The organism is Hymenobacter sediminicola, from assembly GCF_014250515.1.
GTDB classification, from domain to species: Bacteria; Bacteroidota; Bacteroidia; order Cytophagales; family Hymenobacteraceae; genus Hymenobacter; species Hymenobacter sediminicola.
In genome coordinates, this window is the sequence record NZ_CP060202.1 from 1,854,882 (window position 1) to 1,970,224 (window position 115,343).

General features: G+C 58.8%; 92 protein-coding genes and 2 tRNA genes (2 of these 94 cut by a window edge). 46 read left to right on the top strand and 48 right to left on the bottom strand.

Translation table 11 applies throughout. The features are described 5' to 3' along the window. Positions 1-481: the 5' portion of an RNA polymerase sigma factor gene (locus H4317_RS07850; RefSeq protein WP_185889571.1), read on the bottom strand. It extends 62 nt beyond the left edge of the window; the window shows 481 of its 543 coding nt (coding positions 1-481); the start codon lies at positions 479-481; its stop codon lies off the left edge, out of view. A 171-nt stretch (positions 482-652) separates the two neighbouring features. Between H4317_RS07850 and H4317_RS07855 the strand changes: the two genes are divergently transcribed. Then, complete coding sequence (locus H4317_RS07855) at positions 653-1,156, top strand: DUF2628 domain-containing protein (protein WP_185889572.1); 504 nt, start codon at positions 653-655, stop codon at positions 1,154-1,156. A 30-nt stretch (positions 1,157-1,186) separates the two neighbouring features. Here H4317_RS07855 and H4317_RS07860 read toward each other — a convergent pair whose 3' ends face one another. Beyond that, a complete protein-coding gene (locus H4317_RS07860; protein ID WP_185889573.1) occupies positions 1,187-1,921 on the bottom strand; it encodes a DUF481 domain-containing protein in 735 nt (244 codons plus the stop codon). 178 nt (positions 1,922-2,099) lie between these two features. On the opposite strand from H4317_RS07860, the gene H4317_RS07865 reads away from it, so the two are divergent. Next, complete coding sequence (locus H4317_RS07865; RefSeq protein ID WP_185889574.1) at positions 2,100-4,373, top strand: DUF5060 domain-containing protein; 2,274 nt, start codon at positions 2,100-2,102, stop codon at positions 4,371-4,373. Between the two features lie 81 nt (positions 4,374-4,454). On the opposite strand, the gene H4317_RS07870 is transcribed toward H4317_RS07865, so the two are convergent. The 6 genes from H4317_RS07870 to H4317_RS07895 form a co-directional block, all read right to left on the bottom strand. Further along, positions 4,455-5,411: a transketolase family protein gene (locus H4317_RS07870; RefSeq protein WP_185889575.1), complete on the bottom strand. Its 957-nt coding sequence runs from the start codon at positions 5,409-5,411 to the stop codon at positions 4,455-4,457. 165 nt (positions 5,412-5,576) lie between these two features. Further along, complete coding sequence (locus H4317_RS07875) at positions 5,577-6,980, bottom strand: vWA domain-containing protein (RefSeq protein WP_260625859.1); 1,404 nt, start codon at positions 6,978-6,980, stop codon at positions 5,577-5,579. A gap of 31 nt (positions 6,981-7,011) precedes the next feature. Continuing rightward, positions 7,012-7,263 (bottom strand): hypothetical protein, encoded by a 252-nt coding sequence (locus H4317_RS07880; RefSeq protein WP_185889576.1) that lies wholly within the window; start codon positions 7,261-7,263, stop codon positions 7,012-7,014. Positions 7,264-7,270: 7 nt separating this feature from the next. Further along, positions 7,271-8,173, bottom strand: a complete 903-nt coding sequence (locus H4317_RS07885) for a transketolase (RefSeq protein WP_185889577.1) — start codon at positions 8,171-8,173, stop codon at positions 7,271-7,273. 97 nt (positions 8,174-8,270) lie between these two features. After that, the gene (bcp, locus tag H4317_RS07890; RefSeq protein ID WP_185889578.1) at positions 8,271-8,726 is read right to left on the bottom strand and encodes a thioredoxin-dependent thiol peroxidase; all 456 of its coding nucleotides are present in this window, start codon (positions 8,724-8,726) and stop codon (positions 8,271-8,273) included. Between the two features lie 76 nt (positions 8,727-8,802). Beyond that, the gene (locus H4317_RS07895; RefSeq protein WP_185889579.1) at positions 8,803-9,381 is read right to left on the bottom strand and encodes a lipocalin family protein; all 579 of its coding nucleotides are present in this window, start codon (positions 9,379-9,381) and stop codon (positions 8,803-8,805) included. Between the two features lie 152 nt (positions 9,382-9,533). On the opposite strand from H4317_RS07895, the gene H4317_RS07900 reads away from it, so the two are divergent. Further along, complete coding sequence (locus tag H4317_RS07900; RefSeq protein ID WP_185889580.1) at positions 9,534-10,874, top strand: NAD(P)/FAD-dependent oxidoreductase; 1,341 nt, start codon at positions 9,534-9,536, stop codon at positions 10,872-10,874. A 194-nt stretch (positions 10,875-11,068) separates the two neighbouring features. Here H4317_RS07900 and H4317_RS07905 read toward each other — a convergent pair whose 3' ends face one another. Together H4317_RS07905 and H4317_RS07910 are read right to left on the bottom strand one after the other, a co-directional pair. Further along, on the bottom strand, positions 11,069-13,090 hold the full coding sequence (locus tag H4317_RS07905) for a M23 family metallopeptidase (RefSeq protein WP_185889581.1): 2,022 nt from the start codon (positions 13,088-13,090) through the stop codon (positions 11,069-11,071). A 179-nt stretch (positions 13,091-13,269) separates the two neighbouring features. Further along, positions 13,270-13,884: a fumarylacetoacetate hydrolase family protein gene (locus H4317_RS07910; RefSeq protein WP_185889582.1), complete on the bottom strand. Its 615-nt coding sequence runs from the start codon at positions 13,882-13,884 to the stop codon at positions 13,270-13,272. A 261-nt stretch (positions 13,885-14,145) separates the two neighbouring features. Between H4317_RS07910 and H4317_RS07915 the strand changes: the two genes are divergently transcribed. Together H4317_RS07915 and H4317_RS07920 are read left to right on the top strand one after the other, a co-directional pair. Next, entirely contained in the window at positions 14,146-14,940 is a 795-nt protein-coding gene (locus H4317_RS07915) for a M48 family metallopeptidase (RefSeq protein WP_185889583.1), read from the top strand. 27 nt (positions 14,941-14,967) lie between these two features. Beyond that, positions 14,968-15,537: a hypothetical protein gene (locus H4317_RS07920; RefSeq protein WP_185889584.1), complete on the top strand. Its 570-nt coding sequence runs from the start codon at positions 14,968-14,970 to the stop codon at positions 15,535-15,537. Positions 15,538-15,715: 178 nt separating this feature from the next. Here H4317_RS07920 and H4317_RS07925 read toward each other — a convergent pair whose 3' ends face one another. After that, positions 15,716-16,426: an alpha/beta fold hydrolase gene (locus tag H4317_RS07925; protein WP_185889585.1), complete on the bottom strand. Its 711-nt coding sequence runs from the start codon at positions 16,424-16,426 to the stop codon at positions 15,716-15,718. 48 nt (positions 16,427-16,474) lie between these two features. Continuing rightward, complete coding sequence (locus H4317_RS07930; protein WP_185889586.1) at positions 16,475-17,860, bottom strand: UDP-N-acetylmuramate--L-alanine ligase; 1,386 nt, start codon at positions 17,858-17,860, stop codon at positions 16,475-16,477. A 313-nt stretch (positions 17,861-18,173) separates the two neighbouring features. On the opposite strand from H4317_RS07930, the gene dnaB reads away from it, so the two are divergent. The 8 genes from dnaB to H4317_RS07970 all read left to right on the top strand — a co-directional run bounded on the left by dnaB (position 18,174) and on the right by H4317_RS07970 (position 28,271). Beyond that, complete coding sequence (gene dnaB / locus H4317_RS07935) at positions 18,174-19,796, top strand: replicative DNA helicase (protein WP_185889587.1); 1,623 nt, start codon at positions 18,174-18,176, stop codon at positions 19,794-19,796. Positions 19,797-19,890: 94 nt separating this feature from the next. Beyond that, entirely contained in the window at positions 19,891-20,292 is a 402-nt protein-coding gene (locus H4317_RS19525) for an NTF2 fold immunity protein (protein WP_185889588.1), read from the top strand. Positions 20,293-20,328: 36 nt separating this feature from the next. Further along, complete coding sequence (locus H4317_RS07945) at positions 20,329-20,685, top strand: winged helix-turn-helix domain-containing protein (RefSeq protein ID WP_185889589.1); 357 nt, start codon at positions 20,329-20,331, stop codon at positions 20,683-20,685. Positions 20,686-20,795: 110 nt separating this feature from the next. Next, positions 20,796-23,363 (top strand): TonB-dependent receptor, encoded by a 2,568-nt coding sequence (locus H4317_RS07950; protein ID WP_185889590.1) that lies wholly within the window; start codon positions 20,796-20,798, stop codon positions 23,361-23,363. Between the two features lie 128 nt (positions 23,364-23,491). Then, a complete protein-coding gene (locus H4317_RS07955; RefSeq protein ID WP_185889591.1) occupies positions 23,492-24,070 on the top strand; it encodes a Crp/Fnr family transcriptional regulator in 579 nt (192 codons plus the stop codon). 332 nt (positions 24,071-24,402) lie between these two features. Further along, positions 24,403-24,924, top strand: a complete 522-nt coding sequence (locus H4317_RS07960; protein WP_185889592.1) for a (2Fe-2S)-binding protein — start codon at positions 24,403-24,405, stop codon at positions 24,922-24,924. 93 nt (positions 24,925-25,017) lie between these two features. After that, entirely contained in the window at positions 25,018-26,040 is a 1,023-nt protein-coding gene (locus tag H4317_RS07965; RefSeq protein ID WP_185889593.1) for an FAD binding domain-containing protein, read from the top strand. Next, complete coding sequence (locus H4317_RS07970; RefSeq protein WP_185889594.1) at positions 26,037-28,271, top strand: xanthine dehydrogenase family protein molybdopterin-binding subunit; 2,235 nt, start codon at positions 26,037-26,039, stop codon at positions 28,269-28,271. The genes H4317_RS07965 and H4317_RS07970 overlap by 4 nt, the downstream gene beginning before the upstream one ends. A gap of 93 nt (positions 28,272-28,364) precedes the next feature. On the opposite strand, the gene H4317_RS07975 is transcribed toward H4317_RS07970, so the two are convergent. Both H4317_RS07975 and H4317_RS07980 read right to left on the bottom strand, forming a co-directional pair. Beyond that, on the bottom strand, positions 28,365-30,317 hold the full coding sequence (locus H4317_RS07975) for a hypothetical protein (protein ID WP_185889595.1): 1,953 nt from the start codon (positions 30,315-30,317) through the stop codon (positions 28,365-28,367). Positions 30,318-30,428: 111 nt separating this feature from the next. Beyond that, positions 30,429-31,601: an MFS transporter gene (locus H4317_RS07980; RefSeq protein ID WP_185889596.1), complete on the bottom strand. Its 1,173-nt coding sequence runs from the start codon at positions 31,599-31,601 to the stop codon at positions 30,429-30,431. A gap of 145 nt (positions 31,602-31,746) precedes the next feature. Between H4317_RS07980 and H4317_RS07985 the strand changes: the two genes are divergently transcribed. Further along, the gene (locus H4317_RS07985) at positions 31,747-32,046 is read left to right on the top strand and encodes a putative quinol monooxygenase (RefSeq protein ID WP_185889597.1); all 300 of its coding nucleotides are present in this window, start codon (positions 31,747-31,749) and stop codon (positions 32,044-32,046) included. A gap of 266 nt (positions 32,047-32,312) precedes the next feature. Then, positions 32,313-33,146 carry a 4,5-DOPA-extradiol-dioxygenase gene (gene ygiD, locus H4317_RS07990; protein WP_185889598.1) on the top strand — a complete coding sequence of 278 codons (834 nt, stop codon included), beginning with the start codon at positions 32,313-32,315 and terminating at the stop codon, positions 33,144-33,146. A 79-nt stretch (positions 33,147-33,225) separates the two neighbouring features. Here ygiD and H4317_RS07995 read toward each other — a convergent pair whose 3' ends face one another. Both H4317_RS07995 and H4317_RS08000 read right to left on the bottom strand, forming a co-directional pair. Next, positions 33,226-35,793 carry a BamA/TamA family outer membrane protein gene (locus H4317_RS07995; RefSeq protein WP_185889599.1) on the bottom strand — a complete coding sequence of 856 codons (2,568 nt, stop codon included), beginning with the start codon at positions 35,791-35,793 and terminating at the stop codon, positions 33,226-33,228. Between the two features lie 148 nt (positions 35,794-35,941). Beyond that, positions 35,942-36,610, bottom strand: a complete 669-nt coding sequence (locus H4317_RS08000) for an efflux RND transporter periplasmic adaptor subunit (RefSeq protein ID WP_185889600.1) — start codon at positions 36,608-36,610, stop codon at positions 35,942-35,944. 420 nt (positions 36,611-37,030) lie between these two features. Here H4317_RS08000 and H4317_RS08005 point away from each other — a divergent pair, with 420 nt between their 5' ends. Both H4317_RS08005 and H4317_RS08010 read left to right on the top strand, forming a co-directional pair. Continuing rightward, positions 37,031-39,508, top strand: a complete 2,478-nt coding sequence (locus tag H4317_RS08005) for a M1 family aminopeptidase (protein WP_185889601.1) — start codon at positions 37,031-37,033, stop codon at positions 39,506-39,508. Positions 39,509-39,750: 242 nt separating this feature from the next. Continuing rightward, the gene (locus tag H4317_RS08010; RefSeq protein WP_185889602.1) at positions 39,751-42,390 is read left to right on the top strand and encodes an MGH1-like glycoside hydrolase domain-containing protein; all 2,640 of its coding nucleotides are present in this window, start codon (positions 39,751-39,753) and stop codon (positions 42,388-42,390) included. Positions 42,391-42,415: 25 nt separating this feature from the next. Here the strand turns inward: H4317_RS08010 and H4317_RS08015 are convergent, their stop codons facing one another. From H4317_RS08015 to H4317_RS08040, 6 genes are all read right to left on the bottom strand, one after another. Beyond that, entirely contained in the window at positions 42,416-42,868 is a 453-nt protein-coding gene (locus H4317_RS08015; RefSeq protein ID WP_185889603.1) for an ankyrin repeat domain-containing protein, read from the bottom strand. Positions 42,869-43,101: 233 nt separating this feature from the next. Further along, entirely contained in the window at positions 43,102-44,169 is a 1,068-nt protein-coding gene (locus H4317_RS08020; RefSeq protein WP_185889604.1) for a bile acid:sodium symporter family protein, read from the bottom strand. Positions 44,170-44,253: 84 nt separating this feature from the next. Beyond that, positions 44,254-45,621 (bottom strand): PepSY-associated TM helix domain-containing protein, encoded by a 1,368-nt coding sequence (locus H4317_RS08025; protein WP_185889605.1) that lies wholly within the window; start codon positions 45,619-45,621, stop codon positions 44,254-44,256. 166 nt (positions 45,622-45,787) lie between these two features. Continuing rightward, on the bottom strand, positions 45,788-48,319 hold the full coding sequence (locus H4317_RS08030) for a TonB-dependent receptor (RefSeq protein WP_185889606.1): 2,532 nt from the start codon (positions 48,317-48,319) through the stop codon (positions 45,788-45,790). Between the two features lie 204 nt (positions 48,320-48,523). After that, complete coding sequence (locus H4317_RS08035) at positions 48,524-49,573, bottom strand: LLM class flavin-dependent oxidoreductase (protein ID WP_185889607.1); 1,050 nt, start codon at positions 49,571-49,573, stop codon at positions 48,524-48,526. Positions 49,574-49,678: 105 nt separating this feature from the next. Beyond that, on the bottom strand, positions 49,679-51,259 hold the full coding sequence (locus H4317_RS08040) for an MDR family MFS transporter (RefSeq protein ID WP_260625860.1): 1,581 nt from the start codon (positions 51,257-51,259) through the stop codon (positions 49,679-49,681). Between the two features lie 113 nt (positions 51,260-51,372). On the opposite strand from H4317_RS08040, the gene H4317_RS08045 reads away from it, so the two are divergent. Next, positions 51,373-52,149: a sulfite exporter TauE/SafE family protein gene (locus H4317_RS08045; protein ID WP_185889608.1), complete on the top strand. Its 777-nt coding sequence runs from the start codon at positions 51,373-51,375 to the stop codon at positions 52,147-52,149. A 160-nt stretch (positions 52,150-52,309) separates the two neighbouring features. Here H4317_RS08045 and H4317_RS08050 read toward each other — a convergent pair whose 3' ends face one another. Beyond that, on the bottom strand, positions 52,310-52,831 hold the full coding sequence (locus H4317_RS08050) for a DUF4890 domain-containing protein (protein ID WP_185889609.1): 522 nt from the start codon (positions 52,829-52,831) through the stop codon (positions 52,310-52,312). A 215-nt stretch (positions 52,832-53,046) separates the two neighbouring features. Between H4317_RS08050 and H4317_RS08055 the strand changes: the two genes are divergently transcribed. The 4 genes from H4317_RS08055 to H4317_RS08070 all read left to right on the top strand — a co-directional run bounded on the left by H4317_RS08055 (position 53,047) and on the right by H4317_RS08070 (position 56,915). After that, the gene (locus tag H4317_RS08055; protein WP_185889610.1) at positions 53,047-54,072 is read left to right on the top strand and encodes an SDR family NAD(P)-dependent oxidoreductase; all 1,026 of its coding nucleotides are present in this window, start codon (positions 53,047-53,049) and stop codon (positions 54,070-54,072) included. Positions 54,073-54,245: 173 nt separating this feature from the next. Beyond that, entirely contained in the window at positions 54,246-55,007 is a 762-nt protein-coding gene (locus H4317_RS08060) for a prolipoprotein diacylglyceryl transferase (RefSeq protein ID WP_185889611.1), read from the top strand. A gap of 68 nt (positions 55,008-55,075) precedes the next feature. After that, a complete protein-coding gene (locus H4317_RS08065; RefSeq protein ID WP_185889612.1) occupies positions 55,076-56,473 on the top strand; it encodes a radical SAM protein in 1,398 nt (465 codons plus the stop codon). 136 nt (positions 56,474-56,609) lie between these two features. Continuing rightward, the gene (locus H4317_RS08070) at positions 56,610-56,915 is read left to right on the top strand and encodes a hypothetical protein (RefSeq protein ID WP_185889613.1); all 306 of its coding nucleotides are present in this window, start codon (positions 56,610-56,612) and stop codon (positions 56,913-56,915) included. A 101-nt stretch (positions 56,916-57,016) separates the two neighbouring features. Here the strand turns inward: H4317_RS08070 and H4317_RS08075 are convergent, their stop codons facing one another. The 7 genes from H4317_RS08075 to H4317_RS08105 all read right to left on the bottom strand — a co-directional run bounded on the left by H4317_RS08075 (position 57,017) and on the right by H4317_RS08105 (position 64,526). Beyond that, on the bottom strand, positions 57,017-57,517 hold the full coding sequence (locus H4317_RS08075; protein WP_185889614.1) for a hypothetical protein: 501 nt from the start codon (positions 57,515-57,517) through the stop codon (positions 57,017-57,019). A 318-nt stretch (positions 57,518-57,835) separates the two neighbouring features. Then, positions 57,836-58,666: a DNA-formamidopyrimidine glycosylase gene (gene mutM / locus H4317_RS08080; RefSeq protein ID WP_185889615.1), complete on the bottom strand. Its 831-nt coding sequence runs from the start codon at positions 58,664-58,666 to the stop codon at positions 57,836-57,838. A 240-nt stretch (positions 58,667-58,906) separates the two neighbouring features. Beyond that, positions 58,907-59,800: a M48 family metalloprotease gene (locus H4317_RS08085; protein ID WP_185889616.1), complete on the bottom strand. Its 894-nt coding sequence runs from the start codon at positions 59,798-59,800 to the stop codon at positions 58,907-58,909. A gap of 283 nt (positions 59,801-60,083) precedes the next feature. Next, positions 60,084-61,874, bottom strand: a complete 1,791-nt coding sequence (locus tag H4317_RS08090; RefSeq protein WP_185889617.1) for an ABC transporter ATP-binding protein — start codon at positions 61,872-61,874, stop codon at positions 60,084-60,086. Positions 61,875-62,028: 154 nt separating this feature from the next. After that, the gene (locus H4317_RS08095) at positions 62,029-63,741 is read right to left on the bottom strand and encodes an MFS transporter (protein WP_185889618.1); all 1,713 of its coding nucleotides are present in this window, start codon (positions 63,739-63,741) and stop codon (positions 62,029-62,031) included. Between the two features lie 157 nt (positions 63,742-63,898). Then, positions 63,899-64,132: a KGG domain-containing protein gene (locus H4317_RS08100; protein ID WP_185889619.1), complete on the bottom strand. Its 234-nt coding sequence runs from the start codon at positions 64,130-64,132 to the stop codon at positions 63,899-63,901. A 49-nt stretch (positions 64,133-64,181) separates the two neighbouring features. Next, entirely contained in the window at positions 64,182-64,526 is a 345-nt protein-coding gene (locus H4317_RS08105) for an STAS domain-containing protein (RefSeq protein ID WP_185889620.1), read from the bottom strand. A gap of 533 nt (positions 64,527-65,059) precedes the next feature. Here H4317_RS08105 and H4317_RS08110 point away from each other — a divergent pair. Together H4317_RS08110 and H4317_RS08115 are read left to right on the top strand one after the other, a co-directional pair. Further along, positions 65,060-68,080: a chemotaxis protein CheB gene (locus H4317_RS08110; RefSeq protein ID WP_185889621.1), complete on the top strand. Its 3,021-nt coding sequence runs from the start codon at positions 65,060-65,062 to the stop codon at positions 68,078-68,080. A gap of 100 nt (positions 68,081-68,180) precedes the next feature. Next, positions 68,181-70,169, top strand: coding sequence for a PAS domain S-box protein (locus H4317_RS08115; protein ID WP_185889622.1), 1,989 nt, complete (start codon positions 68,181-68,183; stop codon positions 70,167-70,169). Positions 70,170-70,234: 65 nt separating this feature from the next. Here H4317_RS08115 and H4317_RS08120 read toward each other — a convergent pair whose 3' ends face one another. The 3 genes from H4317_RS08120 to H4317_RS08130 form a co-directional block, all read right to left on the bottom strand. Next, positions 70,235-72,409, bottom strand: coding sequence for a hypothetical protein (locus H4317_RS08120; RefSeq protein ID WP_185889623.1), 2,175 nt, complete (start codon positions 72,407-72,409; stop codon positions 70,235-70,237). 236 nt (positions 72,410-72,645) lie between these two features. Next, positions 72,646-72,717 (bottom strand) — tRNA-Glu (locus H4317_RS08125). Positions 72,718-72,795: 78 nt separating this feature from the next. Beyond that, a complete protein-coding gene (locus tag H4317_RS08130; RefSeq protein ID WP_185889624.1) occupies positions 72,796-73,503 on the bottom strand; it encodes a TVP38/TMEM64 family protein in 708 nt (235 codons plus the stop codon). 172 nt (positions 73,504-73,675) lie between these two features. Here H4317_RS08130 and H4317_RS08135 point away from each other — a divergent pair, with 172 nt between their 5' ends. After that, positions 73,676-75,460, top strand: coding sequence for a glycoside hydrolase family 15 protein (locus H4317_RS08135; RefSeq protein ID WP_185889625.1), 1,785 nt, complete (start codon positions 73,676-73,678; stop codon positions 75,458-75,460). 70 nt (positions 75,461-75,530) lie between these two features. On the opposite strand, the gene H4317_RS08140 is transcribed toward H4317_RS08135, so the two are convergent. The 5 genes from H4317_RS08140 to H4317_RS08160 all read right to left on the bottom strand — a co-directional run bounded on the left by H4317_RS08140 (position 75,531) and on the right by H4317_RS08160 (position 79,890). Next, a complete protein-coding gene (locus H4317_RS08140; RefSeq protein WP_185889626.1) occupies positions 75,531-76,241 on the bottom strand; it encodes a M48 family metallopeptidase in 711 nt (236 codons plus the stop codon). 160 nt (positions 76,242-76,401) lie between these two features. After that, positions 76,402-78,576 carry a bifunctional alpha,alpha-trehalose-phosphate synthase (UDP-forming)/trehalose-phosphatase gene (locus H4317_RS08145; protein ID WP_185889627.1) on the bottom strand — a complete coding sequence of 725 codons (2,175 nt, stop codon included), beginning with the start codon at positions 78,574-78,576 and terminating at the stop codon, positions 76,402-76,404. Positions 78,577-78,688: 112 nt separating this feature from the next. After that, positions 78,689-79,069, bottom strand: coding sequence for a DUF4260 domain-containing protein (locus H4317_RS08150; RefSeq protein WP_185889628.1), 381 nt, complete (start codon positions 79,067-79,069; stop codon positions 78,689-78,691). 70 nt (positions 79,070-79,139) lie between these two features. After that, entirely contained in the window at positions 79,140-79,733 is a 594-nt protein-coding gene (locus tag H4317_RS08155) for a Crp/Fnr family transcriptional regulator (RefSeq protein WP_185889629.1), read from the bottom strand. Positions 79,734-79,818: 85 nt separating this feature from the next. Continuing rightward, positions 79,819-79,890: transfer RNA gene (locus H4317_RS08160), tRNA-Glu, on the bottom strand. Positions 79,891-80,141: 251 nt separating this feature from the next. Between H4317_RS08160 and gap the strand changes: the two genes are divergently transcribed. The 6 genes from gap to H4317_RS08190 all read left to right on the top strand — a co-directional run bounded on the left by gap (position 80,142) and on the right by H4317_RS08190 (position 86,540). Beyond that, positions 80,142-81,149, top strand: a complete 1,008-nt coding sequence (gene gap / locus H4317_RS08165; RefSeq protein WP_185889630.1) for a type I glyceraldehyde-3-phosphate dehydrogenase — start codon at positions 80,142-80,144, stop codon at positions 81,147-81,149. 134 nt (positions 81,150-81,283) lie between these two features. Continuing rightward, positions 81,284-82,153: a diacylglycerol/lipid kinase family protein gene (locus tag H4317_RS08170; protein ID WP_185889631.1), complete on the top strand. Its 870-nt coding sequence runs from the start codon at positions 81,284-81,286 to the stop codon at positions 82,151-82,153. Between the two features lie 55 nt (positions 82,154-82,208). Next, positions 82,209-82,553 carry a translation initiation factor gene (locus tag H4317_RS08175; protein ID WP_185889632.1) on the top strand — a complete coding sequence of 115 codons (345 nt, stop codon included), beginning with the start codon at positions 82,209-82,211 and terminating at the stop codon, positions 82,551-82,553. A gap of 87 nt (positions 82,554-82,640) precedes the next feature. Beyond that, positions 82,641-83,093: a DUF1622 domain-containing protein gene (locus H4317_RS08180; protein WP_185889633.1), complete on the top strand. Its 453-nt coding sequence runs from the start codon at positions 82,641-82,643 to the stop codon at positions 83,091-83,093. Between the two features lie 136 nt (positions 83,094-83,229). Then, a complete protein-coding gene (locus H4317_RS08185) occupies positions 83,230-85,344 on the top strand; it encodes a glycoside hydrolase family 97 protein (protein WP_185889634.1) in 2,115 nt (704 codons plus the stop codon). Positions 85,345-85,697: 353 nt separating this feature from the next. Further along, positions 85,698-86,540 carry a hypothetical protein gene (locus tag H4317_RS08190; protein ID WP_185889635.1) on the top strand — a complete coding sequence of 281 codons (843 nt, stop codon included), beginning with the start codon at positions 85,698-85,700 and terminating at the stop codon, positions 86,538-86,540. Between the two features lie 43 nt (positions 86,541-86,583). Here H4317_RS08190 and kdsB read toward each other — a convergent pair whose 3' ends face one another. Continuing rightward, complete coding sequence (gene kdsB, locus H4317_RS08195; protein ID WP_185889636.1) at positions 86,584-87,333, bottom strand: 3-deoxy-manno-octulosonate cytidylyltransferase; 750 nt, start codon at positions 87,331-87,333, stop codon at positions 86,584-86,586. Between the two features lie 270 nt (positions 87,334-87,603). Between kdsB and H4317_RS08200 the strand changes: the two genes are divergently transcribed. The 6 genes from H4317_RS08200 to H4317_RS08225 all read left to right on the top strand — a co-directional run bounded on the left by H4317_RS08200 (position 87,604) and on the right by H4317_RS08225 (position 94,692). After that, the gene (locus H4317_RS08200) at positions 87,604-88,605 is read left to right on the top strand and encodes a LysM peptidoglycan-binding domain-containing protein (RefSeq protein ID WP_185889637.1); all 1,002 of its coding nucleotides are present in this window, start codon (positions 87,604-87,606) and stop codon (positions 88,603-88,605) included. Between the two features lie 133 nt (positions 88,606-88,738). After that, positions 88,739-89,497, top strand: coding sequence for a TIGR02757 family protein (locus tag H4317_RS08205; RefSeq protein WP_185889638.1), 759 nt, complete (start codon positions 88,739-88,741; stop codon positions 89,495-89,497). 19 nt (positions 89,498-89,516) lie between these two features. Then, positions 89,517-90,212: a hypothetical protein gene (locus tag H4317_RS08210; protein ID WP_185889639.1), complete on the top strand. Its 696-nt coding sequence runs from the start codon at positions 89,517-89,519 to the stop codon at positions 90,210-90,212. A gap of 107 nt (positions 90,213-90,319) precedes the next feature. Then, positions 90,320-92,737: an endonuclease MutS2 gene (locus tag H4317_RS08215; protein ID WP_185889640.1), complete on the top strand. Its 2,418-nt coding sequence runs from the start codon at positions 90,320-90,322 to the stop codon at positions 92,735-92,737. A gap of 526 nt (positions 92,738-93,263) precedes the next feature. Next, complete coding sequence (rlmF, locus tag H4317_RS08220) at positions 93,264-94,187, top strand: 23S rRNA (adenine(1618)-N(6))-methyltransferase RlmF (protein WP_185889641.1); 924 nt, start codon at positions 93,264-93,266, stop codon at positions 94,185-94,187. 127 nt (positions 94,188-94,314) lie between these two features. Continuing rightward, a complete protein-coding gene (locus H4317_RS08225) occupies positions 94,315-94,692 on the top strand; it encodes a thioredoxin family protein (protein WP_185889642.1) in 378 nt (125 codons plus the stop codon). Between the two features lie 61 nt (positions 94,693-94,753). Here the strand turns inward: H4317_RS08225 and H4317_RS08230 are convergent, their stop codons facing one another. The 4 genes from H4317_RS08230 to H4317_RS08245 all read right to left on the bottom strand — a co-directional run bounded on the left by H4317_RS08230 (position 94,754) and on the right by H4317_RS08245 (position 100,519). After that, positions 94,754-97,072, bottom strand: coding sequence for a phospholipase D-like domain-containing protein (locus H4317_RS08230; protein ID WP_185889643.1), 2,319 nt, complete (start codon positions 97,070-97,072; stop codon positions 94,754-94,756). A gap of 135 nt (positions 97,073-97,207) precedes the next feature. Next, complete coding sequence (murB, locus tag H4317_RS08235) at positions 97,208-98,236, bottom strand: UDP-N-acetylmuramate dehydrogenase (RefSeq protein ID WP_185889644.1); 1,029 nt, start codon at positions 98,234-98,236, stop codon at positions 97,208-97,210. Positions 98,237-98,361: 125 nt separating this feature from the next. Next, on the bottom strand, positions 98,362-99,765 hold the full coding sequence (locus H4317_RS08240; protein ID WP_185889645.1) for a sugar MFS transporter: 1,404 nt from the start codon (positions 99,763-99,765) through the stop codon (positions 98,362-98,364). A 94-nt stretch (positions 99,766-99,859) separates the two neighbouring features. Continuing rightward, the gene (locus tag H4317_RS08245; protein ID WP_185889646.1) at positions 99,860-100,519 is read right to left on the bottom strand and encodes an MIP family channel protein; all 660 of its coding nucleotides are present in this window, start codon (positions 100,517-100,519) and stop codon (positions 99,860-99,862) included. A gap of 265 nt (positions 100,520-100,784) precedes the next feature. Here H4317_RS08245 and H4317_RS08250 point away from each other — a divergent pair, with 265 nt between their 5' ends. The 7 genes from H4317_RS08250 to H4317_RS08280 all read left to right on the top strand — a co-directional run bounded on the left by H4317_RS08250 (position 100,785) and on the right by H4317_RS08280 (position 108,016). Further along, positions 100,785-101,978 (top strand): THUMP domain-containing class I SAM-dependent RNA methyltransferase, encoded by a 1,194-nt coding sequence (locus H4317_RS08250; RefSeq protein WP_185889647.1) that lies wholly within the window; start codon positions 100,785-100,787, stop codon positions 101,976-101,978. A 200-nt stretch (positions 101,979-102,178) separates the two neighbouring features. After that, on the top strand, positions 102,179-103,561 hold the full coding sequence (locus tag H4317_RS08255; protein WP_185889648.1) for a DEAD/DEAH box helicase: 1,383 nt from the start codon (positions 102,179-102,181) through the stop codon (positions 103,559-103,561). 17 nt (positions 103,562-103,578) lie between these two features. Further along, positions 103,579-103,911 carry a low molecular weight protein tyrosine phosphatase family protein gene (locus H4317_RS08260; RefSeq protein ID WP_185889649.1) on the top strand — a complete coding sequence of 111 codons (333 nt, stop codon included), beginning with the start codon at positions 103,579-103,581 and terminating at the stop codon, positions 103,909-103,911. A 67-nt stretch (positions 103,912-103,978) separates the two neighbouring features. Beyond that, positions 103,979-104,920: a M90 family metallopeptidase gene (locus tag H4317_RS08265; RefSeq protein ID WP_185889650.1), complete on the top strand. Its 942-nt coding sequence runs from the start codon at positions 103,979-103,981 to the stop codon at positions 104,918-104,920. Positions 104,921-104,994: 74 nt separating this feature from the next. Next, positions 104,995-106,851 (top strand): M2 family metallopeptidase, encoded by a 1,857-nt coding sequence (locus tag H4317_RS08270; RefSeq protein WP_185889651.1) that lies wholly within the window; start codon positions 104,995-104,997, stop codon positions 106,849-106,851. 2 nt (positions 106,852-106,853) lie between these two features. Beyond that, the gene (locus H4317_RS08275; protein WP_185889652.1) at positions 106,854-107,156 is read left to right on the top strand and encodes a hypothetical protein; all 303 of its coding nucleotides are present in this window, start codon (positions 106,854-106,856) and stop codon (positions 107,154-107,156) included. Positions 107,157-107,167: 11 nt separating this feature from the next. Then, positions 107,168-108,016 (top strand): alpha/beta hydrolase, encoded by an 849-nt coding sequence (locus H4317_RS08280; RefSeq protein ID WP_185889653.1) that lies wholly within the window; start codon positions 107,168-107,170, stop codon positions 108,014-108,016. Positions 108,017-108,080: 64 nt separating this feature from the next. On the opposite strand, the gene H4317_RS08285 is transcribed toward H4317_RS08280, so the two are convergent. From H4317_RS08285 to recQ, 3 genes are all read right to left on the bottom strand, one after another. Then, positions 108,081-108,800 (bottom strand): pirin family protein, encoded by a 720-nt coding sequence (locus H4317_RS08285; protein ID WP_185889654.1) that lies wholly within the window; start codon positions 108,798-108,800, stop codon positions 108,081-108,083. 207 nt (positions 108,801-109,007) lie between these two features. After that, positions 109,008-109,817, bottom strand: a complete 810-nt coding sequence (locus H4317_RS08290) for an XRE family transcriptional regulator (protein ID WP_185889655.1) — start codon at positions 109,815-109,817, stop codon at positions 109,008-109,010. 202 nt (positions 109,818-110,019) lie between these two features. After that, positions 110,020-112,269: a DNA helicase RecQ gene (recQ, locus tag H4317_RS08295; RefSeq protein ID WP_185889656.1), complete on the bottom strand. Its 2,250-nt coding sequence runs from the start codon at positions 112,267-112,269 to the stop codon at positions 110,020-110,022. A 159-nt stretch (positions 112,270-112,428) separates the two neighbouring features. Between recQ and H4317_RS08300 the strand changes: the two genes are divergently transcribed. Beyond that, entirely contained in the window at positions 112,429-112,773 is a 345-nt protein-coding gene (locus H4317_RS08300; RefSeq protein WP_185889657.1) for a four-helix bundle copper-binding protein, read from the top strand. 41 nt (positions 112,774-112,814) lie between these two features. On the opposite strand, the gene H4317_RS08305 is transcribed toward H4317_RS08300, so the two are convergent. Then, positions 112,815-113,759, bottom strand: coding sequence for a YihY/virulence factor BrkB family protein (locus H4317_RS08305; RefSeq protein WP_185889658.1), 945 nt, complete (start codon positions 113,757-113,759; stop codon positions 112,815-112,817). Between the two features lie 93 nt (positions 113,760-113,852). On the opposite strand from H4317_RS08305, the gene H4317_RS08310 reads away from it, so the two are divergent. Further along, positions 113,853-114,398, top strand: a complete 546-nt coding sequence (locus tag H4317_RS08310; protein ID WP_185889659.1) for a DUF2062 domain-containing protein — start codon at positions 113,853-113,855, stop codon at positions 114,396-114,398. A 93-nt stretch (positions 114,399-114,491) separates the two neighbouring features. Here the strand turns inward: H4317_RS08310 and H4317_RS08315 are convergent, their stop codons facing one another. After that, positions 114,492-115,343 carry the 3' portion of an enhanced serine sensitivity protein SseB C-terminal domain-containing protein gene (locus H4317_RS08315; protein ID WP_185889660.1) on the bottom strand. Its footprint extends 132 nt past the window's final position, so only the last 852 of its 984 coding nucleotides appear in the window; its start codon lies off the right edge, out of view; it ends in the stop codon at positions 114,492-114,494.

A 115,343-nucleotide genomic window follows, 5' to 3' on the forward strand; every position in this document is an offset into this window, starting at 1 on the left:
AGGCGCCTACGCTGGTGCCCGTCACTTCGGACATCTGCTCGTAGGGCATTTCGTCGTAGTAGCGCAGGTTGAACACGAGGCGTTGCTTGTCGGGCAAAGTTAGGATGGCCTTCTGCAGCTTTAGCTCAATATCGTCGCCGGCCAGGGCCGGGTCCGCTTCTACTTTGGCGGTCAGCTCGGCGGCTACATCGTTGAGGGGCAGAAAGAACTTACGCCGCTTGCTGGAAAGGAAGTTGAGGCACTCGTTGGTGGCAATGCGGTAAATCCAAGTGTAGAGCGAAGCGTCTTTCCGAAAGGTTTCCAAGTGCTTCCAGACCTTCACAAACACGTCCTGCGTGAGGTCGTCGGCGTCGTCGTGGTCGATGACCATTTTGCGCACGTGCCAATACACCTTCGTCTGGTACTTGCGCACCAGCTGGTTGAAAGCCACGTTGCGGGAGGCCGGGTCTGCGAATTTGAGGAGGATTTCCTGGTCTTCCAAGCAGAAGAAGCGGGTTAGAGGCGGCGGCGTTTGGGCATTTGGCCAGTTAGAGAAGCAAGACCCGGGCGGGTTTAATCGGGACGACAAAAAACACCGCAACCGGGGAGGTCATTGGTTTTATGCAGTGCGTGCCGCTACTTGCAGCCAATCAAGTATGGAAAGCTACACGGCATGAATAGTACCGACCATTTGCTGAAAATTGAAGATGAATACGCCTGGACATTCTTTGGCAGGAGCCGCGAGTATTACTTGGAGCTATGGCAACTGCGGCAACAAGGAAAGTACGTTCATTTTAACATAGCAGCCTTTTTCTTCGGTGTGTTCTGGTTTGCCTATCGGCGCATGTATTTTGTGCTCTTTCTGCTTGTGGCGGTGCTGCTGGCCGAAGCCATGCTGGAACAGGCCCTGCTAGGAGAGGCGCGGGGGCAGGGCAGAACTATCCTGGTAGGGCTGGTGCAGGCTTCCGTGCTCGGCGCTTTCGGCAACACGCTCTACCTCTGGGATGCCGAACGCAAAATGCGGAAGATTCTACGGCGTGCTATTCCCAAAGACGATATTCTTGCCCTTCTGCGCCGGGCCGGCGGTACCAGCTGGTGGTTTGTGCCGGTGGTGCTGGCTATCGGTGGGCTGTATGGCTGGTTGCTGCAGTGGGTGGCCTGGCAGTCTGCCCTATAAGTTTCGGAGCTAAGCGTGGGTGCATTTTCGCTACTTCGTGCTGAATGCCACACCTACTGTCAGGTTGGTGTTGTCGCGGGGCTTGCCTTCCAGCACGCGGCTCTCGAAGGTATAGATATAGTTGGCCGTGATGGCGAAGCGGGGCGTGAAGCGCAGGGCCAGGGAGGTCAGCTGGTTCACCCGGTAGTCGTCGAAGCCGCTAAGGTTGGGCTGGTAAAATGTCGTTGAATTCAGCGAAAAGACCCGATACGAGTACACCAGCTTCAGCCGCAATGAACTGCGCGACACGATGCGCTCTGAGCCATCCTGAAAGTAAGTCGCCTCCCGGATAAACAGATTGCTCAACGACACTTCCCGCCCCAGCGAATCGGTGTAGAACGCCCAGCCCGGCCCCAAGCCCAATTGCACGCGCCCCGTAATGCCGCGCAGGTTGCTCCGCTCGTAGCCTCCGATGCCGTACGCGCGGAAGTGGCCCTTCCAATAGTAAGGCGTGGCATTGAACAGAAACTCCCGCTCCTTGAGCAGCTTCTCCTGCTTGCCGTAGGAAAAGCTGCCATTCACTGGCGCCCCGAAGTGCTGCCCCCGCAGAAACGTAACGTTGTGCGTGGTAGCAAGTAGAGTCCGGTTTACGCCACCTGAGGTGTACTGGCCGGAAAGCTGCCCGGCGTACCGAATAATGGTGGTATCGGGGCGCTGGGCCTGGGCTCTGGAAGTGAGCGAATGGAGCAGTGAGAACAGGAAAATCAGTCGGGCAGAAATGCGCATTCAACGGCAGGGCAAAAGTAAAGAGCAGCCGGCAGGCCACCTCCACAACAGAAAAACGAGCTGGCAAAAGTGGGAAATGATTCTGCTTTGGCTACTACCAAAGGCCTGCGCTTCGGTGCATAATGGGTAGCTTGGGCCCGTTACGGCGCTCAAAACGCCACCAGATACAGCTGTTTTTATGCGTTGCTTTTTACTTATTCTGTGCTGTTTCTGGCTGGGAAATTCTTCCGCCTGGGCGCTGCGCATAGCAGAGCAACGCCTGATGGGCACTGCCCCGCCAACCCGGCTGCAAAAGCTGGAGATAGGGCTGGCGCTGGAGGCTGGTACCATTCGCAACCCCTACGACCCGGCCGAAATTACAGTCGGGGCCGAGTTTGTGTCGCCGGGAGGCAAGGTGTATCGGGCCATGGGTTTCTGGTACCAGGATTTCAAGCGCTGCACTACCTGCGCGCCTCCGCCCCGGGCAAGTGCCCAAGACACCTGCTACTACTGCACCACCTGTCCTGAAGACCCTCGCTACCTCGTGCCCGTGCCCACCCGGCTGCCATGGCGTGTCCGGTTTGCCCCGACCGAGGCCGGCCGCTGGAACTACCGCCTGCTTGTACGCCACGCCGATACGACTGTGGCCAGTGCGCCTACTTTCTTCACGGTAGCAGTGGCTACTAATCCTGGGTTTGTGCAGGTGCATCCCAACGGCCGCAACTTCGCTTTTGCCGACGGGCAGATATTTTTTCCGTTGGGCATGAACGTGGTGAGCTACAGTATGGCCGACCGCTACAGCCGGCTACCGTACCTGGATGTGCGCGGCGGCATCACCCGCATTGCCGACAACGGGGGCAACTTTGCCCGCCTCATGATGGCACCTGAGCAGTTTGGCATTGAGTGGACTGACGGGCCCGCCGGCCGCTACGATGCTCGCCAGAACCGCGCCTACGACCTGGATGCGCTGGTAGAGCAGGCCGCCCGCCGCCGTGTATACCTGCAGGTGGCCATAAGCTCCGTTACGGAGCTATTTGATTCTGAGAGCTTCGGGCGGGCATGGCAGAAACACCCGTACCGCCAGCTGCTAGGCCCCAATGCTTCCAACCTGAGCTTCTTTACTGATTCCCTCAGCCGGCAGCTATTTCGGCAGCGCATCCGCTATGTTATGTCGCGCTGGGGCTACTCACCGGCTGTGTTTGCCATAGAGCTGATGAACGAAACCGACCTGTTCGGGGCCGGTTCGCAGAATAACTTCTGGGACCGGGACAACGCAGGGCAGGTGGCAAACTGGACCGATGACATGCTGGCCTATGCCCGCTCGCTGGCTCCGCAGCACCTCTACACCACTTCCTTCGGGTTTGCCTATAGCGGCGACTACAAGCGGGCGGATGGGAGTGCCTTCTTCCAGTCGCCGGAGCTGGATTTCGTGCAGCACCATTATTACAGTTCTGACTTGAACGTGGAGCACCAACGCGCCTTTCTGGCACGTCTGGCCAAAGCCCGCTATCCGGGAAAGCCCTATCTGCTGACCGAGTTTGCAATCAACAATGACCAGCCCTGCTGGTCGGGGTCATCCAATTTTACGGCCAAACAGTACCGGCCCGGGGTACTCTACCACGACCTGAACGAGATGCACAACACACTGTGGTCATCTACCTTCAATGGGTCGGGAGGGGCGGCACTGTATTGGTGGGCCAATCAGGTATTTAGCCTGTGCTATGGCGGGCAGTATCACTACTTCAAGCCTCTTCAGATGTTTCTGGCCGATTGCCCGATTTTCAGCGAAGAGCATGAACCCATTGCCAGTCCCTGCCCCGGCGAAACCGGCCCGAAGGACGGGCGGCGCCAGACCAGTTCCCCCGGCAATTGCGTGCCCGTGTGGGCGGCAGGCGCCAGAGCCGATAATGCTTCTTTTGAGCCCACCGGCGCTACCACCTCTGACCCGCGCTTGGAGGTATTCGCGCTGCGCAGCTCCGCGCGGATAGTGGGCTGGGTGCATAACCGCGCCAACTATTGGTACAAGCTGCCCCACCTTTCCGGTCCGCTCACCGACAGCCTCTGCCGCCTCTACAACGACAACCAGCCCAGCACCCCCGACAGCATTCCGGCGCTGGTAGGGCAGCGGGTCACCATTCCGAACGTGGTGCGGCCAGGGCGTTACCGCCTCGAGTTTTTCAGTACCTACCCATTCTATGCACTCGGCCGTGGCGGCAAGCAGATGCAGGGCGGCGTTATTGCGCAGTTCACAACGGAAGTGCGCGCCACCGAGGGGCAACTCACGTTTACAGTGCCGCCATTGCGGCCGCTCGGTACTCCACCCTTCGCCCCCGACTACGGTTTCAAAGCCACATGGCTGCCAGAGCCGACGGCTGCACCCAAAGCGCCGCTGAAGACAACGCCCAAAGTGCCAGCCAGGAAGCCCACCGCGCCCCCGGTACGTAAGCCAGCCACAAGGCCGGTGCGCCGGTAGCCACGAACTGATAAGTAGAGGAATAACCAAAACGCCCCGGTTGCTCGTAGCAGCCGGGGCGTTTCTGTATGCGGCAGGCCGTTACTTACGGCGCGCTATTACTTTCTCCACGGCGGCCACAATAGCGGCCTCGTTGAGGCCGTATTTCTCCATCAGCTGGTCAGGCGTGCCAGACTCGCCGAACGAGTCGTTGACAGCCACCATTTCCAAGGGCAGGGGCTCTTCGCGGGCCAGCAACTGCGCAATGGAGTCGCCGAGGCCACCGTTCATCTGGTGCTCTTCGGCCGTTACTACGCAGCGTGTTTTGCGCGCCGATTCCAGAATCAGGCGTGCATCCAGCGGCTTGATGGTGTGGATGTTGATGATTTCGGCGTTGATACCTTTTTCGGCCAGCAGCTTGCCCGCCAGAATGGCTTTCCAGACTAAGTGGCCGGTGGCGAAGATGCTCACGTCGGTACCCTCGTTCAGCACAATGCCTTCGCCAATCTTAAACTCCTGGTCGGCGGGCGTAAAGTTGGGCACCACCGGGCGGCCGAAGCGCAGGTATACCGGGCCTTGGTGGTCGGCAATGGCAATGGTAGCGGCCTTGGTCTGGTTGTAGTCGCAGGGGTTGATAACGGTCATGTGGGGCAGCATTTTCATCATGCCCACGTCTTCCAGAATCTGGTGCGTTGCGCCGTCTTCACCCAGCGTGAGGCCCGCGTGCGAAGCGCAGATCTTCACATTTTTGTTGGAATACGCAATGCTCTGCCGGATCTGGTCATACACGCGGCCCGTGCTGAAGTTGGCGAAGGTGCCCGTGAAGGGAATCTTGCCCCCAATGGTGAGGCCAGCCGCCAAGCCCATCATGTTGGCCTCAGCAATGCCTACCTGGAAGAAACGCTCGGGGTTATCCTTGATAAAGGCGTCCATTTTGAGCGAGCCAATCAGGTCGGCGCACAGGGCCACTACGTTGGGGTTGGTGCGGCCCAGCTCCTGCAGGCCGGCACCAAAGCCGCTACGCGTGTCCTTCGATTCGGTGTAGGGAAAGTCTTTCATATGGAGGGTTGTAGGGTCCTTTGTCGTTATTTAGTCTGTCATGCTGAGCGCAGCCGAAGCATCTCTACCTCTGGCTAATTCTGCCGTGAGGACGAAGCGGTAGAGATGCTTCGGCTGCGCTCAGCATGACGGCCTTTTTGTTGGAGTAACTCTCGGTGCGCTGCATCATTTCCCGAAAATGCTCACCGAGCTGGTCTGGCCCGAGCGGATGGTGAAGTTGCGCACGTCGGTGAACTTGCTGCCGGTGGCGTTGGTGGTGCGGAAGATGAGGCGGTAGGCTCCCGGCTGCATGGGCACATTTACCTTGCTGCTGCCGCCATCAGGCAGGTTGTACACCCACGTCTGGGTTTCGTCGTCGTTGAGGGCGTAGATGCTGCCGTAGCCTTTCAGGTCCGAAATGATGTTGAGCGTGCCGGGCGCCGGATACGTGATGGTGGCTTCCTGGCCCTGCTTCACCGTGAGGCGGTGCGTCTGGCGGGGCAACGTCAGGACCTCCACTTCGTAGTCGCCGGCCAGCAGCTTCTGCCGCGTCCCGAAGGGCAGAGCCACTACGGTGGCCGCGCTGCCCCGGGCCCGTACCACAGCCTGCACCTTGCCATAGGGGTTGGCCGTCATGTTGGGGCTTTGCAGCCAGAGCGTGCCCTGGGGTGTTTTGTAGGTCAGTACGTTGGCCTTGCCAGGCTTGATGGGCAGGTTTTCCTGCCGCACGGGCGGCACCGTATTTATCACCAAATCGTAACTCTGCAGCGCGTCGATGTCGAGGGCATCGGGTTTGCCTTGGGCGTCGCGGTAGTGCACGTAATTGTATTCGGGCTGGCCAGTGATGTTGTTGAGGAACGTCATGTTCACGTTCGACTCCACCGGCTTGCCGCCCGCATCCGTTAGGTTGATGGCCACAGTAGTTTTGGCCAGCGTCTGTGCTACTACATCGTTGAGAATGGTGCGGAAGGTCTTGACGTCGGCGGCGTTGTAGTATTGCCCCAGGCATTCAAGCTGTTTGCCAAACTCCCGTTCGGCCCCGATTCCAATCACAAACGGCTTGAGAAACACGTGCTTGCGCTGCAGTGCCACCGACGTAGCGCACGGGTCGCCCTTGCACGATTCGAGGCCGTCAGTAATCAAAATCAAGACGTTGCGCGCTGTTTTATCAGTTGGGAAGTCGCCGGCCGACTGGAGCAGCGAGTAGGTAATGGGCGTGTTGCCCTTCGGCTCGATGGACTTGAGCCGGGCCTTGATAGCACCGGCATTCTTCGGCGCAAACGGCACTTCCAGCTTCGAGTCTTCGCAGTTGTTTTCCTCGCGGCCGTGCATGTGCCCGTAGGCGCGCAGCCCCAGCTCCAGGTTGGGATACGCGTTGAGCGAGTCCACCATTTTGGCCAGCAGACTCTTGGCCACCTCCATGCGCGGCCGGCCTTCCCAGGGCGCCAGCATCGAACCCGAAGCATCCAGCAGAAACAAAATGCGCGTGACGCGGGGCTTGGCCGGCGGCACGTTCTGGGCATGGCAAGGGAGGGCCAGCCACATAATGACCAGCCACAACCAATGCCGTACTCGGAACATCTTGTTCATGCTACTCAGCGTGAATGGGAACCTTAGCAGTTTATGATTCTGGTGTAACAACCAGAATCATAAAACCAATTATTGCTGCAGCAGAACCAATAAGTGTTATCAGCTTGGCTCTAGGAGACTGAGCAGTGGCCTTCGTGGTCAGTAACAAAGCAATAGATGCAGCCGCAATAGCTGCACAAAGAGCAGCAATGAGGCCAAACTCTCCTTTCACTACCATCGGAACCCCAACCATCCATATGGCCCAGATGATAGGGATATAATATTCACCGAGTAGCTTATTCATAGGAAGCCTAGTAGTCCGAAGCCGTATCGACGATGAGCTGCTGCAGGGCTTTTTCCAGCTGCTCGTCGTTCGGGGCCACGCCGTGCCACTTGTGCGAGCCCATCATGAAGTCGACGCCATAGCCCATCTGCGTGTCCATGAGCACCATCACGGGGCGGCCGTTGCTGAGCAGGCCCTGCGCCTCCTCAATGGTCGCCAGTAGTTTCTCCAGGTCGTTGCCGTCGGTTTCCACCACCTGCCAGTTGAAGGCCTCAAACTTGGCGCGCAGGTCGCCGAGGCCCCCAATTTTCTCGGTGGGGCCGTCAATCTGCTGGCCGTTGCGGTCTACGAAGGCAATCAGGTTGTTGACCTTGTGGTGCGGGGCGTACATGGCCGCTTCCCACACCTGGCCTTCTTCCAGCTCGCCGTCGCCCATTAGCACGTACACTGTGCGGTCGTCGTTGTTGAGCTTCTTGGCCTGGGCGGCACCTACGGCCACGCTCAGGCCCTGGCCCAGTGAGCCGGACGCTACCCGAATGCCGGGCAGGTGCTCGTGGGTGGCGGGGTGGCCCTGCAGCCGCGAGTTCAGCTTGCGGAACGTGGACAGCTCGCTCACCGGGAAGTAGCCCGAGCGGGCCAGCACCGAGTAGAAAACCGGCGAAATGTGGCCGTTGGAAAGGAAAAACAGGTCCTGCCCGGTGCCGTCCATATCAAACGGCTGGGGCGTGTGCTTCATCACCTTGAAATACAGCGCCACCAGCAGGTCGGTGCAGCCGAGCGAACCGCCGGGATGGCCCGAATTGACAGCGTGTACCATGCGCACGATGTCGCGGCGCACCTGCGCGGCAATCTGTTTCAGCTCAGCTACCGAGGTGGTGGCGGAAGGAGCATGCGTTTCGGGGGTAGGAGCGAGGGGCGTGACCTGCGACATGAGATTCAGAAAGGAAAGGTGATGATGAGGCAAAGGTAGAAACTTGGGCGGGGCGTGCCATAAAAAAGCCCCGCCGTTTTGGCGAGGCTTTATACTATTACAGCGACATCAGTTGGGCGGCGTGGTTCTTGGTGTCGACTTTCGTTATCACCTTTTCAATTTTGCCGGTTTCATCAATCAGGAAGGTGTAGCGCATGGTGCCCATGTACTTACGGCCATACATGGATTTTTCCTGCCATACGCCGTAGTCCTCGACCAGCTTTTTGTCTTCGTCCACGAGCAGCGGAAACGGTAGCTCATATTTCTCGGCGAACTTCTTGTGCGACTTCTCGCTGTCGATGCTCACGCCCAGCACCTGAATGCCGGCAGCCTGTAGGCTCTGGTAGTTGTCGCGCAGGTCGCAGGCCTGGGCAGTGCAGCCGCTGGTGTCGTCTTTGGGGTAGAAGTACAGGGCCACTTTGCGGCCGGCGTACTCCTGCAGGCGGTGCGTGGTGCCGTGCTGGTCTAAGGCTTCGAAGGCCGGGGCCTGCTCGCCAACTTGAGGAATGGGCATAATCAGGGGTTTGCGGCAAATGTAGCGCGGAAGTCCGGTATAGCCCAGCGCCGCGCTAAAATCCCGCTGGCCGCAGCTACGGCTTGCCGTCGATGGGCTGCGGCGTAAAAATCAGCTGATCCACGTTGAAACCCAGGTCCCGGGCCTTACCCACGAGCATGTCGCGGCGGTTGCGCTCCATGTGGGGCGTGCGGCTCAGCAGCCACAGGTTTTCGCGGCTGGGGGTGCCCACCAGGGCGTAGCGGTAGTCGGAATGGTCGAGGTCCAGCACCCAGTAGTCGCCCTCGAAGGGCCAGAAGAAACTCACTTTCAGCTTGGCATTGGTAGCAGCGTCTACCACGCGGGCGGTGCCATTGGCCACTTCAGCGGGCCCGTTGAGGCCTTCCTTGTGGCAGGTATTGCGCACACTCACCTTGCCATCGGGCCGGAGCTTGTACTGGGCCGTGACGTGCTGGCAGTCTTTTTCGTAGCGGATAGGCAGCCGAGCTACTTCATACCAGAGCCCCATGTACTTGTGCAGGTCTACGTGCGGCACAGTTTCCAAGGGGGCGTGCAGTTGCCGACGGGTGTAGGCGTAGGCCGCTACGCCCGTAGCTACGGCAGCGCCTAACACAGTGAATAATACCGGACGGCGGCGTTTGAGTAGGTTAGCCATAGGAGTGAAAGTAGGGTCCGTGACTTTTACGCAGCCGCGCCACAACAAGCTAAACAGTCAGAGCGGAACCCTTTCGCGGACCTGTCCGGCTGATCTGACCGGTTGCCGGATTCGCGCGTATAGGTGCTGTAGATACTATTTCTCTCCGAATTATGCTGCAGCTGGAACAACTCACGCTCAATATCCCGGATACGACCAAACCACGCGTCGTTATCATTGGTGGGGGCTTTGGGGCGGTCAATCTGACCAAAAACCTGCCCGACGAACATTTTCAGGTGGTGATGCTCAGCAAGCAGAACTACCACGGCTTCTGGCCCTTGCTCTACCAAGTAGCCACGGCGGGTCTGGAGCCCGAATCCATTGCCGAGCCCATTCGCAAGCTCTTCGACGACCACAACGACTTTCACTTTCGCTTCACGCGGGTCAATAGCATCAATCCGGCCGCCAAAACCGTCAGCACCGTCATCGGCGACGTGCGCTACGACTACCTCGTTATTGCCACCGGTACTAAGTCCAACTATTTCGGCAACGAGCAAATCAAGCAGAACGCCTTCGGCCTCAAGCACCTCAGTGACGCCGTGAACCTACGTAGCCAGCTGTTGCAAAGCTTCGAGCAGGCCAACCTGACCCAAAACACCGAAGCCCGCCAGAGCCTGCTCAACATCGTTATTGCCGGGGCCGGGCCTACGGGCGTGGAGCTAGCTGGCTCGCTGGCCGAAATGCGCCAGCACGTGCTGCCCCGCGACTATCCGGGTATGGATTTTCGGGAGATGAACATCTATCTGGTTGACGGGCTGGACCGGGTGTTGCCGCCGATGTCGCCGGAATCGAGCCGGCACACGCACGGCTACCTGGAAAAGCTGGGTGTTATCATCAAGCTCAACAAGTTCGTGGACTCCTACGATGGGCAAACTGTCAAATTCAAGGACGGTGAGGAAATCCGGAGCCAGACGCTGGTGTGGGCCGCCGGCGTGGCTGGCGCGACTATAGAAGGCCTGCCCTCCGAAACCGTGGAGCGCGGCCGCTACCTGGTCAACACCTTCAACCAAGTGCAGGGCTTCACCGACATCTTCGCCATCGGCGACGTAGCCGTGATGAAGAGCGACAAGTGGCCTAAAGGCCACCCGCAGGTGGCGCAGCCCGCTATTCAACAGGGTGTGCATCTGGCCAAAAACCTGGTGCGCAGGCTGCGCGGCGACGAATGGAAACCGTTCAGCTACTTCGATAAGGGCTCTTTGGCCATTGTGGGCCGCGCCCGCGCCGTCGCCGATTTGCCCGGCAACAAGAGCCTGAGCGGGTTTATAGCGTGGGTGGCTTGGCTATTCGTGCACATCTACTACCTCGTGGGCTTCCGCAACAAGCTGATTGTAATGGCCAACTGGGTGTACCGCTTCTTCACGTACCAGCGCGGCACTCGCATTATCATTCAGCCCTACGTCAATTCCGAGGACAAAGTGGGGCAGGAGTTCGTGCGCCTGCAGACAGTGGATTAAGGGTCATTGAATAAGAACAGAAAAGGCCCGCTCCTTCAGGAGCGGGCCTTTTCTGTTAGAATAGTAGAACGTCATTCCGAGCGGAGCCGAGGAATCTCGCGTGCTGAGGTTGCCAAGGCATTTACTACACTAGCGAGATTCCTCGGCTCCGCTCGGAATGACGGTTAGTTTTGCTCTGGCGCAACGGTCCGGCGCTACAGCGTCACGTTGATGACCTTCTCATTGCCGGCCTGGTCGGTGAGGCGCAGTGTGGCGGGGCCACGTAATGGCGGACCGAGCTTATCGGAACGCTCCGAAAACAGCGTAGCATTCTTGTGCTCGAAGCGCAACAAATGGAACTGACCGTTTACTTCCAGCTTGTAGGACGCCAGGCCCGAGAGGTCGTCGCCGACTTTGAACACCACACCGCCAGCGCCCTTGCTAAGCAGCCGGCCCGAAGGCGGAATGGTATCAGTCAGGATGCGGAACTGTCCGAAGGCTTTGATAGGGGCCGAAATGGTGGTGCCAGTTGCGTCCCACTTGCCACCCACGTAGGCTTTGCCGCCCTTCGCTGTTACGCCGTAAATAGCCGTGCGGCGCGGATCTGCCACGGGCCCATCGGGCCGCAGGCTGACGCGCATGGTTTCGTAGAGCGGAGTACGAGGCAGGTGTACCGTCCAGAGGCCAGTTTTATAGCTGGTCTGCACATACAGCGTGTCAAACAGCGTTTTGGGTGAGAAACTCAGTTGAAGGTTGTGTGTGCTGAAGGCAAAATCCTGACCCGATGGAATCAGCCCCTGCCGATCAAACCGCTTTGTAACACCACCGAACTGCAGGGAGTCGGGGAGGCCGGCGCGTAGGTCGTAGAGGTAGGTGTTTTCGCTCTGCACCGTGTAGCTGGGCTTCAGGGTGAGGCGGCGGTTGCCTTTATAGAGCGTGAGCGGGCCTCCGGTGGCCGCTGTATCGGGGTCGGCGGCTACGGCCACCAGCAGGTTGCGGCTGATGTCGTAGCGAAGAGCCGGCTTTTTCACCAGCGCCGAACGAGTTTTGTAGTATGTTGGCTGTTCGCCGCGAAGCACAAATTGCAATGGTGTCTGGTTGCCATAAGAGTCCGCCAGAATAATTTCGACGGTGTAGATTTTGCCGGCATCCACCCGCAGTTTGCCTTTGGCAGGACCGGTGGTATACATGCTCAGGTCGTTGCCATCATCCACGAACAGCTTTTCAAACTGCCGGCCCTGCGTGTAGCGCCACTCGTAGTCTACGTGCCGGTTGATCTGGCGGGAACCTTCCGGAAACGGAATGTCATCTACCACGTGCTTGTAGAGCGGCTGCCCGTTCACGCGCACTTCCACCCGCTGCAGGCCGTTCTTATTCCAGACGCCATCAAACCGGTCGAAGCCCTGCACCAGCAGACCCACGTGGCCAAACGCCGGAATAGTATCCGTCCAGACGTAGCCTCCGCCGTTGGGTAGCGGCGGTGCCTTCGGCACAAACACCGACTTGCCAAAACGCCCCTGCACGCGGGCCTCAATGCCCAGCGCCTCCACGGCAAACGCCTGCAGCTGCGGCGCCACATGGTCCTGAATTTCAGGGAAGCCACCGAATTGCAATGGGTTGAGCTGGTTGTCTTTGGCGTCACGGACTTCCCAGTGCAGGTGCGGGCCCGCCGAGCCGCCCGTGTTGCCCGAAAGTGCGACCACCTCGCCGCGTTTCACCGGAAACTGGTCTTTCTCAAAGAACAGCTCCAACTCATAGGTCTGCTTGGCATATTGCTGCCGCAGTAGCTCCTCCGAAACTGGCCCCTTGAAGTGGTTGAGGTGGCCGTACACCGTGGTCAGGCCGTTGGGATGCGTGATGTAGAGCACGTTGCCGTAGCCGAAGGAACTCCGCTTGAGCCGCGAAATATAGCCATCGGCCGATGCATACACCGGCAAATCCACCCGGCCATCGGTCTTGATATCGAGGCCGCCATGGAAGTGGTTGGGGCGCAGCTCGCCCATGCTACCAGCCAGGTAGTTCTGCACGCCAGGCTTGATCGGAAACAGGAAATACCCATTCGGCACTTCGGGCCGCGCGCCAGTGCTGGCTTGAGCAGGAGCAGTAGGCTTTTGAGTAACCGTGTCGGGCTCCTGGCCGCTGCATGAAGCCGGTAGCGCCCCCAACGTAAAGAGCAGCGGCAGTAGCGCCAGCCCCAGCAGCCGGCGCGGCTGCTTCAAGGAAAAAATATCGGGCATTCAGAAAGGAATCAAGGAAATTCCGGCAGTGTGGGTGCACATGCCAGATAATAAAGGTGGTCGTGTCAGCAGCGCTGCCTGCTTGGCACGGAGTGAGACGAAGCCAACGGCACTATCAACGACGAAAGTCCCGGTGGCGTACAGCCGCGGAAAAAAGTAATCCGCAGCCTACTGCAGGGTTATTTCACGGCCAGATTCAGCAGTTGGCGGTCTTCGATGTAGCCGGTTAGCTGGTCGCCGAGCTTTACCGGACCTACGCCACTGGGTGTGCCGGTGAAAAGTAGGTCGCCCATTTTGAGCGTGATGAACTGCGAGATGTAGCTGATGATTTTGCTGAAATCGTGCAGCATAAGGCCGGAATTGCCCTGCTGTCGCACCTCGCCGTTTACTTCCAGCCGGAAGTTGATGTTTTTCAAATCGGGGAAGTCAGCAACAGGTATGAACTCCTGTGAAAGCGGAGCCGAGCCATCGAAGCCTTTGGCCAGCTCCCAGGGCAGCCCTTTGCTCTTGAGCTTGCTTTGCAGGTCGCGGGCCGTGAAGTCGATGCCCAGGCCGATGGCGTCGAAATACGTAGGCGCAAACTTCTCTTCGATGTTCTTGCCGTTGCGGCAGATCCGCAGCACCAGTTCTATTTCGTGGTGAATGTCCTGCGAAAAATCGGGGATAAAGAAGGGCTGGTTCCGCTGAAGCAGAGCCGTGTCGGGCTTGGCAAAAATGACAGGCGCGTCGGGCGTTTCGTTCTGCAGTTCAGCAATATGTTCGGCGTAATTGCGGCCAATGCACAGAATTTTCATGGAGCGGTGTGGGGCGTGGGGCTGGGGTGGCGGGCAGTGCAGGATGGTCTTCGCTTCATCCAACTTGCTGCCTGCCTGACACTCAAAAATAGGGTTAATTCGGGCCGCCTACTGAGTAGGGGCGGAAAAAAACGGGTACGCAATGTTGGCACCAGGGTTAAGTAAACATTTTGCCCGGCCTCCGACGTATAGAATGCGTTGCTCGGCGTGGTACTCACTGCACCACACGCTGCTGTCTCTCACTCCTAAGCTCTCCTTCCGATGATCAGAAAATTTGCTCTGGCCAGCTGCCTGTTCGTGGCCGCCGCCTGCTCCACCGTTCCAATTACGGGCCGTCGTCAGCTCAGCCTCGTTTCCGACGCGGAAATGAACACAATGGCTGCCACCGAATACCAGAAAGTGCTGGCCTCAAGCCGCGTGGTGAGCAGCGGTGAGCAGGCCGCCATGGTAAAACGGGTAGGCCAGCGCATCCAGCAGGCAGTAGAAACGTATTTCCGCCAGCAAAATGCCCAGAGCCAGCTGGAAGGTTATGCCTGGGAGTTCAACCTGATTGATGATAAGCAGGAAAACGCCTGGTGCATGCCTGGCGGCAAGGTGGCCGTGTACAGCGGTATTCTGCCCATCACGCAGGACGAAACCGGCCTGGCGGTAGTAATGGGCCACGAAATTGCGCACGCAGTAGCCAAACACAGCTCGGAGCGTATGAGCCAGCAAATGGCGGCGCAAGGCCTAGGGGGCGTACTGTCGGCCTCGGCGGGGCAGAACCCAACGGCTACGCAAAGTGTGTTTATGCAGGTAGTAGGAGCCGGTTCGCAGCTGGGGCTGCTTAAATACGGCCGCAGCCAAGAATCGGAAGCTGACCACCTGGGACTGATTTTTATGGCCATGGCTGGCTACAACCCCGATGGGGCCGTGGCGTTCTGGCAGCGGATGGAGGCCCGTGAGGGTCAGGCGTCGCCACCGGAATTTCTGTCTACGCACCCCTCCAGCGGCACGCGTATCGCCGATATTCAGCGGGAGCTGCCTGAAGCGCGCAAGTACTATACTGCTCGCTAACCGGTGCATACTGCCTATCTTTCCCGCATGATGCTTTCCATTCGCCCTTTTGGGCGCCTGCTACTGGCCGCCGCGCTGCTTACAGCCACGCTACCCGCCTGCGAAACCACCAAAAAGGGCTTCCCGGAGATGAACTCGCCCAACGGCGAGTCGGACGAAGCCGCCCGGCGCAAGCGGGAACCGGCCAGCAAGCTTATTGCCTCAGTAGGAGAAAGGGGGCTGATTAAGTACTTGCTGCCCCGTGAGCAGCTGGCACAGGCATTCAACCGCCAGTTCAGCGACGGTACCAGCATCGACAAAACCATGGTGCGCAAAGTGCAGGGTAAGCCCAAGGACCCGGCTGTATACTATGTAGTAGGCCTGGGGCTCCGCAACGGTATGTTCCGCGGAATGGCGCTGCCGCTCACGTTGTCTGGCAGCGAATTGTACCTGAGTTCCAACGCTTCGCGCTATGTTATTTCCGGGGTGGGCTGCACGTTCTGCTTTTTCAACTTCGAGAATAACGATATAGTAGGGACTTCCTGCGAGGAAAACACCGGCGGCAGCCGCTGCGACCTGCGCGTGGAAGACAACAACACCCTATTCACACCTCGCTAGCCATGCTAAGTCGCAAATGGATTCTGCGCCTCTCGCTCACGGCCCTGGCTCTACTCGTCACGACGGATAGGCGCCGTCCGCGCCCGTCCGTGCCGCCTGGCAAGCCCGAGGAGAAGTAGTTATAGAAAAGGCCCGCCAAGTAGCGGGCCTTTTCTATGAGGTTCGGTGAAAGAAAAGGTTACACCATGTTTTCCTGCACCATCTCCACAAACCGGGCAATGCGCGTCACCAGCAAATCGGGGTTTACTTTCTCCAGCGGGTGTGGCGTATTCATGATGATTTCGAAGGTAGCGCGGGGCATGAAGTCGGCGAAGTGGCGGGAAGCATCTACCCCAGCTGTTTTGTCCAGCTCACCCACCAGCACCTGCACCGGAACTTCCAGCGTCGCCAGGTTCTGAGGCGTCAGCAGGGGCGCGTCGCCGAGGCCCCGCATGAGGCTGGCCGTGGCGTTTAGTAGCTCTGGCAGCTGCGTGGGCGCGTGCAGTTGCTCCAATTGCGCCACAAACTGAGGCACTTTCTCGCGCATTTTACCAGCATCCAGAAAACGGGTTTCCAGCGCTGCCGTAGCGGGCGTCCAATCGAACTTGGTGCCCAGCGTGGTGATGCTACTAAACAACTCCGGCGCGGCCACTGCGGCGGCCAGGGCCGCGTAGCCGCCCATGCTGTAACCGAATACGTGCACCGGTGGCAGCTGGCGGCTGCGGATAAACTGCTGCACCTGCTGAGCAAAATGCTTCATCGTATTTTCAGCAGCAACCAGGGGCTGCCCGCCGTGGCCGCTGAACGAGAAGGAGTGCACCGCATAGAAAGGCGGCAACTCTCGTTTCAGCCACTTCAACTGGGCCTCCGATGCCAGCGCCCCGTGCAGAAGTAAAATCGTATGTTTCATAGCGTAGAGGCTGTTCCTTGCGCTTTGCACAAGGGTGGGCCCGGAAAGTTATTTGGTCACTTCGGCGGCCAACTGGTTCAGATCCAGGCCGTCGAACGTGCCCGACGACATCATCAACAGGTTAGCGTTCTGCCAGTTCTGGGCGTGCAGAAAAGCGGCCAGTTCGCGGCTATCCGTAAACACGCGCAAATCGGGACGCTGGAAGGCAGCCTGCACGGCTTCGGGCGGTAGCGCGGGCAGGCGCTTGTGCTCCAGCACATGCGGGTTGAAGTAGACTACCGCCACATCGGGCGCATCGAAGGTGTGGGCATATTGCGGCAGGAAGACCGGATTGAGCGAACTGAACGTGTGCAGTTCCAGGCAGGCCACCAGCCGGCGCTGCGGATACTGCTTCTTGAAGGCCGTAGCGGTGGCTTTCAGCTTGCTGGGCGCGTGTGCGAAGTCCTTATAGACCACCGAATCGGTACCTTCTTTCACCAGCTCGAGGCGGCGGGCCGCACCCTTAAACGTGCCCAAGGCCTCATAGAAGTCTTTGCCTTTGATGCCCAGGCATTTGCAGACTTCCTTGGCCGCTGAGATGTTGCGCAGGTTGTGCTCCCCAAACACCTGCACGGGCACCTCCTCCTCTTTTTTGTTGAGCAGAAACGTTTTGCCGTTCCGAATGACGTTTTCGTGCGGGCCGTAGCCGATGTACTTCACATCGGGGTTGCTGGGCACGGTCACCAGCTGCACTTGCTCGTCGTCCCGGTCGTAGATGAGCGTACCGGCCTTGGGGGTCATGTCGGCGAAGATTTTGAACTGCTCCCGGTAGACTTCCTCGGTCGGAAATACATTGATATGGTCCCAGCTGATACCGGAAATCACGCCAATGTGGTGCTGGTACAGGTGGAACTTCGGCCGCCGGTCGATAGGAGAGGAGAGGTATTCGTCGCCCTCGATAATGATAATAGGCGCATCCTCAGTCAGCTGCACCATCAAGTCGAAGCCTTCCAGCTGGGCACCTACCGCGTAGTCGAACTTGCGGCCGTGGTGGCGTAGCACGTGCAGAATGAGCGAGGTGATGCTGGTTTTGCCGTGCGAGCCGCCAATCACCACCCGCTGCTTGTTTTTGGACGCCTCATAAATAAACTCCGGGAAGGAGTACACCCGCAGGCCCAGTTCCTGAGCACGTAGCAGCTCGGGATTGTCGGGGCGGGCGTGCATGCCCACAATCACGGCGTCGAGGTCGGTAGTTACTTTTTCCGGAAACCAGCCTTCCTGAGCGGGCAGCAGGCCAGCGGCGGCCAGCCGGCTCTTGGCCGGCTCAAATATTTCGTCGTCGGAGCCCGTCACATGGGCCCCGCTTTTGTGCAGAGCCAGGGCCAGGTTGTGCATAATACTACCCCCGACGGCAATCAGGTGTAGGCGTTGGAGAGAGGAGGGCGTAGCAGCCATTCAGAATAGTGGATAAGGGGACGGCAAAGGTAAGCCGATTGGATGAGAGGTGAGGCAGGCCCGCCGTGCGAACCGGCGCTAGCCGGTTCGGGTTTATGCTCACCAATTTGCCTGCGTCTTCGTCTATCCGTTTCCCGCTGCAGCCACTTTACATCCTACAAAAAAGAAACCTTTTCACCTACTCCCGGATTGTAGACCTCACCCGTTAGCTTTGTACCCCCTTTGCGAAAAACCGGGGTGGTGGACGGAAGAAACCCGGCCGACATCTGCCAAAACCGCCCGAACCTGCTTACCTTGTAGTGCCTACTTGCTGATGAACGACCGGATGGATGACCGCCTGAAACTATCGGCCTCGCGAGCCAAAGCCGCCTGGAACAGCCGTGCCACACCGGCCCTTCCAATGGGTGGTCCCGCCGGCAAACTTCCCCCGCAGGCCCTAGAACTGGAGGCCGCCGTACTCGGTGCCCTCATGCTCGAGAAGGACGCCCTGACTACGGTAATCGATATTCTGAAGCCTCAGAGCTTTTACAAGGACGGGCACCAGCGCATCTTCAAGGCCATCCTGAATCTGTTCGATAAGTCAGAGCCGATTGACATTCTGACCGTTACGCATGAGCTGCGCGAGATGGGCGAGCTGGAAGCAGCTGGCGGTGCGCACTACGTAGCCAACCTGACGTTCAAGGTCAACTCGGCCGCCAACATCGAGTACCACTCCCGCATCATCACTGAAAACGCCATCAAGCGGGAGCTGATCAATATTGCCAGCACCATCCAGCGCGACGCCTTCGAGGATACCACCGACGTATTCAATTTGCTCGACAGCACCGAGCAGGCGCTGTTTGAAGTGTCGGAATCGAACATTCGCAAGAACTTCGACGACATGCGCAGCCTGATGGGCAAAGCCATTAAGGAGCTGGAAGAGAAGAAAGATCAGAAGGACGGCCTGACCGGCGTGCCCAGTGGCTTCTCGGCTCTGGACCGCGTTACGTCGGGTTGGCAGCCGTCTGACCTTGTGATTATTGCGGCACGTCCGGGTATGGGTAAAACCGCCTTTGTGGTGTCGGCAATGCGCAACGCGGCGGTGGAGTTCAAGAAGCCAGTAGCCATTTTCTCGCTGGAAATGTCCTCGCTGCAGCTCGTGAATCGTCTGATTTCGGCCGAAGCGGAATTGGATTCCGAGAAAATAAAGAAGGGCAACCTCGCCGACTACGAATGGGCCCAACTCAACCACAAGATTTCCAGCCTGTCGTCGGCGCCTATCTACATTGATGATACGCCGGGCCTCAGCATCCGGGAGTTGCGCACCAAGTGCCGCCGACTCAAAGCGCACCACGATATTTCGATGATTATCATCGACTATCTGCAGCTGATGACAGGCAACACCGACGGCAAAGGTGGCGGTGGCAACCGTGAACAGGAAATTGCCTCGATTTCGCGGGCGCTGAAAGGCATTGCCAAGGAGCTGAACGTGCCGGTGCTGGCCCTGTCGCAGCTTTCCCGCTCCGTAGAAACCCGTGGCGGCGACAAAAAGCCGCAGCTGAGTGACCTTCGGGAATCCGGCTCCATCGAGCAGGACGCCGACATGGTTATCTTCCTGTACCGTCCGGAGTATTACAAGATTACGGAAGACGAAATGGGCAACCCAACCCAGGGAACCGGCGAGGTAATCATTGCCAAGCACCGGAATGGCTCCCTGGAAACTGTGCAGCTCAAGTTCATCGGTAAGTTCACCAAGTTCGCCGACCTCGATGGGGCAGGCGGCTTCGGCGACGCAGGCTTCAACCCTGGCGCCTTCCCCAGCAGCACCTTCGACGACGACCCTTCGGCCTTTGCGCCCAACACCATCCGGCTGGGCTCGCGCATCAACAACGACGGCCCGCCACCGGCCCAGGCCTTCCCCCGTAGCAACTTCGACGACGGCCCGCCGCCATTCTAACCCTCAGCTTCAAAAGCGTCAGTCGGCAACGGCTGACGCTTTTTTTTAGCCCACAAGGTGCAACCACAAGCCCATCAGGAGCCTCGTTTTACATATGAAAAGATGGCTGTTACTGTTACTCTGGCTGTGTTCCATAAAACCCGCTGCTGCCCAAGGATATGTTGATGGCAGGTTAGTACTGGGGCGAGAATTTGCGGAAAAGCATCTGCAAGCTGCCATAGCCGATTCCGCACGGCAAAAGGTAGTTGCTAGGCAAAGGCGGTTGCCTATAGCGTCACTCTCAGATACGGCGGCGGCGCTAAGCGCCATTGAGCCACTTTTATTTAGAGCGTACGGTAAGAAAGGTATAGAACGGCAGCGGCCTTATGAAATCTATCGGATAGAGGAGTACTGGGTAATAAATGGGACACTGCCTTACGGTTATTTTGGTGGCGTTTTTATAGTAGTTGTAGATGCGAGAAACAGCCGCGTACTGGAGTTGATACATGGCCAGTAGGGTAGGGGTTGGATGTTTTTTTGAGAAATTGCCCGTATGAAAGACCTGCTGCGCCCCGACCTTGCCTTCCGCCTCACCGGCCGCCTCTGGGTGGAATCCGAACAGGACCGGTTTATGGGTATCGGACGGCTGGAACTGCTGCGCCACATACAGCAGCATGGCTCTATATCGAAGGCGGCACAGGCAATGGATATGTCTTACAAACGGGCCTGGGATTTAGTATCGTCGCTGAACGCGCAGAGTGCTAGTCCTTTGGTGCTTACCCAGACTGGCGGCAAGCGGGGAGGTGGCACCGTAGTAACGCCGGAAGGAGAGAAGTTGATTGCGGAGTTTGAGGCGTTGCAGGCACGGTTTCAGGCGTTTCTGGCAGCAGAAGCCGCCCGCGTGCTGTAGTGCAGGTTATAGCAGGCCGTTCAGGCATAGTGCTCTGCGCACTCTTTTAGGAAGATCCATCGACAAAACCAATCATTCAGCTAGTCGTTATATTCATGAAAATATAACGAATGAAACACGTTACACCCGCGCTTCTCCTTTTTCCTATTCTCGCCCATGCCCAAGCTCCAGATACCACGCGGCTGGGGGAAGTAGTAGTAGCGGCCTCCAGAGTGGAAGAAAGCATCCTGCAGTCGCCGGTGACGGTGGAGAAGCTGAACGCCCGGGCGTTGCGGCTGACGCCGGCGCCATCGTTTTTCGATGCTATTGAACATCTGAAAGGGGTGCAGGTAATTACGCCCAGCCTGAGCTTCAAGGTGATAAATGCCCGTGGCTTCACCAACACAACCAATGTGCGGTTTGCGCAACTCGTAGATGGCATCGATAACCAAGCGCCCCACATCGGCGGGCCGATTGGCAACGTGCTGGGACCAAGTGACCTGGACATCAGCGCGGTGGAGATAGTGCCGGGTACCGCGGCGGCACTGTATGGTCTCAATGCCATCAACGGGTTGGCCAATTTCACGACGAAAAACCCGTTTCGGAGCGAAGGACTGAGCGTGCAGCAGAAGACTGGTGTCAATCATCTGAGCGACCCTAGCAGTGGCGCAAAGCTGTTTTCGGAAACCAGTGTGCGCTACGCCAAGGCGCTGACGCCTAAGCTGGCCTTTAAAGTGAACGGGACCTACCTGCGCGGCTATGATTGGATAGCCAACGACCAGACTGAGCTAAACCCTAACGGCAACGCTACGACCAATTTGTTCGGCGCAGAAAACCCTGGCCAGGACCCTGTGAGCCGCTATGGCAACGAATCCTCGAACCGCAGTAGCCTCACGCTGGGCGGCAAGAGCTACTCTGTAGCCCGCACAGGCTACGATGAGAAGGACGTGGTGGATTACCGGCTCCAAACCATAAAATACGACGCGGCACTGCACTACAAGCTGGGCCGTCACGCAGAGTTGGCCTACACCTATCGGGGCGCTATACTCGACAACGTGTACCAGCGTAGCAACCGATTTCGGCTGGAAGACTACCGGCTACAGCAGCACGCCCTGCAACTCAGTGGACCCGTGGTGCAGGTCCGCGCCTACCTGACTAGTGAAAATACCGGCAAAAGTTACAACCTCCGCTCGGCCGCCGAAAACCTGGACCGCAGCTTTACGCCTGACAAGCAATGGAACGACAACTACACTGCCGCCTGGAATGCAGCTACGCAAGCCGGCCAGACCGTAGCGCAGGCCCACGCTGCTGCCCGCGCCGCCGCTGATGCCGGCCGCTTGCAGCCGGGCACACCCGAGTTTCGGCAGCGCCTGCAGGAACTGGCAGATATCAACAACTGGGACGAGGGAGCCGCGCTGCGGGTAGAGGCTGAAATGCTTCATGCCGAAGCGCAGCTAAACCTGGGCGAAGCGCTTCGGCGCAGTGGCCGCAACGGGCTGCCTGCCTGGGCTGACGTGCTGCTCGGCGCCGACCACCGCACCTATTTCATCCAGCCCGATGGCAATTACTTCATCAATCCGGAGAAAGGCGAGGACCCATACAGTACGCTCACCTACGGCAAAACCGGTGGCTTCGTGCAGGCCGGTGCGCGGCTGCTGCAGGAAAGAATCCGGCTGACGGCCACGCTACGCGCCGACAAGAACGACTACTTCAGTACCCGATTCAATCCGCGTTTTACGGCCGTATACTCGCCCACGCGCCAGCACAACTTCCGGCTGAGCTACCAGAGTGGCTACCGTTTTCCGAGCTTGTTCGAGGGCTTTTCTAACGTAAACAGTGGCCAGGTAAAGCGCATTGGCGGCTTGCGCGTGATGTCAGAGGGCGTATTTGAGAACAGTTACCTGCGCAACTCCATCGATGCCTTCAACACGGCCGTAACGCGCGACCGGAACACCAACGGACTGACGCTGGCACAGGCTATTGCCAACAACCAGGACGCATTGGTGAAAACGCCCTACACGTATCTAAAGCCCGAGCACATCAGGTCGGTGGAGGTGGGCTACAAGGCCGCCTTGCTGCCCGGCGGCCGGTTGCTGGCCGATGTGGATTTCTACTACAACACCTACCGCGACTTTATTGCCCAGGTGGAAGCCTATGTGCCCATCGGCACCAGCGGCCAGCCACTCAACACCGGCACCGACCTCAGCACCATTGCCACCGCGCTGAATACCCGCTCCGGCCAGGCCCGCTACCGCCTCTGGACCAACTCCCAAAGCCAGGTCTACAACTACGGCGGCTCCTTGGGGCTGCGCTACGACGTGGCCAATGGCTACCTGGCCGGCGCCAGCGCCACCGTCGCCCGTCTCGACCGAACCGAATCGGGCGACGGGCTGGAAGACGGGTTCAGCACACCGCGCTGGGCTTATAATCTGAGTCTCGGTAATGAGAAGGTGTACAAGAATGTTGGCTTTGGGCTGAACTACCGCTGGCAGGCCCGCTACTACTCCCAAACCTTTCTGGTAACTGGCTACGTGCCTGCTTATAGCACCCTCGATGCGCAACTCAGCTATGCAGTACCCATGCCTAATCTGCGCTTCAAACTTGGAGCCAGCAACCTGCTCAATAGCTACTACGCAAGTTACCTGGGCGGCCCCAGCATCGGCGGGTTGTATTACTTGCAGCTAACGTATGGGCTGTAAATCAAGGAAGAATGCTGTAGAGACGCATATTTGCGTCCTGTCACATACTGATGTTGCCTGTATGGCGCGGTTCCAGCCAGTCAACGCCGCGAATACACATCTTTACATAGTTCTCATAGTTCTCATCTATGCTCGATGCCCTCCGTACCTACTTTCACGGTAAAATTCCGCTCACCGAAGCTCAGTTTTCCGAGCTGGTAGGGCTGCTGACACCGCGCCAACTGGCGAAAGGGGAGGTGCTGGGACGGCAGGGCGAGCCGGCTCGCTTTGGGGCCTTTGTGGTGCGGGGCTGCCTGCGAAGCTACGTGACAGATGAGCGTCAGAAAGAGCACATTCTGCAATTTGCGCCCGAAAACTGGTGGATTTCCGACCAGCACAGCCTGCGCCGCCACGAGCCGGCCCTGTTTGCCATTGATGCCCTCGAAGACTCAGAGGTGCTGCTGTTTGGGGCTGCTTTCTACGCGCAGCTTCCCGCGTTTGGGCCAGAATTTCAGGCATTCTTTTACGAGTTGCTGCAGCGCAGCCTCGTCGCCATGCAACGACGGCTAATTGGGGTGCTTAGTGTGCCGGCCGAAGCGCGGTATCAGGAGTTTCTGCAGCTCTATCCCACGCTGGCTCAACGGCTGCCTCAGCGCCATATTGCCGCCTACCTGGGTATCACGCCCGAGTCCCTGAGTCGTATCCGGGCTGAGCGGGCACGAGGGTAGGAAAACGCGGCGTGCAGGAAACCCGGCTGCTGCCCGATCTGCAAAGTAGATGGTGGGTGTTATATTCTGCTAAATATAACGTAAGCTGGAATTTGGCCTGTAGAATGGTATCAGGTGAAGCCGCTGGTAAGCACTACAGAAATTTAGAATTGATATGCATAGCTGATAAATCAGTTATACTCTAGCGGTTCAGCACCACCGTCTGTTGAATATAGGATTATGAGAGGGTAAAATATGGGTGACAGCATAACGCAACCCTGGGTAAGCGCGTAAGTCCAGTAATGTGCTCCTGTAGTGCAGGCAGCCCCTTTGTCACCTCCATAGTTCCTTATATGATCCAGCAACCTACCAACTCAGCAGCTACTGCTGGCGGGGTGGCCGCGCCGCCGCCCACCGGCCCGGTTCGTCTCACCATCAACGGCCAGCAGCATACTCTCCAGATTGCGCCCTGGACCACTCTGCTCGACGCCCTGCGCGAGTACCTCAACCTGACCGGCACCAAAAAAGGCTGCGACCATGGCCAGTGCGGGGCCTGCACGGTGCTGGTAGATGGCAAGCGCATCAACAGCTGCCTCTCCCTGGCGGTGATGCACGAAGGTGAGGAAATCACCACCATCGAAGGGCTGGGCACCCAGGAAAACCTGCACCCGCTGCAGCAGGCCTTCGTGGACCACGACGCCTTCCAGTGCGGCTACTGCACCCCCGGCCAGATCTGCTCGGCCCAGGGCCTCATCAACGAAGGCAAAGCCCGCACCGAGGACGAAATCCGGGAGCACATGAGCGGCAACGTCTGCCGCTGCGGTGCCTACGTGGGCATCCTGAATGCCGTGAAGGAAGTCGTAGATAAACAGTAGTGAGTATTGGGTATTGAGTAGTGAGATTTCATATCTGGCTACTCGATTCCGCTACATACTCAATACCAACTACTCACTACTCAATACGAACACATGAACTCATTCACTTACCACCGCGCGACGGCCGTTGCCGATGCCGTGCGCGAGCAGTCGGGGCGACCTGACGCGGCCTATATCGGGGGCGGCACCAACCTCATCGATTTGATGAAGGAAAACGTGGAGCGCCCCAGCCACCTGGTGAGCGTGGGCAAGCTGCCCCTCGCCGATATTGAAAATCTGCCCGACGGCGGCCTGCGTCTGGGCGCTACCGCCACCAACGCCGACACGGCCTGGCACGACGAGGTGAAAAGCCGCTACCCGCTGCTGAACCAGGCCATTCTGGCCGGGGCCTCGCCGCAGCTGCGCAACATGGCCACCAACGGCGGCAACCTCATGCAGCGCACCCGCTGCTACTACTTCTACGACCTGGCTACGCCCTGCAACAAGCGGGAACCCGGCTCAGGCTGCTCGGCCATTGGCGGCTACAACCGCGTGTGCGGCATCCTGGGCACCAGTGAGTCGTGCATTGCCACGCACCCCTCGGATATGTGCGTGGCCCTGGCGGCGCTGGCCCCCACGGTGCGCGTGAGCGGGCCCAACGGGGAGCGAAGCATTGCCTTCGACGACTTCCACCGCCTGCCCGGCAACCAGCCCGAAAAGGACAACACCCTGGAGCCCGGCGAGCTGATTGTCAGCCTCGATCTGCCGGCCAAGGGCTTCGAGAAGAACTTCAGCTACCTGAAGCTGCGCGACCGGAGCAGCTACGCCTTCGCCCTGATTTCGGTGGCGGCCGGTTTGGAGCTCGATGGCAATACTATTACGGATGCGCGCCTGGCCCTCGGTGGCGTGGCCCACAAGCCCTGGCGCGACCAGGAGGCCGAAAACCTGCTGAAAGGCCAGCCGGCCACCGTGGAAACCTTTGCCCGCGCGGCCGCCAAAGTGGTGGAAAGCGCCCAGGGCTACGGCTCCAACGACTTCAAGATTGAGCTGGCCAAGCGCGCCATTGTGCGGGCCCTCAAGCAGGCCGCCGAAGGCTCACAAACCGCATCCGACGTCTTTCTAAACTCGAATCCATGAGCACGACCAACCATATAGGCAAGCCCACCAGTCGCGTTGATGGTCCGGCGAAAGTAACCGGCGCGGCCAAGTACTCGGCTGAGTTCAACGTGCCCGACCTGACCTACGGCTGGGTCATCAGCAGCCCCATTGCTAAGGGCAAAATCACCAAGATCCACGCCGACGAGGTGCTAGCCCTGCCCGGCGTGCTCAAGGTGTTTTCGCACGAGAACGTGCCGTCCCTGGCCTGGTTCGATAGGAGCTACAAGGACGACGTGGCTCCCGGCGGCTCGCCCTTCCGGCCCCTGCACGACGCCGAGGTCAAGTTTAGCCAGCAGCCGGTGGCCCTGATTGTGGCCGAGAACTTCGAGGTAGCCCGCTACGCGGCGTCGCTATTGCGCATCGACTACGAGCAGGAGAAGCACGAAACCAACCTCGAAACCAAGCGCGAGGACGGCTTTGAGCCCGGCTCGGGAAAAACCGGCTACATGCCGCCGCCCCCTCCCCGCGGCAACCCCGACAAAGCCTGGGAAGAAGCCCCGCACCGCATGGAGGCCGAGTACGTGCACGGGGCCCAGCACCACAACCCCATGGAGCTGTTTTCCACCACGGCGCAGTTCCACTCCGACGGCAAAATCACGGCCTACGACAAGACGCAGGGCGTGTACAACGTGCAGCAGTACCTCACCAAAATCTTCGGCCTGAAGAAGGACGACTGCCGCGTGGTGAACGAGTACATGGGCGGAGGCTTCGGCTCGGGCCTGCGGCCGCAGTACTCGGTGTTTCTGGCCGTAATGGCGGCGCTGGAGCTGAAACGCTCGGTGCGCGTGACGCTCACGCGCCAGCAGATGTTCTCGTTCGGCCACCGGCCGCATACGCTGCAGTACCTCAAGCTGGCTACCAACGCCGATGGCACCCTGGCCGCCGTGCAGCACCACGCCCTCCACGAAACCTCGCAGTTTGAGGACTATACCGAAAATGTGGTGAACTGGAGCGGCATGCTCTACCAGTGCGACAACGTGAAGCTGGGCTACCAGCTGGCCAAGCTCGACATGTACACGCCCCTGGACATGCGGGCCCCCGGGGCCGCTACCGGCTCCATCGGGCTGGAAATTGCCATGGACGAAATGGCCTACGAGGCCGGCCTCGACCCGCTGGAGTTCCGCCTGCGCAACTACGCGGAGATGGATCAGAACATGAAAAAGCCCTTTTCCAGCAAGAAGCTGCGCGACTGCTACCACCAGGGCGCAGCCAAGTTCGGCTGGGAGAAGCGCACCCAAGCCCCAGGCTCCATGCGCGACAAAGATGGCAAGCTGATTGGCTGGGGCATTGGCGGCGGCGTGTGGGATGCCTCCCAGATGAAGTCGGCCGCCAAGGCCAGCATCACCGCCGACGGGCACCTGACGGTCTCCAGCGCGGCCGGTGAAAACGGCACCGGTACCTACACCATCATGACGCAGATTGCGGCCGAAACGCTGGGTCTGCCCATCGAGGCCGTGACCTTCAAGCTCGGCGACACCGACCTGCCCGAAGCGCCGCTGCAAGGCGGTTCCTGGACGGCTGCCTCGGTGGGTACGGCCGTGAAGAACACCTGTGAGGCCCTGGGCGAAAAGCTGCTAAAGCTGGCTCAGAAGATGGACGACTCACCCCTAAAGGGTGCCAAGCCGGAAGACGTGGAGTTTGTGAACGGCCAGATTCGGCTGCGCACCGACACCGCTAAGGCCGTGGTGCTGCGCGACGTGCTGCAGGCCAGCGGCGAAACCAAGGTGGAAGCGGACAGCTCGGCCATGCCCAACATGCTCAAGCAAAACGGCTACTCCATGCACTCCCACAACATTGTGTTTGCGGAGGTGAAGGTAGACGAGGAGCTGGGCACCGTACACGTCACGCGCGTGGTGAATGCCGTGGCCGCCGGCCGCATCCTCAACCTCAAAACCGCCCGCTCGCAGGTGCTGGGCTCGGTGGTGTGGGGCATTGGCATGGCCCTGATGGAGGAAACGGTGATGGACCACAAGTTTGGCCGCTACGTAAACCACAACTTCGCCGAGTACCACGTGCCCGTCAACGCCGACATCCACGACATCGACGTGCTGTTTGTGGAGGAAGAAGACGACATTGTGAACCCGCTGGGGGTGAAGGGCATCGGAGAAGTGGGCATGCTGGGCGTGGCTGCCGCCATCACCAACGCCGTGTACCACGCCACCGGCAAGCGCGTCCGCGACTTACCCGTGATGATTGACAAGCTGCTGTAACCGCCGCCGCTTGCCGTAACGCAAACCGCCCCGTAACCGTGAGGTTGCGGGGCGGTTTTGTGTTATAAGTGTTCTTGAATAGTCGAAGAATTACTATTTGTTCATGTTTGAAATGTACAGGTCATCTTCTATTTTTAATAATAGTAAAAATAGAAGTTTTAAATATGTCAGGTAAGAGTTTCTGTGTTTTTCTACTTCGTCATGTCTGGCCTGTGTTCCATGTAGGTAGCTGTTTCGTAAGTCAAGGCCATTTGTGAATTCTTTTTTATTTAAAAAATAATTGAAATATGCTTGCTCTGGTTTTGATAATAGTGAGTTGTCTGAATATAAAATTTTTTCATTTATCATTTCTTCTACTTCCTTTTTGAATTCTTCTGAAAAGTGATGTTTTGATGCGAATTCGTTTTGATATAAATCTTGTAGTATGATTAGTTTGATTGGATTTGTTGGGGTAATTATGTTTTCATGATTAATTAAAATATAATTGTTCTCAACAAGATAATCTAAGTATTGTGTCTGATATTCTTCATAATATGTGTATTTTATTTCTTCCTTAGTAAGAATTTCATAAAAATTATCATAATTTTTATCTTTAAATGGGTCTATATAACTGAGAAGGGTTTGGTTTGAAAATAGTATATTAATGCAATTAATTTCTGTTTCATTATCTGTATTTATGTATATATATTTTTCGTTATTTATACTTGGAATATCCTTTATTTCGAAAGGGTTTGAGGATATTTGAAGTAGCTCAAAATCAATTACTCCTTCTTCTGCAAATAATTTATACTGCTTGAGTATTGATTCAAATTCTGGTGCTAATATTCTTATTTTTTCAAAAAATGAACTATCTTTGGAAGGTATAGCAAATGTTGCGTTATTTGAGAATTTATAAAGATCTTGAAATGATTTTGTAAATACGTGATGAATGATATTTTCCAATGAGTTATTTGATTCTATAATAATCTCATTATAACCGGCTAATTGAGCTATAGATGCCATGTTATTTAAGGAAAATGTAGTTCCTGTTCTGTATTCATTAGACGAGCGTAATCCAATTACTTTTTCTAATGTTCCTAATTGGCTTGTTTTGCTTACAAGACTAATTCTATTTTGATCGTCTAAGAATTCGAATAGTAATTTGAAGTTTAAATATAAAGAATATTCATCTTTTTGTTGATTGATAAAATCAGTATTGTAAATATAATTGATAATCATTGTTTCATCTATAAAATAGTTCTTTATATAATCTAAATTTTTTGAAAAGGTAACGGATACGCCGTACCTGATTCCTTTGTTATTGCTAAAATATTTGTTTATAAGGCTTTCATGTAAGCGCTTTGCTTTAAGTCTAATCTTATCTGAAAGTTTAAAATCAGTTTGGTTTCTTGTATTTTGAATCAGTCTTACATAATTAAGGTTTGCATCATCAGAGTCTAAATATGCAGATATTATTTGTTGTTTGTCTTCTGTTGATAATGTTTTTGGAATATATAATCTTTTATTGTTGAATTGATCTTGGGATGTGTATGTTGATAGTAATATTTCGGCTGATTTAGGAAAGCTAATTAAGAAATCTCGTATTCTAATATCATATTTATCTACGATTTTCTTGTGTATTAAAATTTTATAAATTATATAATCATTATTGCTTAATATATTTACGAAAGAATTGCTGGATATTTTATTGTGTAAGTCTTGATTGTTGAAAAGTTCCCAAAATGTGTTAATATAATCACGTTCTAATGCATTATACAATATGTCAATATTTGAATCGTCAATGTTAGACATAAATTTGTGGGTAATTTTCCTATATTCCTGGGATTTTGTTTTGTAAAGATGTATAGCTTCGTGTGTCCATGAGGTTAGATACATTCCGCCATGAATATATTTGTGTATATTGTATAATTCTAATATATTATTTATATTATTTTCATCATAATTTATAGGTTGTTTTAGTATTGTTTCCCCATTCCTAAGGTGGCTGCCAGAGGACATATCTTCTTTTGAGTAAAATACTACTCTGCTTAATTCTGTTTCTTTCATGTTTTTTGTGTTTTTGTAAAATATATTAGTTGTTAGGAATGATGGTGAGGATTAAATATATGCATTGTTTTTCTGGTATAAGTTTAGGTTCATGTATAAAGATTAAGTGAACTATATACACATCACCCGCCTTCCCCGCCACAACGCCCACAGCCCCAGCGCCGGGCCGATGGCCAGGGGCAGCAGCAGCAGCGGAGGCGGCAGGCGCGGGGCCAGCCAGCCAGCGAGCTGCACGCTCCCGATGGTGAGGGCAAACCCCAGACAGTTGACGATGGTCAGGGCCGCGCCGCGCGATTCGGCGGGGGCGTGCCGGGCCACCAGGGTGGAAAACATGGGCGAGTCGGCCACCACCACCAGTCCCCAGAACGCCAGAAACGCTACCAGTCCCACCGCCGAGCCTCCGCCCAGCACCAGTCCCGAAGCCAGACAGCACGTCCCCGACAGCGCCAGCGTCGTGGCCGCTACCCGGCTCGGGCCCAGTCGGCGGGCCAGCAGCCCCGCGCCCACGCAGGCCACGCTGCCCCCGCCAATAATGCCGAACGAGAGCAGCGGCACCGGCAGCGCCGCCGCCGGGTGCCGCTGCTGAAAGGCCGCCAGCACCACCGGCACAAACGCCCAGAATGCGTACAGCTCCCACATGTGCCCGAAGTAGCCCAGCGCCGCCGCCCGAAACTCCGGCTGCCGGAACCCCGCCAGAAACGCCATGAGCCGGGGCCGCTGCCCGGGGCGGCGGAAAGGGCCATCGGGCACCAGCAGCAGCAGCGCCACCCCGCCCAGCACCGCCAGCCCGGAGGTGGCCCCCGTCACGTAGTACCACGGCAGGGTCGCCGTGAGGCTGCGCAGCAGGTGCGGAAACGCCGTGCCCAGCACCAGCGCCCCCACCAGCCAGCCCAGCGAGCGGCCCAGGCCTTCCTGGTAGTAGTCGGCGGCTATTTTCATGCCCACCGGGTAGATGCCGGCCAGGAAAAAGCCCGTCAGGAAGCGGCAGGCCAGCAGCCCCTCGGCCCCGAGGCCACTCAGGTGCACGCCCAGGTTGGCCGTGGCCGCCGCCAGCGCACTCACAAAAAACACCCGCGAGGGCGAAAACCGGTCGGCCAGGGCCAGCAGCGCAAACAGCAGCGTGCCGCTGATGAAGCCCAACTGCACGGCGCTGGTGAGCGAGGCCACAAAGCCGGCCGGCAGCCGGAACCGCGCCGCCAGTTCGGGGGCTACGGCATTGCCGGCAAACCACAGCGAGGTGCAGCAGAACTGCGCCCCCACAATGGTGGGAAGAGTACGGGGCATGAGGGAATGGGTAGGAGAGAGGTGGGCGGGAGAGGTGCGAAAGTACCCAAATTCGCAGGTAGCTGGCCCGGATCCGCCCCCTGGCCGCAAACAATTGGGGGAGACAGGCGGTTGTTAGAGCATTATACACTCAACCCCTTTAGTCATGGCAAAAGTAGGATTGTTAGTACGTCTTGAAGCGAAGCCCGGTAAAGAGCAGGCCGTGGCCGATTTCCTGCGCGGCGGGCTGGCCCTGGTAGAGCAGGAGCCTGAAACCACCACCTGGTACGGCATTCAGCTGGGCCCATCCACATTCGGTATTTTCGACACCTTCCCCGACGAGGCCGGTCGCAAGGCTCACTTGGGTGGCAAGGTAGCCGAAGCCCTGTTCGCCCATGCCCCCGACCTGCTGGCTGCCGAGCCCACCATCGAAATGGTGGATATTCTGGCTTCCAAAGGTGTATAGCCCAGCTTACTCCAATATTCAGGGCCGCCCCGGACATAGTAGTTCCGGGGCGGCCTTGTACGTAATGGCCGGTTGGAGCCTGATTTCTTACCCTGCATCAAGGCTTCGCTGTCTTGGGCCGGGCATCTTTGGGTGTGCAAAAGCTACTTAATCCTAACCAAAGTTGGAGACTGGAGCTGGTTACCTTCCTTAGAGGGGAAGAGAATCAGCAATAGAGCAGGCTTTGGACTTATCTGCTTTCTTTTCGACTATCCATTGCTCCTGCCATGAACTCCCTGCAAGACCTCCACAACACCGCCCGCAGCTTCCAGACCACCACCAAAATGCCCGTGCTGTTTGTGGGCCACGGCTCGCCGATGAACGCGCTGGCCGATAACGTCTTCACTCGCACGCTGTATCAGCTGGGCCTCGATATCCGGAACCGGCAGCCGCCGCGGGCGGTGCTGGTGGTGTCGGCGCACTGGCTCACGCGCGGCACCTTCGTGGCCGTGAACGAGCGGCCCGAAACCATCCACGACTTCGGCGGCTTCCCCCAGGAGCTGTTTGCTATGCAGTACCCCGCGCCCGGCGCGCCCGACGTGGCCCAGGAAGTGCTGGCCGCGCTGCCCGACGCCCACCCCACCGACGAGTGGGGCCTCGACCACGGCACCTGGACGGTGCTGCACCACATGTTCCCGGAGGCCGATATTCCGGTGTTCCAGCTCAGCATCGACTACCACCAGCCGATGACCTACCATGCCGAGCTGGCCCGGCAAATGCAGTTTCTGCGGCGGCGCGGCGTCCTGATTCTGGGCAGCGGCAACATCGTGCACAACCTGCGCCAGAGCATGCCCAAGCTGATGGCCGACGACCCCACGCCCTACGCCTGGGCCGCGGAGTTCGACGAGTGGGCCAAACGCAAAATCGACCAGCGCGACCTGCTGGCTTTGGCCCACTACCAGCAGGCCGGCGCCAGCGGCCCCCTCGCCGTGCCCACCCCCGACCACTACATCCCGCTGCTCTACAGCCTGGCACTGGCCGAACCCGACGACGACATCCGCCACGCCTACGAAGCCGTGGAATACGGCGGCCTGAGCATGCGCACGTTTGTGGTGGGATAGGTGGGGCAGCTGCTTTCGGCTACTCCTGACTGCTAATAAGCTGTTGCACAACGAGTAGCTGCAACAGCCAGCGAGTTGCTTAAAACAGGAAGCCAAGCCGTACTACCGGCAGCCGGTCTTCGCGCGAAACGTTGTAGGTGCCCACCAGCACCACGCGCCGGAAAGGCTCCAGCCATAGGCCACCGCCGTAGCCGGTGTGCCAGGTAGCCGAGCTTTCAGCATCCGTCCATACCCTTCCTACATCGTGGAAGGCAAGCAGCCCCACCTTGGTGGATATGAGCAGCGTGTTCAGGGTGCCGAGGTAGAGCCGGCCCTCCAGGTTATTGTACAGGCTGTTTTCACCGGCAAAGCGTGTCCGCCGGTAGCCGCGTAGGTTGGAAAGGCCGCCGAGAGTTGCGGCCTGGAAAAATGCGTAGTCGCTGAAATTCAGGGTGCTGCCAACGCGGCCGGCCATGGTCAGGCCTGGTAGGGGCGGCGGGGTCCAGTAGCCGGCGGCTTCGGCAGTGAGCTGCGAGAGAGGGTTGGCGTCACGGTTGAGGCCGCGCAGCTCCGTGAATTCTGCGCGCACCACTGTTCCCTGCGTTGGGCGCCAGTCGTTGTTGCGGCTATCAAATGTGTAACCGGCTTTCACGCCGCCATAGTGCCGGGGCTCGAACACGGGTGCCGCGAAGCCTGGCTCGTCCTGCACCTGCTCGATAAAGCTCCCCGGCGCATTCTTCACGCGCACCCGCTGGTAGGTGGGGCCGGCAAAGAACTGATGCTGCCCGAAGCGCCGTCGGGCTAGGGCCTGTAGCACGACATTGTTGTACCGCACCCGGTAATAGTCAATGCCCAGCGGCTTGTCGTAGGTGCTTTCGTTTCCGTAGCCGAAAAAATTGCGCACGTAGTTGGGTGCCTGCAGGTCGGCGCGGAGCAGTAGGTCAAGGTTTCTAGCCAGATTGTGTAGCTCGCCGGCATAGCGAAAACTGTAGGCCGCAGTACCCAGCGCGACGTTGGCCTGCAGCCGATGGGTAGCAGCCCAGGGCGCTTTGCGAAAACCGGGCTGGCGAAATTCTACGCCCACGCCCAGAAATATGCCGTCATCGGGGTTGAAAGCCACCGGCAGAATAGGACCTGCGTACGGGTAGCGAAATGCCTGGCGGTTATACTGGTTGACGAGTGAATCAGGGGAAGTGCGGTTGCGGCTTTCCGGACCCAGCTGCAGCTCGGCACCGGTTGGCGCGTCATAGACGACCGTATGGCGGAGAGGCCCGGCTACATGCGAATGGTCCATGAGCACATCGTGGCCTTCTCCGCCTATCATCCGGATGGTGATGCCTTTATTGACGGTGCCGTTCACTTCCATTCGGTCGTTGCCGCCGTAGCCATACAGGCGAATTTCCCGGGTTTCCTCGGTCAAGAAAGTGCGGTCGTAGAGTGGCACGGCCGCCGGTTCGCTGGCGGCTGCCAGCTGGTACATCCGGACCCGGGTTTGCGCGTTATTCAGCCTTTCCACCAGGAAATATTCGCTCTGCTCGCTGCCTGTAATATCTACTTGCCGGGCCAGGAAGCGGTAGTATTGCGCTGCATAGGCCGGCAGCGCATTGCGGTTAGACTTCAACTTGGCTACGATGGTAGGGCCCGACAGCTGGTAGACCGAATCAGGCAGCTGCCGGATAGCGGCTTCCAGCACACCATCAGTCAGGCGGGCTTGTAGGTCGTGGGCCACCTCGGCCCAGTTGGCCCGCGTGGCTTCGGTCAGGAAGGACCGGTCGAAGTAGCGGGCACTGAACATGAACGTATTGACATTGCGCAGCGTCCCGTCGAAGCCCTGTACGGCTGGTACGGCCCAGTTGCGGCTAGCCAGGTTGGGCAGCAGCCCTTGATTGACGAAGTACGCCTGGTCCCGGTCGCGGGGCACGGCGCGCAGCAGCAGCCCGCCCCCGGGCTGCGCATATGCCAGCCAGCGCCACTGGTCCTCGTGGCGGTCGAAGTCAGCTACCAGCACATCAAACAGGCGGGCGCGTACCAGCTCCCGCTGGTCGACCCGGTTTTTGGAGTCGGTGCGCAGCAGCTCTAGTGCCTTGTCGGTGGCATAGTTTTTTTCCAGCGCCTGACCGGTAAAGGAAGCCGGAGTCTGCGGGTCGCGCTCCTCCAGAATGGCTAGCGTATTCGCAAACTCCGCCCGGAATTCGCCCAGCAGCTCATCATCGGGCACGTACACCAGCTCCGGATTGGTATGCCCCACGCCGGCTGCTTCGGCCAGCAGCGGAATGGTAAGCGCGGCGTAGGGATGGGCCGCTGATACCTGGTCCTGCACTACTTTGGCCGCCAGGGTATTGCGAAGTTCAGCGCTGAGAACTTGTTCGGTGTTTTTCTCGATGGATCGTAGCACGTACTCGCGCCCATTGGTGGCCCGGAGCCGCAGGGATTTGGTTTGTTTGCCGCCGCCCTGCCGCAATGGCCGGAGGCCGCCCTGCGTCGTTCCCAGGTTCAGGATGGGCACCCGAACGGGTTGCTGCCACTCCTGCCGGTAGTTTTTACCCAGCAGCCAGGTCTTGACTGGGCCGGCTGCGTATCGTTGGCTGGCGCTGGTAAGGTGGCTGGCTTGGCCCAGAGTTGACGATGATACGGGCTTGGCAGCCGCTGTGCCGCCTGAGGTAGCCATAGGTGCTGAGGCTGCTCGTTGAGCCTGTGCAGGAGCCGGCAGGCAACCTAGTGTCCAGAGTAAGGCGGAGAGTAGAAGTCGGCGCATTGCAAAGGAGCTAAGTGAAGCGTGTTTTCTATGGTCACAAGCCGCTGGCATATATCCGGAGTTAGCGCCGGGCCATAGCTGGTGCCGGCTGGGCCGGCAACCGGACAGTAGCGTGCATCCGGGGCCTGATCAGAGGCGAGCCGCTATTGCGCACCAGCACCGTGACACGATGCCTAGAGCCGGATGCGGAAGGCGTCACGATGCTCTCGACTACACCGGTAAATGACCGCGCCGGTAGTTCCGCAATGCTTACCGGAACCGGGTCGCATACTCTTAAATGCTGGGCCAACTGCGGCGGCAACAGCAAGCATATCTTCACCTGGGCAACATCCTGCAGGTAAGCAACACTGGCCCCTGCCGAGACATGGCGGCCCACCTCCACGTTTTTTCTCACCACAAACCCGGCCTGCGGAGCCAGTAGATACTGGCGGTTGAAGTTGCTAGAGTACAGGTCGTTGTGGTATAGCCGAAGCAGCACCTGCCGCTTCCGGACGTACTCACCTTCCACGAAGAAAATCTGGCGCACCCACCCGTGCGCCGCCACAGTCAGCGGTATCGTCTGTTGGGCTTCTACCACTCCCTGAACCGATACTGTGCTGGCCCCGGAAGGACCGTTGGCAGGCTGCCGCGCCTGAGGCAGGGAGGTTGGCCGCGCCCACTCGGCAGAGGAGTGGAGTATACTGCTCAGCAGGGCAGCGGCAATGACTATGTAGTAACTCTGTACGCCCATAGACTTCACATATGGGATGAGGCCGCATGTGATACAGTTGGCAATAGCCAACTCCGTTGTTGCTGCCCGCGCACTACGGGCCACGTATATGGAAGGCCAACCGGAGTGTTGTGCCTTCAACTAGCTCAGACAAAGGAAGATATATATAATACAGTTTTTATCAAATATTTTCTACTTGTATGCCGCTCAATGATCCATTGACCTTAAAAAGCTCAAGCCAGTAGCAGTGCGTGCCTTCAGGAAACCGAAGTACTTGAGTTGCGGCCCGAAATGGGAGGAGCACTGTGGCGCTTGTCGTCAGATGGCCAAAGGCGTATGGTGGCGTGGGGCTGAAGCAGGCGGTTGGCAGTAGCTGCGGCTGAGGCAACTGATTGTGCTGCTAGGGCATCTTCGCGGGTATCTCTCGATACCTTGTGCCTGATGCGAAACTTCTTCTTTGTACCACTGAGCTTATTTTTTGCTGCTACGGCTGCGGCTCAACAGCCAACTCCCTCACAGCCAGGTGCCACAGCCTACCGCGCCACTACCCGGAAAGTCAACGCTCTGGTGCATACCAAGCTGGATCTGCGCTTCGACTATGCCAAGCGGTATGCCTACGGCCAGGAATGGCTGACAATTAAGCCAGTAGCCTACGCCACCGACTCGTTGCGGCTGGATGCCCAGGGCATGGACATTACATCGGTAGGCTTAGTGGTAGGCCAGCAGACGAAGCCCCTGAAATTCAGCTACAACCAACAGCAGCTATTGGTGCGGTTGGGCCGTCAGGTGCCAGCGGGGGAGGCCTACACGGTCTACATTGAATACACCGCCAAGCCGGAGGAACTACAGGTGCTGGGCAGCAAAATTATTTCCGATGGCAAAGGATTACACTTTATCAACCCTGATAGTGCCGTGCCCGGCAAACCCGTGCAGATCTGGACGCAGGGCGAGACCCAGGCCAACTCGGCTTGGTTCCCGACCATTGATAGTCCCAATCAGAAAACCACCTCGGAAATCAGCCTGACGGTGCCCAGCAAATACGTGACGCTCAGCAACGGAGCCCTTGTGAGCCAGACACCGGCCGGCCCCAGCCTGCGGCGCGACACCTGGAAGATGGACCAGCCCCACGCGCCGTACCTATTTATGCTGGCCATCGGCGACTTCCGGATTACGAAGGATACGTGGCGCGGCAAGGAGGTCAGCTACTACATGGAGCCCCACTACACGAATCAGGCTCGCGCCGTTTTCGGGAAGACGCCGCGCATGCTGGAGTTTTTCTCGCAACGCCTTGGCGTGGCGTATCCGTGGAATAAATACGCGCAGGTGGTCGTGCGGGAATACCCGGCCGGGGCCATGGAAAACACCACGGCTTCCTTGTTTGGGGAGCAGGCCCAGGGCACTGCCCGCGAGCTGCTGGATTGGGAGTATGCCGGGGTGGAGCGCGAAATTGCCCATGAGTTGTTCCACCATTGGTTCGGGGACTACGTGACGGCCGAAAGCTGGAGCAACCTGACCGTGAACGAGTCGTTTGCCAATTTCAGCGAGGTGCTGTGGGCCGAGCACGAATATGGCCCCGATGCCGGCGCCGCGCAGGCCGACCGTAGCCTCCGCAACTACCTCCGCGACCCATCCAACCACCTCAAACCGCTGGCGCGCTACCAGTACACCGACAAAGAGGAACTGTTTGATGGGGTGAGCTACCAGAAAGGCGGCAGCATCCTGAACATGCTGCGCAGCTACCTTGGCGAGGAGGTTTTTTTCCAGGGTCTGAAAGAATACCTCACGCAGCAGGCTTTCGGGACGGGCGAGCCGCATCAACTGCGGCTGGCCCTGGAAAACGCTTCCGGCCAGGATCTGAACTGGTTTTTCAATCAATGGTACTACCGCGCCGGCCACCCCGTCGTCACGATTGACTACCAGTGGGATGCAGCCAACAAGAGGCAGGCTGTGATGGTGAAGCAAACTCAGCCGGGCGAGCCATTCGTGCTGCCGCTTGCGGTAGATATCTACCGCAACGGCCGCGCCCAGCGCTACCAAGCCACGGTGCGCCATGCCGTCGATACGCTTTACTTCCCGGCCGCTGCCCGGCCCGAGCTGGTGAATGTAGACGCCCAAAAGGTGCTGGTGTGGCAGAAGAAAGACAACAAGCCGATGGCCGAATACGCCTACCAATATCGGCATGCCCCCCAGTATCTCGACCGGCGCGAAGCTCTTGCCGCCGCCCAAGCCCAGCTCATCGACCCGCTGGCCCAGAAAACTTTGGTGGCAGGCCTGGCGGACAAGTCGCCGGCGCTACGCAGTATGGCGGTAGAGCTGCTCAACCTCAAAAACGATACGCTACGCAAAGCCGCAACGCCCGTGCTGGCCCGCCTCGCCGCCTCCGATTCGTCGGTGGTAGTGCGGGCGGCGGCCCTTACGGCGCTGGGCAAGCTCAAAAACAAGCGGTATACCAAGCTGTTCGGCAAAGCCCTGGAAAGCCAGTCGTATCAGGTGCAGGGTGCGGCGCTGCAGGCATTGTTGCCGCTGAATCCGAAGCTGGCTTTGGCCCGTGCCACGGCGTTTGAAGCGGATAACAAAGGCGCCCTCACGGTAGCCCTGGTTACGGTGTATGGTCAGGTCGGCGACCTGTCGCACTGGCCTTTGGTGCTTGCCAAGTTTGATGCTGCTGACCCCAATGGCCGCTTCAATATGCTCGCCGGTATGGCCGACCTTATGGGCCGATTGGACGACGTAACTGCCCTGACCCAGGGTGTCACGCGCGTGAAGACCATGGCCGTGCAATACAAGGCGTTTGGGGTAGCAAAACCGCTGATTGGGCTGCTGCAGGAGTTGCAACAGCGTCAGGCCACTCGCGCCAACTCGGCCCAGGTTGCCACGCTAGTAGCGCAGGCCGTAGCGGAAATTGAGGCCGCCAAATAGAGAGCTGTGAGTGACAGCGCGTTGCAAGGAAGCCGTGGCAAGTGGCAAACGGTTTCGCCAGCACTGGCTACCTGCTCCGTAGCAACCCTGCCTCCCAAAACAGAGTAGGGCAGAACTTCATGTGGCAAGACCGGCCTGCACGAGGAATAGGCTGGTCATCGGCGGCACACCAGGTGCCGTCTCCCGGCGGAATACCGCAGACGCGGCAAACCGTATATTGAGGGGCCACGAGCTACCAACTTATGACGCAGGAACAAGTACGCTTACAGGAAAGCAACGCGCAATCAGCTCACTGGAAGAAATTCGGGCCGTACCTCACCGAGCGGCAGTGGGGCACGGTGCGCGAAGACTACAGCCCCGACGGCAACGCCTGGGACTATATCACCCACGATATGGCCCGCAGCAAGGCCTACCGCTGGGGCGAGGAAGGCATCGGCGGTATCAGCGACGATAAGCAACAGCTGTGCTTTGCCGTGGCCCTCTGGAACGGGCAAGACGAAATGCTGAAGGAGCGCCTGTTCGGCCTCACTAACGGCCAAGGCAACCACGGCGAAGACGTGAAGGAGCAGTACTACTACCTCGACAGTACGCCCACGCACTCCTACATGCGCATGCTCTACAAGTATCCGCAGGCGAAGTTTCCGTATCAGAAGCTCGTGCGCGAAAATGCCCGCCGTACTCGTCAGGATGCTGAATATGAATTGCTGGATACCGGCATTTTCAACAAGAGCCGCTACTTCGATGTGTACGTGGAGTACGCCAAAGCCGGCCCCGACGATATTCTGATTAAGCTGACGGTACACAACCGGGGCGCGCAAAAGGCCCGCGTGCAGCTGCTGCCTCAGCTCTGGTTTCGCAACACTTGGAGCTGGGACCAGCACACTCCCCGTCCCATACTGCGCCAGTCGCAGCCCGCGGCGGTGCATGCCGAGCATCCGGAGCTGGGCCACTACCACCTGTATTGTGAAGAGGACGGAGATGAAGCGCCCCAGCTGCTTTTCTGCGAAAACGAGACCAACGGCGCCCGACTCTACGGGCTGCCGGCCAAAGGGCTCTACTTCAAGGATGGCATAAACAACTTCATCGTTGAGGGCCAGGAGGACGCCATCAACCAGGAACAGACCGGCACCAAAGTAGCGGCGCGCTACCAGATGAGCCTGCCGGCCGGGCAGGCGCGTACCGTGCGGCTGCGCCTGAGCCAGATGTGGCAGGATGCTCCTTTTGCTGGTTTCGACGAGCTGTTTTTTGCCCGCCAGCAGGAGGCCGATGAGTTCTACGACTGCCTCCAGCAAACCCTGCCCGCCAGCCCCGATGTACGCAATGTGCAGCGCCAGGCGTTTGCGGGCATGCTGTGGAGCAAGCAATTCTACTACTACGACGTGGCGAAGTGGCTCGATGGAGACCCTGCCATGAGCAAGGCCCCGGCCAGCCGCCGCCAAGGGCGCAATAGCACCTGGCGCCACCTCTACAACGCCGACATCATCTCGATGCCGGACAAGTGGGAGTATCCGTGGTATGCCGCCTGGGACCTGGCTTTCCACTGCATACCGCTGGCCATGGTCGACTCGGAGTTTGCCAAACAGCAGTTGCGCCTGTTCACCAAAGACTGGTACATGCACCCGAACGGCCAGCTGCCTGCCTACGAGTGGAACCTGAGCGACGTAAACCCGCCGGTACATGCCTGGGCTACGTGGCGCGTGTACCAGATGGACAAGAAGCTGCACGAGGGCCGCGGCGACCTTACGTTTTTGGAAGCCATGTTCCATAAGCTGGCCCTGAACTTTGCGTGGTGGGTCAACCGCAAGGATAAAAGTGAGCGGAATATCTTCGAGGGCGGTTTTCTGGGGCTCGACAACATCGGAGTGTTCGACCGGAGTGCGCCGCTGCCTACCGGCGGCTTCATCGAGCAGAGCGACGGCACGAGCTGGATGGCCATGTTTGCCCTAAACATGATGCGTATGGCCCTGGAGCTGGCCAAGCATAACCGGGTGTACCAGGAAATGGCCGGCAAGTTCTTTGAGCATTTCCTCTACATCGCCGATGCCATGACCCGCGGCGGCGACGGGGCCTTCAACCTCTGGGACGAAGAGGATGGTTTTTATTATGATGTGCTGCACACCCCCGACGGGGTGCGAACCAAGCTCAAAGTAAGGTCTATTGTAGGCCTGATTCCGCTGTTTGCAGTGGAGGTGGTAGAGCAAGATATCCTGGACTCCCTCCCCGAATTTACGGCCCGAGCGACCTGGCTGCTGCAAAACCGGCCGTATCTGGCCCAGCTGGTGAGCCGTTGGGAAGAGCCTGGCAAAGGGGCGCGCCACCTGCTGGGGCTGTTGCGCCGCCCACGCCTCAAAAAGCTGCTGCACCGCATGCTCGACGAAACAGAATTTTTGTCGGATTACGGGATTCGGGCCATGTCGCGCTACCACCTGGAGCACCCGTACATCTTCCATACCGAGGAGGCGGACTTCACGGTGCAGTATGTGCCAGGCGAGGCCGAAAGCAGCATGTTTGGAGGCAACAGCAACTGGCGCGGCCCCATCTGGCTACCTATTAATTACCTCATTATCGAGTCGTTGCAGCGCTACCACTTCTACTACGGCGACAACTTCAAGATTGAGTATCCTACTGGCTCTGGGGTATTGCTCAATTTGCAGCAAGTGGCAGCAGCTCTGGCGGGCCGCCTCACCAGTTTGGTGCTTAAAGATGCTGATGGTCGCCGGCCGGCTTTCGGCGCAAACGAGCTGCTGCAGACGGACCCGAACTTCCAGGACAATCTGCTCTTCCACGAGTACTTCCACGGCGACACCGGTACCGGCCTTGGAGCCAGCCACCAAACCGGCTGGACTGGCCTGCTGGTGCGGTTGCTGCAGCTGCGGGGGTAGTGGTGGGCTTTCTTGCGGCTGCCTGCTACCGGGCTTTGTCCTGAATGAGCTTGACGACGGCTTTGTTGCCGCCTTCTTTGGCACTGGACAGCACGTCTTTTCCGTCGGTGTCTTTGGCCTTCGGATCTGCGCCGTTGGCCAGCAGGAATTCCACCACTTCCAAGCTGCCCTGTAGCGAAGCCGCCATGAGGGCTGTTGCGTTGAAAGAATCGGGCTTATCAACCTGGGCCCGATGCTTCACCAGAATCTTGACCAACTCTAGCTGTCCGTTGCCGGCGGCCAGAATGAGAAAAGTGGTTGGGAAGCCGGGCATCATTTCTACAGGCGCATTGGCGTCGGCTCCACCAGCCAGCAGGCTTTCCAGCACATCCGGCTGGTTCTTCACAACGGCTGCGTACACTTTTTGCGTAGGCGTTTGGGCGTGAGAGGTAGTGAAGAAACCTAGAAATAAGGCAAAAACGAGAAGAAGTGTTTTCATCCCAGGAAATCGAATGAGTGGGTCGAAGGTAGTCCCAAACATACATCGAAATGCCCCTACTGTGTACTTCTCTTGGCAGCCATCAGGAAGATTTTACTGAAAGAATGCCTGGCTGGAATGGTGGTGCCGACATTGGCAAAATGATAGAACACTGGCTGGCTTATGTCGGCTATGGTGCACAATATAATGATGTTTGCCGGAAATGAATGTCAGCCTGTAATAGGCGGGGCGCATCAGGCCACTGGCGTGGCTGGTAGCACCTCCGCTTCCTGGCCCATGCGCTGGGCCATCATGCTGGCCAGAATAATCTGGAGGGCATGATACAGCATAAGTGGTAGCAGCAGCAGCCCGGTGGCGGCCATGCCTGGAAACAGCAAGCTCGCCATGACGCTCCCGTGCACCAACGACTTCTTGGAGCCACAGAACAGCGCCGTAATCCGGTCCTCGCGCGAGAAGCCCAGCACCCGGCTCAGTCCCCATACTGCCCCAAAAATTGCAAAGTAAAGCGCCACCATACCCAGGCCCAGCAACAGGATGTCTTGCGCCGCGAAGCTGCGGAAAATGCCTTCGGCAAATGACTCGCAGAACGCCGTGAAAACGATGAGCAGAATCACTATCTGGTCGGAGATGCGGAGGGCACCTTTGTACTGCTCGGCAATGCGGCCGAAACGGCGGCTGAGCAGCACGCCCGCCACCACCGGCAGAATCACCTGCCATACCAAACTAACGGCCAAGCCCCATAGATGGCCGCCATCGGCCGAGGTATTTAGAAACAGACTAGTCCAGAGCGGCGTGAGCACAATGCCGAGCAAACTGCTGATGTTGGCATTGAAGATGGCTGCCGGCAGATTGCCACGCGCAATGCTCACCATTACTACCGAGGTAGAAACGGTACTGGGTAGCGTACACAGAAAGAAAATGCTCTGCCACAGCTGCTCACCCTTCCCTCCTTCGAATAGCGGCCTAGCTAATAATGCCAGCACCGGAAACGCGACGAACGTAATGAACTGGACCATAACGTGCAGCTTCCAGTTGCGCAGGCCCGCCTGCAGCTTCTCAAGGCTGAGCCGCAAACCATAGAAAAAGAAGATGAGGGCCACGCCGGCCGTCGTAATCACCTTCCAGGGAATAGGGCTGGCTTTACTGCCTGCCTCCGGCACCAAATAGGCCAGCCCTACCGCACCCAGCAGCCCCAGCAGAAACCAGTCGAGGAGGCCAGCGCGACGGAGCAGGGCCAGCAGGCGGTTTTCGGGGGAGGGTAGCGGGGTTGGGGCAAGAGGCTGGGCAGCAGGCGGAGTCATAGGCAGCACAAAAGGAAAGCGTCAGGCTAAAGTAGCCTGACGCTTGAATGCAGTACGAATAGCTGCAAAAAGAAGTTGAGCCAACTACGCCGCTGTAGCCAGTTTGCGCTGCTTCTTTTTGGCCTTTTTCAGGCGGTTAAGCCACATAATGGTGCCCGTGATGGGGAATGTGACGCCCAGCAGGCAGACGATGAGGCTCACGATTTTGGAAGGCCAGCCGAAAATGGAGCCCGTGTGCACCGGCTTAAACATACCGCGCACGCGCTGGCCCAGGTTGCGCTGCTCGTAGGTCTGCGACTTGAGTACGCTGCCCGAATACTGGTCGAGGTATACCTCATCGGTGGCATTCTCATACACTGCATTGGGCCGCAGTGTAGCTACCCGAATGCTGCCGGTGGCGTCTTTAGGAAGCTGCAACGCATAGTATACGGCCGCTGGAGCTATTTTCCGGGCCTGGACCAGCACCGCATCTGCCGATAGGGCCGGAGCTGATGGAGCAGCTACCACCGCGTCATCGGTGGAAGGAGTAGCCTCAGGGGTTGCGGGGAGTACTGCTGCGGTGCCGGCGGGCAGTGCCGAAACCGGTGGCTCAGGGCGCTCCATCGGGGAGTTGGTGACGGCGTAGATGCCTTTGTTGAACCACTCAAACGACCACGCCAGGCCCGTAAAGGCAAACACAAACAGCAGCAAAGCCGAGTAGAAGCCCAACACAATGTGCAGGTCGTGGTTGAGGCGCTTCCAGCCGCCGCTCCATTTCACCTGCAGCCGCTGCTTCACCACCTTGCGCGAAGCCGGCCACCACAGCACAATACCTGTTCCGATGATGAACAGGAACATCACCGTGCTAACACCCACCACCAGTTTGCCAACTGGGCCGCCCACCATGCCGCGGTGCAGGGCCATCATCGTAAAGAAGAACGTTTCGCGGTAGTTAAGCTCGCCCGTAACGGCGGCGGTGTAGGGGTTCACAAATACCGTGGGGCCACGGCCGCCTTCTCCGCCACCCCCTTTGCCACCCTTGCCGGCTTCTTTGCCTCCTCGGCCTTCGCCTTTTTCAGCCTTGCTGTTTTCGCCGCCCCGCTCACCTCCGCGGCCTTCGGAAGCGCGGTCCGCTCCTTCCGGCCGTCCCTCTTTTCGGTCTTCGCCTTTCTGCTCGCCGCCAGGGCCGCCGGGTGCACCAGCCAGACTGAATTCCACGGTGCGGGCCGGATCGGCATATACTTTCAGGCCGGTAATGGTGGCTTGTGGCTTGTAGGCGCGGACAGCTTCGGTCAGCTGGGCTAGTGGCAGGCGCGGAGTAGAGGCGGGCGCTACCTGGTAGCGCTCCGGGTGCCAGGCCTGCTCAAGCTCCTTTTCAAAGACCAACACGCCGCCCGTGAAGCACACCACGGCAATGATGAGCCCCGAAACCAGGCTGAGGTAGAGGTGAATGTTGCGGAAGAAGATTTTCATGTGTGGTGGTATAACACAGCCAATGCAGCTGTCGGCTCTCAAAAATAACAGGCAAAACCAGGTGATGCGGTGGAGTAGAGGAAAACCCGGGCGGGTCCAGTTGCAGCTGGTTCCGACCGGGTCTTTTTCCACTCAATCACTCACTCTTCCAGCGCAGGGCTGATACTTACAACTTGTAGCTCACGGTAGCCGAGAAGTTGCGCGGCGCAATAGGATTCACGCTGTTGTCGTCGTGCAGGTTATAGCTCAGCTCATCCAGAATGTTGGCCAGCTTCACGCGCACCGCAACCCGGTCGTAGGTGTAGCCCAGTGAAGCGTCGAACAGCACGTAGTTTGGAATGCTGATGAGGCGGTACGCATCGTTGGGAACTGTCAGGCGGGTGTTGCGGCCGGCCAGCTTGTCGCCAACATAGTAGGTAGTGATACCAGCGTTCAGGCCGCGCAGGAAGGTGCTTTCGCCAAAGGCACTGTTGAAGTTGTAGAACAGGCTTAGGTTGGCCGTGTGAGCCGGGTTGTAGCGCAGGCGGCTGCCGTTCTCGTAGGTGTTGCTCTTGGTGTAGGACGTGTGGTTATAGCTGTAGCCCGTAATCAGGCTCCAGCCGAGCATTGGCTTGCTCTGGATGTCTACTTCCACGCCTTTGCTGGTCACTTCACCGGCCAGTTCCTGCGCCGTTGGGCGGCTTTCATTGAAGTTAGGCGCACCCGGCTGGATGGTCTGCGACTGGTCGCTGTTCACAATCTTGTAGGCCGTTACGTTGGCCGACAGCGCGCCTTTGAACAGGTCGTTCTTGATGCCTACCTCATACTGCTCAATAATAGATGGGCGGAGCGTGTTGCCATCGGTGTCAATACCGGTATTCGGCGTAAACGAGTTCGAGTAGGAAGCAAACACCGAAGACGTCTTAATCGGCTGATACACCAAGCCCAGACGTGGCGAAAACGCGTTGTCGTAGCGGCGGTTTTCCACATAGGTGTCGGCAATTTTGCTGTTGCGGTTTGCTACCGTGTTGTAGTTGAACACGTCGCTGGGCGTTTCCTGGTAGCTCCAGCGCACACCAGCCAGCACTTTCACCTTCTCACTCACGCTGAGCAGGTCCTGCACGTAGAAACCGGCCCGGCGGGTGTTGCCTTTCGTCAGGGAGTTGCGCACCAGCTGGTCGAAGCTAGTCAGGCGCTCAGCTGGCTGCGCGAGTTCTTTGCTGGGGTCCAGAATGTTGATGACATCGTAGGCTGAAACGGCCGTGTTAGGCCGGGTCGCCGACTCCGGATTGGTATAGGCCGTTGTCGTTGTCTCATACTGGTCGGCATCAGCACCAACCAGCAAGGTGTGGCCCAGGAAGCCCGTGTTGAACGTACCGGTCAGGTCCAGTTGGGCTAGGTAGTAGTTCTCGGAGGTTTGGGAGCGTTGCAGGCCGCGGGTCCAGTTGCCATAAGTAGCACCAGGCGTGCTGACGATGCTAGTCGGGCGCCCGGCGCTGCGCAGGTTGTTGTCGTAGCGCTGGAAACCGGCAACTCCGCGCAGGCTCCAGGCGTTGTTGAGGCGAGTGGTGAGGGTGGCGGTGCTGCTGGTTTGAGTGGTGGCATTGTTCGCACCGGCCACGTTCAGAAAGCGGGTACGCGACTCCGGAATCTCATAGTTGATGGCGCCAATGCCGTAGTCTGGGGTGCGGTTGTCGCGCAGATAGTCGCCTTCCAGTACCAGCGTGGTGTTGGGGCTCAGCTCCAGCAGCACCGAGGGGTTCACATACACCCGGTCCGATTTTACTTCGTCGCGGTAGCTGTTGCCCTGCTCGTAAGTGCCATTCAGGCGGAAGGCTGCTTTCTTGCTGTCGCCGATGGCGCCGTACACGTCCACGGTAGGTTTCCAGAACCCAAAGCTGCCCACTCGCAGACCCACCGAGCCGCCACGCTCAAACTGCGGTTTCTTGGTCACGAGGTTCAATACGCCGCCTGCTGCTACGTTGCCATACAGGATGGCCGCGCTGCCTTTCAGCACTTCCATACGCTCCAGCGAGCTGGCTTCTGGCATGATACCGTTGTTGAAGCGCACCCCGTTCTTAAAGGTGTTGTTCGAGCCGTACGCAAAGCCCCGGCTGCCCAATTCCTCCTGCGTGCCGCCGGTGGTGCTGGTCACGTATAGGCCGCTCACGTTCACGAGGGCATCAGAGAGGCGCAGTACTTGCTGCTGCTCCAGTACTTCGCGCTCCACGGTTACAGCGCTCTGCGGCAGATCAAGCGAGGCTACGGGCAGTTTGCCAACCGTTACGGCTCGCTGGTTCAGCGACTTCTGGCCCGTTACGGTTACTTCGGTAAGCGCCTGGCTGCTGGCCGCCAGCACGAAAGCCGGGACAGAAACGGTTTCGCCGCCCGTTACAGTCACAGCTATTTCCTGCGTGGCATACCCAATGCTGCTCACAACCAATTGATATGAGCCTGCCTGGGCTGCCAGACGGAAGCTGCCATTTGCTTGGGTGCTGGCACCATACGAAGTACCCTTCAGGGCCACGGTTACGCCTTCTACTGCCTGTCCATTGGCATCCGCTACTCGTCCGGTGATCCAGCCGCGGCGGGCCGCATCGTCCGCTCCGTTTGCTGGCACATTCAACCGCAACTCCTCAGCCTTTGCTGCCAATGAAGCATGAGAAAAACCAGCAAGTGGCAGAGACAACAGCAACAGAAACGGAAAGGGTCGGGACATGAGTCGAAGCACCAAGGCTTGTTTAGAATCATTTAATATACTGCAAAGCACGGGTCTATTTAGATAGATTCAAAATAGTTCAATAGAAAAATTCTACATAAGCTTTTTAGCTGCTGATCTACAGGTCAATAAATGGGCTGTATATGCAGAAAGCCCGGTCTTACCGGGCTTTCTGCATGCGAATGAAGTATGACATTTGCTGTCTTACGATACTGCCACCAAGGCAGCCTGGGACGTGTTCTGCAACTGGAAAGCATCGGCCAGCAGCTCATAGGAACGAAGCCGGTCGTCGAAATCATGGGTGATGGTAACGGCTACCATCTCATTCACGTCGTAGCTGGCAGCCAGGGCAGTTAGGTCAGCTTGCACCTTATCAGGAGTACCGCTCACGATACGCTGGTGATGGTAGGCAAGACGGTGCTGCAGGTCAGCGGAAAGCGACGAAACGTTGGCCTTCTCTACTGCATCAATCGGCGAGTAGTTACCGGTTTCCAGCTTCAGCATCTGCAGGGCAAGGTTGTCGGCTAGGGCCTGTGCATGGCCGGCAGTATCAGCGCACACCACAAATACGGCTACGTTGCCCTGCGGTGCACTCAGCTCCGGCGAGGGCTGGAACCGTTCCCGATACAGCTGCATCATTTTGGGGCCGCCGTTGGGGTTGATGAAGTGCGCAAACGAAAATGCCGCGCCCACGTGAGCCGCAAACAGGCCACTTTGCCCGCTGCTGCTCAGCAGCCACATTTCCGGTGTGGTGTCTGTGAAAGGGGCCGCTTTTACTTTGGCGTGAATGGTGTCGGCAACTACTTCGTCGCGCAGGTAGGCGCGCAAGTCCATAAGCTGGTCGGCAAAATCCTGGTCACTGAAGGTATTGTGCGGGTTGAGGGCGTGCGCGGTAATCCGGTCGGTGCCGGGGGCGCGGCCAATGCCCAGGTCGATGCGGCCGGGGTAGAGCGTTTCGAGCAGGCGGAAGTTCTCAGCCACTTTCAGCGCCGAGTAGTGCGGCAGCATCACACCCCCCGAGCCCAGCCGGATACGTTGTGTTTCGGCGCCAAGGCGGGCTAGTAGCACTTCCGGGGCCGAGCCGGCCAGCGTGTTCGTGTTGTGGTGCTCCGACACCCAGAAGCGGGTGAAGCCGAGACGGTCTGTGAGGCGGGCCAGCTCAATCGTATGTTGTAGGGCTTCGCGGGGGGTGCGTCCTATCGGCACCGGCGACTGGTCGAGCACACTCAGGTGCAGGCTATTATCTAAGGGCATGAGAGCAAAAGTTTGGGGTAAGAGGCCGCTGAAACCGAGTAGCGGCATATGGTAGCTGCTATAACAGAGGCATCCGCAAACTAGTTTGCTAGTCTTGTCCTGCTGCTACTCGGCCGCCGGTATCGGGGTGCCCGGGGCGTTGGATTTTCGCAGAGGCAGTTCGGGCACGAAAAGCGTCATCACCAGCCCGCCAAGCACCAGAAAGATGTTGAACAGATACACCCGCGAAATGGCTTTGGAAAAAGCGGCCTGCGTTGCGGGGGAGGCCGCGGCCGTAGCAGCCCCAGCTGGCAAAACCGGGCCCTCCGATACAACCGTCTGTTGCGCTGACGAAGACGTGGCCGCACTGACTGGCAGACTATGAGCCAGGGTGAGCGTGAGAATAGCGCCTAGAATAGAAGCGGTAATGGCACCGCCTATCTGCCGGAAAAACTGACTGGCCGACGTGGCCTGCCCCAGCAAATGGGGTTCAATGGCATTCTGGATAGCCAGCGTATAGAGTGGCATGGTGGGGCCCAGGCCTAGGCCGCACAGCAGCAGATAGCCCAGCACCTGCCCGTAGCTGACCGTTGCTGGCATGGTAGCCAGCAACGACAAGCCACCCAGCAGCACCACTATTCCGCCCAGCATCCAGCGCTTGTAGTGCCCGAAGCGCGACACCATCTGGCCAGCCAGCAACGAACCTGCCACTACCCCCATCGACAGCGGAATCAGGCTCACGCCGGCTTTGGTAGCCGATACACCCAGTACGTTGACCATGAACAGGGGCTCGAAAATGATAATGCCTAGAAATGCCCCGCCCAGCAGAAAAAGCGCCGCGTTGGCCGTGCGGAATACGTGGTTGCGAAACAGCCCGAAGTCCAGAATCGGATTCTCGTGGCGCAGACTGCGCACCACAAACAACACCAGCGACGCAACGGCCACAGCCAGTAGCCCCAGCGTCACGGGCGAAGTCCAGCCGTACTCTTCTTTGTTGAGTTGTAGCCCTATAACCAGCGGCACCAGCCCCGTCACCAACAGTAGCCCCGATAGATAGTCGATGGTGCGGGGCTTGCCGCTAGGGCGCAGGGCGGGCATCTGCGTCACAATGAACCAAAGCGCCAGCAGGCCCAGCGGCAGGTTCACGTAGAACACCAACCGCCAGCCAGCCACGCCTGGTATCCAGTCGGAACCGTTGTCGGTCAGGAAACCACCCAGAAACGGACCCAGCACCGACGACGTGCCAAATACCGCGCCCGTAAACCCTTGGTAGCGGCCCCGCTCGGACGGCGGAAACAGGTCGGCAATGACGATGAAGGCCATGGCAAACAGCCCTGCGCCGCCCAGCCCTTGGATAGCCCGGAAGACTACCAGTTGGTTCATGCCGTCGCCGAGCAGGGGTAAGGGGCCAAACTCGCCGGCCAGCCCGCACAGCATCGACCCAATCAGAAAGATGCTGACGGCCCCAATTTCAATCTTGCGGCGCGAGTAGGTGTCGGCCAGCTTGCCGTAGATGGGTACCAGGGCCGTGCTGGCCACCAGATAGGCCGTAGCCACCCAGGTAAAACGGTCCAGCCCGTTCAGGTCGGCCACGATGCGCGGCAGGGCCGTGCTGACAATGGTCTGGTCGAGGGAGCCCAGGAACATGGCCAGCAGCACACCGGCAAAAGTGAGCATCTTCTGCCGCTGCGTTAGGTTTTCGGTCATAGAACCGGCTTTACGGCCGGAACGGACAGCGGTTGTTGGAAGCCGGTGGCAGAGTACCACCGCCGATAGGAATCTATTGTTCCTGGCGGCCGCGCATTTACCTTCGCGGCCTCATGATTTCTGCTTTTACCCTCGCCCTCCTGTGTCTGTTTGCCTTTCTGGCTGGTTTCATCGATGCCATTGTGGGCGGCGGGGGCCTGGTGCAGCTGCCGGCTCTGCTGATTCTGCTGAAAGGCACGCCGGTGCCCACCATTTTCGGAACGGGAAAAGTATCGTCGCTGATGGGAACAGCCGCCGCGCTGCGCAGCTACGCGGGCAAAGTGCCCATCCGGTGGCGGGCCGTGGGCGTGGCGGCCGGCGTGGCGGGGGTGTTTTCGTTTCTGGGGGCGCGGGTGGTCAGCCAGCTGCCGCAGGAGCTGCTGCCGCCGCTGGTGCTGGGGTTGCTGGTCGTTATTGCCCTCTACACGTTCTGGCGCAAGGATTTCGGCTCTATTCATGCGCCGCGCCTGCCCGCCAGCCGGGAGCCGCTTTATGGCGCGCTAATCGGCCTGATTATCGGGTTCTACGACGGCTTTTTCGGTCCCGGCACCGGCTCCTTCCTGCTATTCGCCTTCGTGGGCCTGTTCGGCTACGACTTCATCACCTCTTCGGCTTCCGCCAAGCTGGTGAACGTGGCTACCAACCTGGCGGCCCTGGCCTATTTCGCCTACACCGGCCAGATTCTGTGGGCGGTGGCGCTGCCCATGGCGGCTAGCAACATCATCGGTTCCACGCTGGGGGCCCAGCTGGCGCTGCGCCACGGCACGGGCTTCGTACGGGTGCTGTTTCTGGTCGTCGTCAGTGCCTTTATCCTGAAGCTGAGCCTGCAGGTGTTCGACGTGCAGTGGTAAGGTGGTGGGGTGGTGGGGTGGCGGAGTGGTGTTATCCTGAGGACAGCAAAAAACCTTATCCTGTTGAATAAGTCGTAACAACGTCTCGTGCTGATGAAATAAGCTCCTTCGCTCCGCTCAGGCTGACATTGCTCCACTAACCCACCACTCCACTACTCCACTACTCCTCGTAACGGCTTCCGAGACCCGGCACCGGTGTGCCCTGGGCCGCCTGGCCGCTGGGCACGCCCATTTTCTCTTCCCGCTTGCGCTGGTACTTGTCAAACTGCGCGGGCGTCAGCACATCCTTCAGCGCCCCCAGGCGCGACTGGCCGATGTCGTCGACCACGGAGGCCATTTTGCGCACGTCCTGGCGGTAGGTGAGGCGGGCGGTTTCCACCCCGCGCACGCTGATCAGGTTGATCTGGCGCACTTTTTCCACCTGCTGCGGATTCAGAGCCAGCGCTTTCTGCATGTTGGCAGTAAGCGCATTGGCGCGCGACTCCGCCTGCGCTTCGGCAGCGGGCGGCAGCGTTGCTTTGGCCGGTGGCGCGGCAGGGCGGGCTGCCGGCGCGGTAGTTTTGGTTTTGGTAGCCGGGCCGCTGGCCGGCTTGGTTTTGGTCTTGACAGTGGTTGTCGTCTGGGCCAGTAGCAGGGTAGGGGCACTCAGCAGCAGCAGGGTGGCGAGAAGGGGCGTTTTCATGGGCGTAAAAGAAAAACCAGGACGAAAGCCGCCGCAGCCGGCGAGGGGTGGGCCGCTACGGCTCTGTAAATATGATGCCAATTCGCGGATTCAGATTGCGTAACGCCAATCGGGGCAGTTTGGTGCATCGGGAAATGCTGCAAATAGGATTATGACGCAACAGCTTGGTTGTGGCGCTTTGTAACCTTTCCGCTGCCTTTGCATACAAGCATACTATGAAGCAACATACCCGAAACAGCTGGCTGGCTGCCATTGGAGCCGGTGCGCTCCTGGCGGCCGCCACCCTCTGGAGCAACCGCCGTGGCTCCTATAATCTCCGTGGCCGCGTTGTGCTTATTACTGGTGGCTCACGGGGCCTGGGCCTGATTCTGGCCCGGCAGGCCGTGGCGGAAGGCGCCAAAGTAGCCATTTGTGCCCGCGACGCCGACGAACTGGAGCGTGCCCGCCAGGATCTGGCCCGGGAGGGAGCCGCAGTAATGACGCTGGTCCGCGACCTGACCAATGCCACCGAAGTCCGGACGCTGGTAACGGAGGTGCAGCAGCAGCTGGGGCCGGTGGATGTGCTGATCAACAACGCCGGTATTATCAGCGTGGGTGCCCTCGACCATATGGAGGTGCGCGACTATGAAGATTCGTTGAAAGTGCACTTCTGGGCGCCGCTGCACGCCATGCAGGCCGTACTGCCCGATATGCGCCGCCGGGGCGAGGGCCGTATTGTGAATATTGCGTCGGTGGGCGGCAAGGTAGCGGTGCCGCATCTGGTGCCCTACAGTGCCGGCAAATTTGCGCTGGTGGGGCTTTCAGAAGGCTTTCGGGCCGAGTTGCTGCAGTACGGGATTCAGGTAACCACCGTGTGTCCGGGCCTGATGCGCACCGGCAGCCCCCGCAACGCCACGCTCAAGGGCCAGCACGAAAAAGAATATGCCTGGTTCAGCATTGCCGATTCGTTGCCCGCCATTTCGATGGATGCCGAGCGGGCGGGCTGCGAAATCTGGAATGCCTGCCGCCGTGGCGACGCCGAAGTGATTCTGGGCCTGCCCGCCAAGCTGCTCGCCGCTTTCCACGGCCTGCTGCCCGGCACCACCGCCGACCTGCTCAGCTGGGCCAACCGCTCTCTACCTGGCCCCGCCGATGTAGTAGGCAACGAAAAACGGTTTGGCTATGAGGCAGAATCAGATGCTACCCGGTCCTGGCTCACTACGCTCACCCGCAAAGCCGAGGTAGAGAATAATCAGTTGTGAGGCATGAGAGAGAAATGAACCGCCTGTCATCCTGAGCGCAGCGAAGGACCTTACCACATGAGAACGAATCGTTGCTACGGTTACCGTTTCTCTCGGATAAGGTCCTTCGCTGCGCTCAGGATGACAGGTTTTTTCTATCATTGCTCTTGCTACAAGACAACTCATACTCCCGTTTGACCTACCCCGTTCATCTCGCCCTCGGCCCGCTGGTATTGCCGGTGCATCTGCTGCTGGAAGTGCTGGCCTATACTATCGGTTACCGTTTCTATCAGCACCTGCGCGCCCGTACCACCGACCAAATTTCCGATGAGCACCGCCTCTGGATTTTTGTGGGCTGCGCGGCCGGGGCATTGCTAGGCTCCCGCGTGCTGGGGCTGCTGGAACACCCTGAATTACTGCTGCATCCGCCCGGTGGCTGGCTCTACTACTTCACCAACAAAACCATTGTGGGCGGCCTGCTGGGCGGCTTGGTAGGCGTGGAGCTGACCAAAAAGCACCTCGGCGTCAGAACCTCAAGCGGCGACCTGATGGTATTTCCCGTGATTCTGGGCATGTGCATCGGGCGGCTCGGCTGCCATTTCTCTGGCCTCGAAGACGGTACTTTCGGCACTGCCACCAGCCTGCCCTGGGCCATCGACTTCGGCGACGGGGTGCCGCGCCACCCCACCAACCTCTATGAAATCGGGTGGCTGCTTTTGCTGGGCGCGGCGCTGTGGCTCGCGGAACGCCGCCGCCCGCTGCCGGACGGATGGCGGTTTCGGTTTTTCATGATTGGCTACCTCGTGTTTCGGCTGCTAGTGGAGTTCATCAAGCCTACGCCCGCGCCCAGCGGCTGGGGGCTCACGGCCATTCAGTGGGCTTGTGTGGCGGGGCTGGGATATTATGGGTGGCTGTTCGGGCGGAAGGAATATCGGCCCACTAAAGTCACTGAGTAATATCACTTACTTTGTGAACGAGCAGTTCACCACGTCTCAGATTCAGTACCTTAACTGCGTATAATCTTATGCCCGAACGTCCTTATACCTACTACGACTTCACCCTGAGCCTGTGCCCGCACTGCCTGCGGCGGGTGGAAGCCAAAATCGTGTTTGAAGATGGCGGCGTGTACATGCTCAAGCGCTGCCCCATGCACGGCCGGCAGCGCGTGCTCATTGCCACCGACATCGAGTACTACAAGAACATCCGCAACTACGTGAAGCCCAGTGAAACGCCGCGCCGCTTCAACACCGCCACCCACTACGGCTGCCCCTACGACTGCGGCCTCTGCGCCGACCACGAGCAGCACAGCTGCCTCACCGTCATCGAAATAACGGACCGTTGCAACCTGACGTGCCCCACCTGCTACGCCGAAAGCAGCCCTCTGCACGGCCGGCACCGCACCCTAGAAGAGGTGGAAGCCATGGTGGATGTGCTGGTGGAAAATGAGGGAGAGCCCGACGTGGTGCAGATATCCGGCGGAGAACCCACGCTGCACCCGCAGTTCTGGGAAATTCTGGACATGTGCAAGCGCAAACCCATCAAGCATCTGATGGTGAATACCAACGGCGTGCGGCTGGCTAAAGACGAAGCCTTTGTGGCCCGACTGGCGACTTACGAGGGCGCATTTGAGGTGTACCTGCAGTTCGATTCGTTCAAGAAGGAAGCCCTGGAAAGCCTGCGCGGCCGCGACCTGCGCGACGTGCGCAAGCAGGCCCTCGAACACCTCAACAAGTACAACCTCAGCACCACGCTGGTGGTCACGTTGCAAAAGGGCCTCAACGATGACGAAATGGGTGAAGTCATCGACTATGCCCTGCAGCAGCGCTGCGTACGTGGTGTCACGTTTCAGCCTACCCAGGCCGCCGGCCGCCTCGAAAATTTCGACCCCGCCACTGACCGCCTCACCCTCACCGAAACCCGCCAGCGTATCATCGACCAAAGCCTGTTTACGGCCGAAGACCTGCTGCCCGTGCCCTGCAACCCCGATGCGCTGGTGATGGGCTACGCCCTGAAACTGGGCGGCGAGGTGTTTCCGCTCACGCGCTACGTGCAGCCGGCCGAACTGCTGCAAAGCGGCGGCAACACCATTGTGTATGAGCACGACCCGCGCCTGCGCCAGCACCTGCTCAAGCTATTCAGCACCGCTAACACCGTGGACACCATCACGCCGGAACTGAACCAGCTGCTGTGTTGCCTGCCCACCATCCAGGCCCCCAACCTCAAGTACGAAAACCTGTTCCGCGTCATCATCCTGCAATTCATGGATGCCTGGAACTTCGACGTGCGCGCCATCAAGAAGTCCTGCGTCCATATCGTGAGCAAAGACCTGAAGATTATTCCCTTCGAAACCATGAATCTGCTCTACCGCGACGAAGAAAAGCTAGCCCGCCTGCAGGAACTGCGTGATATTCCGGTGCTGTAGCTAGAGTGCAGCAAGTCTACCCATAAAACCGCCCTGTCACGTAGTACTGATTCAGGCGGGTCTGGTGGATGCCAAAGGTCGCGTCGACGATTGTCCCAACTGTTTTCACCCTCCTGTTCATTAACCACTCTCTACCGTGGAACCCGACAAGCCTGCTTCGAAGCCGAACCATGTGTTGCGCAACAACCTGCTGCTTGTGGTGGGAATGGCCGCAGTTCTGGGGGTTCTTACTCCTGCCACAGATGGTGGTAGCGCTTTTCTGTTTGCTGCGCTCTATGGTGGGCAGGTGTTCCTAAACCTGATATTGGGGGTGATACGCTTGGTTAAATCCACCCCTGGCCAGAGTGCCGCGCCCTACTTCCTGAGTGCCTTGCTGGTTCTGCTCATCGGCTTCGGGGCCTGCAGTGTGATGGTATTGGGTATTTTGGGCAATATGCACTAGCATGCCCTAACAGATATAAACACAAAAACGCCCGGCCAAGCGGCCGGGCGTTTTGCTATTTGAACGGTGGTAAAAATCGGGGGTACGGTTGGCGGAACTACTTAGTGCGAGTACACCGACGTAATGGTGGTGCTTTTGCCTTCAGTATCGGTGCTGGTGCGCGTGAGGGTGAGCGACGAAGCGCTTACCTCCGCAACCTGGTATTGCGTAGTGACGCCGGCGTTGGTTATGTCCAGCTGGCTGCCATCGGTGCTGAATGCCCAGGTGCCTTCCGACTGCTGAGGCGTTTCTTCCGTGCGCTTGGCAGCGCCTTCATCCTGCAGAAACTGGCCGGCAGCACGGAATTTCGACAGATTGTCGCTTTCGTCGGCTTTCAGCATTACCAGCAGGTTGGTTTCGGTTTGGCCCGAAGTAGCTGACATTTTAGTCAGCTTCCAGTCGCCGGTGGTCAGCAGGCTGGTTTTCTCTTCAACGGTCAGGGTCTTAACAGCGGAAGCTGCGGCCGCCTGATCCGGCGTATTCACATTTTCCAATTCTTTTTCACAGGAAGCCAGGCTTAGAACGGTGGCAGCTAGGCTCAGGAGCAGGGTTACTTTCTTCATGAAATGGGTTTTGGGTGATTTTATGAGTGACTTCAACAACACGCCTTCTGCGGCAGGCTTTTTAGAGCCTTTTCTTTTTCACAATGCGTCCAACTTCTCTTCTCAACGCCTCACCCAGTGGGGCTGCGTTAGTGCAAATCTAACTAACTGTTTATCAAGTTGGTTCATGCAGTATAGGAAAAGGTAAATTTTTACCACTAAATATCAGCAGAATGCAGTAACTACATGATTTTCTTGATAGTGTGATTATTTTTTCTGATAAAATGAAAAAAGCCCATTTAGTGCTACTAAACGGGCTTTGAATATTAAGAAATAGAACTATTTATTATCGGACGGGGCTGGTTGGCATTTAGGACACACATACGTAGCTCTGCCACCTACATAGCTTTTTGCTATTTTTGTTTTTGGATGAATAGGGCAGTAAATATGATTATCCGTGTTTGGAGTTGCTGAAGTATCCCACTCACGTGCGTGAATGAGGAAAGAGGCCGGGAAGTGCCGATAGGTGGCTTCATGTCGGATTGCGGTAGTCAGCACCAGTTGAATAGCAGCATGCAGAGCCTTAAACTCCGCTTCAGTCAGCGTGCAGGCTCGCCGCTCCGGATGAATCTTCGCTTGGAACAGCACTTCATCCACTATCCAATTTCCCAGTCCCGCCGTGATGCTTTGGTCGAGGAGCAGCGGCTTGACTAGCGGCTTTCTGGCACCCAATGCGGCCTGCAATTGCTGTGCTGTAATGTCCAGCGCATCAGGTCCTAGTTTTTTAGCCTTTTGGTACTGCGCCACACTTTCGGTGAGGCGGATGCGGCCAAACTTGCGTGGATCAATAAAGGCTACGCGCAAGCCATCCGCAAGGTGCAGGGCCACGCGGGTAAAACGAGGCGCATCTGTCTCGTCGCGGTAGGCACCTACGTCGCCGGTCATGCCGAAATGCAGGGCTAGCACTTGGCCGCTGTCCAGTTCCAGAAAACAGTTTTTGCCGAGCCGGCGTGTTGCCGCCACGCGGCGGCCGCTCAGGGCTTTGCGCAGCGTCACTTCGTCCGTAGCCAGCACATGAGCATCCTTTACTTCCAGGGCCACAATAGTTTGGCCAACGAGAATTTCATCCAGAAAACGGCGGTAGGTTTCGACTTCGGGTAATTCGGGCATCAGAACTGATAATAGAAGAATACAGGAGCGGCAGGTGCAACAGGTGACAAAACGCAGCAGAAACAGCTAACCCGCCAAACCTATATGCAACACCATGCGCACGGTTCAGGTTGCCATTGGCTAGATAATTCCGCGCTTAATCGTAGCGCGAATGTCCCTCCGCAGAAAGCATCAAACGCAAAAAAGCCGGCTCAGTAAAGTAGCCGGCTTTTATAAGTTATATAAGGAAAAGCGAAGCGCTTAGGAAGGGTCAGAAAGCATGGCGACCTGCTGACCATTCTTATCGAATACCCCTCCGGCGGCACTCACGAAAAGGCGACGCTGCTGCGCATCAACCAGCACGTACGGGAAAGCGGCGGAATCGGAGCGGGTAAGGCGTCCGACTACCTGTGCCGTCCGATCCTGCTGATCGAGACGCACGATGTTGAGGTGGCTGGTCAGGTAGTACAGCTCATCGGGGTTGCTGCGGAAGGTGATACGGCCAATCATGTTGCTGGCCTGGCTGACGCGGTTGGTGGTGGCCACTACCGGAGCCGGGGCCGGCCGGTTGTAGACCACGGCCGGAGCCGCCGAAGGCGCGGTATTGCGGCTGCTGGCCACAATCTGCTGGCTGGCTCGCTGCCAGCCCTCATTAATGGCTTGCAGGCGGGTAGTGCGGCCAGGATGCGTAGGAGATGCTTCCTCGTCCGATACCACGGCCATGCCGGCCTGGGCCTGCGACAGGCTGGCGCCCATTTTGCGCAGCACGAAACCGGAAAATTCATCGGCTTCCAACTCATCGGCAGGGTTGGAGCCGCCTGGGCGCAGCGTGTGACCATTGAGGTGGTGGCCCATTTCATGCGCCAGAATGCTGATACCGGCCCAGTCGGTGCGGCCGGCCCGGTTCACTGCCGACACAAATTTGGGATTGTAGAGCAGGTAGCGCTTGCCGCTATACACTACGGCAGCCGCATTCTGCACCTGCGAAGTAGCCAGCAGCTCGAAACGAGGTTTAAGGCCTACCACATCGGTGATTTCGCGCAGCACGTCGCGCTGGGTAGAAACAGACTGGGCGCTGGCCGAGCCAGCAAGAAACAGCCACCCGGCCAGCAGCGAGCCGGCAAAGCGACGAAGAAGGCGGGGGTGAAGCGTCATTGAAAAGTCCTTAAGAGGCGAAACTAACAGGAAGGAGAATGTCAGGAATCGTGCCGAACTGGCTGCTAACTAAACGATGCTCGCATGTTTTTCGTGCCTTTCAATCCAAGTTATAGAAGGATACTGTTAGGCGCTCTACAGTTGCAGGGCCCACCAGATACTGCTGCCCGAAACACTGCAAAAAGCCCTGCTACTCGCACGTAGCCAGAGAATGACTTCGTGCAAGTAGCAGGGGCTCGTGCCTTTCCCGCCAGGCAGGAAAGCCGCCAGTTGGATACAGGCCTTATGCCGGTATAGCCTGCGCAACAATCTGGGCCTGCGGCCGCTCGCCGATCTGCTGGCGCCACATGGCGTAGTAGAGGCCGCGCTGGGTTAGCAGCTCTTCGTGGCGGCCGGCCTCGGCTACGTGGCCGCGCTCCAGCACAAAGATGCGGTCGGCGTGGAGGATGGTGCTGAGGCGGTGGGCAATAAGAATGGTGATGTGCTGGCGCGAGCCGGACAGTTCCCGTACCGTCTGGCTGATTTCCTCTTCCGTAAGGGAGTCCAGCGCCGAAGTAGCTTCATCGAAAACGAGCAGGGTAGGGTGGCGCAGCAGCGCCCGCGCAATACTGAGGCGCTGCTTTTCACCGCCCGACACCTTTACGCCTCCTTCCCCGATTACAGTGTCGAGGCCGAGCGGGGCGCGGGCCAGGAGCGTGTCGGCAGCGGCTTGGTGCAGGGCGCGCAGACACTGTGCATCGGTGGCTTGGGGGGCCACAAAAAGCAGGTTCTCGCGGATAGTGCCGGCGAAAAGCTGGGTGTCCTGCGTCACGAAGCCGATTTGTTCACGCAGCGTATCCAAGTCCAGTTCGGTGCCGGAAATGCCATTGTAGAGGATACGGCCGGCGGCGGGCGGGTAGAGGCCCACCAGTAGCTTCACGAGTGTAGTCTTGCCCGAGCCCGAGGGGCCGACGAAGGCAATGGTTTCGCCGAGCTTGGTTTGGAACGATATGCCGGCCAGGGCCGGGGCGCTGGCCGTGAGGTGCTGGAAATGCACATCGTCGAAGGCCAGGGTTTCAATCTTCTTAATCACCTGCGGATGCGCGGGCTTCACCTCCTTGGGCGTGTCCAGAATCTGCTGGAAGTTGGCCAGCGAGGCTTCAGTTTCGCGGTAGATATTGATGATGCTGCCCATTTCCTGCAGCGGCCCGAAAATGGCGAACGAGTAGATGAAGAAGGAGAAGAACTCACCTACCGAAATAATCTTCTGCACCACCAAAAACAGCAGCATCAGCAGAATTATGTTGCGCATCAGGTTCACGAACGTACCCTGCACAAACGATAAGGAGCGCAGGTAGCGCACTTTCTTTAGTTCCAGCTTCAGGATCTTGCCGGTGGTGGCGTTCAAGCGTAGAGTCTCCTGCTGAGCCAGCCCGAGGCTTTTGATTAGCTCGATGTTGCGCAGGCTTTCGGTGGTAGAACCCGCCAGCGCCGTGGTTTCAGCCACAATCGTTTTCTGAATTACCTTGATACGGCGGCTCAGAAACAAGCTCAACGAACCCAGAATCGGAATGGTGAGAAAGTACACCACCGCAATAGGCCAGTATACGCTGATGGCATACCACGATACAAACACAATGGCCACCAGGGAAATGAACAGCACGTTTACGAAGCTCTGAATAAGCTTTTCCACGTCGGTGCGCACCTTCTGGAGCTTGCCCAGGGTTTCGCCTGAGCGTTGGTCTTCAAAGACTTGGTAGGGCAGCTCCAGGGAGTGGCGCAGGCCATCCGAGTACAGCTCCGCGCCGAGGCGCTGGGTGATGACGTTGGTGTAGTAGTCCTGGAAATTCTTGGCAATGCGCGACACCATGGCCACGCCCAGGGCTTTGAGAATAAGCAGGCCCGCGCCGCCTGTCAGGAATACCCAGAACGTAGGATGCTGGGAGCTTTTCAGCGCCGGCGTCACGAACCGGTCGATAATCTGCCGCAGAATATAAGGGTCGAGCAGGGAGAAAACCTGATTGATGGCGGCCAGCAGTAGCGCCAGCGCCAGCAAGCCCCAATAGTGGCGCAGGTAGCTGTAGAGTAGTTTCATGGAAAGTTGAGAGAGGGGAGAAACGACACAAGCACAGAACCCCCCGGAAAGTTTTAGACCTGCCGGCACAGTGCGCGCGTAGTGGGGCGTGGGCTCGTCAGGTTTTTGCAGCATATATTTCAGAATCCAGAAAATATGCTGCAAAAACCTAGTGCTACGTGGCTTCGCCGGCGGTGCTGGCTACCAGGCGCGTGCTGCCGGGTACCATCACGGGCGGTGTGGTGGTGTGGCGGTAATTCTGGGCCAGCAGGTGAGAAACAGCAGGCGGCTCCGGGCCCTGATGCAGCTTCCGAAGCTCTTGTTTTAGCTCCTCCTCCTCCCGGCTTACGCCCCGGTCGTGCTGCTGAGCGTGCTCTTCCCATGATTCGGTCATGAAATACTCCAGCATTTTGGTCGGGTCGGCCAGGTCGGCGTAGAGGCCCCAGCCGATGGCTCCCTCGCGCCGCCGGATGTGGGCCAGCTTCTCCATCAGGTAGGTAAAGGCCGGCCGGTTTTCCGGGGCAATCCGGTAAGTCGTGGTGATGATGACCGGGCCTTCGTCGGGGGCAGGTTCCTCAGCCAGCACAGGCTCCAAGCGCGGCCGGGCCGGCGTGAAGTCCAGTGCTTCGGGTGAGGTGTAGAGCGAGAAGCGCAGTGCCAGCAGCGTGCTCAGGCTCAGCCAGCCAGCGGCCCCGGTAAGGGCCAACGGCAACCCCCAGCGGCTGGCTACCGAGCCCCACACCACGCTGCCCAGCGCCATACCGCCCTGAATAGTGAGCAGATAAAGGCTGATGGTACGGGCCTGCACCCAGCGCGGCACCACTGTCTGCACGCCCACACTAAACGAGTTGAGTACCAGCATCCAGGCCAGCCCCACCAGCACCAGCAGCCCCATCAGCAGCGGCCGGCTCGATGAATACGCCAGGCCCAGCAGACCGATGGCAAAGGCGCTGGTTGCCAGCGTCACGCGCCAATCAATGGAGAGGCGGCGGTTGAGGCGCGGCAGCACCACCGCCCCCAGCACCGCCCCGGCCCCCATGCACGAGAGCAGAATCGAGTAGAAGGAAGTGGGCAGCAACAGATGGCGTACCACCACGGCTGGCATCAGGGCAAACAGGGCACTGGCCCCGAAGGTGAAGCACACGCCCCGTACCAGAATATGCTGTACCGGCGGCGCAAACCGGGCGTAGCGGATACCGCCCCGGATAGCGGCCAGCACCCGCTCGCCGGCCAGTGTAGCCGTGGCTTGCGGTTCACGCTTCCAGCTATACACCATATAAATGGTAGCCAGAAAGGAGATACCATTTAGTAAAAATGCCGCTCCCGCCGAGAAATACCCGATTACGAGGCCACCCAGCGCCGGCCCGAAGGCGCGGGCCAGATTGAAGCTGACACTATTGAGCGCAATAGCCTGGGGGAGCTGCAGGCGAGGCACTACTTCAGGCGTCACGGTTTGCCACACCGGGTTATTCATGGCGCCGCCCAGGCCCAGCAGAAACGTGAGCGTGAGCAGCAGCCAGGGCGTATTGAACCCCAGCAGCGTGATGGATGCCAGCACCAGCGCCGTTACGGCCATCCAGGTTTGGGTGAAGAGCAGCATCCGTCGGCGGTCCACTAGGTCGGCGAGGGCGCCAGCCGGCAGGCTCAGCAGAAATACAGGCAGCGCCGAAGCCGTCTGGAGCAGCGCCACCAGCACCGACGACGAGGTAAGCTCGGTCATCAGGCCCACTGCCCCTACGTTCTGCATCCAGGTGCCTATGTTGGACACAAAGGAAGCAATCCAGAGCATTCGGAAAATAGGAATGCGTAGCGGCGCGAACGGGGAAGTAGGGGGCGTAGGGAGCGGTGTGGCAGTAGCAGGCATGAGCAGACGAGCGGTAACAGGCATACGTACGTAGGCGCTTGCCGCCAGGTCGGCAAAAAGATGGAACCTTGCTTGATACGTAGGAAAGACCATCAAAAAAGCCCCGAAGAAGTTCTTCGGGGCTTTCGGAGGCGCGGCATTGTCCGAGGGGCCGCGCAGGTTGTGTCGAGGAGCCTCAGAACTACGCTGAAGGAGCCGGCCGGCGGCTCTGGCCGCCTTTGCGGCCGGCCTGGCGAGCTTCATCGGAGGTCCAGCGGTGGCCCCGGCCGCTTTCGTGCGAGGCCTTGCCGCCTTCGCTGGCAATGCGGCGCTGCATTTCGGGGTCCATGGAAGCAAAGCCGCGGCGGCTGGCCGTCCGGGCCGGAGCGGAATTGTTGGAGGCAGTCGTGCTGCGCGGTGATTGGGAAGTGGCCATTGGAGAAGGGAAAAGTGGAAAGAAATCAGCAGGAAAAAGCGGCAGAACGCTACGCCACGCTAGTCCGACCCGACGAGGCAGTAGAGGCCGGCCACAGCTGAAACAGCTGATCGAGGCGGAGCAGACGCAGGACCCGCTCCAGCACCGGCCCCACATTGTACAGCAGCACATCGGCCCCGGCGGCGCGGGTCAGTAGCAGTTGCGACACCAGAAAGCTGACGCCCCGCGTGCGCAGACAGCGTAGCTGCTGGCAGTTGATGAGCAAGCAGGGCCGCTCAGTGTCGTCGGTGGCCACGCTGTTCAGGCGGCGGACCAGCTGCACCGGATCAGCCGTATTCACATCTACTGTGTAGAAGCGGCTGGCATTGACGGGTAGAGAGCCGGAATGAGACATTTGGCGAGAAAAATAGGTTGGAAGCAAGTGCACCAGACCACCACATGGTGTCGGTGGTGGCGTAACTACCTTAAAACTAACGCATAGGCTTAATGCCCAGCTGCGTGTTAGTACCCATTTTTGGCCTGCGTATAAATACTGAGGAGCTATAGTAGCTGGCCGACCTGCACGGTGGTATAGCCTACCTGAACATTTGCAGGCTGTTCGGGAAGAAATTGGAACGAGCCAAATAGCCAACTGGCCCCGCCGGGCCGGAGCCGCTGCCGTGGAAAGTGCTGGCCAGCAGAAGCAATGTCCCGGCTGTTTCAGGGGCGAGTGTAGTACTGCTAGCCCGGCAGCACAGGCAACCACTACCCGAAAGGCCAATGCCACAGTGGGACAGAGAGGGCACACTATTAGATAATATGCCGCAACAGTAGTAGAGCCTTCCAGCTTGTTGGGTTGGCTACCGTGAGACAACCTTCGGGTTGCGGCCAACTCTGAAAGTGTAGATTTACGTTGGTCCGTGTATTGCGGCAGCTGCTTCCTTCCTCATGACTTCTCCTCCCCGTACTCCTGGTGCTACCACCGGACTGCCAGACCCTCTCGCCGGGAAGCATGCTGCCGGCACGGAAATCACCAGGCGGCGTCACCCCGGCGGCCCAGCCGACCAGTTTTACATTGTTGGTATTGGAGCTTCGGCAGGGGGCATAGAGGCTTTGGAGCAGTTTTTTCGGAACGTGCCGCCCAGCCCAGGCGTAGCATTTGTGGTGGTGATGCACCTGGCTCCCAGCCCTGATGGCCACCTGCCTGTGGTGCTGCAAAATTTCACAAGCCTGCCCGTGCTGCAGGCCCACGACGGCCTGAAGGTGCGCCCCAACGAGGTGTATGTCATTCCGCCCGACCGGGACATGAGCCTGTTGCACGGCACGCTGCTGCTGCTGCCTCCTGCCAAGCCGCGCGGCCAGCGCCTGCCCATCGACCATTTTTTCCAGTCTCTGGCAAATGATGCCCGCGAGCGAGCCATCTGCATCATCTTGTCGGGACTGGGAAATGACGGCACCATCGGGCTGAAAATGGTGATGGAAAACTTCGGAATGGTAATGGTGCAGGACCCCAAAACCGCCGCATTCAACTCGATGCCCCGCTCAGCCATAGCCACTGAGTTTGTTGATTTTGTGCTGCCGCCCAGCCAGTTGCCGGCCAAGCTGCTGGAGTATGTTGATAAGCCGAAGCTGGTGCGCCCAGTGCGCCAGCCCGAAGACTTGGAGGCCAAGCAGCCCGATCATGCGTTGCAGAAAATCTTCCTGCTTATCCGGACCCAGACCGGCCACGATTTTAGCTTCTACAAGCGCAACACGGTGTTCAGGCGCATAGAGCGGCGCATGAATTCCCACCACATCAAGGAATTTGCGCACTATGTGCGTTACCTACAGGAAAATCCGCAGGAAGTAGAGCAGCTGTTCAGCGAGCTGCTCATTGGTGTCACGAAGTTCTTTCGCGACCAGGACGCCTTCGTGCTGCTGAAGCAGTTTTTGCGCCCGGTACTCCAGGCAAAGCCCCTGGATAGCACCATCCGCGTATGGGCGCCCGGCTGCTCTACCGGCGAAGAGGCCTACTCGCTAGCCATCCTATTGCTGGAGCTGCTGGAAGAGCTGGAACCTACGCACACTCTCAAAATCCAGATTTTCGCCACTGATATCAACCCCGATGGCATCGACTTTGCCCGGGCCGGCCGCTACCCGGCTACCATCAGGGCCGACGTAAATGAGCAGCGGCTGCAACGGTTCTTCCACAACATCGACGGCGCGTACCAGATTCGCAAGGAAGTGCGCGACCTGGTCATGTTTGCTCAGCACGACATTAATAAGAATGCGCCCTTTATCCGGCTGGATTTGCTGTGCTGCCGCAACCTGCTCATCTACCTGAACAGCGAGCTGCAGAAAAACCTGTTGTCTGTTTTTCACTACGCTCTCAATCCGGGTGCCTTGCTGTTTCTGGGCCCCAGCGAAAACATGACCGGCCTGCAGGAGCAATTTGCGCCCCTAGACGTGAAGTGGAAAATCTCGCGCCGTACCGAAACGCCCACAGCACTTACGCACCTCGTCAACTTTCCCTTCGCCCGGCACAGTGCCATTGTGCCCCCCATTTCTGGCCTCATGAATCCAACTGCTACCCGCCGCGACAGTGGCCCCTTCGCCACCCTGGTGCAGCGGGCGTTGCTGCGCTCCTATGCCCCGCCTGCCGTGGTAATCAATGGCAAGGGTGAGATACTGTATGTGCACGGTCGCACGGGCAAATACCTTGAGCCCGCACCCGGCCTGAGCAGCATGAACCTGTTCGAAATGGCCCGCGAGGAGCTTAACTTCGAGATAAGTGGGGCGGTACACCGCGCCAACCAGGAGCGCACCGATGTAACCGTGGACAACGTGCGGGTGAAGACGGAGGCCGGCCAACAGCTGCTGCGCCTCTCGGTGCGCCACCTGCAGGAGCCAGAACAGCTAGCGGGCCTGCTACTGGTGGTGTTTGAGGACCAGCCCACGCCGCGCCGGATGCGCCAGTCGAAAAACAGCCCGGACCCAGCTGCTGACCTGAGCCGTGACGCCGTAGTAGCTGCCCTCAACAAGGAACTGCAGTATACCAAGCACCGCCTCCAGACCACGATTGAGGAAATGGAAAGCTCCCTGGAAGAGCTAAAAAGCACCAACGAGGAGTTGCAGTCGGCTAACGAGGAACTGCAAAGCACCAATGAGGAGTTCATGACCAATAAGGAGGAAATGCAGAGCCTCAACGAGGAGCTGATGACTCTGAACATGCAGTATCAGAGCAAGTCGGAGGAGCTGGGCCATGCCGCCAATGACATGAAGAACCTGCTCGATGCCACCGAAATTGCCATCATCTTCCTTGATAATGACATGGTGATTACGCGTTTCACTCCGCCTGTGGCTCGTATTATCAATTTGGTGGCCAGCGACATTGGCCGGCCCATCAGCCACTTTGCTTCTGGCCTGCGCCACGACCATCTGCTGCAGGATATTCAGCAGGTGCTGGACCGGCTGGTGAGCATCGAAACCACCATTCAAACCCTGAACGGCGAGTGGTATGCCATGCGCATTCTGCCCTACCGTACCCTCGACAACTACATCAACGGCGCCGTTGTCACGTTCACCGATATTACGGAACTGAAGCGGCTGGAAGCGCAGCGCCAGTACACCATGCGCTTCGCCGAGAGCATCGTCGAGACAGTGCGCGAGCCTATCATGGCCCTCGACCACAACCTGCAGGTACTCACCATTAGCCGCTCGTTTGCCAGCCAGTTTGGGCTAGATGCTACGGCCGTGCGGGGGCAGGCCTTGGGCGTGCTGAATGCTGGGGTGTGGAGCCACCGGGAGCTGCACAACCGCCTGCGGGAGCTACTGGACACGGATGCCCGCGAATTCGAGGATTTCCGGCTGGAAGCCGACTTCCCGGGAATGGGCCGCCGCCACGTGCTGCTTTACGCGTCCCGCATTCAGGGGCCCGACCACCAGACCAACGGGCTGCTGCTGGGCATGCAAGCTCTAAGCGAAGTATAACCAGCTCAACAGGAACTAAGCCTTACCCGTTGCGTAGGCACGTAAAGACGCAAACACCGGTCAGGCTCCCTTACAGTCGAAGGACTCTTAACTGAAGACCATGGACGACAATGCAGCCGATTTTCCTTCTTCTCCAACCAACTCCGTACTGCAGGAACTGCGGGAAAAAGCCGAGAGTCGGCGGCGGTTGGTAACGCAGAGTTTCGGCGACAAAACGCCGGAACAAATGCTGCGGCTGACTCAGGACCTGCAGGTGCACCAGATAGAGCTGGAAATGCAATGCGAGGAGCTGATGCTGGCCCAGCAGGAGGCCGACCATCTGCGCGCCCAGTACGTCGACCTCTATGATTTTGCGCCGGTAGGGTATTGTACCCTGCGCCCCGATGGCACCATCACACAGCTCAACCTGCGCTGCAGCCAGATGCTGGGCTCCGTGCGGCAGCGCCTGCTGGGGCGTCGCTTCGGTGTGTTTGTGCCGATGGCCGAGCGCCACCGCTTCGCCGATTTCTTGGCCCGCATCTTCAGCTCTGGGCGCCAGGAAACCTGCGAGCTGGAAATGCGCCTTGACAATGAAACCAGCTTTTTTGCGCAGTGCATCGGGCTGGTGATTGAGCTGCCGGAAGGACAGCCCCCTACGCACTGCCGGGTAGCCCTACTTGATATTACCGAACGCCGCCAGGCGGTAGCGGAGTTGGCCACTAGTGAAAGCCGCTTCCGGACGCTCTTCGAGCAAAGCGCCGACGCCGTGCTGCTGGTGCGTAACCGCTACATCGTCGACTGCAATGAGGCTGCTATGCAGTTGGCCGGTGCCCGGCATAAGAAAGACTTGGTTGGCCAGACGTTGCAATTCAATGTGCCCGAGCAGCAGCCCGATGGCCGCCTGAGCCAACAGCTGATTGAGCACCACGAAGCTGTTGTAAAAGCCAAAGGCGCGCACCGCTTCGAGTGGTACCGCTACAATTTGCAGGGCAAGCCGCTGTGGCTCGAAATTACGCTGACCAATATTGCCGTGGCGGGGGAGCACCTCATCCATGCCGTGTGGCGCGACATTACGGAGATGCGCGCCGCCCGTGAGCATCTGCGGGCCGAAAAGGAATTCTCCGAAAGCCTGCTCGACAATAGTATTGACGGTATTGTGGCCCTCGACCAGGAAGGGCGTATTACGGCCTGGAACCGGGAAGCCGAGCTCTACTCGGGCCTACCCCAAGCGGCGGTGCTGGGCAAAAGCATCTACTCCATCTTTCCTCGTTTCGACACGCCGGATGCGCGTACCGTCTTTCAGCAGGTGTTGCAGGGGGAGCGAATTATGCAAAGCGGCCTGCCCTTTGTAAGTCGTCCTGGCCAGTTTGACGCGTATCTGGTGCCCTTGCGCGGCACCTGCGAGGAAAGCATATCCGGCGTGCTGGCCGTCATCCGCGACGTGACGGAGCGCAACCGCCTGCTGGAAGAAGCCACCCGGCTCAAGCTCAACCAGCAGCAGGAAGTGCTATCGGCCATCCTCAAGACCCAGGAAGCGGAGCGCAAACGCATTGCCGAGGCTCTGCACAATGGGGTAGGCCAGCTGCTCTACGCTACCAAGCTGCACCTGGAGCGGACCAGCGCCAACAACAAGCGCGAGAAAAGCCTGGCCTTGCTCGATGAAGCCATTAAGATGACCCGCAGTATCTCTTTCGAGCTGACGCCCGGCATCCTGGAAGACTTTGGGTTGAAATATGCCTTGGAAGAGCTGGTTCGGCGTATTCCACGGTCCAGCATCAAAGCCCATATGAACCTGGAAGGCCTGGACGAGCCACTGCCGGAACTGCTGGAGCTGGCCATCTACCGCATGCTGCAGGAGCTGTTCAACAACATTATCAAGCACGCCCAGGCCCAGGAGGTATTTATTCACGTGGTCCGCGAAGGCAACCAGCTGTCCATTTCAGTGGAGGACAATGGCCAGGGCTTCGATGTGGCGCAAAGCAATGCACACCTCCACGGCATTGGGCTACCCGGCATCCGCAACCGGGTGGGCTTGCTCGGCGGCACCCTCACCATCGACTCGCGCCCTGGCCAGGGCACTATCGTCAGCATCGAGTTACCGGTGAAATAAGCATGCTGCTGGACTGGGGAAGCAGTTTTCGGCCGCAAGGGCAGCATAAGCCACCAGCTTGGGCCCTAAAGCCGGATACCAATGCCCGGCCCGAACAGGAAGAACAAGGAGCGTTTGTTCATCAGGTAGCCGCCGCCGAGGTAGAGCGGAAAGGTGAGCTTGGCATCGGAGCGGGTAGGGTAGACGGAGCCCAGCACCACCAACCCCAGGTCGCGCTTGATATCCGGGTCCTGGCTTAGGTTGAAAGCATTGAGCGCTACGAAGCCCGCGCCAATCTTGTAGGGCCGCAGCTTGTTGATTTTGGTGGGGTGATAAAAGCTGAACTGCGCCAGCGTGGCCAGCGAGATACCGCCAAATGACGTGAAGCTCGATTCGCCCTTATACTTGGTGAGCAGACCGCCCGGAAAGCTGATGTCGATGTCGAACTTCACGCGCCGCTGCAACACCAGCTCCAACTTCTGCGTGAAACCGGCCTCCTGATACTGCGCCTGCGTGTGCCGCACCGTCACGATGATGGTACTCCAGTCGTCGAGCAGGTAGGTTTTACGGGCCGAAAGCAGGCTGTTGAGGCTGATATTGCCGACCTGGCACTGCTTGTCGCGGTAGAAGGCGGCCCGCACCGAGGTTTCGTCGGGGCACACTACCACGTTGTCGAGGGTGCGCATCTCAATCAGTTCCCCCTTGGCATTCTGCGTCCGGATATCAAAGGTCAGGTACTGCTTGCCATAGAGCTGCTTGTCGGAGTCGATGCCAGCCGTATTGAAGCTGAATACCACGTCGCTCACTGTCCGGTCGTAGAGCACGGGCCCGTTGAAGCGCGTCATCGGGCGAACCGACTCGCCAAACGTCACGCCCACGAAATCGAGCGGGTGAGGCCGCTGAAACTCCCGCACCGACAGGCTCTGGCCCGTAGGAGTGCCGGCATTGAAGATAGTTATGCGCTTTTTGTCGATGGTGACCGGTACCTGAATGCGGTAGACCACGGCCGCGTCCGTCCGGATACTAGAATCGGACGGAATTACCTGCACATCCTCGAAGTGAAACCGCGCCCGTGCCAACGACTCGCCTTCCAGCCGCACATCTATCGTTTCGCCGGGGTTTACATTGGTACTGTTGGTCCAGTCGCCGCCGCGGTGGCGCACACTCACGGCGTTGATGGTGGTTTTGGGCGAGATATTGAAATTGGTGATGTACTTGGCTTGGTCGTTTTCTTTGATGTAGAGGTAGCTGTCGGTTTGGCGGTGGGTGTTGTACACGCGCAGCCAGCACAGCACCCGGTCGTTGGTCAGATACTGGCGCGTAAATACTTCGGCAATTAGCGCGCCGCCGGCTTCCTCTTGTTCTTCAATACGGTAAGTGCGCTTCAGGTCGAAGGTGCGGCCGTTGTCGAGAATCAGCTCCACGCCTTTGCGCCGCGACACTTCATCGAGCGTGATTTCCTTTTTATCGACGCTCAGAAAGCGCAGCCGGGAGGCCTTCACTGTAAAGTCCTGCCGAATAGGTGGCAGCGCGTAACTGATGCGGCGGTTGTTGTCGGTGAGGAATGGCCGCTCTGTTTGTGCCTGCACCGTGAGCAGGCGGCTACCCAGCGCATTGGGCAGCACGTGCAGCCGCAGCCCGCCCTTCTCCTGCGTGATGCGGTAGTCGATGTCGCGCCCCTTGGTCCAGTCGGCGGTAGTTCGGATGTTTTTGAGGTTGTTGCTGCTCAACTCAAACACCTTTTCCTCGCCCACAAACAGCTCCGTATCAGTAAGACGCAGCTCCAAAGTCGTGCGCGTCACGGGCAGCAGATTCACCGTCTGGGTGCGGGGCGCGGCGCCCACTGAGTCAGGGGCCTGCATGAAGGTGAGGCGCAGAAACCGAGAAGCCGTCAGTTCCTTGAAGCGGATTTTGGCGCGGTAGAACTGGCCGCCCGGCACGGCCGTCAGTGAATCGAGCAGCAGAAAGTCGGCGGAGCGCACAAGACGGAGCGGCTTGCCGGCCCGGAAGTTTTCAGGATATACCTCTAGCTCGGCCGTTTCGTCTTCCTGGCCATAGTAGAAGTACAGGCTGGCCTCATTCTGCACCATCACTGTGTTGCGGCTCAGCAAGTAGCGCGTGGTATCGGTGCGCAGGGCTAACTCGCGTAGCAGTCCGCCAGCAGCAGGTTGCTGCGCCGAAACGGCCAGTGAAGTCAGCAAAAAGCTCAGCAGCACGAACAAGCTGGGCACAAGCAGGCGGAATCCCGGGTGAAAGCGCACGGGGCAGGGCAGTATCAGAAGATGAGAAGGCAGAAGCCGGCCGCAGCCTTGGCTCCCCTAAGGGGGCAAAGGTAGGGCCCCCAGCATGGAACCGGATAAGAAAAGTTGCTTTTCTGTGCTGCCCTGCCGGTGGCTACGTGGCTGTGCTTGCGGCCGGAGTCGCTGCCTGACCTATGCTGTTACAGTTAGCGCAGTAAATAAAAAAGCCTCCCGCATCATGCGGAAGGCTTTTTTTGTAGTCCGTAGGGGAATCGAACCCCTGTTGGTAGAATGAAAATCTACTGTCCTAACCCCTAGACGAACGGACCATGATAAACGGCGTTTTCCGTTTTGGTGGTGCAAAGATAAGACGCGAAAAAGGTATCCTGCAAGTCCTGAGCTATGATTTACGCGGATTTTTGCCGGCGTTGGTCCCACCAGATGTAGGCTCCGAACAGCAGCAGGCTCACGCCGGACACCCATAGCAGGCCGGTTTTCAGACGGTTGCTTTCCTCGCCGAGGTAGGCCAGCAGCGCAATTAGGGGCACTACGCCGGCCACTGTGGCGGCCATAAATTTCCAGTAGCCCATGCGTGCTACCCCCGCTACAAAGCTGATGGCATCGTCGGAAAGGGCAGGAGAGAGGCGCGCAATAACCACGGCCCACACGCCATAGCGCTCCACAATCCCAATGACTTTCTTTTCGGTTTTGCGCCCCAGCAGCCGCGCCACGAACGACTCGCCCATCAGCCGGCCCAGGCCGTAGCCCACCGTGGAGGCCATCACCACTCCTGTTAGGGCCAGTAAGGAACCCCACCACGGCCCGTACGCCAGGATGGCTACCAGAATCAGGGCCACCACATTTACCACAAACAGAAACATCTGCACCACCATCAGCCCCACGAGTACTACTGGCCCCCAATTGCCGAACTGCTCCATCCAAGCGGAAATACGGGCTTGTTCGCCACTTTTCAGGGCCGAAAAGGCTTCCTGCACCGCCGCCTGAAATGCGGGCCAGAAGAAATAGGTGGCTACCAGCGCCACCACAAACGAGAGCGACAGATACAAAGGCAGGCGGGAGGAACGGCGGCGGGGAGCAGTGGCAGTAGCAGGCATAGAAGAAAGTAAGGTGGCGGCGCGGCGTATGGCGTGCCAGGAGTCGTCTACGGAGCCAAGCCTGTCAGGGCTGCGGCAACCTCGGCAGCACTGTCGGGGTACTAGGGGAGCAGTGGACGGGCGGCGGGGCCTGTCCAGCCTCCACTTCATCACTCCACCACTCCACCTCCTGATGACCAAACACACCTACGACATGGGCCTGATTGGCAATTGCGCCTACCTCGCCCTCATTCGCAAGGATACTTCCGTGGCCTGGCTCTGCTGGCCCCGTTTTGATAGCAGCTTTGTGTTCGGCGACCTGCTCGATGAACAGAAGGGCGGCGAGTTCAGCATCCGGCCTTCTGCGCCCGGCACTTTTGAGACCCATCAATACTACAAGCAGAACACCAACGTGTTGTGCACCGAAATCGAAAACGAGGACGGCCGCTACCGTGTCACGGACTTTGCTCCGCGCTTTCCGCAGTACGAGCGGTATTATAAGCCCCTGATGCTAATTCGGAAGCTGGAGCCGCTGGCGGGTACGCCACGTATTAAGGTGACCTGCAACCCCGTCGGGGACTATGGGCAGACTCGTTTGAGCCGCCGCCGCAGCTCCAACCACATTGCCTACCTCGGCCTTGATGAGGAAATTCGACTCACTACGGACATTCCGCTGACCTACGTGCTGGAAGGCGAGGACTTCGTGCTCAATGAAACCAAATACCTGGTGCTCACCTACGGCGCGCCGCTGGAAGCCGCTTTGGCCAGCACCGCCGAGCGGTTTTTGCTCAGTACCGTAGACTACTGGCGCAAGTGGGTGAAAAGCACCAGCATCAGCAATTTCCAGCAGGAGGCCGTAATCCGGTCGGCGCTGGCCCTGAAGATGCACCAGTACGAGGACACGGGAGCCATTATTGCGGCCAGCACCATGAGCCTGCCCGAAGCACCCGGCAGCACCCGCAACTGGGACTACCGCTACTGCTGGATGCGCGACACGTTCTACACCCTCACGGCCTTCAACAACATTGGGCACTTCGAGGAAATGGAGCGGTACTTCCACTACATCGCCAACATTTCGACCAAGGTCAAAGACAAGTACCAGCCGCTTTACGGCATTAGCGGAGCCTCGGAGCTGACGGAGCGGGAATTGCCGCTGGCCGGCTACCTCGGCAACCAGCCCGTGCGCGTCGGCAACGATGCCTACACACACATTCAGAATGACGTGTATGGGCAGATTCTGGTGGCGTTGCTGCCGCTTTATGTTGACTGCCGCTTTATCGACCCGGAGCGAGCCAGCCCCGAAAAGCTGGTGTACGAAGCGCTGCACATGATTGAGAAAACCATGGACCAGCCCGACGCCGGCCTGTGGGAGTTCCGCCATATTGCGCAGTACCATTGCTACACGTACCTGTTTCACTGGGCCGGCAGCCACGCCGCCTGCAAGGTGGCCAAGTCCCTGAAAAACCCTGAAATGGAAGCCCTGGCTACCCGGCTGATGCACGAGTCGGAGCGCCGGATTGAGCAGTGTTTCAGCGAGGAGCATCAGGCCTATGCCAACGCCATTGGCTCGCCGCACCTCGATGCCAGCACCCTGCAGCTCATCATGATGGGCTACCTCGACCCCACCACCGAGCGGGCCCACCGCCACCTGGAGGCGCTGGAAAAGGAGTTGATGACCCCGGAAGGCTTGTTTTACCGCTACCGCCACCCCGACGACTTCGGCACACCTGAAACCACGTTCCTAATCTGCTCCTTCTGGTATGTGGAGACGCTGGCCTGCGTCGGCCGCCTCGATGATGCCGTGCGGGAGTTTGAAAAGCTCATCACTTATACTAACCACTTAGGGCTGTTGAGTGAAGATGTGGACGCCAAAACCGGTTCGCAATGGGGCAATTTCCCGCAGGCCTATAGCCACGTGGGCCTCGTGAATGCTGCTTACCGCATTGCCAAAAAGCTGGACCGGCCTACATTCGTATAAGCCACAGCTTCAGAACACAGAAAGGCCCGCCAGACACATAGCGTCTGGCGGGCCTTTTTTGTGGGCATGCTTAATCGGCGTCGGCGGCGCGGAGGTGCACGCGGTTCAGTTCGGCTTTGTGGTGGCGCCAGTCGGGCATGAAGTGGTCCATCAGGCCCCAAAAGCGGGCGTTGTGGTACCGCTCGTGCAGATGGGTCAACTCGTGCACTACCACGTATTCGAGGCAAGGCAGGGGGCGCTTGATGAGTTCTAGGTTCAGCCAGATGCGCCGGGCCTGAATGTTACAGGTGCCCCAGCGGGTTTTCATCTGCCGGATGGCCCAGGTCCGGGCCTGCGCGCCTACTACCTGCTCCCATTTGGCGGCCAGCATGGGCAGTTGTTCGCGCAGGCGCTGGCGGTACCAGGCAGCCAGTACCTGTTCGCGCTGCGCAGCGGTACTATCCTCACGGATGTGTAGGTGGAGCTGCTGCTCTTGCAGTACCACCCGCGCCGGGCCGGCAGTGGCATGCACCTGCAGTTCATAAGACTGGCCTTGGTAGGCGTGTAGCTCTCCTGAAACGTACTGCAGCCGGGCCGGCTGCTCGCGGGCTGCAAAGCTGGCCTGATGCTTTTGGATCCAGGCGCGGCGAGCCGTCACCAGTTCCCGCACGGTTTCATCAGGAGTACGCAGCGGCACCGATACGCGCACCCGGCCATCGGGCATATGCACGCTCAGGCGCAGCGTCCGGATGTTCTTGCGCACGACTTCCACCTGCAGGTCGTCGATGAGAAGTTGAGGCATGATGGGCAAAAAGGAAGCAGAAAAGGATACAAATATACCGTCATCCTAAACGTGGAGAAGGACCTTGTTACGCTTAACTGGCTATTGTGGCAACAGCACGGTTAAGCGTAACAAGGTCCTTCTCCACGTTCAGGACGACAGACAATTCTTTTAGCTTGCGCTATAGCAGCTGCCGCAGCAGGTGGCGTACATCCGTCGTGGAAGCCACGTGGAAGCGAGCCAGTGAGCGGGAATCGGTGCCAACCTTGATGGTGTACGCTTCAGGCGGCATGGCCCGGAAGGTGTCTTCATCGGTACGGTCGTCACCGATAGCCAGCATGAAGTTGGGTTGATAAGTGGCCAGCCACCGGGAAGCGGCGGTACCCTTATTGATGCCCGCCGTTTTGATTTCGATGACTTTGTTGCCTTCCATGACCTGCAAATCGGAGTTTGAAGTCATGAACGTGAGGTGGTTGAGCAGGTCGCGGGCCCGCACGGCTCCCAGTTCGGCATCAGCGCGGCGGTAGTGCCACACCAGCGAATACTCCTTGTCCTCGATGAATGAGCCAGCGGTACGGGCCACGTACAGCTCCAGCACCGGCCGGATTTCGCGCATCCACTCGTTGTTCAGGGTCTGGAACAACTGCCATTCCTCGCCGGCTGGCCGCAGCCACACGCCGTGTTCGGCAATAAAATCGACGGGCAAATGGCCTAGCCAAGCTTCCAGTGTCGTCCGGTCGCGGCCGCTGATGATAATCACGCGGTTCTTCGGATTCTCGGTGAGGGCGCGCAGCAGCAGCAGCAATTCCTGGTCGGGCTGGGCGCGCTGCGGGTTGGCATGGAAGCCAGTCAGCGTACCATCATAGTCAAGCAGCAGCAGACGCTGGTCGGTGGCGTGGTACTCGGCCAGCAGGCCCGCCGTGGTAGCAGGCGTAAGCTTTTCGGTGGCCATGGTGTGCTGTTTCATCTTGCTATACTCGAGGCGCGCCATAAACAGCTTGGTCCAGGCAAACACGTTGTACTGACGCACCAAGGCTTGCATGGCGCCCATGCGCTGCACTTGCTCTTCCTCGGGCATCACCAGTGCGTCGTGCATGGCTTCGGCCAACTGGCCCATATCGGTGGGGTTGATGATGAGGGCGTCGGACAGTTCGCGCGCCGCGCCGGCCCGCTCGCTCAGAATCAACACGCCCTTCTTATCCGCCTTGCTGGCCACAAATTCCTTGGCTACCAGGTTCATCCCGTCTCGCATAGGTGTCACGAGGGCCACTTCGGCCAATCGATAGAGGGAGGCTAGTTCTTCGAGCGGGAAGGAGCGGTAGAAGTAGTGAATAGGATTCCAGGTGATGGTGCGGTACTGCGCATTGATGCGGCCCACCAATTCATCAATTTCCTCCTTCAAAGAAGCATATTGGGCCACCTGGTCGCGGGAAGGCACCACCACCATAATCAGGCTCACCTGCTCACGCCACTCGGGGTAGCGCTGCAGCAGCAATTCAAAGGCCCGGAGCCGCTGGGCAATGCCTTTGGAGTAGTCGAGCCGGTCGATGGACAGAATTACGCGCACCTCACGCAAAGCCTCACGATAGTTGGCCTCGTGCATTTTAGCTGCCTCTGAGGCCGCGGCCCGCACGTAACGTTTGTAATCGATACCCATCGGGAAGGCATCAACCAGCACCATCCGGTCGGGCACGTCTATCTGCCCGTTCTGCGACGACAGCCCCAATAGCTGCTGCACGGCGCTCAGAAAGTGGCGCATGTAGCCGAAGGTATGAAAGCCAATCAGGTCGGCCCCGAGCATGCCGCGCAGCAATTCGGCCCGCCATGGCAACACCCGAATCAACTCGTAGGAAGGGAAGGGAATGTGCAGAAAGAAGCCGATGGTAGCTTCCGGCCGCTCAAGGCGCAGCATTTCGGGCAGCAGTAGCAGCTGGTAGTCGTGCACCCAAATCGTGTCTTCGGGGCCAGCCTGGGCCAGCACGGCCCGGCAGAATTTCTCGTTCACAGCCACATACGCATCCCAGTGCTCCTGCTCGTAGGTGGCGTATTGTGTAAAGTAGTGGAAAGTAGGCCAGAGCGTGGAGTTGCTGAATCCTTCGTAAAAATCCCGGATTTCAGCCTCGGTCAGAAACACGGGCACCATGCTGTCGTGGCTCAGCTGCTCGCAGACGTATTCTTCTTCCGCCGCATCTTCCACAAACAGCCCCGGCCAACCCACCCACACGTTGCCATCCTGGCGGTAGATGGAGCCTAATCCGGTAGCCAGCCCGCCTTCGCTGGGCTGAAACGTGAGGCTTTCTTCGGTGCGCTGGATCTTGGTAGGGAGGCGGTTTGAGACGATAATGGTTCGCGACATGCTAAGGTTGAGATGATGAACCTTAAGCTTTACGGGAGAAAATGACGGGTAGCCATTATTTTTTTACAGCACTTTTTCTACCGCGCGGCCGGAATAGTGCCTGTCTGGACTACTAGTAAGCAGATACTTCTGGCGCTCTGGCAGTCGTGCCAATGGCTCCGAGGTGGGTAGTATGAAAGCCGGTACTGTACTTCAGGCCATAGCCTAGCAGCCGGTCGAAGGCCGAATGAAACAGCAGCACAGTGCCGGCCAGTAGTAGCAGTGGCTGCCCCAGCCACCAGCCCAGCAGGCCCACGGCCAAGGCCAGTGCTTTATGGTGCAGCAGGTTGTAGCTGGCGGCACCCGCCCGTGGCCCGGCCAGGTAGCCCAGCATGCTCAGGTCGGGCAGCAGGAACAGGGCCGGCAGCCACCACCAGGCAAAGGGCAGGTGCGCGAAAACTACCATAGCAACCAGCAGTTCGGCTAGTTCTTCGAGTTTGAGTAAGGTTTTCATCGGGGTAGGAGTAAAATGAAACAACCTCCCAAAGGTCCGGCGCCGGCCTACCGAAACTCGTTAACAAAAGCTAAGAAATCAGACCGTCCTCGGCCTGCACTCGCGCCCGAATGCGGCTCAGCGAAACCGGTGTCACACCCAGATAGGAGGCAATGTAGTGCTGCGGAATCCGGGCCGGAATCTTGGTTTTATGGCTGCGCAGCAGCGCCCGGTACCGTTCCTCGGGGCTGAGCAGCAGCAATTCTGCCAGCCGGGCATCAGTACCCAGCAGATGGTATTCGGCCAGCAGCCGGCCAAATCGCTCGTAAACCGGATGCACATCAAACAGGCCGCGCAGCACCGCGTACGGAAACGTAACCAGCTCGGTCGGCACCAGCGCCTGAATCCCGAACTGGCTGGGCTGGCCCGTCAGGCAGCTCTGGTAGCTGCCCATCAGGTGGTTTTCGAAAAAGAAATACGTGGTACGCTCCTCGCCGTCGGGACGGGTATAGAACAGGCGGCAGGCGCCGCTAAGCAGTAGTGCAAGTTCGGGGGCCGCCGCGCCCTGCGTCACAAAATCCTGTTTGCGGCGAAGCTGGCGCGTGGTAAGGGCAGCGGCCAGTGGTTCCCATTCGGCATCAGAGAAGGGCACAAAGCGGTGAATGTAGGCGCGGAGCGGATGCATGGCCCAAGGTACGCAGCCGCTCGAAGTCAAGAACAGCCGAAAACAAAAACACCCGCTTCGAAATGAATCGAAGCGGGTGTTGAAGTAGTCCGTAGGGGAATCGAACCCCTGTTGGTAGAATGAAAATCTACTGTCCTAACCCCTAGACGAACGGACCATGATAAACGGCGTTTTCCGTTTTGGTGGTGCAAAGATAGAAGCCGATACGCGCCGGACAAGCACCATGGTATAATATTTTTGTTTCAGCTGTGAAAACAGGCTGATTGTCAGAGGTAAATTTTTTCAAATAGTCCACTATTTCCGGCAGGTACCCCCCGATTTGGCGAAGTACCCGGAGCCCGTTACCTTCGCTCCGCGTTTTCACCCGGCCCTTCGGGACCGATACACTCCCCATTCCCCCATACAACTATGGCTAAAATCAAAGTTGCCATTAACGGTTTCGGCCGGATTGGCCGCCTGACGTTCAAAGCGCTACTCGAGCGCGACAACGTGGAAGTCGTGGCCATCAACGACCTGACGGACAACAAAACGCTGGCTCACCTGCTCAAGTTTGACTCGGTTCATGGCCGCTTCAACGGCACCGTAGCCTACGACGAAGAAAGCCTGACTGTAAACGGCCAGCGCATTCACGCTCTGGCTGAGCGTGACCCCAAACTGCTCCCATGGGGCGACATGGGCGTGGACGTGGTACTGGAAAGCACGGGCCGCTTCGTAGATGAGGCTGGCGCAGGCCAGCACCTTACAGCTGGTGCTAAGAAAGTGGTTATTTCGGCTCCTGCTACCGGCAACATCCCGACGGTAGTACTGGGCGTGAACGAAGACATTTTGACCGGCGAGGAAACCATCCTCTCTAACGCTTCGTGCACTACCAACTGCCTGGCCCCTATGGCCAAGGTATTGGACGATGCGTTCGGCATCGAGAAAGGCTACATCACCACGGTGCACGCCTACACCTCCGACCAGAACCTGCAGGACGCGCCGCACAAAGACCTGCGCCGCGCCCGCGCCGCTGCCTACAGCATTATCCCAACCAGCACGGGTGCTGCCAAAGCCGTGGGCCTGGTGCTGCCGCAGTTGAAGGGTAAACTGGACGGTATTGCTATGCGCGTGCCTATTCCGGATGGCTCGACCACGGACTTGACCGTGATTCTGAAGAAGGAAGTAACCAAGGAGCAAATCAACGCGGCCGTGAAAGCTGCTGCTGAAGGTCCCCTGAAAGGCATCCTGGAGTACAGCACTGATCCGCTGGTGAGCATCGACATCGTGGGCAACCCGCACTCGTGCATCTTCGACTCGGAGCTGACTTCGGCCAACGGTACGCTGGTGAAAGTGGTAGGCTGGTACGACAACGAAACCGGCTACTCCACCCGCACCGCCGACCTCATCCAGAAGCTGGGCGAGAAAATGAACGGCTAAGCCTTCGGGTTTTGCTATAAGGTAGAAAGCCGCCTGTCCGGGAAACCGGGCAGGCGGCTTTTGTTTTTGTGGCAGGTGCAGGAGACTGTTCTATCTTTAACCTCCCGATTCACCACTCCCATATTCCACCGTTCGTGCGTATCTGCTTTATCCTGAATCCTACATCCGGGACCAACCGCAGCCAAGACGTGCCGGCGCTGCTCACGCGCTACGCTACCACGGCCGGTGCCGACTTCGCCATCTGGCCTACTCAATATGCTGGCCACGCCGAAGAGCTGGCGCGGCAGGCCGCGGCGGAAGGCTACCGCGTGGTGGCGGCGGTGGGCGGTGATGGCACCGTGAACGAAGTAGGGCGGGGGCTGCTGGGCACCGAAACGGCGCTGGGCATCGTGCCGCGCGGCTCCGGCAACGGGCTGGCCCGCCATCTACACATACCGTTGGACTTGCCGGGCGCGGTGCGCCGCGTCTGCCAGCCCACTTTCCAACGCATCGACACCGGCGAAATCAACGGGCGGCCTTTCTTCTGCACGGCCGGGCTAGGGTTTGACGCGCATGTAAGCAAGATGTTTGCACAGGCCGGCACGCGCGGGCTCAGCACCTACGTGAAAGTGGCTCTGCGCGAATACCGCCGCTTCCGGCCCACGCCCGTGCAGGTGACGATAGAAGGCCAAGAACTGTTTGATACGCACTGCTACGTGCTGGCTTTCGCCAATGCCGCGCAATACGGCAACAACGCCTACATCGCGCCGCGCGCCAACATCCAGGATGGGTTGCTGGACGTGTGCCTGATTGATGGGCTGTCGTTGCCGCGGGCGGTGCGCGTGGGGCTGGGGCTGGCGCTGGGTACTCTGGCCGTTTCCGGCGGGGCCGTGTACCATACCTCGCGGCACGTGCTAGTGCGGGCCGCTACGCCGCTGGGCTTCCATGTCGATGGCGACTACGTGGACGATGCTACCGATTTTGAAGTGCTGCTGCATCCGTTGGCGCTGGAAGTAGCGGTGTAGAAGGCGGCAACCGTATTTTTGCATCCTACCTTCCAGCAAGCTGCACCTCCAATCCATGAAAGCCGACAAAAACCGCCGCCAAGGCGTGGTGTATTCCACCAACCCCGATTTTGAGTACCAGGAAACCGGCGACGAAACCACCGCCACGCTGCCACCCCAGCAACAAAACCTGCGCGTGCAGCTCGACAAAAAGTCGCGCGGGGGCAAGCAGGTGACACTCGTTACCGGCTTCGTGGGCCAGGATGCCGATTTGCAAGACCTGGGCAAGCTGCTCAAAACCAAGTGCGGCGTGGGTGGCAACGCCAAAGACGGCGAAATCATCATCCAGGGGGACTTCCGTGACAAAGTGCTGGCGGTGCTCCTTGAAAAAGGCTACAAGGCCAAAAAGGCGGGCGGATAAAGGCTGAGCGTAGTACAACCAGGCTTCTGCTGCGTATAGCGTGGTGGCCAACTCGTCACGTATTCACTGGCTCCTTTATCCTCTGCTATGCCTATTCCGGAAACCGCTACCGTCTATTCTCAGGTTGAAGAAGGGGTAGTGGGAGCCGTGCAGTGGCTCAAGCTGGGAGCCGAGGCGGTAGGGGCCTGTATTATCGTGCTGGGGCTGGTGGTGGCTGGTTCTTTGTTTGTGAAGGGCCTGTTCAGCCGCCGTACCGCCGACTTTACGGCCATCCGGCTCACGCTGGCGCGGTATCTGGCGTTGGCGCTGGAGTTTCAGCTCGGGGCCGATATTCTATCTACCACCATCGCGCCCAGCTGGGAGCAGATTGGCAAGCTCGGCGCCATTGCTGTCATCCGGACGGCGCTGAACTTCTTCCTTTCGCGTGAAATGAAGGACGAGCACCGCAGCTCAGCCGAGCACCATATTCAGCGCCGGGCCCGTCAGGATGATGCGCAAATGACCAATCCGGACGACGCAAAAGAACAAATTGGTCAATAGCAGCCGGAAACCGGGTAACGGAATAGTAGCACGCCCGGCCCGGATGCCGGAACTTGCGCCGCAGACGGCGCTTAGCTTCCGGGCCATTGCTGCGTTATATCGGTCCTTCGTTTTCCTTCATTCCCACCTTCTCCGCATGAATCTATCCCGACTTTCCCTGCTGTTGCTGTGTTGCTTTGTGTGGAGCGCCGCCCGCGCCGAGGACATTCAGTCGCCGAACAAGCAGCTGACGCTGAGCGTGAACCTGCAGTCCGACGGCGTGCCCACTTATAGCCTCAGCTACAAAGGCCGCCCAGTCCTGAAAACCAGCAAGCTGGGCCTCGACCTGAAAGGTACCACCAGCCTTACCAGTGGCTTCAGCCAAACGGCCGCCGAGCGCCGCACCGCCGACGAAAGCTGGCAGCCGGTGTGGGGCGAGGTGAAAACCATCCGCAACCACTATAACGAGCTGGCCGTGACGCTCACGCAAACGGCCACCAAGCGCGTCATGCGGGTGCGGTTTCGGCTGTTTGATGACGGCCTAGGCTTCCGCTACGAGTTTCCGCGCCAGCCGGAGCTGGCCTACTTCGTGGTGAAGGAGGAGCGGACGCAGTTTGCCCTCAACGGCGACCAGAAAGCTTTCTGGCTGCCCGGCGACTACGACACGCAGGAGTACAGCACTGTCACCTCGAACCTGTCGGAAGTGCGGGGCAAGATGAAGGCAGCCACTACGCCAAATGCCTCGCAGACGCCTTTCTCGGGCACAGGCCTGCAAACGCCGCTCATGCTCAAGAGCAAGGATGGCCTCTATATCAACATCCACGAAGCGGCTCTTATCGACTATTCGGCCATGCATCTGGAGCTCGACGATAAGAATTTTGTGCTGGAGTCGCACCTGACGCCCGACGCCCTCGGCGACAAAGGCTACTTGCAGACGCCCTGCCAGTCGCCGTGGCGCACGGTGATTGTGAGCGACCAAGCCGCCGATATTCTGGAGTCCAAGCTGGTGCTCAATCTCAACGAACCTACCAAGTTCAAGGACACGTCGTGGATCAAGCCCGTGAAGTACGTGGGCGTGTGGTGGGAGATGATTACGGGCAAGAGCACTTGGTCATACACCAACCAAGAGAACATCAAGCTCGACTCCATCGACTACAAAACGGTGAAGCCTAACGGTACGCACGCCGCCAACACGGCTCACGTCAAGGAGTACATCGATTTTGCGTCTAAGCACGGGTTTGATGCGGTGCTGGTGGAAGGCTGGAACACGGGCTGGGAAGACTGGTTCGGCAAGCACAAAGACTACGTATTCGACTTTGTGACGCCGTACCCTGACTTTGATGTGCAGGAGCTGCAACGCTACGCGGCCAGCAAAAACGTGCGCATGATGATGCACCACGAAACCAGCGGCTCGGCGCGCAATTACGAGCGACACCTGGACACGGCCTTCCAGTTCATGAACAAGTACGGCTATACGTCCGTGAAAACCGGCTATGTGGGCGACGTGCTGCCGCGCGGGGAGCACCATTACAGCCAGTGGCTCATCAATCACTACAACTACGTGCTGGAGCAGGCCGCCGAGCACAAAATCATGGTGAACGGCCACGAAGCCGTGCGCCCCACCGGCCTGAGCCGCACCTTTCCGAACCTGATTGGCAACGAGGCTGCCCGCGGCACCGAGTACGAAGCCTTCGGCGGCAACAACGCCGACCACACCACCATTCTGCCCTTCACGCGCCTGATTGGCGGCCCGATGGACTACACGCCGGGCATCTTCGAAACGAAAGTCAGCAAGCTCAACCCCAGCAATACGTCGTTTGTGCACAGCACCCTGGCCCGGCAGCTGGCCCTCTACGTGACCATGTACAGCCCGCTGCAAATGGCCGCCGACCTGCCCGAGCACTACAACCAGCACCTCGACGCCTTCCAGTTCATCAAGGACGTGGCCGTGGACTGGGATGATACGCACGTACTGGAAGCCGAGCCTGGTGACTACGTAACCATTGCGCGCAAAGCCAAAGGCAAAAACAGCTGGTTCATTGGCAGCTCCTGCGACGAGCAGGGCCGCACCAGCACCATCAAGCTCGATTTCCTGGAGTCTGGCAAGAAGTACGTCGCCACCATCTACGCCGACGACAAGGATGCGCACTATGAGAAAAACCCGCAGGCCTACACCATCCGCAAGCTCAACGTGACCCGTAAATCCAAGCTGGCGCAATACTGCGCGCCGGGCGGCGGCTACGCCATCAGCGTGGTGGAAGCCGGTAAATAGCGCTGAACTACTACTATAAAAAGCCCCGGCGGGGCGGCCTATCACGCAAGGGGTGAGACTGCTCCGTTGGGGCTTTTGGCGTCTGGGGAGGCCGTTCTGCCAGCCACGGAGCTACCCAACAAAGCAGCACTTTCCCGTTGTTGTATGAAGTCAGGAAGCGTAGCTTTACTGCACTTCCGAAAATCCGGTCTACCTATTAGTTAGTGCTTATTATGAACGCTAAGCGCGTTGTAGCAACCCTACTGTAGGCTCTGTTGCTGTTGTGCGGCAGCTGCCGCTTCACCCCCGAAGAAATTCCGGCTACTGTTACCACCAAAGCCACGCCGCAACACCGGCGCGTACCAGGCACTCACATGCTGCTAGCCACTCCCGCCGAGTACAAGTTCAATCCTCAGGAGCAACTGCTACGCCTCAATCCGCTGCAGTTTGTGCAGGTGGTAGAAATGCCTGGGGTGAATTTTTCCGCGTATCTAAAGCAACTGCAGAAAGAACTGGCCGGCCAGTCCGATATTCCGGCCACGGCTTTGCGCCGCCTCACCTACAACGGCCACCCAGCCGTGTTCCTGACGCAGCCTTACCGCCGCGGGCCCGGCCTGACGGCCGCTTTGCTGGCTTTCGGCGACAGTAGCCGCGTGACGCTGGTGGTCGGGGTGTATCCGAAAATGTTGCCCGGTGCAGCCGCGGATTGCCAGCAGATACTGCTCACGGCGCACTACGACCCCGCCGTGAAAGTGCAGCAACAGGAAGCACTGGGTTTTCAGGTCAACATGCTGGATACTGACTTCCGGCAGCTAAGCCCGCAGCTCGGACGCTGGACGGTCTATGCGCCCCAGGGCCGCATCGGGGCTGAAGGCGACACGGCGCACGCCACGCTGTTTCGGGTAACAACGCTGCCGCCCGTTGCCGAGCGCACAACAATTCAGGACATAGCCCTGTCCATCATCCGGGAATACCGTACGGTGGCCAGCGTGGATAACGTGCAGGAAATCAACGGCACCATCAACGGCCACTATGCCTACGAAAACGTGATAACCTTCAACTACGCGGGCAAGGAAGGCCGGGCCCTGGTGCTGCTGCTGAGCACACCCAGCGGGATAATAGTATTCGACGGCCGCGCCTACGAACAACCCGAAGTGCGGCTGGAGCAATTCATGCGCCTTGCCAAAGCCATTCGGCTGGCACCGCCCTCGTCTTAGCTGCCCGGAGAATTGGAAGCAGCAGGTAGGTTAACTCAGGAAATCAGTTCCTGCTTGCCAAGTACTGCAACGCCCGCTCCACGTCTTCGGGCGTGTCGATGCCGATGGTTTCCAGCTCGGTTTCAGCGGTCTGGATGCGGTAGCCAGCTTCCAGCCAACGCAGCTGCTCTAGGCTTTCGGCCAGCTCCAGTGGCGAGGGTGGGAGCTGGGTAATGGCTGTTAGCACGTCGGGGCGGTAAGCGTAGAGACCGATGTGGCGCAGGTAGCGGTGATGCTGTAACCACTCGGCCTGCGGATGCTGACGCTGGTAGGGTAGAGGGTGGCGGCTAAAATACAGCGCGTTGCCCTGCGCATCGAGCACTACTTTGGGCAGGTGCGGGCTAAACAGCTCTTCGCTGCTGACGACCGGCTTCACCAGCGTAGCCAGCGGGGGCGGCTGCGGCACGGCAAACAGTTGCACCAGTGCATCAATCTGGGCGGGATGAATGAACGGCTCGTCGCCCTGAATATTGATGATGCAGTCGGCGGCCACGCCCAGCTGCTCGTAGGCGTCGCGCACCCGGTCGGTGCCACTGGGGTGGTCAGGGTTGGTCAGCACGGCTTCTCCGCCAAATCCCCGGACGTGCTCCAGAATGCGCGCATCATCGGTGGCCACTATCACCCGGCTCAGGCTGGATTGGCGGGCCTGCGCCACCACGCGCTGAATCATGGACTGGCCACCGAGGTCGATGAGGGGCTTGCCGGGCAGGCGGGTGGAGGCAAAACGAGCGGGAATAATTCCGATGGCGAGCATAAATAGCAGCTGGAAAAGGTGAAAGCACAAACAACGGGAAAAACCGTCGGGCCAGCTAACGCACTTATTTTGGTACGCAAGTGCCACTGAAGGCCCGGCTGCTGCCGCCGTTATAAAACCCAGTATTTTCTGGAAAACGAGCAATAAAAAACTGATGTCGTACTATCAGGCTGGGCTACTGCGCGCGAATCCCTAACTTTCGGCAGAATTTATGCACGGCAGCGGTTTTTTGCCGTTTAGTGTCCGTTGCTGCCTTTGCCTGTTGATTGTATGTTTCGATTTTCGTTGCTGTCCGCCACGCTTGTTCTTTCTGGTTTTTCGGCTCTGGCGGCCCCCGGCCTGGTAGCTCCTCCCGACTCTATCGGGGTGGAGTACCGCAATGGCAAGATGCTGATTAAGCACCGCGTGGCGCCCGGCGAAACCCTTTACGGCCTCTCGCGCCGCTACAAAGTTCCCGTAGATCAGATAGTGGAAGCCAACGCGGGCCAGAATGGCGCCCTCGTCACAGGCCAGATTGTGTTGGTGCCTCGCCAGCGGGCGGTTATGAACACGCCCACCGCGCCCAAGGCCGCTACTGCTACGGTTCCTGCGGCTTCCGCAGCGTCCCGCGCCTTGCCTACCGACGCCCGTGGTAACCGCGTGTATAAAGTAGAAGCCGGGCAAACGCTCTACGCCATTGCCCGCCGCTTCCAGACAACACCCGCCGAACTGGCCCGCCTTAATGGTTTCGCCACATCGTACAATGTGCGCGTTGGCGAAACCCTGATTGTGGCCGCTGGTAGCGGCAGCACCCCGGCGCGTCGCGAAACGCCTACTGCTCCGGCTACGCGCGAGCCCGCCGTGGCCACTACGCCTGCCCCGACCCGCCCAACACCCGCGCCAACCCGCGCCGAGCGGCCGGAAGAAAGCAGCAAACAGCCCGATAAGGACACGGCCGTAGCCGCCCCTAGTACCCCTAAAGAGAAAGAGGAAGACCGCACACCCACCCGCGCCAGTGAAATTGTGCACCGCGTGACGGAAAGTGGCCTGGCCACCAGCATTCCTAACAGCACCACCGACAAGTATCTGGCTCTGCACAAAACGGCCGCCGTGGGCACCATCATGCAGGTGCGCAACATCATGAATGGGCAGTCGGTGTACGTGCGCGTCATTGGCCCATTGCCCGATACCGGCGAAAACAGCAACATTCTGGTGCGCCTCTCGCCCCGCGCTGTGCAGCGCCTGGCCACCCCCGACGCCCGCTTCCGCGTGGAAACCAGCTACGTACCGTAAGGGAGGAAATAATCCAATTCAGAACGTCATGCTGAGCGCAGCCGAAGCATCTTGGTAGTGTAGTAGAATCATTTACCACACTACCAAGATGCTTCGGCTGCGCTCAGCATGACGTTCTTTATTCTTGCAAGCTATGAATCACGCTCAGGTCCGCACTATCCTCGAAGAGAATTACGCCCGCTACAACCAGCCGGCCTTCATCCTCAACGACCCTATCCAGATTCCGCACCGCTTTACGCAGCGGCAGGACGTAGAAATCAGCGGGCTATTTGCGGCGTTGCTGGCCTGGGGGCGGCGGCCTACTATCATCAGCAAGGTGACCGAGCTGCTGCGCCGCATGGACGACGCGCCCTACCAGTTCATCACCCAGCATTCCGACGACGACCTGAAAGGCCTGCTGGGCTTCTGCCACCGCACCTTCTGCGACACCGACCTGCTCTACTTTGTACACTGGCTGCGTTGGTACTACGGCGGCCACGCCACGTTGGAAGACGCCTTTCTGATCGGTAGCACCCAAAAGGAGCGGCTCGAAAATTTCCACAACCTGTTCTTCAGCCTCGACGACGCACCCCAGCGCACGCGCAAGCACGTGGCTACTCCGGCCCGCGGCTCGGCTTGCAAGCGCGTGAACATGTATCTGCGCTGGATGGTCCGTCAGGACAGCCGCGGCGTGGATTTCGGCCTCTGGACGCGCCTGCCCATGAGTGAGCTGGTCTGCCCCTGCGACGTGCACGTGGAGCGGGTAGCGCGCCGCCTGGGCCTGCTGGACCGCAAGCAGATGGACTGGCTGGCCGCCGAAGACCTCACCGCCCACCTGCGCACCTTCGACCCGCAGGACCCCGTGAAGTACGATTTTGCCCTATTCGGGCTGGGCGTGGAAGGAGAGATGTAGTGCAGGTAAGCCGGATGCAATGACAACTACTTACACTATCCAGAACCTGGAGACTGGGCCTGCAATTGGTATCTTCTCGGGTATATTCTTGGTATATGCAGTTACAGGAATAGCAGTGCCTCTAAAGCTGGATTTCACAACGGCTTATTATTGGGTCTGGATAATTGTATGGACTGCCATGTCCTGTGCTATAGGGTATTACGCAATCAAAAAGCTGGCCTTACGTGAGCTTGTCGTGTCATTAACAGCCGAAAGCCTCGCTGTCCAAGCTGCCGGCTTACCGGAGCAAATCGTCCCTTTACAGCAGATTGTTTCCTACTCGTACTACAAGAATGGAGAAGACGGCCGGTTTCGACTGCGCCTTCATTCTGGTGGTAAGATAGAGCTCTGTCATAGCGCAACGTTCTGCCCGGCCGACGACTTTCATACGTTTGCCGCTGATTTTGAACGCCAACAAACTATGGCAGTGGTACCTGAGGAAAAGCCAACTGTTTCTGGTGAAGTGGGGCGCAATATTCAGCGTGAAAAAACATTCTTCGAAAAACCATTAGCCACTATAATAGGCTGGTTTATCGTGGTTGGGTTGTGCTACTTCACCTACCACCTACTCCAACACGGTCTTAAGGATGGAAAATGGGGTGCTGTGTGTATGGCATATGCCAACGGACTAGCTTATCTGGGTACTTGGTGGAATGCCCGCCGCGCCAGAGGGTAAAGTATAGGCGTGAACTTCGGGCAATACTTTATTAACTCTACTGAATCTTTCCCGTCTCTGCTACTGTTTATCTTCGCACTCCATTCCGATTTTCAAGACTACCTGATTTGATTCTTCCTCAGAATTTCGAGCAGAAAATAGGCTTCGCGCAGCTGCGCGAGATGCTGGAAGGCCTGTGCCTGAGCCCGCTCGGCCGCCAGTTTCTGGCCAAGATGAGCTTCCAGACCAAGCACGACCAGCTCCAGAAGCTCCTGCTCCAGACCGACGAGTTCCGCTTCCTGCTGCACAGCGGAGCCGACTTCCCCTCCCAGCACTACCACGACGTAAACCCGCAAATGGTGCGGGCCAGCCTGCCCGGCGCCTACCTCGACGTAGCGGCCTTCTTTGCCGTGAAAATGAGTCTGCGCACCATTCGGCAGGCCCTCACCTTCTTCACCCAGGCCCCCGAAGACCTGTACCCGACCCTGCGCCTGCTCGGCATCGGGGTGCAGGTAGACCGCAACCTGCTGGCCGCCCTCGACAAAGTGGTGGACGACGAAGGCCAGGTGCGCGACGACGCTTCGCCGCTGCTGCGCCAGCTTCGGCAGGAGCTGATTACGCGCCAAGGCCTGCTGCGCAAGCAGATTGCCGGCATCCTGCGCCACGCCAAAAACGAAGGCTGGGTGCCCGATGGGGCCGAGCCCACCATCCGGGGTGGCCGTTTGGTGCTGCCCGTTATTGCCGAGCACAAGCGCCGCGTGAAAGGTCTGATTCACGATGAGTCGGCTTCGGGGCAGACGGTGTTTATAGAGCCGGAAGCCGTTTTCGAGCTGAATAACGACATCAAGGACCTCGAAAACGCCTACCAGCGGGAGCTGATCCGCATTCTGACGGCCCTCACCGACCAGCTGCGCCCGCACATTCCGGACCTGCGCAAAGCCTACCAGTACCTCGGCCTGCTCGACTTTATCCGGGCCAAGGCGCTGCTGGCGCTGCGCCTGGAAGCCACGCTGCCCGCGCTGCACCCGCGCCCCCAGATGCTGTGGAAGCGGGTGCGCCACCCGCTGCTCTACCTCGCGTTTCAGAACCACGCCAAGGACGACCCGCGCGAAGTGGTGCCGCTCGATATTGAGCTCACGCCGGAGCAGCGCATCCTGCTGATTTCGGGGCCGAATGCCGGCGGTAAATCCGTGAGCATGAAAACGGTGGGGCTGGTGCAGTACATGCTGCAGTGCGGCCTGCTGATTCCGGCCGGTGAAGGGTCGGAGGCGGGCATGTTCGATGATATTTTCCTCGATATCGGCGACGAGCAGAGCCTGGAAAACGATTTGAGCACGTACTCGTCGCACTTGCTGAGCATGAAGCAGTTTGTGACGCTGGCCGGCAAGCGCAGCCTGATTCTCATCGACGAATTCGGGACGGGTACCGAGCCGGTGCTGGGCGGCGCCATTGCCGAGTCGGTGCTGGAGCAGCTGAACCGGGCGCGCAGCTTTGGGGTCATCACCACGCACTACACCAACCTCAAGAACTACGCTGAGCGCACGCCCGGCATCGTGAACGGGGCTATGCGCTACGACCCCGAGCAGCTGCAGCCGCTCTACCGCCTCGAAATCGGGAAGCCGGGCTCGTCGTTTGCCATCGAAATTGCCCGCAAAATCGGCTTGCCGAAGCAACTCGTGGAGCGCGCTACACAGCTGGTGGGCAAGGACAAAATCCGTTACGACCGGCTGCTCGAAGGACTCGAAAAGGAAAAGGCCGACCTAGAAGCCCGCACCGCCGAAGCCGCCAAGCAGGAGCGCCGCCTCAAGAAAGCCGCCCAGGAATACCAGGACCTGAAAAAGTACCTCGACGACACCACGCTGGAAGTACTGCGCGAAGCCAAGCAGAAAGCCAAGCTGCTCCTTCGCGACACCAACCAGCAGATTGAGGCCACTATCCAGGAAATCCGCCTCGGCCAAGCCGACAAGGAGAAGACCAAGGAGGCCCGCGGCAAGCTCGATACGTTTGTGCGCGAGAAGCTGCAGATTGAGCCGCCCAAGCCTAAAGCCACCCGCGAGCTGGCCGAAGCCGGTACGCTCAAAGTCGGCGACAAAGTGGCGCTGATTGGGCAGGAAGGCTATGGCGAGCTGATGAGCGTGAAGGGCAAAACCGCCGAGGTGAGCTTCGGCGGCATGAAAACCATCGTGAAAATCGGCCAGCTCGAAAAGCTGACACGCTCCGAAATTCGGGAGCGGGAGAAGGAAGCGGCCCGCAAGGCTCCGTCGCAGTACGCGGGCTTTGATACTACGGGCAAGATGTCCAGCTTCAGCCCCACGCTGGACTTGCGCGGCGAACGGGCCGAAGATGCCCTCACCAAAATCACGGCTTACGTAGACGATGCCGTGATGCTGGGCGTACCGGAAATCAAGATTCTGCATGGCCGCGGCAACGGCGTGCTGCGCCAGGTGGTGCGCGACTATCTGCACCGCACCCGCCAGGTGGCCAGCGTCGCCGACGAGCACGCCGACCGGGGCGGCGACGGCGCCACGGTGGCCGTGCTCAAGTAGCGCCCCGCAGCCCCCGGCCGACCAGTTGCAGTTGGTTTCCAGGAACTGAGGCGGCCTCACAGCTTAAAATCAAATGGTTTTAGGCTGTGAGGCCGCCTCTGTGCTTCAAACCAATTGTTTTTTGCTCGTGAGCCTGCCTCAGTGCTTCGAAACCATTGTTCTTTTCGAGTGAGGTTGCCTCGCGGCTCCGAAACCATTGGTTTTGCCGAGTGAGGGGTGCTGGTAGCTAAGGAACGTCATTCCGAGCTTGCCGAGGAATCTCGCGTACTGAGGTTATGGTGGTATTTACTACACTAGCGAGATTCCTCGGCAAGCTCGGAATGACGTGTGGTTTTAGGGAATGACGTGGTTGGTTTGGTCACTCTTATTCCCTACATGGCCTGGGCCGGAGGCGCCTAGGCGGGCTTCCGCAGCCGGAAAAAGAGGGAGGGGAAGAGGGGATAGTACTGGGACGCGGCCGGAAAAGCCGGCTATCGGTGCCGCAACCCGTAGCTTTACACCCACTTTCACCTGTTGCCTCACCGCCATGCACCCCCGCAACCGCCACTCCGCCCGCTACGACTTCGCGCAGCTTATTGCCGCCAGTCCGGCCCTCGCGCCCTTCGTGGCCCCCAACAAATACGGCGACGAAAGCATTGATTTCTCTGATTACGCCGCCGTAAAGGCCCTGAACCAGGCCCTGCTCAAGCAGTTCTACGGCGTGGCCAGCTGGGACATTCCGGCCGGCTACCTGTGCCCGCCCATTCCCGGCCGCGCCGACTATCTGCACCACGCCGCTGATCTGCTGGCCACCGCCAACGGAGGCGAAGTGCCGCAGGGCAAGGCCGTGCACGTGCTGGACGTGGGCGTGGGCGCTAACTGCGTGTACCCCATCATCGGGACGCGCGAATACAACTGGCACTTCGTGGGCTCCGATATTGATGGCATGGCCCTGAAGGCGGCCAAGCACATGGTGGCCGCCAACCCCGTGCTGGCCGGCCGCATCGAGCTGCGCCAGCAATACCACGCCACCGACATTTTCGACGGCATCGTGAAGCCCCGCGAGGAGTTCGACCTGACGGTGTGCAACCCGCCCTTCCATACTTCGGCGGAAGAAGCGGCGGCCGGCAGCCAGCGCAAAGGCCGCAACCTGGGCTACGCCAAAACCCTGGAGCCCGTGCTCAACTTCGGGGGGCGCAACACGGAGCTGTGGTATGAGGGCGGCGAGGAGCAGTTTGTGCGCCGCATGGTGGAGCAGAGCGTGCCGCTGGCCTCGCGGGTGCTCTGGTTTACGTCGCTCATCTCCAAAAAGGAAACCCTGCGCAGCATCTACTACTTCCTCTCCAAAACCGCCGCCCTCGACGTGAAGACCATCGAGCTGGTACACGGCCAAAAGGTCAGCCGCCTCGTGGCCTGGACGTTTCAGAATGCCGAGCAGCAGCAAGCCTGGGCCGCCCGCCGCTGGAAGTAAGGCGGTTGCTCAATGGGAAACTCAAAAGCTTTACCGATAACTATTGATGAAACTAGTGCCGATTTTGGCGACAGTTCTTGTGCTGGCTAGTTGTGGCAGAGAAAGAACCGCCGGTAATCCTGTAGATGTGCTGGAGCCTCACACCAGCGAAGCCGGCCTGCGGCAGCTGCTGCAGCAGAAGATAGCGGCCCACAAAACGCCGGTCCTATACTTTTATGCGGATTGGTGTGGCCCGTGTCGGCGCTATCGGGCGTCGTTGGAGGAACCGGAGCTACAAGCTGCTCTGGCAAATGCTACTCTCATTAAAATCAACATTGATACGGACACGCTGCTGGCTGCTAAATATGAGATTCAGGCAGTACCTACTTTCATTAAGGTAGATAGCGCAGCAAATACCATAGCCCAGATAACATCTGATGAATGGGACAATGATGTGCCCGACGAAATAGCAGCTGTAATGAGCAAACTGGTTGGCACCACAGGCTACGACGTAAAGACAAAATAAAAAAGGCCGCTCATCAGAGCGGCCTTTTTTATACTAGCACTTCAAGACTAGCACTTCAAGATTACTCTACTACCACGCGGCTAACCTGCGTGGCTTCCGGCGTTACAATCTGTACCAGGTAGAGGCCGGCTTTCAGCTGCGAGCCGTCGATGGCGACGTCTTGGCCGTTGAGGGCGCGGGTCTGCTGTAGCACCACGCGGCCGGTTACGTCGCGCAGCGTGATGGTGGCGGTGCGGGCCTTGCTGGCTTCCAGACGCAGCGAGAACTGGCCGTGCGTGGGGTTGGGATATACCTGCACGCTGCTCTGCTGCACAGTAGCGGTTTTGTTCGACAGGGTGAGGTTGCAGACGGCGACGCCGCGGTTCTGCTCAGCAATACGGGCCGCAAACTCTTGGTAGTACTGGTTCGTGATGCGCGCATCGTGCACGATGAGCGTGTTTTCGTCATTCTCGGTGTTGGCCGAGAGGCTCCAGTTGTGCGAGCCCACAAATACCTGCGGGTCCGACTGCGACGCGCCGGCGTCGATGATGGCGTATTTGTGGTGCATGATACCAGGCGTATTTTTCACCATGGCGCGGGTGCCCATGGCCTGCCGCACGAGGCGGAATACGCTGCCGGCATTGGTAGAGCTGGTGTCGTTGTTGAGCATTTCGGAGCAGGCCGCAATGTTGCGCAGCAGCACTTGGTCACGGATGGCGCGCCCGATGTCGGTCTGCGTGTTGAGCATGGTGGCAATGTGCAGGTCGTTGTCGGCGGTGCGGATGGCATCGATGAGGCGGCCGTTCACATTATCCGTAGGCGAGAACCACGACTCCACCAGCTTGCCCCCAATGTTAAGGTAGTGCGGCGTGTTGTCGGTTTTGCGCGAGCCGAACTTCACGGCACCGGTAGTAGCGCCGCTGCCCCCCCACATTTCCTCAAACTCCATCTTGTAGACGCGGGCCAGGGCCTGGTCCTGCACTACGATGACGTTGTTGCGGTCTGTAGAGAGTTGGGCCTGCGTCCAGTTGGTCGAGCCGGTCCATACCCACGGCACGTTGGGGTTGGCGTCTTCGGCATCAATGATGACGAATTTGTTGTGCATGATGCCCTGAATCGTGCCCGAGCCAGTTTGCGTACGGCCCGTTTTGGCAATAGCGGCGTTCAGGCCCGGCACGCTCACGTTAGCGTTGTCATCCTCGTAAATCACGCGCACCCGCACGCCGCGGGCCTGGGCGGCATTCACCGCGGCCAGAATCGTGGGGCTGTTCCAGTTATAGATGGCAATATCGAGGGTGGTAGTAGCGCGGCCGATGTAGCGGGCCAGCGTGTCAGCCACCGCACCGCTTGGCAGGAACAGGGCGTTGTTGCCGGGCAGGGCGTAGGTGTTATTCACCGGGTTGGTGAAGTAAGTCCGCATCTTGCCAGATGAAAGCGAAGCCGTAATCATGGGAATAACCCGCGACTCGGAGAGGCCCGTAGCGTTGGTGCTGCTGGCTTTCACGTAGTATACCGTAGCCGGCATCAGGCCCGAAATGGCCAGGCTGTGCGTGGTGGTGCTGGTGGCGCTAGTAACAGGCGTGAATGGACCGGTAGCCGAAGTGGCGTACTCCAGCTTGGTGTTGCCAGCGTTCTGCGTCGTGAAGTTTACCGTGAAGCCCGATGTGGTGATGTTAGTCGGGAAGGGCGTATTGACTACGTTGGGCGTGTTGCCCTGCTGAAAATCTTCGTAGAGGCGCGGCAGCAATTGGTAGCCGGGGCCGGTAGGGCCGGGGGCAGTGGTCGTGAACTGGCTCATGATGCCCACGGCATCAAAAGTGCCGGTGGGGGAAGGCTTACCCACAAGGCCGTAGGGGCCAGTAGAAGCTGCATTCACATAAAGCACCGTTGCTGCATTGTTGTTGATGCGGAACGTGGTGCTGCTGAACGAGGTGACAGGCGCACCGGTGCTGGTGGTGATGGACGTAGCGCCGTTCAGGCGTACCAGCTGGCCTTCATACTGCTCCGCGTAGGCGGCCGTGAAGCCCCCGGCCGGGAAAGCCACGGGCGTAGGTAGCGGCCGGTTGCCGGCCAGTACCGTCAGCGACGTTACGGGGTCCAGTTCCAGCAGGCCCCGGAAGTCCTTGAGCGTTCCGGTCACGATGATGGAGTCGCCGGGGACGATGCCGGTAGTGAAAGTGGTGGAGTAGACCCCAATGCCGGCCGTGCCATCCTGAATGTAGCGGATGGCGCCCAACTCGGGGCCATTCGTGACGATACCGCGCACCGTGACGGTGGCGCCGGAGGTATTGAAGGCCGGAGCCTGCGCACGGGCGGCGGCAATCGTAACCGCCGTTTGGGCCTGAGCGGGCCGGAAAGCAGCCATGCTACAGAGCAAAGCCAGAAGAGTAAAGTTCTTCATAGAAGAAGTAAGAGTGGGAAACAACTGAAATTCAGGTCAAAACAGACTACAAATATCCTGGATTTTGGGCAGAATACAGCCAGCCGCAAGATGAACTGTGCATTATAAAATTTGGATGAAGAGGAGCTCCGCCGCTTACATAATGTTTACCTCGGGGTGCAACTCAACGCCAAACTTCTCCCGCACCGAGGCAATGATTTCGTAGGCTAAATCCCGGATGTCCTGGCCCTGGGCGCCGCCGTGGTTCACAAGCACCAGCGCCTGCCGGTCGTGCACGCCGTGGGGGCCGCGGCGCAGACCTTTCCAGCCGCACTGCTCAATCAGCCAGGCGGCCGGCACCTTCACGCCGCCGGGCACCGGGTAGCCGGGCAGGGCCGGGTACTGGCTTTTCAGCTCATCGAAGCGGGCCTGCGAGATTTCCGGGTTCTTGAAGAACGAGCCGGCATTGCCGATCTGGGCAGGGTCGGGGAGCTTGCTGCGCCGAATGCTGCTCACGGCCTCGCTCACGTCGCGCGGGGTAGGCTCGCCGGCCACGCCCATATCCTGCAGGGTGGTCTGGATGTCGCCGTAGCGCACGTTGGTGCGCGCCTCGCGATGCAGGCGCAGTAGCACCCCGGTCACGATGAACTGGTTTTTGAGCGGGCCCTTGAACACACTTTCGCGGTAGCCGAAGCCGCACTCCGCCGCCGAAAAGGTGCGTAGCTCGCCGGTGGCCGTTTCCAGTGCTTCGAGCTGCTCAAACGTGTCCTTCAATTCCGAACCATACGCCCCGATGTTCTGCAGCGGGGCCGCGCCCACCGTACCCGGAATCAGCGAAAGGTTCTCGATACCGCTCAGCTCCTGGTCGAGGGAATATTGCACCAGTCCGTGCCAGCTCTCGCCGGCGCCGGCCCGCACCAGCGCCGAAGCATCGTCCTGGCTGATGATTTCGAGGCCCCGGATTTCATTCTTGAGCACTACGCCGCCAAAATCCTGGGTGAAGAGCAGGTTGGAGCCGCCGCCCAGCACGAGTTTCTCGCTTTGTTGCACCTCTGGCAATGCCAGCAGCGCCCGCAACTCATCCACAGAACTGAAACGGGCAAACAGGCGGGCCTTCACATCGAGGCCGAAGGTATTGTAGGGGCGAAGTGAAACGTCGTGTTCGAGAACGGGAGCCGAAGCCATAGCAGGAGCGGTAAGGAGGGTGCCCGGCAAAGGTAAGCTGCCCGCGGCTCTATAAAACAAGCCGCCCCGGCGCTGCCAGCAAGGGCAGGTCGGGGCGGCGTGGGAAGTCAGAGAGAAATGAAGGATTACCGCACGCGGTAGCCGCTCACGGCGTAGTAGAGCAGGTAGGCGTAGCACAGCGCCGGCAGCACGAAAGCCACCCGCAGGCCGCCACCGTGCGTGGCTATTAGGCCCATCAGCGGTGGAATGATGGCCCCACCTACAATGGCCATAATCAAGTAGGATGAGCCCTGCTTGGTGAATTTGCCCAGACCCGTAATAGCCAGCGGGAACACCACGGGCCAGATGATGGAGTTGCAGAGGCCGCAGAGCACGACCAGCCACAAAGCCGTTTCGCCGTGGCTGAAAATGGACAGCACCACAAACAAAGTGCCGGCCGCGCACACGCCCACCAGCAGCTTGCGGGCATCGAAGCGGCTGAGTAGCGGAATCCCGATGATGCGGCCCACCATCAACCCAAACCAGTACGACGACACCAGCACGGCACCTACGGCCTTCGTGAAGCCCGCGCTGGTATCAATGGGGTCGGGGGTGTTGCCGAATAGCGCGGCGGCCCAGCTGGTCGCTACGCTTAGGCCCCGCACCAGCTCCTGCGTGAAGCCGCTGAGTTGGCTGATGTTCTGGCTTTCGCCGTAGCGAATCAAAAACGAGCCCAGGCCCACTTCAACTCCTACATACGTGAAAATGGCTACTACGCCCAGCGCCAAATGACGGAAGTCGAGGGCGGAGCGGCGGCCGGTTTCGGCGGCGGCTTGGGCGGCAGCGGCTTCTTCATCGGCCGGAATGCTCTCAATTTCGGGCAGGCGCACCAGGAAAAACAGCACGGCCAGCACGGCCAGAAACACGGCCAACCCCAGATAAAGCGGCTTTACCAGCGTGGCTTCCTGGGTGAGGCGCTCTTCCAGCGGAAGCTGCGCCAGCCGGGCCTTGAGCACAGCCGATCCACCAAACAGAATCAGACCGCCAATGAGGGGCGAAATAGTGCCACCTAGCCCGTTAGCTACACCCACGATGCTCACGCGGCTGGCCGCCGTGCGGGCCGGCCCCAGCACCGATACGTAGGGGTTGGCCGCTACCTGCAGCAGCGTAACACCGGCCCCCAGCAAGCCTAGTGCCAGCAGAAACAGCCCAAACGTGCGCGAATTGGCCGCGGGCACAAACAGCAGCGCCCCCAGCGCCATCACCAGCAGCCCCAGCACAATGCCGCGCTTGAAGCCCAGTTTCTCCAGCACCCGTCCCGCCGGCAGCGACATCAGAAAATACGCCCCGAAAAACGCCGACTGCACCGCCGACGACTGCAAATCGGTGAGCTGGCACACGTCCTTGAGGTAGGGCATGAGCACGTCGTTGAAGTTGGTGACGGCCCCGAACAGGAAAAACAGGGTGGTCATCAGTACCATCGGCCCGGCGTAGGAGCGGGCGGCGCCAGTGGCCGTGGTGGGAGCAGAAGAGGTAATGGGAGCGGCCATGAAGCGGGCAGGAATGGAGAGAAAAAGCCGGCCCTCGGGCCGGCTAAGCAATGCTACGGAGTTTTTGGGAGAAAATGACTTCAGGCCGGCCGCCCTACAAGTCTGCCACTGTTGCCGGCCGGGTCAGGTACCTCCAGATGAAAACCGCTGCCACGGCCCCAGCTGTGGGGGCCACCAGATACAACCACAGATGCTCTAAGTGCCCGGAAACCAGCGCGGGCGAAAAGGAGCGGGCCGGGTTCATGGAAGCGCCACAGATAGGCCCCGCAAACATGGCTTCCAGCAGCACCACTGCCCCAATAGCCAGCCCCGCAAACATGCCCTGCTCCTTAGAGCCGTATGCCACGTTCAGGATTACCAGCATCAGAAAGAAGGTCAGAATAAATTCCAGGATGAAGGACTGCGCCTCTGAGCCGGCCGGCAGCGTGGCACCCAGCAACTCATTAGCCGGAAACAGGTAGCGCAACGTGGCGCTGGCCAGCACCGCTCCCGCCAGCTGACTCACAATATAAGGTAGCACCTGCCGCACCGGGAACTTGCCGGCCACGGTAAAAGCAATAGTCACGGCGGGGTTGAAATGAGCCCCTGATATGTTGCCCAGCGCATAAATCATCGATGTGACGATCAGGCCAAACGTCATGGCCACGCCTACGTGCGTGATGGCTCCGTGAGTCTCCTGATTGATGATAATAGCGCCGGTACCACAGAACAGGATAGCAAAAGTGCCGAGGATTTCGGCCACGTAATTCTTCATTTCTGACGGCTGGCGGGGCAAGTGGACGGGCTGATAAAGGGAAAAGGGGCCGGCAGCGCCGGCTTGCAGAACAGGCCTACGTGCTGGCAGCTGGCCGTGGATTTAACTCAGGGTAGCGCAAATAAGCCGTTTTCCAGCCGAATGTGAAGCGGCAGCGTGCTCTTGCAGTAGTTTGTATCCTCAAAACCCGGATTGTATGGGCCAGCGTAGCAGGTTGCCGGAGAATAGTCCGACCTTTGCCGCTTCACCCAGTATTTCAACTCGTATGGCCCAGGCCCGCCGCTCCGCTCCGTTCTACATGACTGCCACCACCCAGTTCGGGCTCGAAGAAATTCTGGCCGAAGAACTGTACCAGCTGGGGGCCGAAATCGAAAAAATAGGCCAGCGGGCCGTGGAGTTCGTCGGCGACATGCAGCTGTGCTACGAAGCCAACCTGTGGTGCCGCACGGCCGTGCGCATCCTGCGGCCCTTCGCCGGCTTCTACGCCCCCAACGAAAAGGCGCTCTACCGCGAAGTAGGCCGCATTAACTGGCAGGACTACATCCAGCCCGACCAGACCTTCGCCATTACCTCCGTCGTCAACAATTCCACCTTCGAGCACTCGCTGTTCGTGGCCCAGCTCGCCAAAGACGCCATCGTGGATCAGTTTCGGGACCGGACCGGCCAGCGCCCTAGCGTGGACGTGAAAAACCCCGACATCCGGCTGCACCTACACATGCTGGAAAACGAAGTGGTGCTCAGCCTCGATTCCTCGGGCGAGTCGTTGCACAAGCGCGGCTACCGCCAGCAAACCAACGTGGCCCCGCTCAACGAAGCCCTGGCCGCAGGCATCCTGCTGCTCGCCGACTGGGACGGTAAAAAAACGGTGGTTGACCCCATGTGCGGCTCCGGCACACTGCTTACCGAAGCCGCCCTCATTGCCCAGCGCATTGCGCCGGGCCTCTATCACCAGGGCAAGTTCGGGTTCGAGAATTGGCCTGATTTCGACAAGGCGCTCTGGGAAACGGTGCGTCTCGATGCCGAGCAGGCCCGCCTCGACGAGCCCCAGGCCCTGCTCTATGGCTCCGACCTGTCGCCGGAGTTCATTGAGCTGGCCCGCGAAAACGTGGAGGCCGCCGGCCTCGAAGACTTTATCCGCTTTGCCGTGCGCGATGTGAAAGACGCCACCGCGCCCAAAGGCGAGCCGGGCATCGTCATCATGAACCCGCCCTACGGCGAGCGTATTGGCGAAGAGGCGGAGATGGACGCCCTCTACAAAACCATCGGCGACACGCTCAAAACCAACTTTCAGGGCTACGACGCCTTCATCTTCACCGGCAATCTGGAAGCGGCCAAGCGCGTGGGCCTGAAAACCTCCCGCCGCATTCCGTTATATAACGGCCCGATTGATTGCCGCCTGCTGAAATACGAGCTGTACCGCGGCAGCCGCCGCACCCCGGCCCCGGAAACCCAGGAGTAGGCTCTATACACGCCTGTCATCCTGAGCAGCGCGAAGGACCTTCTCATGTTGAACAGAATAGTTCTAGCGTGAGAAGGTCCTTCGCGCTGCTCAGGATGACAGGTATTTGTAAGACTTGTTCAAGGAGTGGGACGCTCTTTTAGTGCATTATCTAAAGGGTGAGGCACAACCGCGTACCTTTGCAGACTAATTCCAAGTTTATGCCTTCCTTCGCCGACCTCGGCCTCGCGCCTTATCTTCTGCAAGCCCTCGAGGAGCTGCAATTCGTTCAGCCTACGCCCGTGCAGGAGCAGGTGCTCCCCCTCACGCTCGATGGGCAGGACGTAGCGGGCCAGGCGCCCACCGGCTCCGGCAAAACCGCCGCCTACGGCTTGGGCCTGCTGCAGCAGGTAGATGTGAAGAACGATGCCGTGCAGATGCTGGTGCTGGTGCCCGCCCGCGAACTGGCCCTGCAGGTGCGCGACGCCCTCAAGAAGATGGGCAAGTTCCTGCCCAACCTGCGGGTGGCTGCCTTCTATGGTGGCCACGCTTTCGGCGAAGAAAAAGCTTCGCTCACGCAGGCGCCGCACATTGTGGTAGCCACGCCCGGCCGCTTCCTCGACCATTTAGAGCGCCGCACCATCATCCCGAATCAGCTCAAGAGCCTGGTGCTCGATGAAGCTGACAAGCTTCTGGAGCTGGGTTTTCAAGATGAGCTGGTGGAGATAGTGAAGCGCCTGCCGCGCCGCCGCCAGACCTTGCTGTTCTCGGCTACGATGTCGGACAAGGTGCTGGAACTGATCCGCAAGAACCTCACGCGGCCCCGCGTCATCAACCTGGGCGAGGACGACGACCGGCTGCCCGAAAACCTCACGCTGCTTGGCCACGTCGGCCCGATTGAGTTGAAGCCGGCGGCGCTGCTGCACATCCTGCGCCAGCCCGAAACCGGCCGCGCCCTCATCTTCTGCAATACGCGGGAGCGGTGCATGGAACTGGCCCGCTTCCTGCAAGGCCGCGAAGTAGCCGCTGAAGTACTGCACGGCAAAATGCCCCAGCCGGAGCGCGACAAGGCCTTGCTGAAGCTGCGCAACGGCTCCAGCCAGGTGCTGGTAGCCACCGATGTAGCTGCCCGCGGCCTCGACGTGACCCTGCTCGACACTGTGGTGCAATATGACGCGCCTGACAAAGCCGACGGTTTCCAGCACCGGGCCGGCCGTACGGCCCGCGCTGGCGCGGTCGGCACAGCCCACATCCTGGCCACGCCCAAAGAGCAGGACCACGTAAAAAAGTGGCCCGTTGCTGAGAGTATCAAGTGGAGCCAGATGATAGCGCCCAAGCTGCCGCCGGCTGCTCCCAAAGCGCCCAAGCCCGAAAACGTGACGGTACACGTAACGGCCGGAAAGAAAGACAAAGTCAGTGCCCATGACCTGGTAGGCGCCTTCGTGAACGTGGGCGGCGTGGCCCGGGAGCAGGTCGGCCACATCGAGGTATTCGATTACTACAGCTATGTAGCCGTGCCGCGCGGCCAGGTACAGGACGTGGTACAGCGCCTGCTGGGTGCCAAGGTGAAAGGCAAAAAAGTACGCGTGTCCATAGTCCAATAGAACAGCAAACTCGGTCATTGGCCCAGCAGCTTCTCTTCATCTGTAGCCAGAACCGCTGGCGTAGCCTCACGGCCGAGCGGCTGTTTGAGGGTCATGCTACCTATCAGGCGCGCTCGGCCGGCACGGAGCCGGGGGCCAGAGTGCGGGTCACGGCGGGGCACCTGGGCTGGGCCGATGTGGTGTTTGTGATGGAGCGCAAACACGCGGATATTCTGCGGCAGAAGTTTCCGGAGGCAGTAGCTGGTAAGCTAGTCGTCACGCTGCGCATTCCGGATAAGTTTCAGTTCATGGACCACATTCTGCAGGACCTGCTGCGCGAGCGGCTACGGGAGCATCTGCCGCAGCTGTAGTGCCTGAGCTGCGGCAAAATAGTGCCTTAGCCTACAACCAAACCGTATTACGGCCGTTTACCGGCGCATGTCTTATCTTATTTTTGCCGCTATAGTCGCGGTATTACTCTTCATTTTCTACCGCTACATCACGGCCGATTCGCGCCGCCGAACGGCGGCGCTGGCCGAGGAGTTTCCGGTCGAATGGCGGCAAATCCTGGCAGAGCGGGTAGCCTTTTACCTGTCCCTTACACCGATCGACAAAGCCCGCTTTGAAAAGCGTCTGCAGGTATTCCTAGCCCAAACCCGCATCACTGGCATCCAAACCGACATCGATGATACTACGCGGGTGCTGGTGGCGGCTTCGGCCGTTATTCCGGTATTCGGCTTCCCTGATTGGGAGTATGGCAACCTAAGCGAGGTGCTGGTGGTGCCCGATGCCTGGAAAGAGCAGCAGGACCCCAATAAGGAAGTGGCACCGCTGGCCGGCACGCTGCTGGGCTCGGTGCGCAATTTTCAGACTTCGCACTACATGCACCTCTCGAAAGCTTCGCTGGAGCGCGGCTTTCAGGATTCATTGGACAAGCAGAATGTGGGTATCCACGAGTTTGCCCACCTGCTGGACGAGGCCGACGGCGTGATTGACGGAGTACCCGCCACGGTGTTTCCGGCGGCCCTGCGCCCCGAGTGGGAGGCAGTGATGGCGCGTGAAATTGCGGCCATCCGGGCCGGAAACTCGGAAATCAACGACTACGCCGGTACCAACGAAGCCGAGTTCTTTGCCGTCGTGACGGAGTATTTTTTCGAGAAGCCGGAGAAGCTGCAGCAGCACCATCCGGAGCTGTACGGCTTGCTGCTGCTGGCTTTCCGGCAGAACCCTAAAAGCCGCTTTCTGCGCTGGGCTACCGATCCGCGCGAGTGGCTCAAGACGCTGCGGAGCCGGCGCAAGTTCGGCCGCAACGACCCATGCCCGTGCGGCAGCGGTAAGAAGTATAAGGACTGCCACTTACAGGAGCGGGCGGCCGCGTAACGCCACTATTCGGTGTAGAACTAGCAATTCGGTGAGGTATGTACCTTAGCGAAAACCAATCGGCTCTTGCTCCCATGAAAAAGACCTTCCTGCCCGTACTAACGGCGGCTGTGCTGGCCGCCTGCGCTCCTACAGCCAATACTCCCTCGGCTACCACTGCGCCAGCATCCACCACGCCCGAGGCGGCCACACAGCCGGCAGTACCGTCGTGGCCGGAGCGGGCGGAGGCATTTCTGAAGACGTATACCGCCGAAGCGCAACGACTCTACACGCTGTCGACGGAAGCCGAATGGCGCTCCAACACGCACATTGTGCCCGGCGACACCAGCAACGCCGGTGCCACGGCCCGCGCCAACGAGCGGATGGCAGCCTTCACGGGCAGCGCCGAAAATATCAAGGAGTTGCGTGAACTGCTCGACCACAAAGACCAACTCACGGAGTTGCAGGTGAAGCAGCTACAAACAGCCCTCTACAACGCTGCCAATTCGCCCCAGACTATTGCTGATGTGGTGCGGCGGCGCATCAAGGCCGAAGCCGCGCAAACCGAAAAGCTCTACGGCTTCGACTACAAGTACGCCGGCAAATCCGTCACGACCAACGACCTGGACGAGCTACTGCGCAAGGAAAAGAACCCCGCCAAGCGCCAGCAGGTCTGGGAAGCCAGCAAGGCCATCGGCCCCACCCTGAAGGACGGTATGCTGAACCTGCGCGACCTGCGCAACCAGACCGTGCAGGCCCTCGGCTACCCCGACTACTTCTCGTATCAGGCCTCCGACTATGGCATGAGCCGCGAGGAAATGCTGACGCTGGTACGCAAAATCAACGACGAGCTGCGCCCTTTGTACCGCGAGCTGCACACCTATGCCCGCTATGAGCTGGCCAAAAAGTACGGTCAGAAACAGGTGCCCGACTACCTGCCCGCGTCGTGGCTGCCCAACCGCTGGGGGCAAGACTGGAGTGCTATGGTGGATGTGAAAGGCCTCAACCTCGACCCGATACTGGCCAAGAAAGGCGCGGAGTGGCAGGTGAAGCAGGCCGAACGGTTTTATCAGAGCCTGGGCTTTCCGGCGCTGCCGCCAGTGTTCTACGAGAAGTCGAGCCTGTACCCGCTGCCTAAAGATGCGGCTTATAAGAAAAACAATCACGCCTCGGCCTGGCACATGGACCTGAACCAGGACGTGCGTAGCCTGATGAGCGTGGAGGGCAACACGGAGTGGTACGAAACCACTCACCACGAGCTGGGCCACATTTACTACTACCTCACCTACGCCAACCCCGATGTGCCGCCGCTGCTGCGCCAGGGTGCCAACCGCGCCTACCACGAAGCTATGGGCAGCCTTATGGGCTTGGCCGCCACCCAGAAGCCTTTCCTGGCCGGCCTGGGGCTGGTAGATGCCAAAGCCAAAACCGACCAGACCCAGACGCTGCTCAAGGAAGCCCTCAACTACGCCGTGTTTATTCCGTTTGCCTCGGGCGTGATGAGCGAGTGGGAGAGCAGCTTCTACGCCGATAAGCTGCCCGCCGACCAGCTCAACGCCCGCTGGTGGGCGTTGGCCAAGCAGTATCAAGGCATTGTGCCGCCCACCACGCGCGGCGAAAACTACCTCGACCCGGCCACCAAAACCCACATCAACGACGACCCTGCTCAGTATTACGACTACGCCCTGAGCTACGTCATCCTGTTCCAGCTCCACGACCATATTGCCAAAAACATCCTTAAGCAGGACCCGCACGCCACCAACTACTACGGCAGCAAAGAAGTAGGCACGTTCCTGGCCGATATTATGCGGCCCGGAGCCAGCAAAGACTGGCGCGTGGTGCTGAAGGAAAAAACCGGCGAAGACCTCTCGGCCCGCGCCATGGTCGAGTACTTCCAGCCCCTGATGGCGTACCTTAAGCAGCAGAACAAAGGCCGTAATTACACGATGTAGCTATGGGTAAAGAGCTTCGGCTTAGCGGTCAGAATTTTGACCCTGAAGCGGCGCTGCAGTTCGTGCAGCGCCGCTTTCGTGTGATGCAACATTATGCCTCGCAATTAAGTCTTGCCTTGTTCGCTACGGAAGAAACTTCTGTTTCACCTCCGGTAGCTTGGCCTCCGGTATTTATAGGAATAGAAGCCAATGGATTCTACTTCTGCGACAATCTTTTCTCCGCTACGGAAGCGGCTCTCATTTTCAAGCAGCTATGCGAATTCATGCTTACCTCCAGTAATGAAATTCGAATAGCAGAACTATAACAGCTACAAGTATGAGTACCAAACATGTTTTCTGCAGTTTCTTACTGCTTCTCCTAGTAGCTTTTGCCACCCCGGCCACGGCCCAGACCCAAACCGCGGCCCCGCTCAGTATCGGCCAGACGTTCACCTTGGAGTCCAAGGTGTTGGGCGAAACCCGGCGGATTAATGTGTACCGGTCGCAGGCCTACGGCCAGTCAGCAGATATGCCCCTGCCGGTGTTGTATATGCCCGATGGCGGGATGCAGGAGGATTTTCTGCACGTGGCCGGACTGTTGCAGGTAGGAGTTGGTAACGAAACCGTGCGTCCGTTTCTGCTGGTCGGCATCGAAAACACGGAGCGCCGCCGCGACATGACCGGCCCTACTACCAACCCCGAAGACAAAAAGATAGCGCCCCGTGTGGGTGGTTCGGCCGCATTTCGGCAGTTTATCCGTACCGAGCTGATGCCCGAAATAAAGCGGCGCTACCGTACTACTTCGGAAACAGCCGTGGTAGGCGAGTCATTGGCGGGCCTGTTTGTAGTAGAAACCTTGCTGCTGGAGCCTACCCTGTTTGACACTTATCTAGCCTTCGACCCGAGCCTGTGGTGGAACAATGAGCAACTGCTGAAACAGTCCCCCACGGTGTTGGCGGCATATGCTGGCAAGCCCAAAACGCTGTACCTCGCCTCCAGCAACGAACCTCAGCTTGCAACGTCCACGGCGCTGTTGGCAAAAAGGCTAGAAACAGCTGCAAACCGATCCATAATGTGGTATTACAAGCCGTTGCCTGAAGAAACGCACGGAACCATCTACCATCCGGCGGCGCTACTGGCTTTCAGAACCGTACTCAAACCGGTTAAGGCTAACCCAGCCAAGTAGAGCTGGAATGAGATCTGATCAGAAATTGAAAACGAAAAAGGCCGGTGCAAGCCGGCCTTTTCGTTTAATAGTTGGCTTCGCTGCCCGGCAAATCAATCAGGATGAACTGAGCATCCTTGCTGGCGCGAATCTCCAGTACGTGTTCATTGGTGGAACGAACCTGGTCGTTGGGCCCAACATCTACACCGTTGACGTAGAGCGTTCCTTCCTTCACATAGATGAAGGTATTTCGGATTGGAAAGGTCTTGAATGTCACCGTCTTTTCCTCGCGCAGATTGCACCAGTACACCGTGGTGTTGGAATTCATGAACACTACATCCTCCAGCACTTTCTGTCCCGAAACCAGTGGCACCAACTCGTTTTTGCTATCCAGAAAGTCTACGTCCTTCTGTTCGTAGCTGGGGGCTAGGCCGCGCTGATTGGGCATAAACCACAGCTGGTAGATGTGGGCCGGCTTTTCTTCGGCATTGTGCTCGGAGTGGGCTAGCCCGGTGCCGGCAGTCATGCGTTGCACCTCACCTTTCTTAATAGTGGCCTTGTTGCCCATGGTGTCTGCGTGGCATAGCTCCCCTTCCAGCACCAGCGTCACAATCTCCATTTCGGAGTGTGGATGCTGCGGGAAACCTGATTCGCCCTGAATGGTATCATCGTTGAAGACGCGCAGGGGGCCGAACTGCACATTCTGCGGATCGTAATAGTCGGCGAAACTGAACAGGAAGTAGCTGCTGAGCCATTGCACCGGAGCAGCGTGGTGGCGGTCGGTGGCAGGGATAACCTTGAGCATAGTGTGGCGAGGTTGAGTGATTGTACTGCCCTTACGCGCTAACGCAGCCGGAAGTTAGCTGCAGCACACTGTTCATTCTATTGCTCACCCTGACTGCCGTTGAACGGGCGCGCGGTTTCACCATCTAGTGCTTGTAAAAAGCAAAAGCCCATCCGCACGGTGCTGGATGGGCTTTTGCAATGAAACAGCTGTGGTAGCTGGCGTGTGCTATACCTTTTTCATGGTGCTCACCTGCTGCTGCAGGTCCAGCACGATGCTGGCCAAGCGGTTCAGCGACAGGTCGGCAATAGGGAAAGTGCTGCTGATGTATGCTTTCGCCTCCCAGATTTCTACCACGTCCTCCACGTCGATTTCGTAGGGCGAGTACACTGGGTTGTCGGAGTGCAGGGCCAGCATGGCACCTTCTTTCAGACGGTTAAAGACCCGCTTGAATACAATGCCCTCCTTGCTGCTGACCACGATGCAGGGCGTACCATCCTTAATGCTCAGCCAGTCGTCGACATAGCGACCCACAATGACGGTTCCGCTGGCAATGGGCAACATAGAGTCACCGGCAATTTCGAAGGCGCGGTAGGTGCCGGTGCTACCCAGCATGGGCAGACGGAACTTAGGCAGCTCTTCCAAGTACTCCGGATCAGCATAGCCATTGAGGTAGCCGGCGGCTGCTTTCTGTGGTACCAATTCAATATTTTCATTCTGCTCTTTGTCTACTGTAAGAGCCAGAATGCGCAGGTTGCCGCCAGGGCGGGTAGGGTTGGGGTCACTGGTTGTGCCAGCTGCTTCCAGCTGGCGCACAGCGGCCTTGGCGTTTTTCTTCTTGCTAAAGTCGGTAGTGACCAGCTGGTCAAGCGAAATGCCGAACAGTCGGGCCATATTCACGAGGGTCGCCAGCTTGGGCTCGGCGCGGCCTTCTTCGTAAGCGCCCACTAGGGAGCGTTTGATGCCTAGTTTTTCGGCCATCTGGGCCTGCGTCAGGGCCAGTTCGCGCCGCCAGAATTTGAGGTTCGTGTTAATCATGTCGCAGGGGGAGCCAGATAAGGGGCTTCAGGGGTAAAGAATTACCGGCTCACGAAGATACGAACCCATCTACGCGAATACTAATTCAATTAGCCGAAACTTTTAGCAAATTTTTTATTTGCCGTGCTGCCTAAAGCAAAAACGCCACTCCGAGCGGAGCCGGGAATGACGCTTGCAGAATATCATATACGAGCCAGTAGTTCTATTCCCCGCGTAGCTTCTTGAAATACATAAGTGCCAGGCGCAGGCGGAAATAGTCGTATTTCTCGCGCAGATGGTCGAACAGGTCGCGGAGCATAGGTGAGCTACCGAGTTGGGCCTGTGCGGTCTGAATTTCGGCCAAGGCTTCCGGCGTCAGAAAATCGGCGATGCGCACGTCGTAGCCACCGGCGTAACACGTGGTCAGGTGGGTTTGCACTGTAGAAGCTGTCAGGCCGCGACGCTCCGCTATGGCTTCCACGGTCAGGCCCATGCGGTGCAGCTGGAACGTGGTTTCGGCGGTGCTGCCGGCCTCCGTATTGGCTTCGCGCTTGCGTGGCGTGCGTGGGGCACCGGCATCGTCGGGGTCGAGGCTGCCGGAAATAGCGTCTTCGGCCTCTGCCTCAGCGGCGGGGTTGCCACCGTTGGCCAAAATTTCTCGGATGAACTGTTCGCCGTAGGTGTCGAACTTCTTCATGCCCACGCCCGAAATGCCCAGCATAGCCACCCGGTTTACGGGGCGCTCCACGGCCATTTCCTGCAGGGTAGCATCCGTGAAGATGACGTACGGCGGCACGTTCTGCTCATCGGCAATGCGCTTGCGCAGGTTGCGCAGGGCTTCGAATAGCTGCGCTTCCTTGGTGGCGGGAGTGGCAGCTTTCTGAGCGCCTTTACGGCCCCGGGCAGGCTTCTCGGCTTTCTCGGTGGGCTGAAATTTCTTCAGAGCCAGGGGGCGCTGGCCTTGCAGCACCTCGCGGCCCAGTTCCGTGATTTTCAACGCGTAGCCTTCCTCGTAGGCAATGTAGAGCAGCCCGTCGTTCAGCATCTGGTGGATGTAGCTGTACCAGTCGAGGTAGGGCAGGTCGGCGCCGGCACCGTAGGTTTTGATCTGGTCGTAACCACCGCTGATTACGGCCTGGTTGCGCATGCCGCGCAACACATCAATCAGCAGACCGATAGGGGCCCGCTCGCGCATGCGCACTACCGCCGACAGCGCCTTTTGGGCAATGAGCGAGCCGTCGAAGGTCGTGGGCGGGTTGCGGCAGATGTCGCAGTTGCCGCAGTCGGTGGTTAGGGTTTCGCCGAAGTAGTTGAGCAGGATTTTGCGGCGGCAGCTGGCGGCTTCGGCAAACTGCTGCATACGCTCCAGCTTGGTGAGGTTGAGCTGCGTGAGGTGCGGATTTTCCTTGGTCAGCATCTCGCGCAGCTGCATCACGTCGGCGAAGGAGTAGAACAGCACAGCCGTGGCAGGGGAACCGTCGCGGCCGCCGCGCCCGATTTCCTGGTAGTAACCCTCGATGTTTTTGGGCAGGTTGTAGTGAATCACCCAGCGCACGTTGCTCTTATCGATGCCCATGCCGAAGGCAATGGTGGCCACAATCACCTGCAAATCGTCCTTGAGGAAGCCTTCCTGTACGGCGCTGCGCTGGTTGGGCGTCATGCCGGCGTGGTAAAAACCCGCCTTCACGCCCTTGGCCTGAATCTTTCCGGCCAGCGTTTCACACTGCTTGCGCGAAAGGCAATAAATAATGCCTGACTCACCGGGGTGGCGCTCCAGAAAATCCAGGATGCCGCCTACCCGGTCCTGGCCGGGGCGCACGATGAGGTTGAGGTTGGGCCTATCGAAGCTGGACAGAAACACTTGCGGTTCCTGCATGCGCAACTGCTGCTGGATGTCGCGCTGGGTGAGGCGGTCGGCGGTGGCGGTGAGGGCAATGATGGGCACCTGCGGAAACTGTTCGCGCAACACCCGCAGCTGGGTATATTCGGGCCGGAAATCGTGGCCCCATGAGCTGATGCAGTGGGCCTCATCAATGGCGAACATGCTGATGCGCATGCGCTTAAGAAACTGCAGAAAGCCGTCGGAGAGAAGCTTCTCGGGGCTCACGTAGAGCAGCTTCATATAGCCATTGAGGCAGTCGCCGCAGATAGAGTTCTGCTCGCTCTGGCCCACGCTGCTGTTGATGTAGGCCGCTGAAATACCGTTGGCTTTCAATGCTTCCACCTGGTCCTTCATCAGCGCAATCAGCGGCGACACTACTATGCAAACGCCCTCACTGACTACGGCCGGAATCTGGAAACATACTGACTTGCCACCCCCCGTGGGCATAAGTACTACCGTATCGCGCCCATCGAGGATGCTCTGGATAATATCCTCTTGCATAGGTCGAAAGGTATCGTAGCCGTAGTATTGCTTGAGGACCTTGCGAGCAGAGTCGAGGGTAGGAGCGAGGGGTTCGGTAGCAAATAACATCAGGCAAAAATACGACGCGGCAGAGGGACTTGAAGCTTGAAGGTAACCACAACAGGGGGGAAATGGTGCAGCATTCCGGCCGAATCCTACACGGCGGTTCGGGCAGGAAGTGCGTAAAAACAAGCCTGTCAACCATTCATCTTCCCCACACGAACTACTATGAACCAGCCCACTTCTTCCGCCCTCGACAACCAGATCCTGCTGGATGCCCTCAACCGCTGCGTAGCTGCCTGCGAGCATTGTGCCACCGCCTGCCTTAACGAAGAGCACGTCAAGCACATGGTGGGCTGCATCCGCCTAGACCGAGACTGTGCCGATATCTGCGCCCTGACGGCCCGCCTCGTTGCCCGTGGCTCGGTGCACGCCAAGCACATCATGAAAGAATGCGTGGAAGTATGCCGCCTTTGTGAGGCCGAGTGCGCCAAGCACAACCATACGCACTGCCAGCAATGCGCGGCGGCCTGCAAAGCCTGCGCCGACGCCTGCGCGGCCTACATGGGCTAATCTCACCTGGCTACGCCTGCTACAACGGGCGTAGCCAGTAGTTACCCTTCCTGGTCTTCTACTATATCTACCAAACGGTAGCGCACGGCCGATTTTTTGGGTTTGATATCAATGCCGGCATAGTGCGCATAAGCCTTGGTGAAGCAAGCACCGAAGTAGAATATCATAGCCGAATAAAAAACAAATAGCAGCACCAATACCACGCTGGAAGCGGGACCGTAGATAGGCCCCAGGTTGCGTGGCACCAGCAGATGCCCCAGCGCAAACTCGCCCAAATCGATGAGAACAGCGGTGAGGACTGCCCCGCGCACTACCGCCTGCCAGGGTACCTTGGCGCTGCTCAGGTTGCGAAACGTGACGGCAAACCACGCGGCTAGAATCAGCAGCGAGGTAATCTGGTTGAACACCTGGAACAGGTAATAGCCAAAGTTGGCGTCGAAGTCACGCACATAGTCGGCCAGGAAGGCTAGAGTGGCGTCGGTGGTGAAGGCCAGCAACGTGAGCATGCCGGTAGCAAGCAGCACGCCCAGCGAGCGGGCCCGCTCCTTCAGCACTTTGCCCAGCCGCCCGCCGCTGCGCTTGGGCCGTATCTGCCAGAGCTGGTTGAGCGAGTTTTGGATGACTACGAACAGCGTGGTAGCAATGAAAAGCAAAAACCCGAAGCCCAGCCATGTAACCAGCCGGGTACGCTGCACATTGCTCACGTTCTGCAGAATCTGCTCTACCAAACCGGCGGCGGTAGCCCCCAAAAAACCAGAAAGCTTGGTAAGCAGCAGGGTGCGCGCAATGGAGGCCGAGTAGAGGGAACTCAGCAGCTGGATGAGAATAATGAGGATGGGAGGCAGCGCAAACGTGGTGAAGAATGCCGTGGCCGCGCCCAGCCGGAGCGGGTCGTTGGCAGCCAGTTCGCGGGCGGCACGGCGCAGCAATATCACGCCATCGGTGAGGCGGCGGCGAGTTGGGCCCGTCGCGTGTACTTTTGTCATTAGGGCTGCGTACTAGTTCCGGCCCATGGCCGTTGGGCAACGTACGAAGGTACGGCCCCGCCCCGATTCCTGCACCCTGATTTTCTGTTCATAGTGTCCCTATCTGTTCCTCCTGTTTCGTCGGCTCCGCCGGTACCTGTCAGTTGGTGGCGGCGGCGCCTCGTCAGTCCGCTCCTGAATATGCTCAAGCAGGGCCTTAGCCCCGCACAATTGTCGTTGACAGTGGCTTTGGGAGTGATTTTCGGGACCGTGCCCATACTGGGCATCACCACCCTGATGGCTACTGCCACGGCCGTTCGGCTACGCCTGAATGTAGCCGCGCTGCTACTGGTCAGCCACTTGATGAGTCCGGTGCAACTGGTGCTACTTATTCCGCTGCTTCGCCTGGGAGCCGGCCTGATCGGAAACGGAAAGGGGCCGGAACTGACGCTGACCCAACTACAGTATCTGTTTGCCCATGACTGGCAGCAGGCGTTACAATTGCTCTGGCAGGCCGGACTGGGTGCGCTGCTGATCTGGGCGGCCGTATCGGTTCCGGTAGGGCTGGCTCTGAACTTCGGGTTGCGGCCGGTGTTTCGGCGGCTTCTGGCCCGGCAGGCACAGAAAGCAACCACAGAACCGGAAGAGCAGAATCTATAAAGCAACAACTCATCTGAAGCAACGAGGCCGGACAGGGTAGTATTTCTACTACTGTCCGGCCTCGTTGCTTCAGATGAGTTGTTGGTCAGCTGCTTAGCCGCGCTGGTAGAAGGGCTGCTGCTGATTGAAGTACTGGTTCAGCGGCTCATCGGAGGTGGGGTTCAGTAGCATCATGTCCACGAACTGGTAGCCTTCGAGGCGGCCCTCAATAACTGGACCCAGCTCCTGCAGAAACTCGGGGTTTTGCTCCGGGCTGGCTGCCTGGAAGGCCAGCAGCAGGCGCGGAGGCTCCGGGCTGTTTTCCAGACGCATTTCGGCTACAAATGCCTTATCGATGAAGTCCTTGCCAGCACAGAATTCGCGCAGTGCCTCCAGAAGTACGGTAGGCTCTTCGGTGGGCGGGCCCAGCTGAACGGGCATCTGCTCGCCTTCCGGAGCAACCGGCTGGTTTACCAGATCAGAAGCCAGCAAATCCTGGATTTCCTGGCTCGTGAGCAGCTTGCCAGCGGGGGAGAAGGGGTTCAGCACGCAGTCAGTGGCCTGTACCATCTGGAGCAGGTCGAAGCCGCGCACGTGGATGTAGGAAACGCTGCTGGCCTCAACACCACCTTCGTAGATCCGGTCTGCGGACGAGAACAGCGGAATTTTGCCGTCGTGCAGCACCTGGAGCTGGATTTCCATGCCCGGCTCAATTTGTACCTCTCCGCCGGTTTCACCCTCTTTGGGCAGCGTCACAGCGTATAGCTCCTCATGAATCAGGGCCTGATAGAACGCAGCTCGCAGGTTGGGCTCGTGCACAGCGCGCATCAGTAGTTCTTCCAGAATATTGTTGGGCTGGTACGGCAGCTGAACGGGCTGGCCAGGCTCGGGCGCCTGTTCCTGCATCATTTGCATGGGGGGCATAGGCGGCACCATCGGGGCTTCATCCGCTACAGGGAGTGTGTA

Bases quoted from the DNA above. Each gene is read 5' to 3' on its own strand.
- H4317_RS08030 (WP_185889606.1), bottom strand. From the start codon at position 48,319: ATGTCCCGACCCTTTCCGTTTCTGTTGCTGTTGTCTCTGCCACTTGCT.
- H4317_RS07855 (WP_185889572.1), top strand. From the start codon at position 653: ATGAATAGTACCGACCATTTGCTGAAAATTGAAGATGAATACGCCTGG.
- mutM (WP_185889615.1), bottom strand. From the start codon at position 58,666: ATGCCCGAATTACCCGAAGTCGAAACCTACCGCCGTTTTCTGGATGAA.
- H4317_RS08090 (WP_185889617.1), bottom strand. From the start codon at position 61,874: ATGAAACTACTCTACAGCTACCTGCGCCACTATTGGGGCTTGCTGGCG.
- H4317_RS08000 (WP_185889600.1), bottom strand. From the start codon at position 36,610: ATGGGCGTACAGAGTTACTACATAGTCATTGCCGCTGCCCTGCTGAGC.
- H4317_RS07885 (WP_185889577.1), bottom strand. From the start codon at position 8,173: ATGTCGCAGGTCACGCCCCTCGCTCCTACCCCCGAAACGCATGCTCCT.
- H4317_RS08045 (WP_185889608.1), top strand. From the start codon at position 51,373: ATGATTTCTGCTTTTACCCTCGCCCTCCTGTGTCTGTTTGCCTTTCTG.
- H4317_RS08100 (WP_185889619.1), bottom strand. From the start codon at position 64,132: ATGGCCACTTCCCAATCACCGCGCAGCACGACTGCCTCCAACAATTCC.
- H4317_RS08035 (WP_185889607.1), bottom strand. From the start codon at position 49,573: ATGCCCTTAGATAATAGCCTGCACCTGAGTGTGCTCGACCAGTCGCCG.
- H4317_RS07875 (WP_260625859.1), bottom strand. From the start codon at position 6,980: ATGAACAAGATGTTCCGAGTACGGCATTGGTTGTGGCTGGTCATTATG.
- H4317_RS08150 (WP_185889628.1), bottom strand. From the start codon at position 79,069: ATGAAAACCTTACTCAAACTCGAAGAACTAGCCGAACTGCTGGTTGCT.
- H4317_RS07950 (WP_185889590.1), top strand. From the start codon at position 20,796: ATGAAACACGTTACACCCGCGCTTCTCCTTTTTCCTATTCTCGCCCAT.
- H4317_RS08005 (WP_185889601.1), top strand. From the start codon at position 37,031: ATGCGAAACTTCTTCTTTGTACCACTGAGCTTATTTTTTGCTGCTACG.
- H4317_RS08135 (WP_185889625.1), top strand. From the start codon at position 73,676: ATGACCAAACACACCTACGACATGGGCCTGATTGGCAATTGCGCCTAC.
- kdsB (WP_185889636.1), bottom strand. From the start codon at position 87,333: ATGCTCGCCATCGGAATTATTCCCGCTCGTTTTGCCTCCACCCGCCTG.
- H4317_RS07980 (WP_185889596.1), bottom strand. From the start codon at position 31,601: ATGCCCCGTACTCTTCCCACCATTGTGGGGGCGCAGTTCTGCTGCACC.
- H4317_RS08095 (WP_185889618.1), bottom strand. From the start codon at position 63,741: ATGCCTGTTACCGCTCGTCTGCTCATGCCTGCTACTGCCACACCGCTC.
- H4317_RS08020 (WP_185889604.1), bottom strand. From the start codon at position 44,169: ATGACTCCGCCTGCTGCCCAGCCTCTTGCCCCAACCCCGCTACCCTCC.
- H4317_RS08105 (WP_185889620.1), bottom strand. From the start codon at position 64,526: ATGTCTCATTCCGGCTCTCTACCCGTCAATGCCAGCCGCTTCTACACA.
- H4317_RS07920 (WP_185889584.1), top strand. From the start codon at position 14,968: ATGATGCTTTCCATTCGCCCTTTTGGGCGCCTGCTACTGGCCGCCGCG.
- H4317_RS07865 (WP_185889574.1), top strand. From the start codon at position 2,100: ATGCGTTGCTTTTTACTTATTCTGTGCTGTTTCTGGCTGGGAAATTCT.
- recQ (WP_185889656.1), bottom strand. From the start codon at position 112,269: ATGTTATTTGCTACCGAACCCCTCGCTCCTACCCTCGACTCTGCTCGC.
- H4317_RS08280 (WP_185889653.1), top strand. From the start codon at position 107,168: ATGAGTACCAAACATGTTTTCTGCAGTTTCTTACTGCTTCTCCTAGTA.
- H4317_RS07880 (WP_185889576.1), bottom strand. From the start codon at position 7,263: ATGAATAAGCTACTCGGTGAATATTATATCCCTATCATCTGGGCCATA.
- H4317_RS08230 (WP_185889643.1), bottom strand. From the start codon at position 97,072: ATGAAGAACTTTACTCTTCTGGCTTTGCTCTGTAGCATGGCTGCTTTC.
- H4317_RS07960 (WP_185889592.1), top strand. From the start codon at position 24,403: ATGATCCAGCAACCTACCAACTCAGCAGCTACTGCTGGCGGGGTGGCC.
- H4317_RS08245 (WP_185889646.1), bottom strand. From the start codon at position 100,519: ATGAAGAATTACGTGGCCGAAATCCTCGGCACTTTTGCTATCCTGTTC.
- H4317_RS08145 (WP_185889627.1), bottom strand. From the start codon at position 78,576: ATGTCGCGAACCATTATCGTCTCAAACCGCCTCCCTACCAAGATCCAG.
- H4317_RS08065 (WP_185889612.1), top strand. From the start codon at position 55,076: ATGCCCGAACGTCCTTATACCTACTACGACTTCACCCTGAGCCTGTGC.
- H4317_RS08190 (WP_185889635.1), top strand. From the start codon at position 85,698: ATGCTGCTAGCCACTCCCGCCGAGTACAAGTTCAATCCTCAGGAGCAA.
- H4317_RS07985 (WP_185889597.1), top strand. From the start codon at position 31,747: ATGGCAAAAGTAGGATTGTTAGTACGTCTTGAAGCGAAGCCCGGTAAA.
- H4317_RS08115 (WP_185889622.1), top strand. From the start codon at position 68,181: ATGGACGACAATGCAGCCGATTTTCCTTCTTCTCCAACCAACTCCGTA.
- H4317_RS08025 (WP_185889605.1), bottom strand. From the start codon at position 45,621: ATGAAAATCTTCTTCCGCAACATTCACCTCTACCTCAGCCTGGTTTCG.
- H4317_RS07925 (WP_185889585.1), bottom strand. From the start codon at position 16,426: ATGAAACATACGATTTTACTTCTGCACGGGGCGCTGGCATCGGAGGCC.
- H4317_RS07910 (WP_185889582.1), bottom strand. From the start codon at position 13,884: ATGAAAATTCTGTGCATTGGCCGCAATTACGCCGAACATATTGCTGAA.
- H4317_RS08265 (WP_185889650.1), top strand. From the start codon at position 103,979: ATGTCTTATCTTATTTTTGCCGCTATAGTCGCGGTATTACTCTTCATT.
- H4317_RS07955 (WP_185889591.1), top strand. From the start codon at position 23,492: ATGCTCGATGCCCTCCGTACCTACTTTCACGGTAAAATTCCGCTCACC.
- H4317_RS08050 (WP_185889609.1), bottom strand. From the start codon at position 52,831: ATGAAAACGCCCCTTCTCGCCACCCTGCTGCTGCTGAGTGCCCCTACC.
- bcp (WP_185889578.1), bottom strand. From the start codon at position 8,726: ATGCCCATTCCTCAAGTTGGCGAGCAGGCCCCGGCCTTCGAAGCCTTA.
- H4317_RS08010 (WP_185889602.1), top strand. From the start codon at position 39,751: ATGACGCAGGAACAAGTACGCTTACAGGAAAGCAACGCGCAATCAGCT.
- H4317_RS08210 (WP_185889639.1), top strand. From the start codon at position 89,517: ATGACAACTACTTACACTATCCAGAACCTGGAGACTGGGCCTGCAATT.
- H4317_RS07930 (WP_185889586.1), bottom strand. From the start codon at position 17,860: ATGGCTGCTACGCCCTCCTCTCTCCAACGCCTACACCTGATTGCCGTC.
- H4317_RS07965 (WP_185889593.1), top strand. From the start codon at position 25,018: ATGAACTCATTCACTTACCACCGCGCGACGGCCGTTGCCGATGCCGTG.
- H4317_RS08305 (WP_185889658.1), bottom strand. From the start codon at position 113,759: ATGACAAAAGTACACGCGACGGGCCCAACTCGCCGCCGCCTCACCGAT.
- H4317_RS19525 (WP_185889588.1), top strand. From the start codon at position 19,891: ATGAAAAGATGGCTGTTACTGTTACTCTGGCTGTGTTCCATAAAACCC.
- H4317_RS08250 (WP_185889647.1), top strand. From the start codon at position 100,785: ATGGCCCAGGCCCGCCGCTCCGCTCCGTTCTACATGACTGCCACCACC.
- ygiD (WP_185889598.1), top strand. From the start codon at position 32,313: ATGAACTCCCTGCAAGACCTCCACAACACCGCCCGCAGCTTCCAGACC.
- murB (WP_185889644.1), bottom strand. From the start codon at position 98,236: ATGGCTTCGGCTCCCGTTCTCGAACACGACGTTTCACTTCGCCCCTAC.
- H4317_RS07915 (WP_185889583.1), top strand. From the start codon at position 14,146: ATGATCAGAAAATTTGCTCTGGCCAGCTGCCTGTTCGTGGCCGCCGCC.
- H4317_RS08200 (WP_185889637.1), top strand. From the start codon at position 87,604: ATGTTTCGATTTTCGTTGCTGTCCGCCACGCTTGTTCTTTCTGGTTTT.
- H4317_RS08055 (WP_185889610.1), top strand. From the start codon at position 53,047: ATGAAGCAACATACCCGAAACAGCTGGCTGGCTGCCATTGGAGCCGGT.
- H4317_RS07895 (WP_185889579.1), bottom strand. From the start codon at position 9,381: ATGGCTAACCTACTCAAACGCCGCCGTCCGGTATTATTCACTGTGTTA.
- H4317_RS08270 (WP_185889651.1), top strand. From the start codon at position 104,995: ATGAAAAAGACCTTCCTGCCCGTACTAACGGCGGCTGTGCTGGCCGCC.
- H4317_RS08175 (WP_185889632.1), top strand. From the start codon at position 82,209: ATGAAAGCCGACAAAAACCGCCGCCAAGGCGTGGTGTATTCCACCAAC.
- H4317_RS07970 (WP_185889594.1), top strand. From the start codon at position 26,037: ATGAGCACGACCAACCATATAGGCAAGCCCACCAGTCGCGTTGATGGT.
- H4317_RS08275 (WP_185889652.1), top strand. From the start codon at position 106,854: ATGGGTAAAGAGCTTCGGCTTAGCGGTCAGAATTTTGACCCTGAAGCG.
- H4317_RS08300 (WP_185889657.1), top strand. From the start codon at position 112,429: ATGAACCAGCCCACTTCTTCCGCCCTCGACAACCAGATCCTGCTGGAT.
- H4317_RS07975 (WP_185889595.1), bottom strand. From the start codon at position 30,317: ATGAAAGAAACAGAATTAAGCAGAGTAGTATTTTACTCAAAAGAAGAT.
- H4317_RS08290 (WP_185889655.1), bottom strand. From the start codon at position 109,817: ATGATTAACACGAACCTCAAATTCTGGCGGCGCGAACTGGCCCTGACG.
- H4317_RS08075 (WP_185889614.1), bottom strand. From the start codon at position 57,517: ATGAAGAAAGTAACCCTGCTCCTGAGCCTAGCTGCCACCGTTCTAAGC.
- H4317_RS08040 (WP_260625860.1), bottom strand. From the start codon at position 51,259: ATGACCGAAAACCTAACGCAGCGGCAGAAGATGCTCACTTTTGCCGGT.
- dnaB (WP_185889587.1), top strand. From the start codon at position 18,174: ATGAACGACCGGATGGATGACCGCCTGAAACTATCGGCCTCGCGAGCC.
- H4317_RS07870 (WP_185889575.1), bottom strand. From the start codon at position 5,411: ATGAAAGACTTTCCCTACACCGAATCGAAGGACACGCGTAGCGGCTTT.
- H4317_RS08130 (WP_185889624.1), bottom strand. From the start codon at position 73,503: ATGCCTGCTACTGCCACTGCTCCCCGCCGCCGTTCCTCCCGCCTGCCT.
- H4317_RS08240 (WP_185889645.1), bottom strand. From the start codon at position 99,765: ATGGCCGCTCCCATTACCTCTTCTGCTCCCACCACGGCCACTGGCGCC.
- H4317_RS08085 (WP_185889616.1), bottom strand. From the start codon at position 59,800: ATGACGCTTCACCCCCGCCTTCTTCGTCGCTTTGCCGGCTCGCTGCTG.
- H4317_RS07860 (WP_185889573.1), bottom strand. From the start codon at position 1,921: ATGCGCATTTCTGCCCGACTGATTTTCCTGTTCTCACTGCTCCATTCG.
- H4317_RS08140 (WP_185889626.1), bottom strand. From the start codon at position 76,241: ATGCCTCAACTTCTCATCGACGACCTGCAGGTGGAAGTCGTGCGCAAG.
- gap (WP_185889630.1), top strand. From the start codon at position 80,142: ATGGCTAAAATCAAAGTTGCCATTAACGGTTTCGGCCGGATTGGCCGC.
- H4317_RS08180 (WP_185889633.1), top strand. From the start codon at position 82,641: ATGCCTATTCCGGAAACCGCTACCGTCTATTCTCAGGTTGAAGAAGGG.
- H4317_RS07905 (WP_185889581.1), bottom strand. From the start codon at position 13,090: ATGCCCGATATTTTTTCCTTGAAGCAGCCGCGCCGGCTGCTGGGGCTG.
- H4317_RS07945 (WP_185889589.1), top strand. From the start codon at position 20,329: ATGAAAGACCTGCTGCGCCCCGACCTTGCCTTCCGCCTCACCGGCCGC.
- H4317_RS07900 (WP_185889580.1), top strand. From the start codon at position 9,534: ATGCTGCAGCTGGAACAACTCACGCTCAATATCCCGGATACGACCAAA.
- H4317_RS08255 (WP_185889648.1), top strand. From the start codon at position 102,179: ATGCCTTCCTTCGCCGACCTCGGCCTCGCGCCTTATCTTCTGCAAGCC.
- H4317_RS08015 (WP_185889603.1), bottom strand. From the start codon at position 42,868: ATGAAAACACTTCTTCTCGTTTTTGCCTTATTTCTAGGTTTCTTCACT.
- rlmF (WP_185889641.1), top strand. From the start codon at position 93,264: ATGCACCCCCGCAACCGCCACTCCGCCCGCTACGACTTCGCGCAGCTT.
- H4317_RS07995 (WP_185889599.1), bottom strand. From the start codon at position 35,793: ATGGCTACCTCAGGCGGCACAGCGGCTGCCAAGCCCGTATCATCGTCA.
- H4317_RS08285 (WP_185889654.1), bottom strand. From the start codon at position 108,800: ATGCTCAAGGTTATCCCTGCCACCGACCGCCACCACGCTGCTCCGGTG.
- H4317_RS08155 (WP_185889629.1), bottom strand. From the start codon at position 79,733: ATGCATCCGCTCCGCGCCTACATTCACCGCTTTGTGCCCTTCTCTGAT.
- H4317_RS08185 (WP_185889634.1), top strand. From the start codon at position 83,230: ATGAATCTATCCCGACTTTCCCTGCTGTTGCTGTGTTGCTTTGTGTGG.
- H4317_RS08205 (WP_185889638.1), top strand. From the start codon at position 88,739: ATGAATCACGCTCAGGTCCGCACTATCCTCGAAGAGAATTACGCCCGC.
- H4317_RS08110 (WP_185889621.1), top strand. From the start codon at position 65,060: ATGACTTCTCCTCCCCGTACTCCTGGTGCTACCACCGGACTGCCAGAC.